Source organism: Paenibacillus solani (assembly GCF_001277345.1).
Classification (GTDB): domain Bacteria; phylum Bacillota; class Bacilli; order Paenibacillales; family Paenibacillaceae; genus Paenibacillus_AQ; species Paenibacillus_AQ solani.
This window is the reverse complement of the sequence record NZ_LIUT01000001.1, coordinates 915,834-1,031,176: the sequence shown is the minus strand read 5'-3', so window position 1 is coordinate 1,031,176 and position 115,343 is coordinate 915,834. Positions and strand designations below refer to the sequence as shown.

The 115,343-nt window shown below is 47.8% G+C and carries 103 protein-coding genes, 3 tRNA genes, 1 other RNA gene, 2 pseudogenes and 1 other annotated feature (2 of these 110 cut by a window edge); of the genes and pseudogenes, 14 read left to right on the top strand and 95 right to left on the bottom strand.

What is annotated here, in order from left to right; genetic code table 11:
- The 3 genes from AM231_RS04515 to AM231_RS04505 all read right to left on the bottom strand — a co-directional run.
- On the bottom strand, positions 1-495 hold the 5' portion of the coding sequence (locus tag AM231_RS04515; protein ID WP_054401487.1) for a hypothetical protein. Its footprint begins 1,125 nt before the window's first position; the window shows 495 of its 1,620 coding nt (coding positions 1-495); its start codon is at positions 493-495; its stop codon lies off the left edge, out of view.
- A 1-nt stretch (position 496) separates the two neighbouring features.
- Positions 497-1,282 carry an ABC transporter ATP-binding protein gene (locus AM231_RS04510; protein ID WP_054401486.1) on the bottom strand — a complete coding sequence of 262 codons (786 nt, stop codon included), beginning with the start codon at positions 1,280-1,282 and terminating at the stop codon, positions 497-499.
- 77 nt (positions 1,283-1,359) lie between these two features.
- The gene (locus AM231_RS04505; RefSeq protein ID WP_054401485.1) at positions 1,360-1,905 is read right to left on the bottom strand and encodes a GNAT family N-acetyltransferase; all 546 of its coding nucleotides are present in this window, start codon (positions 1,903-1,905) and stop codon (positions 1,360-1,362) included.
- A 306-nt stretch (positions 1,906-2,211) separates the two neighbouring features.
- Here AM231_RS04505 and AM231_RS04500 point away from each other — a divergent pair, with 306 nt between their 5' ends.
- Together AM231_RS04500 and AM231_RS28970 are read left to right on the top strand one after the other, a co-directional pair.
- Complete coding sequence (locus AM231_RS04500) at positions 2,212-2,679, top strand: L,D-transpeptidase (protein ID WP_242615068.1); 468 nt, start codon at positions 2,212-2,214, stop codon at positions 2,677-2,679.
- Positions 2,680-2,935: 256 nt separating this feature from the next.
- A complete protein-coding gene (locus AM231_RS28970; RefSeq protein ID WP_165593373.1) occupies positions 2,936-3,094 on the top strand; it encodes a hypothetical protein in 159 nt (52 codons plus the stop codon).
- A 144-nt stretch (positions 3,095-3,238) separates the two neighbouring features.
- On the opposite strand, the gene AM231_RS04495 is transcribed toward AM231_RS28970, so the two are convergent.
- The 11 genes and pseudogenes from AM231_RS04495 to AM231_RS04445 all read right to left on the bottom strand — a co-directional run bounded on the left by AM231_RS04495 (position 3,239) and on the right by AM231_RS04445 (position 24,910).
- A complete protein-coding gene (locus AM231_RS04495) occupies positions 3,239-5,158 on the bottom strand; it encodes a beta-N-acetylhexosaminidase (protein WP_054401483.1) in 1,920 nt (639 codons plus the stop codon).
- Between the two features lie 135 nt (positions 5,159-5,293).
- Positions 5,294-8,029: an alpha-mannosidase gene (locus AM231_RS04490; RefSeq protein WP_054401482.1), complete on the bottom strand. Its 2,736-nt coding sequence runs from the start codon at positions 8,027-8,029 to the stop codon at positions 5,294-5,296.
- A gap of 21 nt (positions 8,030-8,050) precedes the next feature.
- Positions 8,051-11,191, bottom strand: coding sequence for a beta-galactosidase (locus AM231_RS04485; RefSeq protein WP_054401481.1), 3,141 nt, complete (start codon positions 11,189-11,191; stop codon positions 8,051-8,053).
- Positions 11,188-12,507, bottom strand: coding sequence for a glycoside hydrolase family 125 protein (locus AM231_RS04480; protein WP_054401480.1), 1,320 nt, complete (start codon positions 12,505-12,507; stop codon positions 11,188-11,190). Before AM231_RS04480 ends, AM231_RS04485 begins: the two co-directional genes overlap by 4 nt.
- A gap of 20 nt (positions 12,508-12,527) precedes the next feature.
- Positions 12,528-15,631: pseudogene (locus AM231_RS04475) on the bottom strand (alpha-mannosidase).
- 3 nt (positions 15,632-15,634) lie between these two features.
- The gene (locus tag AM231_RS04470; RefSeq protein WP_054401479.1) at positions 15,635-17,932 is read right to left on the bottom strand and encodes a glycoside hydrolase family 3 N-terminal domain-containing protein; all 2,298 of its coding nucleotides are present in this window, start codon (positions 17,930-17,932) and stop codon (positions 15,635-15,637) included.
- Positions 17,933-17,957: 25 nt separating this feature from the next.
- Positions 17,958-18,854: a carbohydrate ABC transporter permease gene (locus tag AM231_RS04465; RefSeq protein ID WP_053493944.1), complete on the bottom strand. Its 897-nt coding sequence runs from the start codon at positions 18,852-18,854 to the stop codon at positions 17,958-17,960.
- 45 nt (positions 18,855-18,899) lie between these two features.
- The gene (locus AM231_RS04460; protein ID WP_054401478.1) at positions 18,900-19,838 is read right to left on the bottom strand and encodes an ABC transporter permease; all 939 of its coding nucleotides are present in this window, start codon (positions 19,836-19,838) and stop codon (positions 18,900-18,902) included.
- Between the two features lie 137 nt (positions 19,839-19,975).
- The gene (locus tag AM231_RS04455; protein ID WP_054401477.1) at positions 19,976-21,454 is read right to left on the bottom strand and encodes an ABC transporter substrate-binding protein; all 1,479 of its coding nucleotides are present in this window, start codon (positions 21,452-21,454) and stop codon (positions 19,976-19,978) included.
- A 128-nt stretch (positions 21,455-21,582) separates the two neighbouring features.
- A complete protein-coding gene (locus tag AM231_RS04450) occupies positions 21,583-23,094 on the bottom strand; it encodes a response regulator transcription factor (RefSeq protein ID WP_054401476.1) in 1,512 nt (503 codons plus the stop codon).
- On the bottom strand, positions 23,087-24,910 hold the full coding sequence (locus AM231_RS04445) for a cache domain-containing sensor histidine kinase (RefSeq protein ID WP_054401475.1): 1,824 nt from the start codon (positions 24,908-24,910) through the stop codon (positions 23,087-23,089). Before AM231_RS04445 ends, AM231_RS04450 begins: the two co-directional genes overlap by 8 nt.
- A gap of 177 nt (positions 24,911-25,087) precedes the next feature.
- On the opposite strand from AM231_RS04445, the gene AM231_RS04440 reads away from it, so the two are divergent.
- Positions 25,088-25,426: a L,D-transpeptidase gene (locus tag AM231_RS04440; RefSeq protein WP_053489049.1), complete on the top strand. Its 339-nt coding sequence runs from the start codon at positions 25,088-25,090 to the stop codon at positions 25,424-25,426.
- A 97-nt stretch (positions 25,427-25,523) separates the two neighbouring features.
- Positions 25,524-26,600, top strand: coding sequence for an AI-2E family transporter (locus tag AM231_RS04435; RefSeq protein ID WP_053489050.1), 1,077 nt, complete (start codon positions 25,524-25,526; stop codon positions 26,598-26,600).
- A gap of 95 nt (positions 26,601-26,695) precedes the next feature.
- Here AM231_RS04435 and AM231_RS04430 read toward each other — a convergent pair whose 3' ends face one another.
- The 3 genes from AM231_RS04430 to AM231_RS04420 all read right to left on the bottom strand — a co-directional run bounded on the left by AM231_RS04430 (position 26,696) and on the right by AM231_RS04420 (position 28,568).
- Entirely contained in the window at positions 26,696-27,091 is a 396-nt protein-coding gene (locus tag AM231_RS04430) for a hypothetical protein (RefSeq protein ID WP_054401474.1), read from the bottom strand.
- 19 nt (positions 27,092-27,110) lie between these two features.
- Positions 27,111-27,797: a uracil-DNA glycosylase gene (locus tag AM231_RS04425; protein WP_054403529.1), complete on the bottom strand. Its 687-nt coding sequence runs from the start codon at positions 27,795-27,797 to the stop codon at positions 27,111-27,113.
- Between the two features lie 685 nt (positions 27,798-28,482).
- Positions 28,483-28,568 (bottom strand) — tRNA-Leu (locus AM231_RS04420).
- Between the two features lie 302 nt (positions 28,569-28,870).
- Between AM231_RS04420 and AM231_RS04415 the strand changes: the two genes are divergently transcribed.
- From AM231_RS04415 to AM231_RS04400, 3 genes are all read left to right on the top strand, one after another.
- Entirely contained in the window at positions 28,871-29,629 is a 759-nt protein-coding gene (locus tag AM231_RS04415; protein ID WP_053489053.1) for a polysaccharide deacetylase family protein, read from the top strand.
- A gap of 184 nt (positions 29,630-29,813) precedes the next feature.
- Positions 29,814-30,413 carry a TetR/AcrR family transcriptional regulator gene (locus tag AM231_RS04405; RefSeq protein WP_054401472.1) on the top strand — a complete coding sequence of 200 codons (600 nt, stop codon included), beginning with the start codon at positions 29,814-29,816 and terminating at the stop codon, positions 30,411-30,413.
- Positions 30,414-30,563: 150 nt separating this feature from the next.
- Positions 30,564-31,769, top strand: a complete 1,206-nt coding sequence (locus AM231_RS04400) for an MFS transporter (protein WP_054401471.1) — start codon at positions 30,564-30,566, stop codon at positions 31,767-31,769.
- Between the two features lie 78 nt (positions 31,770-31,847).
- Here the strand turns inward: AM231_RS04400 and AM231_RS04395 are convergent, their stop codons facing one another.
- Positions 31,848-32,042 (bottom strand): hypothetical protein, encoded by a 195-nt coding sequence (locus tag AM231_RS04395; RefSeq protein WP_053489057.1) that lies wholly within the window; start codon positions 32,040-32,042, stop codon positions 31,848-31,850.
- Positions 32,043-32,333: 291 nt separating this feature from the next.
- On the opposite strand from AM231_RS04395, the gene AM231_RS04390 reads away from it, so the two are divergent.
- Positions 32,334-32,573, top strand: coding sequence for a WGxxGxxG family protein (locus AM231_RS04390; protein WP_054401470.1), 240 nt, complete (start codon positions 32,334-32,336; stop codon positions 32,571-32,573).
- 285 nt (positions 32,574-32,858) lie between these two features.
- On the opposite strand, the gene AM231_RS04385 is transcribed toward AM231_RS04390, so the two are convergent.
- The 23 genes and pseudogenes from AM231_RS04385 to lspA all read right to left on the bottom strand — a co-directional run bounded on the left by AM231_RS04385 (position 32,859) and on the right by lspA (position 52,284).
- Positions 32,859-33,137, bottom strand: coding sequence for a hypothetical protein (locus tag AM231_RS04385; protein WP_054403528.1), 279 nt, complete (start codon positions 33,135-33,137; stop codon positions 32,859-32,861).
- A gap of 16 nt (positions 33,138-33,153) precedes the next feature.
- Entirely contained in the window at positions 33,154-33,276 is a 123-nt protein-coding gene (locus AM231_RS30165; protein ID WP_278044603.1) for a hypothetical protein, read from the bottom strand.
- A 261-nt stretch (positions 33,277-33,537) separates the two neighbouring features.
- Entirely contained in the window at positions 33,538-33,738 is a 201-nt protein-coding gene (locus AM231_RS04380; protein ID WP_054401469.1) for a hypothetical protein, read from the bottom strand.
- Between the two features lie 153 nt (positions 33,739-33,891).
- Positions 33,892-33,965, bottom strand: a tRNA-Ile gene (locus AM231_RS04375).
- Between the two features lie 55 nt (positions 33,966-34,020).
- Positions 34,021-34,097 (bottom strand) — tRNA-Met (locus AM231_RS04370).
- A gap of 82 nt (positions 34,098-34,179) precedes the next feature.
- The gene (locus tag AM231_RS28965; protein ID WP_165593372.1) at positions 34,180-34,344 is read right to left on the bottom strand and encodes a hypothetical protein; all 165 of its coding nucleotides are present in this window, start codon (positions 34,342-34,344) and stop codon (positions 34,180-34,182) included.
- A 195-nt stretch (positions 34,345-34,539) separates the two neighbouring features.
- The gene (locus AM231_RS04365) at positions 34,540-34,812 is read right to left on the bottom strand and encodes a WXG100 family type VII secretion target (protein ID WP_054401468.1); all 273 of its coding nucleotides are present in this window, start codon (positions 34,810-34,812) and stop codon (positions 34,540-34,542) included.
- 38 nt (positions 34,813-34,850) lie between these two features.
- A complete protein-coding gene (locus AM231_RS04360; RefSeq protein WP_054401467.1) occupies positions 34,851-35,120 on the bottom strand; it encodes a DUF4176 domain-containing protein in 270 nt (89 codons plus the stop codon).
- The gene (locus AM231_RS04355) at positions 35,117-35,887 is read right to left on the bottom strand and encodes a hypothetical protein (protein WP_054401466.1); all 771 of its coding nucleotides are present in this window, start codon (positions 35,885-35,887) and stop codon (positions 35,117-35,119) included. Before AM231_RS04355 ends, AM231_RS04360 begins: the two co-directional genes overlap by 4 nt.
- 14 nt (positions 35,888-35,901) lie before the next feature.
- Positions 35,902-36,975 carry a WXG100 family type VII secretion target gene (locus AM231_RS04350; protein ID WP_054401465.1) on the bottom strand — a complete coding sequence of 358 codons (1,074 nt, stop codon included), beginning with the start codon at positions 36,973-36,975 and terminating at the stop codon, positions 35,902-35,904.
- Between the two features lie 60 nt (positions 36,976-37,035).
- Complete coding sequence (locus AM231_RS04345; RefSeq protein WP_054401464.1) at positions 37,036-37,821, bottom strand: hypothetical protein; 786 nt, start codon at positions 37,819-37,821, stop codon at positions 37,036-37,038.
- A gap of 279 nt (positions 37,822-38,100) precedes the next feature.
- The gene (gene pyrE / locus AM231_RS04340; RefSeq protein WP_054401463.1) at positions 38,101-38,742 is read right to left on the bottom strand and encodes an orotate phosphoribosyltransferase; all 642 of its coding nucleotides are present in this window, start codon (positions 38,740-38,742) and stop codon (positions 38,101-38,103) included.
- Positions 38,739-39,476, bottom strand: a complete 738-nt coding sequence (gene pyrF, locus AM231_RS04335) for an orotidine-5'-phosphate decarboxylase (RefSeq protein WP_054401462.1) — start codon at positions 39,474-39,476, stop codon at positions 38,739-38,741. The genes pyrE and pyrF overlap by 4 nt, the downstream gene beginning before the upstream one ends.
- A gap of 19 nt (positions 39,477-39,495) precedes the next feature.
- The gene (carB, locus tag AM231_RS04330; RefSeq protein WP_054401461.1) at positions 39,496-42,702 is read right to left on the bottom strand and encodes a carbamoyl-phosphate synthase large subunit; all 3,207 of its coding nucleotides are present in this window, start codon (positions 42,700-42,702) and stop codon (positions 39,496-39,498) included.
- A 1-nt stretch (position 42,703) separates the two neighbouring features.
- Positions 42,704-43,840 (bottom strand): glutamine-hydrolyzing carbamoyl-phosphate synthase small subunit, encoded by a 1,137-nt coding sequence (gene carA / locus AM231_RS04325; protein ID WP_054401460.1) that lies wholly within the window; start codon positions 43,838-43,840, stop codon positions 42,704-42,706.
- A gap of 60 nt (positions 43,841-43,900) precedes the next feature.
- Positions 43,901-45,202 carry a dihydroorotase gene (locus tag AM231_RS04320; RefSeq protein WP_053489070.1) on the bottom strand — a complete coding sequence of 434 codons (1,302 nt, stop codon included), beginning with the start codon at positions 45,200-45,202 and terminating at the stop codon, positions 43,901-43,903.
- 127 nt (positions 45,203-45,329) lie between these two features.
- Complete coding sequence (locus AM231_RS04315) at positions 45,330-46,241, bottom strand: aspartate carbamoyltransferase catalytic subunit (RefSeq protein ID WP_207383597.1); 912 nt, start codon at positions 46,239-46,241, stop codon at positions 45,330-45,332.
- Positions 46,241-46,801, bottom strand: a complete 561-nt coding sequence (pyrR, locus tag AM231_RS04310; RefSeq protein WP_054401458.1) for a bifunctional pyr operon transcriptional regulator/uracil phosphoribosyltransferase PyrR — start codon at positions 46,799-46,801, stop codon at positions 46,241-46,243. Before pyrR ends, AM231_RS04315 begins: the two co-directional genes overlap by 1 nt.
- Positions 46,802-47,124: 323 nt before the next feature.
- Positions 47,125-48,375, bottom strand: coding sequence for an LL-diaminopimelate aminotransferase (locus AM231_RS04305; protein WP_054401457.1), 1,251 nt, complete (start codon positions 48,373-48,375; stop codon positions 47,125-47,127).
- Between the two features lie 102 nt (positions 48,376-48,477).
- Positions 48,478-50,432: pseudogene (gene abc-f / locus AM231_RS04300) on the bottom strand (ribosomal protection-like ABC-F family protein).
- Positions 50,433-50,582: 150 nt separating this feature from the next.
- Positions 50,583-50,729, bottom strand: a complete 147-nt coding sequence (locus tag AM231_RS28960) for a hypothetical protein (RefSeq protein WP_165593371.1) — start codon at positions 50,727-50,729, stop codon at positions 50,583-50,585.
- 74 nt (positions 50,730-50,803) lie between these two features.
- The gene (locus tag AM231_RS04295) at positions 50,804-51,742 is read right to left on the bottom strand and encodes an RluA family pseudouridine synthase (RefSeq protein ID WP_242615185.1); all 939 of its coding nucleotides are present in this window, start codon (positions 51,740-51,742) and stop codon (positions 50,804-50,806) included.
- 41 nt (positions 51,743-51,783) lie between these two features.
- Entirely contained in the window at positions 51,784-52,284 is a 501-nt protein-coding gene (gene lspA, locus AM231_RS04290) for a signal peptidase II (protein WP_053489075.1), read from the bottom strand.
- A gap of 209 nt (positions 52,285-52,493) precedes the next feature.
- On the opposite strand from lspA, the gene AM231_RS04285 reads away from it, so the two are divergent.
- On the top strand, positions 52,494-53,237 hold the full coding sequence (locus AM231_RS04285; RefSeq protein ID WP_053489076.1) for a TraR/DksA C4-type zinc finger protein: 744 nt from the start codon (positions 52,494-52,496) through the stop codon (positions 53,235-53,237).
- A gap of 83 nt (positions 53,238-53,320) precedes the next feature.
- On the opposite strand, the gene AM231_RS04280 is transcribed toward AM231_RS04285, so the two are convergent.
- The 38 genes from AM231_RS04280 to AM231_RS04095 form a co-directional block, all read right to left on the bottom strand.
- The gene (locus AM231_RS04280; protein WP_054401456.1) at positions 53,321-53,668 is read right to left on the bottom strand and encodes a DUF5665 domain-containing protein; all 348 of its coding nucleotides are present in this window, start codon (positions 53,666-53,668) and stop codon (positions 53,321-53,323) included.
- A gap of 235 nt (positions 53,669-53,903) precedes the next feature.
- Complete coding sequence (gene ileS, locus AM231_RS04275; protein WP_054401455.1) at positions 53,904-56,993, bottom strand: isoleucine--tRNA ligase; 3,090 nt, start codon at positions 56,991-56,993, stop codon at positions 53,904-53,906.
- An 86-nt stretch (positions 56,994-57,079) separates the two neighbouring features.
- Positions 57,080-57,362 (bottom strand) — a binding site (T-box leader).
- Positions 57,363-57,426: 64 nt separating this feature from the next.
- Positions 57,427-57,921 (bottom strand): DivIVA domain-containing protein, encoded by a 495-nt coding sequence (locus AM231_RS04270; protein ID WP_053489079.1) that lies wholly within the window; start codon positions 57,919-57,921, stop codon positions 57,427-57,429.
- Positions 57,922-58,117: 196 nt separating this feature from the next.
- Positions 58,118-58,900: a YlmH family RNA-binding protein gene (locus AM231_RS04265; protein WP_054401454.1), complete on the bottom strand. Its 783-nt coding sequence runs from the start codon at positions 58,898-58,900 to the stop codon at positions 58,118-58,120.
- Positions 58,901-58,914: 14 nt separating this feature from the next.
- Positions 58,915-59,184 (bottom strand): YggT family protein, encoded by a 270-nt coding sequence (locus AM231_RS04260; protein WP_054401453.1) that lies wholly within the window; start codon positions 59,182-59,184, stop codon positions 58,915-58,917.
- 8 nt (positions 59,185-59,192) lie between these two features.
- Positions 59,193-59,639 carry a cell division protein SepF gene (locus tag AM231_RS04255; protein ID WP_053489082.1) on the bottom strand — a complete coding sequence of 149 codons (447 nt, stop codon included), beginning with the start codon at positions 59,637-59,639 and terminating at the stop codon, positions 59,193-59,195.
- A gap of 2 nt (positions 59,640-59,641) precedes the next feature.
- On the bottom strand, positions 59,642-60,331 hold the full coding sequence (locus AM231_RS04250; RefSeq protein ID WP_053489083.1) for a YggS family pyridoxal phosphate-dependent enzyme: 690 nt from the start codon (positions 60,329-60,331) through the stop codon (positions 59,642-59,644).
- Positions 60,332-60,339: 8 nt separating this feature from the next.
- Positions 60,340-61,197 (bottom strand): peptidoglycan editing factor PgeF, encoded by an 858-nt coding sequence (pgeF, locus tag AM231_RS04245; protein WP_054401452.1) that lies wholly within the window; start codon positions 61,195-61,197, stop codon positions 60,340-60,342.
- A gap of 68 nt (positions 61,198-61,265) precedes the next feature.
- Entirely contained in the window at positions 61,266-61,589 is a 324-nt protein-coding gene (locus AM231_RS04240) for a YlmC/YmxH family sporulation protein (RefSeq protein WP_082341679.1), read from the bottom strand.
- A 182-nt stretch (positions 61,590-61,771) separates the two neighbouring features.
- On the bottom strand, positions 61,772-62,554 hold the full coding sequence (gene sigG / locus AM231_RS04235; protein ID WP_053489086.1) for an RNA polymerase sporulation sigma factor SigG: 783 nt from the start codon (positions 62,552-62,554) through the stop codon (positions 61,772-61,774).
- Between the two features lie 77 nt (positions 62,555-62,631).
- The gene (gene sigE, locus AM231_RS04230; RefSeq protein ID WP_053489087.1) at positions 62,632-63,354 is read right to left on the bottom strand and encodes an RNA polymerase sporulation sigma factor SigE; all 723 of its coding nucleotides are present in this window, start codon (positions 63,352-63,354) and stop codon (positions 62,632-62,634) included.
- Positions 63,355-63,499: 145 nt separating this feature from the next.
- The gene (gene spoIIGA, locus AM231_RS04225; protein WP_082341678.1) at positions 63,500-64,516 is read right to left on the bottom strand and encodes a sigma-E processing peptidase SpoIIGA; all 1,017 of its coding nucleotides are present in this window, start codon (positions 64,514-64,516) and stop codon (positions 63,500-63,502) included.
- Between the two features lie 302 nt (positions 64,517-64,818).
- Complete coding sequence (gene ftsZ, locus AM231_RS04220) at positions 64,819-65,940, bottom strand: cell division protein FtsZ (RefSeq protein WP_053489089.1); 1,122 nt, start codon at positions 65,938-65,940, stop codon at positions 64,819-64,821.
- 57 nt (positions 65,941-65,997) lie between these two features.
- Positions 65,998-67,281, bottom strand: coding sequence for a cell division protein FtsA (ftsA, locus tag AM231_RS04215; protein WP_053489090.1), 1,284 nt, complete (start codon positions 67,279-67,281; stop codon positions 65,998-66,000).
- 227 nt (positions 67,282-67,508) lie between these two features.
- Positions 67,509-68,255: a cell division protein FtsQ/DivIB gene (locus tag AM231_RS04210; RefSeq protein WP_054403526.1), complete on the bottom strand. Its 747-nt coding sequence runs from the start codon at positions 68,253-68,255 to the stop codon at positions 67,509-67,511.
- Between the two features lie 61 nt (positions 68,256-68,316).
- Positions 68,317-69,600 (bottom strand): UDP-N-acetylglucosamine 1-carboxyvinyltransferase, encoded by a 1,284-nt coding sequence (gene murA, locus AM231_RS04205; protein ID WP_053493948.1) that lies wholly within the window; start codon positions 69,598-69,600, stop codon positions 68,317-68,319.
- Positions 69,601-69,616: 16 nt separating this feature from the next.
- Positions 69,617-70,522 (bottom strand): UDP-N-acetylmuramate dehydrogenase, encoded by a 906-nt coding sequence (gene murB / locus AM231_RS04200; RefSeq protein ID WP_054401449.1) that lies wholly within the window; start codon positions 70,520-70,522, stop codon positions 69,617-69,619.
- Between the two features lie 156 nt (positions 70,523-70,678).
- On the bottom strand, positions 70,679-71,788 hold the full coding sequence (gene murG / locus AM231_RS04195; RefSeq protein ID WP_054401448.1) for an undecaprenyldiphospho-muramoylpentapeptide beta-N-acetylglucosaminyltransferase: 1,110 nt from the start codon (positions 71,786-71,788) through the stop codon (positions 70,679-70,681).
- Between the two features lie 5 nt (positions 71,789-71,793).
- A complete protein-coding gene (gene spoVE / locus AM231_RS04190) occupies positions 71,794-72,891 on the bottom strand; it encodes a stage V sporulation protein E (protein ID WP_054401447.1) in 1,098 nt (365 codons plus the stop codon).
- A 49-nt stretch (positions 72,892-72,940) separates the two neighbouring features.
- Positions 72,941-74,374, bottom strand: coding sequence for a UDP-N-acetylmuramoyl-L-alanine--D-glutamate ligase (murD, locus tag AM231_RS04185; RefSeq protein ID WP_054401446.1), 1,434 nt, complete (start codon positions 74,372-74,374; stop codon positions 72,941-72,943).
- A 3-nt stretch (positions 74,375-74,377) separates the two neighbouring features.
- Positions 74,378-75,343 (bottom strand): phospho-N-acetylmuramoyl-pentapeptide-transferase, encoded by a 966-nt coding sequence (gene mraY, locus AM231_RS04180; protein WP_053489095.1) that lies wholly within the window; start codon positions 75,341-75,343, stop codon positions 74,378-74,380.
- Positions 75,344-75,347: 4 nt separating this feature from the next.
- Complete coding sequence (locus tag AM231_RS04175; RefSeq protein ID WP_054401445.1) at positions 75,348-76,766, bottom strand: UDP-N-acetylmuramoyl-tripeptide--D-alanyl-D-alanine ligase; 1,419 nt, start codon at positions 76,764-76,766, stop codon at positions 75,348-75,350.
- Positions 76,766-78,250, bottom strand: coding sequence for a UDP-N-acetylmuramoyl-L-alanyl-D-glutamate--2,6-diaminopimelate ligase (locus AM231_RS04170; RefSeq protein WP_054401444.1), 1,485 nt, complete (start codon positions 78,248-78,250; stop codon positions 76,766-76,768). Before AM231_RS04170 ends, AM231_RS04175 begins: the two co-directional genes overlap by 1 nt.
- Before the next feature lie 53 nt (positions 78,251-78,303).
- A complete protein-coding gene (locus tag AM231_RS04165) occupies positions 78,304-80,247 on the bottom strand; it encodes a stage V sporulation protein D (protein WP_054401443.1) in 1,944 nt (647 codons plus the stop codon).
- Between the two features lie 86 nt (positions 80,248-80,333).
- Positions 80,334-82,619 (bottom strand): penicillin-binding transpeptidase domain-containing protein, encoded by a 2,286-nt coding sequence (locus tag AM231_RS04160; RefSeq protein WP_054401442.1) that lies wholly within the window; start codon positions 82,617-82,619, stop codon positions 80,334-80,336.
- An 18-nt stretch (positions 82,620-82,637) separates the two neighbouring features.
- Positions 82,638-83,051, bottom strand: coding sequence for a cell division protein FtsL (locus AM231_RS04155; RefSeq protein WP_054401441.1), 414 nt, complete (start codon positions 83,049-83,051; stop codon positions 82,638-82,640).
- Positions 83,052-83,084: 33 nt separating this feature from the next.
- Complete coding sequence (gene rsmH / locus AM231_RS04150) at positions 83,085-84,038, bottom strand: 16S rRNA (cytosine(1402)-N(4))-methyltransferase RsmH (RefSeq protein WP_054401440.1); 954 nt, start codon at positions 84,036-84,038, stop codon at positions 83,085-83,087.
- An 81-nt stretch (positions 84,039-84,119) separates the two neighbouring features.
- Positions 84,120-84,557: a division/cell wall cluster transcriptional repressor MraZ gene (mraZ, locus tag AM231_RS04145; RefSeq protein ID WP_053489102.1), complete on the bottom strand. Its 438-nt coding sequence runs from the start codon at positions 84,555-84,557 to the stop codon at positions 84,120-84,122.
- A 208-nt stretch (positions 84,558-84,765) separates the two neighbouring features.
- A complete protein-coding gene (locus AM231_RS04140; protein ID WP_054401439.1) occupies positions 84,766-86,034 on the bottom strand; it encodes an adenosylhomocysteinase in 1,269 nt (422 codons plus the stop codon).
- A gap of 40 nt (positions 86,035-86,074) precedes the next feature.
- A complete protein-coding gene (gene bshC / locus AM231_RS04135) occupies positions 86,075-87,706 on the bottom strand; it encodes a bacillithiol biosynthesis cysteine-adding enzyme BshC (protein WP_054401438.1) in 1,632 nt (543 codons plus the stop codon).
- A gap of 184 nt (positions 87,707-87,890) precedes the next feature.
- Positions 87,891-88,829: an ABC transporter ATP-binding protein gene (locus AM231_RS04130; protein ID WP_054401437.1), complete on the bottom strand. Its 939-nt coding sequence runs from the start codon at positions 88,827-88,829 to the stop codon at positions 87,891-87,893.
- Entirely contained in the window at positions 88,826-89,821 is a 996-nt protein-coding gene (locus tag AM231_RS04125; protein ID WP_053489106.1) for an ABC transporter ATP-binding protein, read from the bottom strand. Before AM231_RS04125 ends, AM231_RS04130 begins: the two co-directional genes overlap by 4 nt.
- A 13-nt stretch (positions 89,822-89,834) precedes the next feature.
- On the bottom strand, positions 89,835-90,785 hold the full coding sequence (locus tag AM231_RS04120) for an ABC transporter permease (RefSeq protein ID WP_054401436.1): 951 nt from the start codon (positions 90,783-90,785) through the stop codon (positions 89,835-89,837).
- A 2-nt stretch (positions 90,786-90,787) separates the two neighbouring features.
- On the bottom strand, positions 90,788-91,720 hold the full coding sequence (locus AM231_RS04115; RefSeq protein ID WP_053489108.1) for an ABC transporter permease: 933 nt from the start codon (positions 91,718-91,720) through the stop codon (positions 90,788-90,790).
- A gap of 208 nt (positions 91,721-91,928) precedes the next feature.
- On the bottom strand, positions 91,929-93,593 hold the full coding sequence (locus AM231_RS04110; RefSeq protein ID WP_054401435.1) for a peptide ABC transporter substrate-binding protein: 1,665 nt from the start codon (positions 93,591-93,593) through the stop codon (positions 91,929-91,931).
- Between the two features lie 149 nt (positions 93,594-93,742).
- Positions 93,743-94,129 carry a DUF3397 domain-containing protein gene (locus AM231_RS04105; RefSeq protein WP_053489110.1) on the bottom strand — a complete coding sequence of 129 codons (387 nt, stop codon included), beginning with the start codon at positions 94,127-94,129 and terminating at the stop codon, positions 93,743-93,745.
- 12 nt (positions 94,130-94,141) lie between these two features.
- Complete coding sequence (locus AM231_RS04100; RefSeq protein WP_054401434.1) at positions 94,142-95,089, bottom strand: ketopantoate reductase family protein; 948 nt, start codon at positions 95,087-95,089, stop codon at positions 94,142-94,144.
- 150 nt (positions 95,090-95,239) lie between these two features.
- A complete protein-coding gene (locus tag AM231_RS04095; protein ID WP_053489112.1) occupies positions 95,240-95,884 on the bottom strand; it encodes an RsfA family transcriptional regulator in 645 nt (214 codons plus the stop codon).
- A gap of 340 nt (positions 95,885-96,224) precedes the next feature.
- Between AM231_RS04095 and AM231_RS04090 the strand changes: the two genes are divergently transcribed.
- Positions 96,225-96,461 (top strand): DUF2626 domain-containing protein, encoded by a 237-nt coding sequence (locus tag AM231_RS04090; protein ID WP_054401433.1) that lies wholly within the window; start codon positions 96,225-96,227, stop codon positions 96,459-96,461.
- Positions 96,462-96,728: 267 nt separating this feature from the next.
- Complete coding sequence (locus tag AM231_RS04085; RefSeq protein WP_054401432.1) at positions 96,729-97,841, top strand: coiled-coil domain-containing protein; 1,113 nt, start codon at positions 96,729-96,731, stop codon at positions 97,839-97,841.
- 45 nt (positions 97,842-97,886) lie between these two features.
- Here the strand turns inward: AM231_RS04085 and AM231_RS04080 are convergent, their stop codons facing one another.
- A complete protein-coding gene (locus AM231_RS04080) occupies positions 97,887-99,092 on the bottom strand; it encodes an extracellular solute-binding protein (RefSeq protein ID WP_054401431.1) in 1,206 nt (401 codons plus the stop codon).
- Between the two features lie 196 nt (positions 99,093-99,288).
- Positions 99,289-100,620 (bottom strand): PhoH family protein, encoded by a 1,332-nt coding sequence (locus AM231_RS04075; RefSeq protein ID WP_054401430.1) that lies wholly within the window; start codon positions 100,618-100,620, stop codon positions 99,289-99,291.
- A gap of 120 nt (positions 100,621-100,740) precedes the next feature.
- Here AM231_RS04075 and AM231_RS04070 point away from each other — a divergent pair, with 120 nt between their 5' ends.
- Positions 100,741-101,427, top strand: a complete 687-nt coding sequence (locus tag AM231_RS04070) for a YhcN/YlaJ family sporulation lipoprotein (protein WP_054401429.1) — start codon at positions 100,741-100,743, stop codon at positions 101,425-101,427.
- A 106-nt stretch (positions 101,428-101,533) separates the two neighbouring features.
- Here the strand turns inward: AM231_RS04070 and AM231_RS04065 are convergent, their stop codons facing one another.
- The 6 genes from AM231_RS04065 to AM231_RS04040 form a co-directional block, all read right to left on the bottom strand.
- Positions 101,534-101,731: a hypothetical protein gene (locus AM231_RS04065; RefSeq protein ID WP_054401428.1), complete on the bottom strand. Its 198-nt coding sequence runs from the start codon at positions 101,729-101,731 to the stop codon at positions 101,534-101,536.
- A gap of 74 nt (positions 101,732-101,805) precedes the next feature.
- The gene (locus AM231_RS04060) at positions 101,806-102,909 is read right to left on the bottom strand and encodes an LCP family protein (protein WP_054401427.1); all 1,104 of its coding nucleotides are present in this window, start codon (positions 102,907-102,909) and stop codon (positions 101,806-101,808) included.
- Between the two features lie 166 nt (positions 102,910-103,075).
- Positions 103,076-103,369 (bottom strand): YlaH-like family protein, encoded by a 294-nt coding sequence (locus AM231_RS04055; RefSeq protein WP_054401426.1) that lies wholly within the window; start codon positions 103,367-103,369, stop codon positions 103,076-103,078.
- 39 nt (positions 103,370-103,408) lie between these two features.
- Positions 103,409-105,250, bottom strand: coding sequence for a translational GTPase TypA (gene typA, locus AM231_RS04050; RefSeq protein ID WP_053489120.1), 1,842 nt, complete (start codon positions 105,248-105,250; stop codon positions 103,409-103,411).
- A gap of 152 nt (positions 105,251-105,402) precedes the next feature.
- On the bottom strand, positions 105,403-105,915 hold the full coding sequence (locus AM231_RS04045) for a hypothetical protein (protein WP_054401425.1): 513 nt from the start codon (positions 105,913-105,915) through the stop codon (positions 105,403-105,405).
- Positions 105,916-106,131: 216 nt separating this feature from the next.
- Positions 106,132-106,794 carry a TerC family protein gene (locus AM231_RS04040; protein WP_054401424.1) on the bottom strand — a complete coding sequence of 221 codons (663 nt, stop codon included), beginning with the start codon at positions 106,792-106,794 and terminating at the stop codon, positions 106,132-106,134.
- Positions 106,795-106,923: 129 nt separating this feature from the next.
- On the opposite strand from AM231_RS04040, the gene AM231_RS04035 reads away from it, so the two are divergent.
- A complete protein-coding gene (locus AM231_RS04035; RefSeq protein ID WP_054401423.1) occupies positions 106,924-107,616 on the top strand; it encodes a TerC family protein in 693 nt (230 codons plus the stop codon).
- Between the two features lie 103 nt (positions 107,617-107,719).
- Here the strand turns inward: AM231_RS04035 and thiI are convergent, their stop codons facing one another.
- The 6 genes from thiI to AM231_RS04005 all read right to left on the bottom strand — a co-directional run bounded on the left by thiI (position 107,720) and on the right by AM231_RS04005 (position 112,439).
- The gene (thiI, locus tag AM231_RS04030; RefSeq protein WP_054401422.1) at positions 107,720-108,958 is read right to left on the bottom strand and encodes a tRNA uracil 4-sulfurtransferase ThiI; all 1,239 of its coding nucleotides are present in this window, start codon (positions 108,956-108,958) and stop codon (positions 107,720-107,722) included.
- A gap of 6 nt (positions 108,959-108,964) precedes the next feature.
- The gene (locus tag AM231_RS04025) at positions 108,965-110,116 is read right to left on the bottom strand and encodes a cysteine desulfurase family protein (RefSeq protein WP_054401421.1); all 1,152 of its coding nucleotides are present in this window, start codon (positions 110,114-110,116) and stop codon (positions 108,965-108,967) included.
- Positions 110,117-110,279: 163 nt separating this feature from the next.
- Positions 110,280-110,966, bottom strand: coding sequence for a lytic transglycosylase domain-containing protein (locus tag AM231_RS04020; RefSeq protein WP_054401420.1), 687 nt, complete (start codon positions 110,964-110,966; stop codon positions 110,280-110,282).
- Between the two features lie 163 nt (positions 110,967-111,129).
- On the bottom strand, positions 111,130-111,504 hold the full coding sequence (locus tag AM231_RS04015; RefSeq protein ID WP_053489127.1) for a hypothetical protein: 375 nt from the start codon (positions 111,502-111,504) through the stop codon (positions 111,130-111,132).
- Positions 111,505-111,568: 64 nt separating this feature from the next.
- Positions 111,569-111,793 (bottom strand): DUF1540 domain-containing protein, encoded by a 225-nt coding sequence (locus AM231_RS04010; protein ID WP_053489128.1) that lies wholly within the window; start codon positions 111,791-111,793, stop codon positions 111,569-111,571.
- A gap of 139 nt (positions 111,794-111,932) precedes the next feature.
- The gene (locus tag AM231_RS04005) at positions 111,933-112,439 is read right to left on the bottom strand and encodes a YpuI family protein (protein ID WP_053489129.1); all 507 of its coding nucleotides are present in this window, start codon (positions 112,437-112,439) and stop codon (positions 111,933-111,935) included.
- 196 nt (positions 112,440-112,635) lie between these two features.
- On the opposite strand from AM231_RS04005, the gene AM231_RS04000 reads away from it, so the two are divergent.
- Entirely contained in the window at positions 112,636-114,570 is a 1,935-nt protein-coding gene (locus tag AM231_RS04000) for a S8 family peptidase (protein WP_054401419.1), read from the top strand.
- A gap of 54 nt (positions 114,571-114,624) precedes the next feature.
- Here the strand turns inward: AM231_RS04000 and AM231_RS03995 are convergent, their stop codons facing one another.
- Positions 114,625-114,903, bottom strand: coding sequence for a hypothetical protein (locus AM231_RS03995; protein WP_053489131.1), 279 nt, complete (start codon positions 114,901-114,903; stop codon positions 114,625-114,627).
- Between the two features lie 215 nt (positions 114,904-115,118).
- An RNA gene (gene rnpB, locus AM231_RS16575) (RNase P RNA component class A) lies at positions 115,119-115,343 on the bottom strand (it continues 182 nt past the right edge of the window).

The window sequence follows — 115,343 nt, the reverse complement described above, 5'->3', positions numbered from 1 at the left end:
TACGCCATGTTTGATCAACCCGACAACGAGGGAGCCGGCCGAAAGCGCGCCCGTTAGCAGCAGCAAATAGATTCCGGCATGAATGGATCTCGCCAAACCGACCGTACGACCATCAATCGGCTTTGTCATTAAAATGCTGCGATCCCGCACATCCAGCAGCACGGATGAGAAATCCGAAATCATCGAAGTCATAATTAGAAACATGAGAATTGCAGACAAGATGCTCATTGGCATCAAATATTCCGGGTCACTCCAGAACACAAAGGGAGTCAGAACCAGCCCAATTAAGCCATACATCCAGAGGGAACTGACAAACAAGTTCTTGTCCTGCTCTTCCTTATGACGCTTACTTGAGGCCAGTATGACTGGAACCCGTCTTGAATCCATCAGCAGCTTGACATGCAGAATCCGCCGCAGCGTTTCATAGCCCATTCTCGAGATAATCCCTTGAAATCGATCCAGGAGCTTCAGCATCCGAAATTCGGTTCCCTGCATATCAGCTCTCCCCCCGAACGATCGATACAAACCTCTCTGCAATACGGGCATGATCATGAAAGCCGGTCAGCTGATTGAACACCTCTTCAAGGGTTCCTTCCTGGGAATGCTGCTGCAGCTCTTTAAACGTTCCGTCCGCCACCACCCGGCTGTCAGCAAGCAGAATGATTCGGCTGCTGATTTTCTCAACCACATCCATGATATGGGACGAATAAAAAATCGTTTTGCCTTGAGCCGACAATTGAGCCAGTACCTCTTTGACCACCATAACGCTGTTTGCATCCAGCCCGCTTAAAGGCTCATCAAGAAACAACAGATCTGGGTCATGCAGCAAGCTTGAGATCAGCAGTACTTTTTGGCGCATTCCTTTAGAGAAGGTAGCGATCCTGGAATGGTAGGCTTTTTCCATATCAAAGCACTCCATCAATTGTTTCGCCTTATAATCAGCAGCATCATAAGATAGTCCATACAGTTCACCTATAAAAGTCAGATACTCGGCAGCCGTTAATTGATCGTACAGCTCCGCCACCTCGGGCACATACCCGATTCTCCGTTTATAATCGATATTCCCATCTGAAATATCCTGTCCGAATATGCGGACTGTTCCGGTGTACCCCTCAACCAATCCTAGCATGATCTTTACCGTAGTGCTCTTTCCTGCGCCGTTCGGACCGATATACCCAATCATCTCGCCGCGGCGTACCTCCAGATCAATACCATTCAATACATAACGATTATCAAACTTCATTCGAAGGTCTTGAATTGATAATACTTCCTCTTCGGTCATGATTATATTGATTCTCCCATTCTCGCTTTGTCTTCACATACACCATACACCTACCTTATTATGGAAGCACGGGAAAATCAACCGTTGGACATATACTCTTCCTGTAAAATCCCCATATGCAGTATGTCATGCCATGCGCCATTTCGGTATAAGCTCTGTCTTGAACTGCCTTCATGGACGAATCCAATATGCTCATATAGCTTAATCGCTTTATGGTTAAAAGAAAACACTCGCAGGCTTACCCGGTGCAGATTCAGCTCCCAAAATGCATAATCCAGCAGCATTGCCATCGCTTCCGAGCCATATCCCTTGCCCCAATAAGCCTTCTCGCCAATATCTATAATGCATTCCGCATTCCGATTCTTGGAGTCAATTTGGATCAGTGACATTATGCCAATCGGTTTGCCCGTATCCTTCGTCAGGATCAGATAACTACTCGAGGAGCTGGAACCAAGAATCACATGCTGGACGAAATCCCTAGTCTCCTCTAACTGATATGTATCCAGGTGTGGACTGGTGGTTTGCATCACTTCCAGATCATTGCGCCAGGTATGATACAGCTCAACGTCTTCTATGGTCATTTTCCGACAAGTTAATCTAGCAGATTCAAATAGCTTAGGCATATCAAAAAACACCCCTTCTTATAAACTTATACGACCGGATGCATCAATTCTGCAAATCGATAGCTCTCTGCTCTGTAATATAAATCGCCACCATTCATAAGTACATATGGGAGTGACAAAGCCTCATTATAAACGACTATACCGTTTTAAAACACCACTTATTTCCCACTTTGAAAACAACTTGTTCTATTTTTCGTTAGATACACAAATCCGTCAACATTCGCGTTTTCCCGCATATATATGAGGGAGAACGAAATGAGGTGATCGGACATTATTAAGACCATCAGCCGCATACTTGCCTTTATCTTGCTGCTAGTCTTCCTCTTTCCCGCCTTCTCACATGGCGCCTCAGGACAGAAGCTGGACAGTAAGTACACCAAGTATGCGCAGTTTATCGTTATCGACAAATCCACGAACAAGCTGACCTACTACGAAAAAGGAAAGGTAATCAAAACCTTCTCGGTTGCTACCGGAAAAAAACCTTCTTACACCCCGGAAGGCCTGTTCAAAATCCACGAAAAAGTAAAAAACAGACCTTATTACAAGGAAGGGATCAAGGGTGGCGATCCGCGCAACCCGCTCGGTGACCGCTGGCTCGGAATCAATGTGAAGATCAATGGCAGGGTTAGCTACGCTTATGCCATTCACGGGAATAACAACGCGAACTCCATCGGTAAGTATGTATCCGCAGGCTGTATCCGAATGCATAATAAAGATGTTCGATGGCTGTACGATAAAGTAAAAATGAATACCCCTGTCCTTATTCAAAAATAAGATGATAACCCAAAAAGCAAAGCCAGACACCATTAACGTGTTTGGCTTTTTTAATGACTTCCATGGGTTCGAACAGACTTAGACTTATAATACAGTCCGGCTATTTTCATCAATAGAAGGCCTCAGCCAAAGGAGACATTTCATACATCAGCACTCTGATTTTTCAATAACAAGGTCTGTTCGTATGTTTGATGAGCTTACAGGAGAACTTATATAACAAGCCAAAGATTAGCTTCAGACAAAGGAGGGCTGTCCGTTGGATATTCATTCGAACGACTATAAAGTTGCACAACTGCAAGGGAACGAAGGCACATTAAAAGCGATTGAAGATGCAGAAACCAAAATTGCCGAGCTCACTGGAAAAGAAATAACGTTGATTGCTTATGAAAAGGAACACGGAAACAGTCAGGAGTAGAAGCATTCGGCTATATATCTTGATATTTCCGTAAGCATAGATAACTGAGCCAATCATTAATCAAATGAAAGGAGCCCTCTTTCAGGAGAAATACCTGTTCCCGAGGGCTCCTTTGATTTTGAATATAACGGTTTTAAGACCTCATTATATATAACAGTTTGCCGTAACAGCTGCTTGATAGGTTACATTAACCTCCAGCGGTTTATCAGTTAGACCATTTTGATCAAAGAGCAGCCGCTCGGCTTCAAGTTCCTCAATCATATCAATGTGACCCTCCACATAATCCGCAATTCGGTCCTGCGTGGAAGAAATGCGTGCGAATAGTCCCCCGTAGCGGAGATCCAGCACTTCCCAGCCAAAAGGCTTATACGTACTCATCCACAATCTTCGATGCGAAATACGCAGCTCCTCGATGCGCTGCTTCAGTATCGACATAGGAGAATCAATCGCTTCAGCAAACTCAGCAAGCTGAGTCTTATCCCCGGCATGATACAGCTTTCTCAAAGTGACCCCAAGTGTACTTTTGATAACGAGGACTGATGCAAGCCTCTCATAGAAATCGAATACATGGCTATACGGTGCCGAGAATTGTTCCTTGTTTTGCCGCCATTTCTTCTCCAGTCTGGCGTAATGCTCCGGCAGCACGGATTCTGCTTCACCCTCCACATGCTTGTCCAGCAGTCCCAAGAGCGGATCCTGCCACAGTAAGTACTTCGAAGGATTGGCCATCCAGTGGTTCCCCTCGGATACACCAGGAACCTCATCCATATCTTTCAGAGCATTCAGTGAATCAAACAAATCCATGCCCGTACAGGCTGCAAGCCGACTGGCAAGAAGATCCTCATCAACCGTTTCCCCATACCCGTGCTCTGCAAACAGCTGCAGGCCTGCAAGAATGACCAGGTGGTTGGTTTCGTTACCGTCATCCCCCCAAGCGGTGGTGGCAATAACCTCGCGAACTCCCTTGGTCTTGGCCGCACGCAGCGCAGGCTGGCTAGTCATCCATGTCTTGCCGTTGTTAGGACTGATGCTGTTCCACATATGAATGCCGCCAGCAAATATCGGCTTGGAGCCCAGCTTTAAATGCTTTTCAAATAATCGTTCATAACCCTCCTCATCTCTGCGTCCATAATCCCAGTACACGAATTGAACGCCTTTGGGAATACGGCTCATGTTATCGTCCGAGAAATCCGCATCTACGTTGTACAGCGCTCCTTGATAATCGTTGGCTAACAAATTAAAGTACATATCGCTCCAGATCATCGGCTGGAGTCCGAGACGCTCTGTGATCGCCAGCACTTGACTGACATGGTCATTCATAATCTGAAACCGATCCTGCATTCCATTCAGCTTTAAATACTTCCCAAGGCCCACCTGAAACGCCTCGTCCATTCCGATATGAATACGCTTGGAACGAAACATACTGGACGCTGCAGTGATCATCTGCTCGATAAAAGCATATGTCTTCGGCTCGCCAGCGAGCAAAATATCAGCATGGTCCTTGATATCCGCGGCATATCCCCATTTCAGCGCTTGCTGCAAATGCCCCAGTGTCTGAATACACGGAATCATCTCAATACCGAACAGATCAGCGTAATCATCACATTCCTTCATTTCCGTAGCTGTGTACCGTCCTCGCATATATCCAAAGTAAGGCTGCTCCTCCACCTCATAGATATCCTCCGTATACATCATCAATCCGTTTAGCCCCATCAGAGCCATATAACGAATAAACTGCTTGATTACCGGAACTTTGAGAACGCCATTGCGCGAAACGTCGAGCATCGTGCCGTTGAAATCAAAATTGGGTTGCTCCGTTATGTCAAAATGCGCTTCCTTCCTGGCCTGTTCCAGGAACACACCTAATGCACGGTAAAAATGTATCGTTTCTTGGTAACGAATCAAGCCCTCTCCATCCTGAAGTGATACCTGAATCGGTCCTTCCGCTTGTATTGCCTGAATCTTGAGGCCCTCTCCCTCTGTCATTCGGATATCCAATATTTCCGCGAGCTCGCTGATTCCTTCAACCAATTTATCCCGCAGTTTATCAAAATGAATCTTCATGTCATTCCTCCATAATCCCATTTGGGAGATGCTCCTATCCTGATGCAAATAGCAAAGCCCGATCCCTGTTATCTCGGAATCGGGCTTTTGCTGAACCGGGATACACACAATTCCCAGTGCTATATAATGAAGTGCTTATTTAGTCGAAGCTTTAACGCCCAGTGTCACGATTTCGTGAGACTTAACCGGCAGCGTGAAGCTGTTCTGATCATCAAAGCTTTGAACCGTTCCCTCTACTTCCAGGATGGAGCTCTTATAAACGCCCTCGGATGGCAGAGAAGATTTCAGCTTCAGCTCTGTATCCGCGTCTCCCATATTGAACCAACGCAGCATCAGATCCCCGGTCTTCGGATTCACTTTCATGGAAGAGAACGCAAGTTCATCATGGCTCCATTCAAGCGGTGCAGAAGTCGAGGTAACAGCTCCCGCGTGGACACCAGTCTGTGCAGCCGTCCATGGGATTTGGAACTGGTAAGCCTCGGCGTATGCGCCTGACTTCATGCCGTCGCCCTGATGCGGAATGACCTCCATACGTACGGTATGAACGCCGATGCACTGAGCTTCAGGTGTAGGGAAATACCCCCAATCACCGAGCTCGCCTACGCAGCGAAGCAATGTAACAGCGATGGTATTCCGGCCGTCACGTAGAACTTCATATTCATTCAGGCCTTGGTTCGCTAACATCAATCCTGCAGATGCCGTCGCAACGTCAACGAATGCTTGCTGGTGAGCCGTATAACTTGGGTTCTCCCATTCAGCAGCAGGTTCGTTAGCACGTGTTGCCACTTCAAACATGGAATCTACATGATGGGACGATGTCTCCAGATCGGTCGGGAACAATGCACGAACACGATGATCCTTCGCCTGATTATCCATCGTCGCTTCGATCTCTACGCCTTTGCCGCTGCGGTTCAGACTGACCACGGTGCGAATGCGAAGTTCCACCATTTCACTCGATCTTTGCGCTTTGCGGTTCGGATAATAGATGAGCTCATGCTGCTCTTCGTCCAGCTTGCTGTCCGCCATAGCCGGGATGGACCAATTATGAACGATTTCAATGGATGCACGATATGGTGTATCCTCCAGCACGGAGATTTGGGCAGTTAGGCCTTTAGTGGTCAATGCCGTTTCGCCATCCGGCTGCTTGTACATATATTCGTTACCGATATCTCCGGTATCTTCATAGACACCCAGATCGCGGTATACTTGTCCGTTCTTTTTATCTGTCAAGGAGAAGGAACCGTCTACTTCGATCTCTACCTTGATCAGCTCATTCTCCATCACATTAGCCTTAGTGATTAAGGATTCTGCCTTGGCAGGCTTCACTTCGCTCTTCACCCAAGCATAGGTTGTTAAGCCCATTGCAGGAATATCACTTGCCTCGAAAGTCAGTTTCACGCGGCGGGACATATACGGCTGGCGGAAACGATCATCCGGGAGATCATACCCGAACTGAAGTCCCAAATCCTCTACGGTGCAGGCAATAGCTTCACCTTGAGCATTGACCAGCACACGGCCGCTCAAATCGACTTCCTTCATTCGGCGGCTGGTCTCCTCTAAAGAGTACCCTTCCCGGAAATAAAGCCGCTTCGCATCCAGCTCGATGCTGACTGTTCCGCTGCGGGTCCATCCGGTCGTATTAAACACGACCAGCGGCAGCGGATCCGATCCCCACTCTTTGAAACCGCTCGTATCTACTGCATCTGCGATTACGCAAACGCTGTCGTCTACGATATTTTCCGCTACGTGAGCACTTTTCTCAAAGCGAGTGACCATCTCACGGTGAACCTCGTCCACGCTGCAGCCGCAGATGCTGTCATGCGGATGATTCTGCATCAGCGTCTTCCATGCGTAGGTGAACAGATGATGCGGATATTCCTTGCCCAGCAGGCTGGCATAGGATGCCAGAGGCTCAGCCACTTTTTCCAGCAGGGTTTGTCCGTGCTGATTCATCTGCTTCAGGTATACTCGTGCCGAGGCCGTGTTCACAAGCGTTCCCCAACCGTCTGTACGCTGGCTGCGCAGCTCTCCTTTGACAGAGGATAGATCCTGCGGCAGCTTCTCACGGACGGCTTTCAGGTAATCATCAAAGTTCGAATGGATAAATTCCGTATCCGGATACAGCTTCTTCGCTGTACGAATGCCTTCCGGAAGATCGGTCTGTATCGGCTGATGGTCACACCCGTTCATATAGAGCAGCTCTGGTGTGGAAGCATATTTCTCGGCATCCGCCAGCTTGCGGTCCCAGAATGCTTTTGCCTCCGCTTCATCAACGGGAACCTCGTTACCGTTACTGTACCAGTTGGCAAACAGGATGCCCAGCACCTTCGAGCCGTCCGGACCTTCCCACATCAGCTCTGAGAATGAGGATTCATAGCCGCTGTCGGAGACGGTATTGTTAAAGCCTGTTGGCTTTACACCCCGGCCGAAGAAGGCATTATCAATGCCGGACTGAAGCATCAGCTGCGGAATCTGGCCTGTAAGTCCAAACGTATCTGGGAAATATCCGATTTTGGCAACCGTTCCATACCGCTCTGCATCCTGGTGCCCGATCTGCATATTTCTTACGTTGGCCTCACTGCTTGTCAGGAAAGCATCCTGCAGAATGTACCAAGGACCGATAATGATGCGTCCACCTTTGATCAACTTCTCAAGCTGTTCTTTTTTCTCCGGTCTCACCTGCAAATAATCCTCAATAATAATAGTCTGACCATCAAGGAAAAAGCTGCGGTATTCCGAGTCCTTCTCCATAGTCTCAAGCAAGCTGTCCATGAGCTCGATCAGTCTTACATGATGTTTTTCATACGGTAGATACCATTCGCGGTCCCAGTGAGTATGAGAGATAATATGTGCTTTTCTGGATTGATCCATCTCTACGTTGTCCCCCTTATGTTAGCCTTTTGCTGCGATGATTTCGACCTCATCCGGACGGTACACGGACAACAGGCTGCCACTCCCATCAACTGCGAACAGAACCGAGCGGTCCGCTTCTAGCACGAATGAATACGTACAGCCCGTCGCTGTATCCTTCACTTCGATGTTTGTATCCCATGATTGCTCCGAGCTGAATACGAAGAGCGCTCCTTCTTCAAAAGTGACCTTGCGACCATACACGCCGGAAAGTTCTCCGCCCTGATTCCACTCCAGCCCCGTATCAGCAGTGGAAAGCTCCAATGCATATCGGTACAAAGCAGAAATGGTATCGATCCGGTCATTCAGTTCAACAGGAAGCGGACTCCACAGAAGTCGACCAGCTCCCAGCTTCACGTCCACAACGGAGTCGCCGGCGACATCGGCCGGTTTCGCCCCGCTGCCTGTCGGAATTTCTTTGCTTAGCTCGGCAATCTTCCGATGACCGTAGGACGCTGAGAAAGTAAGATCTCCGATACGCACGCTTTCTTCCCGGCGCACATTCGCCAGCTTCCGCTCACCCAATTGCTCCGATAACCGATCTACCTGATGCCAGTAGGCATCTATCGAAATAGGGCCCGTAAGCAGCAGGGTAGCTCCTGTCTCCTTCACGATCTCAATCAGTTCGGCAAATGCCTGGTCATCCACATTGTGTGCGCTTGGCAGAATGATGAATTTCACCGGATTGCTGCGCAGCGAGCTTAAATCGTACTCACCTACAGCACGGAATGGCACATTGAGCTCATAAGCAAGTGCACGCGTTGCCTTGGTCGTTGCTTCAAAAGCAAGCTTCCGGTTAGAGAAATCGTTCGAATAAGGGAAGATCACCGCAGTCTCTTCCAGCTTCCGCCCTTTGAATATGTCCCGGATTTCTTCCATAAATGTGCCAAAATCATAGGACACATCCGCTTCCGGCTTCTCTGTACCGTCAGCGCGTACCGCTCCGATATGTGATTCATTGGCATTATCCATGTAGAAGTTCGTATTCCAGATCCAATGAATCGCTCCGGCTCCCCCTGTAGAGAAGGCATACGCATATTTGCGTTCCAGCAGATTCCGCAGCTCGGCTTCGCTTCGTTTCGCCCGGCCATCCGGTGTCTCCACGTACATGATGCCCGTTTCCTGAATCAGGTTCGGTTTATCCGGTGTTTTGGCAAATATGCCGTCCCAGATCAAGTAGTCGTTTAACCACCAGGAATGAACCGTCGTATAGTCTACCGCTTCAGCATAGAAGAACGGAGATGGACGCTGTGCGCCAAGCGCCTCATCCTGTCCAACAGTAACCATATGATCCGGGCATACCTGTTTGATATCATCATATAATTCCTTGGCCCAGCGGTTATGCATATCCATGGAGAACAGTACATAATCGAGCCACTGAGCCCCTTTTTTTCCTTGGTGCATATCTTGAACGTCAAAATTTATAGCTTGCGGATCTGGAGGAAGGGCGGCCTCAAAGCTCGGCAGCTGATCGGCTGTCATATTCCAGCGCTCCTGCAGAAGCTCAATCGAGCCGTGACGTTTCTTCAGCCAGTCAATATAAGCCTGTTTCTCATATGGATCCTTCGACGAGCGCGGGCCATCCGAGAAAATCTGCGGCGGATCGAACATAGACGGCTCGTTAATCAGATCCCAGTCCACATTCTTCGTGTCTTTATGTCTCGTTATGATAGAACGTATGAAACGCTTCTGTGCTTCCACGCTTCGCGGATCGAGGTAAGGATTCTGACCTTCCCAAGTCTCCGGCGTAAAGGAGAAGAAAGTAAACGTTACCTGAAGATCATGCTTCTTCGCTGTTAACAGGAAAGCGTCAATCGAACGCAGAACCTCTTCGGAAGCATGCCCGTCCACCTGCATGATATTGCGGTATGCCGTCCAGATACCAGTGCGGATCCAGTTAATGCCTGCATTCCGCATTTGCTCCATATCACGATCCCATACATCCGTGTTCGGAAGGAACAGGAATTTGCGCGCGACATCAGACGTCATATATGTCATGCCGACAACCGGCAGCGGACGTCCATCCTTGATGAAGTAATCCCGGTTACAGGTTACCGGAGTTCCTGATTGCAGAAGCTGCGGATCAGCGCCCCAGAACCCTTGTCTCAGCGTGCGGATTTCTCCATCCGGACCTTCAGCTTCACATACCACACGATAAGCTCCCGGCTTGATATCCAGCTCTACCGGGATGCGCTGCACATGAAACTGCCCGCTCACATCCACCGCTACGGTATGATCCCATGATAAAGATTCATCCTGATCATGCTTCACACTGATACGGAATGTCCAGCTTTGTGGTTCATGCTCTGGCCGCTTTCCTCCAAGATATTGGGACTGCAAGGTGAGGATGGCACGCTCGCCGGACTCGTAAGTTGCATAATTCGGTTTAATCCACAGCTCTGTAATGCCTTTGGAGCAGAAAGCTGCCCAGCGGTGTACTTCTTCTGCTCCATCCTGTTCCCAGAAAGAGGCGGAGAGAGGCTGATTCACGAACAGCCAGCGCCCTCCCAAGAAAGGACCGCCAACATTCTCCCACAGAACAACGGGAGCCGCGACTTCTCTCCCATTCGCTGTTCTGCCCTTGAGGAGTGGATAAATCCGGGTATCCATCGGACCCGCAGAACCCATCTGGTGCGGTAGATCACTGCTTTTGGTGACATGAGGAACCAGGTTCCACGTATCACGAATGGATAACCGCTCACGGCTGCTCTCCAGAAGCGGAATAACATCGCTTGCAATCATATGATCTACACGCCCGCTGTCTACTGGCAGTACTTCATGAATGTGGAGCTGCTGGTGGTAGGCCGTCTGTTCATGTTCCACCACCCAAGCGCCTTCCTCCATTCGGACAGGGCGTTTGAAGGGAGCACCGCCCACACTTACCAGGCCGCCCCCTCTCTTTAGAAAATCAAGGATCGAGCCCCAGGCTGATTTAGGGAAGTAAGGCGCATGCAGATTGACGAAACTTGCGGCTTGTCCTCCTGCTGATTCCAGGGCTTCAGCCAGATTATCTGCATTGCATACCACATCGAATGCCCGCAGAACATCAGCATTCACCGGCAAGCCGGCAGCTTCCGCTGCCGGAAAGGACGGGTCGTAAAATGCAATCAGACGCCCGCTCATAGTATCCCTGCTTTCATAGCTTGATACACCAGTTGCGAGAAGAGACTGTTCGACCATGCAAACCAGGACCGCGTGAACACTTTTGGATCGTCGGCATGAAATCCTTCATGCATAAATCCGGTATCAGCATCGGTCGCTTCCAGAAGCGCGATCATCTCCAGCTTCTCTTCGGCCGTCTGAGCCGTAATTCCCTGCATCGACAAAGCCATATGCCAGATATAATCCGGCGGCGTATGCGGACTGCCGATCCCTTTAGCAACGGCACCCTCATAGTAGAAAGGATTTTCTTTGCTCAGTGCAAATCGTCTGGTGTTCTGATAGATTGGATCGTCTGCAGAGCAGTATCCCAGATAAGGAATGGACATGAGTCCTGGTGTACCTGCATCATCCATCAAGCAGTAATTTCCGAAACCGTCAGTTTCATAAGCGTAGATCGGTCCAAACTCAGGATGGCGGTAGATTCCGTACAGCTGAATCCCGTGATCCACATCTGCTTCAAGGCGCTTCAGCTCATCCAGCAGCTTCATATCACGGAATACCCATTCTGCGAATTCCTGCATATGACGCAGGGCAACTACAGCGAACATATTGCCTGGAATATTGTAATGGAAATCGCAGGCATCGTCGCTTGAACGGAAGCCGGACCAGATCATGCCCGTATAGTTGATCGGCATGCCGAGTCCATTGTTACGCAAAGAATCAGTAGGAATTCCGTTATCCCGTGTGAAGCGGTATGGCGATTTCTCGAAATGATGCTGTTCCGTTTTAAACAGCTCGATGATTTTGATCATCGCTGCTTTGAAGTTCGCATCGAACACATCGGTAAGGCCTGTTTCCTTCCAGTACAGGTAAGCCAAGCGAACGGAGAAGCAAAGCGAATCGATCTCGAATTTGCGCTCCCATACCCACGGAGACATGTCCGTTTCGTCAGTCGTGTTCCAGTGCCAGTCGTTTGCCGATTCATTGAAAGCGTTGGCGTAAGGATCAATAAGAATATATTGAAAATGGCGTTTGATCAACCCGCTAATAATCCGCTGAAGCTGGGAGTCATCCTTGGCAAACGGAATGTAATGAATCACCTGTTCTACCGAATCACGCAGCCACATGGCTGGAATATCGCCGGTAATCACAAATGTCGTGCCGTCCTCCATCAATTTTGTTGTCGTTTCCAGTGTGTTTGGGAAACAGTTCTTGAACAGCTGAAGCAGCTTGGGACGATGTGCCAGCTTCTCTTCAGCCTCTTGCAAAACTGCCTGAATGGATTGCGGCAGTTCTAGCTCCGGCATTGGGATTTTGGGGAGTCTGAATTGTTCCATGGTTGTTCTGGCTCCTTTGACTAAGTAAGTTGTGTAGTTAGTTTGATGGTTTTAATCTCATACGGCAAAAATTGAAAGCTTAACCTTCCTTCATCCGTATCCAGTTGCTCGAGTTCTTCTTCCAATGCGTTGGAGAGATAAACTCTTTCACAAGAATAAGGCCAACTCAAGGTCGCTTCATCTCTGCCCCCAGCAGACTCATACATCCGAAGGATATATCCTGAGCCATCCTCTGCTGGCTTAACGGTATCCAGTATAACATGCTGGCTCTCGAATGGGATAACGGAATGGACGGAAGGTAAAGATCCCTTTTTCGGACTTGTCCTAACGTATGGCAGCTCATGATTCAGCTCGGCAGCTTTACGAACGATTGCAGCACTTCTCCAGTCTCCTAGATGGGGATATAGAGAGTACGTGAACTCATGCTCTCCCAAGTCTGCCGTGATATCAGGCCACTTTGGCGCGCGCAGCAGAGACAATCGAATCGTGCTGTCCTGGATGTCATATCCGTACTTACAATCGTTGATAAGACTGACACCGTAATCATGCTCCGACACATCCGCGAAGCGATGTCCGCAAACCTCATATTGCGCCTGCTCCCAGCTTGTATTGCGATGAGTCGGTCTCTCAATCGTACCGAATGGGATTTCATAGGTTGCCTTGTCAGCAACGACGCCGATAGGAAATCCGACTTTCAGCAGTTTATGTGATTCATTCCAGCTGACATGCGTCTTGAAGTCGATTCGCCGGTCATCATGATACAGAATCATATCCTGTGTGATCTCCGAGTTATGCAATCGCCAACGAAAACGCAGGACGTCCTGTACGTCTCCCGCAAGTAGGAGCTTCTTCTCGATCAGCTCCGCTTCGCCGGCCGCTTGCTCTTCATACCGGGTATCAATGTCCCATGCATCCCACAGTGTCGGGCGGTCATGGAAAAAGTGAAAACGGTTCCCGGCTTCACCTGGCTTGATCACTTCCCGGCTAGCCTCTTTATCCCAGAGGCTGACGATCTCGCCGCGATCATTAAAGCTGATCTTGTAGACATCCGTCTCCCAGGTGTCTTTGAGCACCGCAGCGGAATCCTTCGCCGCTCTTTCCTTTCCTGCCAGCTGCTTAAACCAGATGGTCTTATATCCAAAAGCCGGAATGCTCCGAACGAGCACACTTATGCGGTGCGGTGCTTCCTCGCTTGCTGCGGATTGGATATCGTACTGCAGCAACGCTCCATCCGAATCATAAGGAGCAAGCCCCTGTTCGGCTTCAATCGAAATGACGGCATCTCTATCCCATCCAAGACCATTAAAAATGACATACGGAATGCCTTCCCCTTCTGTATCGGCCTGGTCCGCCAATACCTGAAGTCCATCATCAAGGCAATGATTTCCATTTCGGAAGACCTCTGTGTATTCCTTCTCGGATGTGATGTAAGACTCCGTAATCGCAGAGCCTGGAATGATATCGTGAAACTGGTTCAGCAGGATCAGCTTCCAACCATCCTGCAGTCGGTTGACAATCTCTTGCTTCTTCTCGTTGTCCATGGATGGGAATGCCACGGAGTTCCATAGCTCTGCTTCCCGGTACAGAATTTCCGCTTTCCGGTTATGGCGCTTGTTCCGGGCATGCGTCGTATACGTACCGCGATGAAGCTCAAGGTATAAATCCCCTCTCCACTTAGGCAGCTTCGGCTTGGCATCTTCGATCCCGTTGAAAAAATCAGCAGCCGTGCTATACTTGCTGGCCGGTTGTCCGACCATCAGCTCGGAACGGTCAATGTATTCGAGCATTTCCCGGGTTACACCTCCTCCGCCGTCACCATGCCCATACAACAGCATCTGCTCCGGATGGACGGCTCTTTGACGGTAGGACTGCCAATGGTCGTGAACGTCTTTAGGCAGTGTGTTCTCATTCACGCCGTGGTTCAGATAAGATAACATCGGCGTCCCGTCAATTCCGACCCAATGGAACAGGTCATACGGGAACACACTCGTATCGTTCCAGCCAAGCTTGGTTGTCATGAAATAACGAATGCCGCCATGCTTTAAGATCTGGGGCAGCGATGCACAATATCCGAATGTATCCGGCAGCCATTCGATATGAGACGTCAAACCGAACTCTTCGAGATAGAAGTGCTGCCCGTACAGCATTTGACGCATCAGGGACTCCCCGCTCGGAATGTTCAAGTCCGGTTCGACCCACATCCCGCCGACCAGCTCCCAGCGTCCTTCCTTAATTCTGCACTTCACTCTCTCGTACAGCTCAGGGTCATGATCCTTCAGGAATTGGTACAGTAAAGGCTGGCTCTGCGCGTACTTGAAATCGGGATATTCATTCATCAGTGCATCCATGGTTGAGAAGTTTTTCGCACTGTTTCCCGGACAGGCCATAACCAGGCGATATCAATATGCGACTGGCCCACCATATGCTCGGTGCCTTCGGCATGGCCGCCAATGGCAGTAACCGTCTGTTTGAGCTCCTGCTCAATTTCGGTTATGCTAACACCATCCCGGATGGCGGCGTCATCCAGGCTGACAAAGTGGTCCATCGCCTGATACAGCGCCTCCATTAAGCGGACGCGCTGCATATCGCTGTCCTGCAGCAGGATAAGTGAATCCCGAATTACGGTTGCTGTATACATCAGGCTCTGGACTGGTTTGTTCACCTGGACCAGCATACTTTGTATGCGGGTAATCGGGGGCTGAATGACAGCCTGCTGATTCAACGGGTCCACCGGTTCTGGAATCGGATCATACAGTTCGATTTCCAGCTCCATGTTCATGCCGGTCCGCTTCGGGTCGAGCGTAACGATGGTATGGTTACGATCCAAACCTTGATAAGACGCACCGTTAATGCGAAGCAGTCCTTCGCCCCCGGAATGGAACACGAGTCCAATCACTCTATCTGCCCACTTCACAGGGATTTCAAGATTCAGCCGTAAGAAATAGGTTGTCCCCTGCGTGCTTGGGAACCTGTTGAAGTCATACCCCTCAGTATATGGAGCCGTATGTTCATACACACCGGGAACCACGTAGGTGGTCCGGGTAATGTCCCACTCTCTAAGCTCCATTGACTCAAGCCACTGCCGCTCCGACAGTTCGCGTATAAAACGTCGAATGCGTTCCATTCATTAACCCTCCTGTACAGTCAGATCTGTACTTAACGTATCGTTCACATGTCTGCCTATCATAAGTCGGAACAATCCGGGCTCAACCACCTGTTTGTAACCTTGTCCAATGTATTGAAGCTGTTCGGGGCCGACCGTGAACTCTACCTTACGGCATTCTCCAGGCTGAAGAAGAATTTTGCGGAATCCTTTTAGCTCCCGGGCCGGTCTCGTAAATCGGCTGGTAACATCACTCACATAGAATTGCACCACCTCGGCACCTTCACGGTCGCCGGTATTCGTAACATTTATGGAGACAACGGCTGTTTCGCCTGCTCGGATCACTTCTTTTGTAACTTGCATATCCGAATAACTGAACTCGGTGTAGCTAAGCCCATATCCGAACGGATAACGAGGCTGAGCATCCTCTTCGAGATAACGCTTACCGCGCGACCGCTTGCCGTTGTAGTAAACGGGAAGCTGTCCGACATGTTTCGGTATCGATATCGTCAGCTTACCGGACGGATTCACATCGCCGAACAAAATGTCCGCTACCGCATGTCCGCCCTCTTGACCCGGATACCATGCTTCTAGGATGGCGTCGGCATGCTCGTCGATCCAAGGCTCCGCAATTGGCCGCCCGTTGATATACACAACGATCATCCGTTTGCCAACCTTATGAATCTCCTTGGCCAATTCCAACTGAACGCCGGATAACTGCAGCGTCATCCGGTCAATGCCTTCCCCGCAATCCATGTCACTCATGGCATCGTCCGTGACCTTCGAAGCCCCTGTGCGCAAATCGATCGTGTCTTCCCCAAAGTCACGGGCGCTGGAACCGCCAAGTACCAGAACAACGGTATCGGCTTGGCCTGCACAGTCTAGCGCAAACTCGAAGCCCTCCCTGGAATCATCCTTGATGCGGCAGCCCGGAGCGTATAATACGCGCTCCGCTTCATCTCCCAGCTTCGCGCGGATTCCGCCGAGCACGGTGGTCACGGCTGCCGGCGGCTGAGGCGATGTATAGTCGCCAAGCTGATTATAACCTTGATCGGCATTAGGACCGATGACGGCAATCACGCCGCTTTTCTTGGACAACGGCAGTGCCTTAGCTTCATTCTTCAGAAGAACGATGCCTTCCGCCGCAAGCTGTCTGGCAAGTTCGATATGCTGCTCGCTGCCGATCACTTTCTCGGCTACTTGCGGATCCACATAAGGATTCTCGAACAGTCCAAGCTTGAATTTCAAGGTCAATACACGACGAACAGCTTCATCCAATACGGCGACTTCCAGTTTGTTCTGCTCGATAGCGCTTAGAAGATGCTTGCTGAACATCTCGCCCGACATCTCCATATCAATCCCTGCGCGAATGGCCTGAACAGCAGCGTCCTGTCCATCTTCCGCGGTATCATGACCGCTGGCCAGCATGTCGATCGCACCGCAATCGGTAATCACCATGCCGTCAAAGCCCCACTCCTTACGCAGAATACCATCAAGCAGCTCCGTATTTACAGTGCATGGCACGCCGTCGATCTCGTTGTAAGCAGGCATAATCGACGCAGCTCCTGCCTCCACCGCCTTCTTGAATGGCAGCATGTCCACTTCCATCAATTCACGGGTGCCCATATGTACAGGGCCCGCATTCCGTCCGCCTTCTGAGCTGCCGTAACCGACAAAATGCTTCAGTGTTGCTGCTACGCTGCTCGGGCTATTCAGTGACTCTCCCTGAAGCCCCTCAACCGATGCAACCGCATACTCACTGATCAGATAAGGATCTTCACCGAAGCATTCCTCGGTTCTCCCCCATCTCGGATCGCGTACGACATCAAGTACAGGCGAATAGGTAACTGCACCGCCTTGGCTGCGCGTTTCCAGCGCTACGGCGCGGCACATATCGCGGTATAAGTCCACATTCCATGTGCTCCCGATGGACAGCGGCACAGGAAAGACCGTACCGCCGATCGCCATATGACCATGTGAGCACTCCTCGCCGATCAGGATCGGAATACCGAGACGCGACTCTTCCACAGCGTACCGCTGAATGTGATTAACGGCTTCTGCTCCTTTATGTGGAGAAAGACCGGTCTCAAGTGTGACACCGGTCCATGGATCGGCGCGAAGGGTCCCGTATAGGGATCCAACGCCGCCGTCTTTTACTTGCTTTTTAAATGAATCTGTAAGTGTAATCTGGCCTTCATTCACTTCGTAAGTCATCCAGCCGAACGGCTGTACCAGCTGTCCGACTTTCTCCTTCAAGTTCATCAGGCCAAGAAGATGTTCTACTCTCTCCGAGATGGGTTTACTGGAATCTTTATAAGTCATCTCATACCCTCCGGTATTGAAGTCATTATTCTTTAACCGCACCAATCGTTAAACCTTGAATGAAATAGCGTTGGAAGAACGGATACGCCAGAATAATCGGCCCGGTTGCCAGAACGACCATCGCCATCCGTGAAGTGTCCTGCGGCATGCTCTGCAGAGCAGTCATGCTAAGGGATGAATTCTGGGAATTCTGCAGGATGAACTGCATGCTGGTCTCAATACGCATAAGCATCGATTGAAGCGGAACCAGATTCGGATCATCAATGTAGAGCAATGCGTTAAACCAGTCGTTCCAATATCCCAAGGTGCTGAACAATCCAATGGTTGCCAGACCCGGCAACGAAAGAGGCAGTACCAGCTTGTAGAAAATCTTAAACTCGCTCGCACCGTCGATTTTACCAGATTCAATGATAGCATCCGGAACGCTGGTGCTGTAGAACGTACGAAGAATCATAATGTAAAAGGCGTTCAGCGCAAGCGGCAGGATCAAGGCCCAGATCGAATCTTTCAGATGAAGCAGCTGTGTAGCTACGATATAGGTTGGCACTAGACCGCCGTTGAACAGCATCGTAAAGAATGCAAAGAAAGCAAAAAAGTTACGATATCTGAAACCTTTGCGAGAAATCGCATAGGCATAAAGCGATATAATAAACAAGCTGATCAGCGTCCCCACTACGGTTACAAAGATCGTAACTCCATAGGAACGGAGAAGTGTGTCCCCTGTTTGAAATACATATTTATAGGCTTCCAGGCTCCATTTTTCAGGCCAGATTTGATATCCGTTGCGGGCAAGGGCGCCCTCATCTGTAAATGATATGATCATAACGAATAAAAACGGAAACACACACAGGAACGAGAAAATACCGGCAATCAGGTTAAACACTACATTCCATCCAGATGAAAGCTGATGGAAATCCTTCATCTTGCTCTTAGATTTGAACACATCATATACCCCCTTCTTGCTAGATTAGAACAAAGCGTTCTCCTTGTCGTACTTACGAACGATGTAGTTCGATACCATAACCAGAATAAATCCAACCACCGACTGATAAAGTCCTGCAGCAGTACTCATACCAATCTCACCTGTTGTCTTCAGACCGCGATATACATAGGTATCAATAACATTCGTTACAGAATACAAGGTTCCCGAATCCCTTGGCACTTGATAGAAGAGACCAAAGTCCGCGTAGAAAATTTTACCGATCGCAAGCAGGGTCAAAATGGTCATTAGCGGTTTCAACATCGGAAGCGTGATGGCTTTGATCTGCTGCCATTTATTCGCTCCGTCAATCATCGCTGCCTCGTAGAGGGATTTGTCGATCCCCATGATCGCCGCCAAGTAAACGACACTGTTATAACCTACAGACTTCCACAAGCTGATTAGCGTCAGGAATATCGGCCAATACTTGGCTTCGGAGTACCACTGTACCGGCTCCATGCCGAACCAGCCCAGGATCTGGTTTAACATTCCTTTATCCATGCTCAGGAAACTGAATGCGAAATACCCTACAATAACCCATGACAAGAAGTAAGGTAAAAACATACCGGTTTGATAAACCTTCGCCAATTTCTTGTTCACAATTTCCGACAATACGATAGCTAACGCTACGGATAGAACAAGACCCAGAATGATAAACACAAAGTTATACAGTACTGTGTTGCGCGTAATGATGTATGCATCGTTGGTACTAAACAGGAATTTAAAGTTTTGAAGACCTACCCATTTACTATTAACGATACTTGCCCAGAAGCCGTCACGGCTGAAACGATATTCTTTAAATGCAATAATAGTCCCGAACATGGGCAAATATGAGAATAAGAGAAACCACAGGGTTCCCGGCAAAACCATGAACAACATGGCCTTATTCGTCATAAGATTTTTGAAAAACTGTCCGATTGCTCTCATGCTTACCCCTCCTCGTGATGTGCACGGAATGAACAAAAGAAGGGCGGTGAACATCCGCCGCCCCGTCCTTGTTCATGCTTTGGCGGCATCTCGCACACTAAGTACGAACGCGAGACAGACCGCTTCATGCATCGTTATTACTTGCTTGCTTTCCAAGCATCAATTTGGCTTTGCGCTTCAGCGATGATCTTGTCAAGACCAGCAGCTTTCAGCTTTTGATTCGCTTTTGGCAGGAATTCTTCAGGATTGACGGTACCTGTCATCAGCGGAGCCCAGAACTCTTCTTTTACGTTGTTGACTGCAGCGAGCTCAGTAGATACTTTGCTTGGATCGAAGTTGAAGCCGAGAAGTGGAGCAGGCTTACCCGACTCGTTAAACTTCTTGAATTCTTCCCATTTATTCTCAGGATCTTCAGGGTTCAAGTAAGTCAGCATGACATTACCAAGAGCAAAGGTCGGCATGTCGTAGTTCTTCGATTCTGGCAAGTTTTCCATTACGTTCTCGCTAAGCTTCTTGTAGTGAACACCTTCGATACCGGAGTCAACCAGGTTGCGAAGATATACGTCTGTATTCAGCAGGTTCAAGAAATCCATGGCTTTCTCAGGGTATTTCGAGTTAGCGGAGATCGCTTGCATCGAACCCATTACAGACCAGTTAAAGATATTGGCATCGCCAGCCGGAGTAGATACTACAGGATAGCCGTAGCTTTGGCTCCACAGATTATCTGCGAACGGCTGTGTTGCCGCGCGATCCGCAAACCAATTTCCGGAAGTCATCAAGTCCTGTGTTGAAGTAGTTGTAGCTGCTTCCGGAGAAATATATCCGGCTTTGTAGAACTTGTTCATCAATTTAAGGGTTTCCATCGTTTCCGGCATTTCAAGGAAGTTCACAACTTTCAGATCGTCCTTGTCATCCAGATATACAGCCATTGGCATTTTTTCGATAATGTAGTCAAATGGAAGCAATGGACCGAAGTCTTTGCTAATTGCCAATGGAACCACGTTTGGCTCGTTCTCTTTGATGGTTTTGAGCAGAGGCTCCAAGCTTTCCATCGATTTTACATTCGAAATATCGAGGTTGTATTTATCCAGCAGGTTTTTGTTAAAACGCCATGCTTCTTGTGCTGGAAGTTCTTTGTTAGCCGGAATCGCATAGTTGTGTCCGTCAACCTTGGAACCTTCCAAGAACGCCGGATCAATTGCATCTTTAATGCCTTGTCCATGGGTCTCGATCAAATCGTCCAATTCCATGAATGCGCCTTTACGTGCATTTTGCACATAGTCAAACGCCCAAGAGCTTGTAAACAGGATATCCATTGGCTCGCCGGAAGCTGCCATTACTTGCATCTTCTGGTTGTAGTCACCGAAGTCAATCATTTTCATGTCAACGGTTACACCAATCTTTTCAGCAGTATATTTGTTGATTTCGGCTTCAACCTTGTCAACATCCTTCTGAGGTGTTCCGATTGTGTACCAGATCAGTTCAACCGGTTTCTCGGCAGTTCCCCCGCCGTTTCCTGCGCTCTCTTCTTTATTGCCTCCACATGCCGACAGCAGCATGGATGCAGACAACAGAAGCGTTAGCGGCATAAGCCATTTCTTTTTCGATTTACTCATGTTAATCCTCCCTTTTGAATCCCTGGTGTCTCTACACATATAAGGTTATCCTATGAAAGCAGTTTCACATAGGCGAAAAATTAAAGGTATTATGGTGAAAATAAAGAAAAAAGCTCTGATTTATTCAATCAGAGCATTCCTCTAAAGTCTCTTGGTGATACACCAACGAATTTTTTAAATTGCTTATAGAAATAACCGGTTTCCCAATACCCTACATTTTTAGCGATATCCTGTACTTTTGCTGAAGAGTTTCTTAGAAGATCCTTGGCTTTGTCAATACGATACCTGTTGATATACTCTGTAAAGTTCTCCCCTGTCTCTTTATGAAACAGATGTCCCAGATAAACAGGATGAATATGATATTGGGCGCCTAACACCTTTAGTGACAAATCCTCATTGTAATGATGCTGGATATGATGCAGTATCTGCTGGATGACAGGGCTTTTCACGTCATTATTAAGCGAATCCACAAGCCCGCCGACACCATCCTTCACTGCCTTAACCAAATCATCGATCGATACAGACTCCATGATATCTGAGATCGTATTCTTCACAAAATCAGGGGCTGCCGTGTACTGGATATCGTTAAGCTCCAATTTGAGACGAATAACCATTTCAACAGCGATGCTCTTGAGTGTTGTCGGATTCATCCCGGGCGTATGGCGAAGACGGCCGAAATCGCTGTCGATCAGATCAAACAGTACCTGCTTGTCCCTGCCCGCGATCCCCTTGGCATAATCAGGCCACTGCACCGAATACGATTCAGCCGCTTCACCCTTCTTAGCTTGAACATCAACGTAATCCACGTAGGAGGGCTGCTCCAATACGAGATAGTATTCCTGGGCTTCCTTGGCATGAAGATAACTGTCCTTGTAATCTCCCCCGAGGCTTTCCACGCTGCCAAGCGAAATGCTCAGCTCTTCCTCGTAGCAGTGCTCCCGAACTTGCTGCAGCAGCCGGATGGCTCTCGCTTTTTCCGTATCCGGATCTCTCATCATGAAGATGACAACATGATCGCCATCATTATCGCGGAAATACAGCACGCCCGGTTCCCGATCCATTAATTGATATAAGCAGTTCTCCAGCGGCGTGAAATCAGCTCTCAGGATAGACGCCATAACATAAGGCAAATTCAGATTTAATCCGAGAAGAGTGGCCCGTTCCTCCAGCTCCTCCGGCTCAATCCGGTCCGTGATCCAGCGAAACAGAATATTACTCCGTAATATGTTAATGTCATACTCGTCCAGTCTCATTTCCCTTTTGGACTTATTCATTTTATCCGTTGTGCTCGCAATGGTTTCTTCCAATTCCTTTAAATTGATCGGTTTTAACAGATAATTCTCAATCCCCAGCCGCATGCCTTCTTTTAGATAAGCAAAATCATCAAATCCGCTAAGGATAATGGCTTTCAGATTACGGTTTAATTTCCTTGCTTCCTCGATCAGTTCAAGTCCTGTCATGACGGGCATAGATATATCTGTTATCAAAATATCGACTGGAATCGTCGCTATTTTGTCAAGTGCTTTCCGGCCATTCTCCGCATGTCCGACCACTTCTATGCCATACTTAGACCAGTCTACGACATCAATTAATCCCTCGATAATGAATGGCTCATCATCCACGATAAACACTTTATACATCGTTATTCATCTTCCCTTCTGCTGCCGGAAAATTGATTGTCACTGTCGTCCCTTTCCCCGGCTCACTCTCGATGTCCATCCCGTAAGAATTCCCGTACGTTAGTTTCAATCGCTCATGCACGCTGCGAAGACCAAACGACTCTCCGCTCGATTCGGCCATTTCCAGTCTGGATTTAATCTCCTCAAGTTCGCCTGGATCAATTCCTTTTCCGTTATCCTTGATTTCGATCGATATCTCACCATTCTTCTCCGAAGCGTTAATCGTCAGCCAATTATCATCTTCGTCGCTGCGCAGACCATGAACAATATAATTTTCGATAAGCGGCTGCAGCGACATTTTGATCATGGGAACCTGTTTGATATGTTCATCGCAGTGCATCTTGTAAATGTACTTGTCTTTATAGCGAATGCGAAACAGCTCCAAATAGAGTCTGCACGCCTCCAGTTCGTCCTTCAGCGTATAATGGGATTTGTGCTGTACAATATTCTTGAACAGCATAGATAAGCTGTAGATCATATCGCCGACATCCTGCGCCCCTTGGGAGAGAGCTCTCATTCGTATTACTTCTAACGTATTATAGAGAAAATGCGGATTGATTCTCGCTTGCAAAGCGGATAACTCCGCATTCTTTTGATTAATCTCCGCCTTATATACCTTATCGATATACCGGGACAGCTCATCAAGCATTTCATTAAAGCTGCCTGCAATCTGCCCCAGTTGATCCTCCTTCGTATCCTGCATCCGGGCAACGAACTCACCCTTCTCGACCTTGCGCATAAAGCGAATAATGTTATCGGTCCGTTTAGAGTAATTGACGATCATCAGCGAAGGAATGGATACAGCAATTACGATACATAGCAGCGCCGATATGATGATCGTGCTCTGCAACCCATGGAAAGACTCGGAGATTACACGTTTGGGCGTGATTCCCACCACCAGATAACCTGCTTGATTGTGGGCAGCCGTTGTAATATATGATTCCTCATCAAGGGTCACGGTTTCTTTGGGAGTGATCAGCTTATCGGCATAAGGATATTTTTGACCGTAGTATTTGCCAGAAGAGTCATACATCACCCTCCCATCACCCGACATGACCATCACAGAGCCCTTAAAGGAATCGTCCCCGCTATTCATGATCGCATCCAGTGCCTCGGTTCGGTATAAAATAAGCAGCTGGCCCAAATTTTTATAGGTGGCCATATCATTAATCGGGCTTCGGATTGAAAACAAGGGTAAATTGGCATCGCCTGCCAGTTTACGGACCCACAGATTCGGCAAGGTCACGCTCTGAGTGTCCATCGCCATCACGTCAGGGATATAAGAATATGTGGCATTCGCCTGGTAGAGACGCGTCATGCTTCCCTGCTTGTACACATAAACATATTGCTTCTCTGCACTGTACAGCATGATATTCTCGATATCCGGATCATCGTCCAGTTTTTGCTTGAAATAGGCAACCACACTGTCTGATGTAGACTGTCCGCCGCCTGCAATCCGATTCATTCGCTTGGCCATATATTCATTGAATGAGTTCATGAGAAAATACGATGTATCAATGCCCAGCGAGCTGTTGCGGTATAAGTCATTTACGTAAAGCTGAACATTCTCATATTTTTGATTCACATGTCGTTCCACCCGCTCCACTGCGGTTTGCTGAATGTCCAGTTCACTTCGAATAGCGGATTGAAACAAGAAGTAATACATCAGATATGACAAGGTGACTATGGTTACTACTGCAATCAGTGCGATTAACAGCAGCATTTTTGTAAACATATTATTTTTTATATATTTTCGATACAGTCTAGCAGGAGACATTTGTTTCCCCTTCCTGAAGTAAACGTCGTTACTGATTTAAATATAACATCAGCCACACGTAATTGAACGGATGAAATTTCTGCCACTTGTGAAGGTAGATGCTGCCTATTTATTTTCGATTGTGGGCCGATTACTTGCTTGCTTCATACCATGAAATTAGAAGGAGGCGGATTTTTGATGCCTAAATATCGAATCATCGTTGATTTGTCCGACTTTCAGCTGCATTTGCTGGATGGTGACATCGTGGTACACACATACCCCATCGCCATCGGTAAAATGGCAACACAGACTCCAAGCGGCCAATATACTATCATCAACAAACAGCCGAATCCCGGCGGGCCCTTCGGAGCCTACTGGTTAGGGTTATCCAAACCTCATTATGGCATCCATGGAACGAATGATCCTTCATCCATCGGCCGATCCGTATCCCATGGCTGCATTAGAATGTACAACGAGGATGTGACTCAGCTTGCTGCCCTCGTTCCCCTCCATACCCAGGTCACGATACGTAAATAATAATATAACGAAATGATTTCAAGCCTCTCTAAATTGGTTAAATACAAATGTTAAATGACCGAATATTTAACCATTCGTTGAAATGGAGGGATTGTCTATGATGCAGAGCAAATATTTCAGGACATGTTTGGGTATTATCGCCCTGCTGTTAATCATCTATCTAGGCTCCGAAATCAGCTTTTTATTTCGCCCAATCGTCTCCATGTTCAATATGCTGATTGTCCCCGTGGCAATGGCTGGCTTTTTCTATTATCTGCTTAGACCGATTGTAGACTACTTGGAGCGTCGAAGAATCAAACGATCCATCGGTGTGCTGATGATCTATTTCGTGTTTGCAGGCCTATGCGCTATTTTTGGCATCGTGGTATGGCCTACGCTTCGAGAACAGATTGAAAACTTGATCAATAATACTCCTTTTTTGGTGGAGGACATGCAGAAACAGATTGACCAGCTGCAGCAGAATCCGTTCTGGGCGCGATTTATTCCTACGGAATCCGAGCTGTCGACCTCTCTGACGGAATACATGAACCGCCTCATTACCTGGATCAGTAACTCCATAAATAACCTGATCTCGGTTATATCCAATGTTGTCGTCATCATTGCTACGATTCCCATCATTCTGTACTACATGCTTAAGGAAGGAAGCAAACTGCCGCCCAAGCTGCTCAGCGTCCTGCCAAGACGTTACCGCCGTGACGGCCAGGAAGTGCTTGGCGACATCGATACGGCACTCAGCAACTTTATTATCGGCAAAGTCATCTTAAATCTTATACTCAGCATTATGATGTATATCGGATTTCTCATCATCGGCTTGCCTTACTCATTGCTCTTAACCGTCATTTCTTTCTTCTTGAATTTCATACCGTATATCGGTCCGCTGCTCGCGACCGTTCCTGTCGTTATCATTGGATTTATTGAATCGCCTTCCATCGCGTTATGGTCTGTCGTCGTTGTTGTAATCGCCCAGCAGATCCAGGATAATATTCTGACTCCCGTCATCTATGGTAAACAGCTGGATATTCATCCACTAACCACAATTATACTTATTCTTGTAGGTGGTGATTTCTTCGGGTTACTCGGAATTCTGCTGGCCATTCCTGCTTATATGATCATCAAAATAATCATCGTGCGGATATATGAATTATTCCTCGCCGAAAAAGTAGAAGATGCCTGAATAATACGGACTTTGAATTAAGTTCCTGCACACAAAAAAAGGATGTCCCCGCCAATGATACGATGGCTGCTGGGGACATCCTCTATTTAATAGTATTACACATGACCACGCAAGGATCGAACCACAAATTCATGTTCATCTTTACGCAATATCATTCCGTTTGACAGTGTAACGGTATTCTTATCATGCGCAGTAAGGACAGCTTGTGATGCCACCAAGCTATCGCCCCTCCATACCATTACACAAGAACCAAAATAAACGGCGTTATCGAATTGAATGGTATGCTTCACGACATAACCGATAGCGTTCCAGGCCGGATACGTGTTCCTCTGCATAATGCGATGAATGGAGCCAAACGGTATGACAAGCTCACCAGGGCCTAGCGTCACTTTCTCCTGAATGGGATCCCATCCTTTCAACACACCTTCAACCGTGCTTCTCGCCCCGTCAAGACGCTGAATGACAACATGACGACCAATCCAATGTTTCATGAAGGTCACCTCTCGCGGATTATTCATCTCCATTGTCCGGGGTATTCGGGATTTCCCAATTCACCGGATCCATACCGTTTTGCACTAAAAAAGCATTCGCTGCTGAAAAGGGACGACTGCCAAAAAAACCTTTATGAGCTGCAAAAGGACTCGGATGACTGGATTCAATGACCTTGTGGCGGCTCCGGTCGATGAAGGAACCTTTTTTCTGGGCATAACTGCCCCACAATATAAAAACGATGGGTTGCTCGCGTTCATTCAATTTCGATATCACCGCATCCGTGAATATCTCCCAACCTATTCCTTTATGTGAATTCGGCTCACCTTTGCGAACTGTCAAAACCGCGTTGAGCAGCAGCACTCCCTGATGGGCCCAAGAGAGCAAGGAACCATGTGCAGGAGCAGGAATTCCGAAATCGGCCGCAAGCTCCTTATATATATTTCTTAATGAAGGTGGAATGGCGACTCCCCTTGAGACGGAAAAACTCAACCCCTGCGCCTGTTTTGGACCATGATACGGGTCTTGTCCCAAAATTACGACTTTGGTCGATTGATACGATGTTTGCTGAAGTGCTCGAAACACATCTTCCTTGGGAGGATACACCGTGCTTCGCTCGTATGCCTCATTTACCCGTTCCATCAATGACCGAAAATAAGGCTTGTCAACTTCATCCCTCAGGATCAGGTCCCAATCATTATTAAACATACGCATATCTCGTCTCCCTCCTCCTTTTGATAGGTCAGCATGGAATGATTAAACAATGCGAGTCTTTAATCGGGATTAGACATCTATCGCTTTCCTGTATTAGATAACAATTCGCTTTAACCCATTGATGCATCACATTTAAAAAATAAGCCGGCTCCCAAAGAGGGGCCGACTTATTTTGCATTCGCCAGACGCTGCTATCATGCCGAGGACGGGGGTCGAACCCGTACGATAGTCACCTACCACAGGATGTTAAGCGGCTTGCACCACTTAATGCTGTCCCATTTGCGGTTGTACAGCGGTATTATACGTTAAATCGACGACAGGTAACGAGACCTCACCGTTAATTAACTGTTATGTAACAGCGCGCCCCTCGCTACTGTGCGTTTCACGTTTTTTATTATACGGGAAATCTTACCTGTGTACAAGACTGAATACTGCGCAAATCCAAAATACTCGAAATTTCGCATCAATCACAAAAAAACGCTTACATATGAAATGTTATTCAGCTCCTTCAGTATGTAAAAACAATATTATATGGCAGAGGTGGGTATTGGGATGAAGAGTATCTGAGTGGGATTTGTAAACAATAAAAAAAACCGCCATTCATTTGGCGGCCTATGCATTCAGTTATCAAGCCCAAACAAAAACACCACCCATCGGTGGTGTCTCAGTCTTGTTATAATGCCGAGGACGGGGGTCGAACCCGTACGGTAGTCACCTACCGCAGGATTTTAAGTCCTGTGCGTCTGCCAATTCCGCCACCCCGGCATATTAATGCGGTATTCCCGCTTTTACACTACGCTTTGTTCTCACACGCATGAGATTCCGAACTGACTAGCGGAATATCTCGCAATAGCAACCAAGCATATTTCGTTCTGGCGACAAAATCGATAATAACATGTCTATCCATATGATGTCAATATATTTTTTTCACTTGATGATAACCTAATCCTTACTTACCGCGTGCCTGTGTCTTATCAAGTTCAGAATAATATGTCCAAGTCTGCAAATGATAATAAAGCTTGCATGTTTCATTAAGACAGCAACTATAGAGAAAAGGATAGATCATCATGAAAAAATGTCTTATTATTCTGTGGGTCGCCCTCTCCCTTTGCTATCCAATGAATGCGAATGCAGGTCAAGGGCCTTCCGCCTCAAGGGGCAGAGACTACTATGAGGAACGCGGGGAAATATTGTGGGAGGTACCTACGCACAGCAAAGTAATTGCCCTTACGTTCGATGACGGGCCCGATGAGCAAAGCACGATGAAAATTTTGGATTTACTTAAGCAGCATGAGGCCAAAGCCACCTTCTTTGTGGTCGGCAGCCGGGTCGAGCAGCATCCTGACATCGTATCCAGGGAACTGCAGGAAGGACATGAAATCGGCAATCATTCCTACACCCACCCGCCCTTTCACAATATTAGCGGAAATAAATTATTAAGCGAATTGAACCAGACTCAGGAAGCGATCTTGGATGCAACCGGAGTAAAAAGTGTATTATTCCGCCCACCTGGTGGCAGCTACAATGAATCAATAGTCAGAACAAGCAAAGATTTCGGAATGCTAACCGTGTTATGGTCTTGGCATCAGGATACGCTGGACTGGCGGAAGCCGGGTGTCAACCGGATTGTCAAAAAAGTTCTGGATAACGCTCGCAACGGGGACATCGTATTAATGCATGACTTTGTGCCAAACAGTACACAGACGGTAGAAGCACTTGCGATCATTTTGCCGGAGCTTCAAAAAAGAGGATTTGAATTTATTACAATCTCCGAGCTAATGTCATATCAAGAGAACACGAATAAATTCATGGAAGTGAATCATTGAATCATATGATCCAGCTACCCGTTGCCACTCCCGGTAACGGTTTTCTTGCAGGTCTTTTGAATTGTTCTCATTATCATGTTAATTTCCACTTGATCATCGTAATTTCATTTGATAAGATACAGAACGAACGTTCAGTATATAAGATTAGGATAGGTAAGGGAATTAGGAGGGACGTGGAACATGCGTGAATAAAAAACAGCAACAGACCGAAGATACCAAGCGACGGATTGCTGACGCCGCCAAGACACTGTTTATGCAAAAAGGTTACAAAGCAACTTCGATTGAAGAAATCGTGGATGCCACCGGCAGCAGCAAAGGAAATATTTATTATCACTTTAAGAGCAAGGAAGGGCTGTTTCTGTACTTGATCGAGGAATGGGACCTTGAATGGGAACAGAAATGGAGCAGCAAAGAACAGCAGTACACCACTACCATTGATAAGCTGTACGGAATTGCTGATCAATTGGTATTTGATGATCTGAATCACCCTTTTTCCAAAGCACTGGATGAATTTATGAACAGCAATGACAACATGACCGGGGACGTAGAGCAACGGATCGTTCAAATCATTCGAAGTCACTTGGAGTTCAACCAGAAATTACTTCAACAAGGGATAGACCGGGGGGAATTTGAGTATCATAACGTGGAGCAGCTGTCCATCATCTTTGAGAGCCTCATTATAGGCCTAAGCCAGATGTCGCGAATAACGAAGGTGGAAAACGCGCTTTCCCTTTATCATGCCGCCATTAAAGTATTTTTGCATGGCATTGAAAAAAAATCTTAATCAATTGCTGCCTCTTTTTATTTAACCTCCAATTCATGGAGAATCTCTTTCGTCCCATTACAAACCGAACGTTCAGTATAACAAATGGAATGAGCCTGACTCATTTATTATTTTGGAATATATGGTCTTATTTTTTTGGAGGATATCATCATGTCATTACTACTGCGAAATAAAGGAGCGATCCTGCTCCTTATGTTCAACATATTTTTAGTCTTCACTGGCATCGGGCTCGTCATACCTATTTTGCCAACTTATATGACCGAACTGCATATCAGTGGAAGCACGGTAGGTATGCTCGTTGCTGCTTTTTCATTAACGCAGCTGTTGTTCTCACCTCTTGCGGGGAGATTATCTGATACCGTAGGGCGTAAGAAAATTATCATCTCCGGCATGATTGTGTTCGCCTTCTCGGAATGGATGTTCGGAGCTGCAAGTACGCCAGTTCTGCTGTTTGCGTCCAGGATGCTGGGCGGCGTCGGTGCTGCTCTTATTATGCCCGCTATTATGGCCTACACGGCTGACGTGACTTCGAATGAAGAACGGGCCAGAGGTATGGGATTCATCAATGCCGCGATTACGACTGGTTTTATTATCGGCCCGGGCATAGGGGGCTTTATTGCCGAGTTCGGTATTCGCGTGCCTTTCTACGCTGCGGCCGTTGCAGGAGTGATAGCCGCTTTAATTACGTTATTGCTGCTTCCGGAGTCGTCCGCTAAACGAGAAGCTCCTACCGTGCTGGGACAAAGGAAGGAAAGCCTGGCTGTACAGCTGGTACGTTCATTTAAGGAACCTTATTTCCTGAGCTTGATTATCGTGTTTGTTCTCTCGTTCGGTCTTGCTAATTATGAGACGGTGTTTGGCCTCTTTGTGGATCATAAATTCGGTTTCACCCCTAAAGACATAGCCATGATCATTACTTTTGGTTCGATCGCGGGTGCTGTCGTGCAGGCAACGATCTTTGGCTGGATCCTGAATCGATTCGGTGAGAAAAGAGTCATCACGCTCAGTTTGCTGACTGCAGGCATATGCATTCTGTTAACGCTGTTTGTCCATAAATACTGGCTCATCTTCCTGGTGACCTTCCTGGTGTTCCTGTCCATTGACATCCTGCGTCCCGCCATCGGTACGCAAATGTCCAAGCTGGCAAAGGATGAGCAAGGCTACGTCGCCGGCCTGAACTCAGCTTATACCAGCCTGGGTAATATCGCTGGGCCGCTCCTGGCAGGCTATCTGTTTGATTTAAACATCAATTTTCCATACATCTCCGCCTCCATCGTCCTCATTCTCTGCTTCTTCCTGGCTATGCGTGCAGGGAGGGCCTGGGAGGCTACAGAAGCTGTCATGAATGAACATTAACAGCTTTACAGCGCTTCAGCCTTACCAACATGACAAGACCCCACCTGTACTCGGTGGGGTCTTGTTTATATTCGGTCGTTACCTTCCATTCGTGGCCAGGATCACAATCGCCAGTAATGCCACGAGCGCAAATAATAAAGCCCATCCTAACTCAAAACGCTTATGTTCCTTGTATGCCTTGAAAGCTTTCCTTGTTTCAAATACGAATACGATAACTAAAAAAGCCATCAACACAGGTAAACCCCATGATTGATCTAAAATCCATCCTGACACCGATGATCCCCCATCCTATGTACGAATCCGTTGCTCGCTGCTTAACCAGCCCTCATCTTTTACTCCTGGATTCTTGCGACTCCATCTAAAATGTACCTGAAGTCACCCATAATTTCAATTAAACCGCATGTTGGCTTTACACATAACATATCTGATCGATTCCAATGTCTCCTCAAAAGCTCCTTTCCCCCTTATAGTTCTGTTAACGGAATATTATAGATCCTTCTGGGCACGATAAATTTGGTACCTAAACCAACATCAGTCCAAATCGACCTGGAGGGAGGTAAAACAATGAAGAAAATCTGCGTGTCTTTCCTGACTGCATGGATTATTGCCTTGGTTCTTGTTGTTCCTGCTTTTGCAGAAAATAACAACATGAACAGCAACGATATGAACACAAACAATGTGAACACCAACAGTTACCGCACCAATGCAGCAAACGATAACAACGATACAGACTGGGGATGGCTGGGATTGATTGGTCTCGCCGGCTTAGTAGGTCTGAAGCGACGCTCTCCAGAGCGTCAGTAGAACAGGTTCTGCATCTGGAACTGCCCGATGATCCTTCTATTGATCATTAGGCGTACCATGATAAATAGCAGAAAAGCCCTTGCAGAGCAAGGGCTTTTCTGTGAGTGATCCCAATAGGCCTCGAACCTGTAACAATTCATTGTGAGCCGACCACTCTACCAACCGAGTGAAGGGATTTTATCTTTTATAAATATCGATATACATGATTTTAATATATATTTAAGCCAATCTAGAGAGAAATCATTTATCGCAAGGTTGTTTTCTAAGAATTGTCTATCCATAATCCTAAGAACGTATGATATACGCTTCAATTAAATCACTCACACTGATATCATCAAGTTCTTCTGCAAGTTGATCAGCTTTTGTTTTCTTTCTAAGTGAACCTTCTAATAAAATTTCCACCCTCTGGTCTTTATCGACTAAGACTGAGTTAACCTCCAAAGCATTGGTAAGTATACCGACAATAACTGCAATCTGAGCAGGGGATAACTTGGGCAGTGAGTTTTTTTTGTTTTTACCATTTCTCTTATTTTTTCCATTACCGTTATTTCCATTTTTCCTCACTGCTCTTACCCCCAAACTAACCCACGATTACTGGTTCATTATCTCCTCCATCACCTTGTGTAAGCCCCGTGATAAATGAATAAATGATGACAACTATAACAATAAACGTAATAATGCGTTTACCCTCATCCTGATCCATTACATCACTCCGTTTAGAACATATAGTAAGAGGGACATTAACTCGTTAGATCTTTTACTTTTCTTCTGAGATCCAGGTTCATGATAAAAGTGTATTTACTTGCATGCTTAAGTTCATCAGTCAAAAATGCCCCGTAACTCATACGAAACATCTTCATCTCGCAATTTGTTTCATAACATTCTATTCCCGATTTGAAGTTAGGAATCATGTCCACCGTCTAATGTTCAAGGATTTAGGGGAAATATTGCTTCTATATCCAAATCAGGATGCGTACCGGTTACCCTTACAGATCTTCATCGAGAGAATATTGCTTTCCAAAAATATGCGCGGCGCTCCTAACTGCAAACACTTCGCTCGAACTCGCCCATCCTTCACCGCCAGCACCTCAATCTTACGCTGTGTAATCTTCCCCTTGCGATCCATGTAGATGATTTCAATAACATTCCCGATGTACTTATGCATTCGTGTTCGCCCCCATACAGAACATTTGTTTGTATTATATGCGAACACTTGTTCTTTTATCAATGTATATAAATTCCTGATGTGAAGACGACGTATCATAATTAACCCTGTAAATAGCAAAAAACCCTTGCTGAGCAAGGGTTTTTCTGTGAGTGGGCCCTACAGGACTCGAACCTGTGACCAATCGGTTATGAGCCGACCGCTCTAACCAACTGAGCTAAGGGCCCTGAACATACATGTACACATAAACATAAGGACGTCATACATACAATGAAATTAAATTGGTTGCGGGGGCAGGATTTGAACCTACGACCTTCGGGTTATGAGCCCGACGAGCTACCGAACTGCTCCACCCCGNACAATGCTGTATGAAACAGCGACAAGAATAAATATACACCATTTACCTAGTTGAAGTCAAGTACTATTTTGATGGAATTTTGGTCAAGGTATAAATCGGACACCATAACGGCCTTTTTTGGAACGGTAGATCTCAACCAGCCTTGGATCATGAAACCCAAACAGCCATCCATCCTGTTCCAGCCTTTTGGCAAAACACCCCGCCTGAAACTTGGTTGTATAGAGCTTTCCATAATATACCCAGTTCATTCTATGCGACTCCTTACCGAGAGATCATAATAATGTGCTGCCACCCTAGTATGTCCAAGCTCCCAGAAAAAATCCACCTCCTTATGAAATTCATACCTATTCCTCTTATAAACAGACGATGACCAGCCGTCGCCTGCAATCACACCGTGATCAGGATCCGACTGGTTATTACCCGTGCAGCACACTTTATTAAGCCTACTGGCCATCCGCCTCTGCAAACCTTGCAGCGATGCTCATCAATTCCTGCTCCATCGTATTCATCATCTGAATGAAATTCATAAGCTGTGCCTTCGTCTCCTCCGCTTCAGTACGGAACCGCTGCTGGGAAACTCCCTCCCATTCCACATTTAACGTTTCAATAACATGAGTGAGCCTTGCAACCAATTCACCACCATGCTCGCTCCCGCTTCGAATATCAGCCGCGGCACGGCGCAGCTCTTCAGGGGACACTTCGATCCGTCCGGACATGACTCTCCCTCCTCCCTATATGATTGTGGATGGGTTAGTTATTCGGTCCTGACCTCTGCCAGAACGGCTTGAAATTCTTCTTCCTCTTCATCCTGGTAGCCGGTAAAAATAATATCCTTGATATCTTCATGATTAAAGACATAGGCAAACTCCGGGCTGACATACCCTTCGGGATAGGGGCATGCCAGATAGTCGTACATTTGCGGCTCTTCAAGCGCCAAGATCTGCTTGCGACCGTAAATCACCAGCTTCTTCTCGCCTTCCTTCAAAATGACAATCGATCCATTGGGCAGCAATTGCTGCGTCATAACGATCCTCTCCTTTTCTTACTCTTCCTCTGCGATACCGGAGCCTTGTTGCCTTGATTCATTTTGTTTAAATAAGCCGCATTCCGTTTCTCTTTTGGTAATCCAAGCACTGGGTAATGTGCCTTCAATTGATCCATATGATTTCGAATAAAGATATACCGATGAATAAACACGATGGCCATGTACAAACCGAGTATTAACAGGACGGAAAAAGCCGCCATTCCCATTACAAATCCACCAAGATCCCCGGCAACGGCAACGATGATGTAATATCCTGTATAACCGATTCCCGCAAGCAGGAAAGCCGCTTTGCCTGCTTTTCCTAGTTTTCCGTTTCTCTCCATGGTCTGGTAAGCCCTTTGCCGCAGTGCTCTTACATGCAAAATATAAAAAGCAACGAGCAGCAGCAGCATAACCCCTACAGAGCTAACCCCGTATCCAATGGACTCCACCCCAGCCATGTCATACATCATTTTTAATATAGCGGCCTGACAATTTATAGCCAGTGCCAGCCCGTATATTCCTAAATACAGTACAAAACTCACCTCGGCCCGATACGGGTCTGTACTCAGCCCCATGCCCCATAACAACATAGCCACCCACACGCCCGCAGCCACATAGAAATACACCGACATCATCGGTGCTGCCAGCGTAACCAATACAGGAATCAGCATGATAAACAAAAAGCATACAATGCCGCCCCGAATCTGCTCAGCGGGGATGAGCCGGAAATGAAACTGCTCTTCCTCGGAAATCTTCGTACTCATCCTCGACACTCCCCTTATTTAAACCAGCCTGCTATCGTAGAGCCTATCTTCTGAGCCCCCATTTTCAACCCTTCGGTGACGGTATCCTTCTTACCATCCCCGTCAAAATCCGCGAACTTGATCCCATCCATCACATAGGAAGCCCCTACCGACACACCGAAACCGATGGCTGCACCTGCAAGAGTACCGATTGGGCCGCCTACAGCCGTCCCAATAAGCGCGCCGGCTTTCGCTCCAGCAGCTGCTGATGCAACCACCGTACCTACTCCAACCCCCACATCGACGACAGCATCTCCTGCGATTTTAGCCCCGCTCTTGTTCTCATTGATATTGGTTACCAGATTACCTACCGTCTGCAAGGCAATGCCTGCATAACCGAGCTTGCCACCCTTCCAGCTAAGCGAATCCTTTACGGCCGCACCGGGCAGAACATATTTAGGAATCCTCGGATGACTTCTCCAGTTATATTCGGCATAGGATTTCTTTCGGATATTGGCCAGCATACCGTTGGTGACGTTAGCGCGCATGTTGCCGCGCTTGTCCTTCTCAAGCCACACGCCAAAACCGTTCCGGTACATATCCCAGTATTTGTACATGGTACCCGATGCGGTTGCTGTTCCGAACAATACTCCAGCCGAGGCCAGAGGATTGTTCATCCATTGATCCGCAGACCCGCCAAATGGTGCAAGAGCATTGAACTCGACGCCCGCCGCTGTCACGGGTGGATCTGTCTTTTTATTCCCGTTCTGTGCCAGACTCGCCTGAAGCAGCAGATGTGGGCTAACCTGGGCAACTGATTGCTTACCGAATGACAACTGGTTCCCAAGAGATTGATCTGTTTCGGAGAAATCCCCCGCCTTCTTCACAAGCTGGCCGCGGTTTTGTTCCAAACGGCTTACCACGGACTGGCAAGCGACCCGGCATTGGGCGAGACGCTGCTCGACCTGCACACGATGACGCGATTCCCAAGCCATGCTCTGAATGCGCTGCTGCATCCGCTCTTGAAGCTGCTGAACTTCCCGTGCAATTTCAGATACCGCTGTTCCTTGCTGGTTCAGCATTTCGGGCACCACACGTATTCTGGTCATAAGTAACTATCCTCCATGTTATTAATCGGGAAAATGTCCCGCAGGGAGATCAAGAATTTCCTACTTGACTCGTTCAATGACGGCGCCAAGCTCCCGAATGATTTCCGTCAACGTGGTACCCCATATCTCGTCTTGGTCACCTTCGCTGCGAATCAGCCAGTTGGCATCTTTGCCCCTCAACAGTTCGATTCCCTGAACTCTGCAGTCAAGATCCGGACAATAATACGCTGTAAATGCAGCATATCGCTCCGGATGGCTGACGCTGTCAACCAGGGAAGAAACAACTGATCTCGAATAACCTTGAGCGAGCAGATGTTTCTGAGGCTCCTCATCCCCCTGTCCGGCATGAATCCATTGTTGAAACCAGCCTTTAGGCAGTGTCAATTTCCCTGTATCCCGGTTTTTCCTATCCTCTAGCTGCAAGTAGCTCATAATCTTCAGCCAAGCTTGCGAAGGAGTTCCCAGTTCTTGCAGCACATAGGCTCTAGTACCGTCTGGGCCGCTTTCAATTTCCGCTTTGACAACCAGACTTGAGCTATAATAGATGAAGCATTCCCTCTGTTGGTCTTCGAAGCCAGATACTGTTATATGAATCGTCAGCAGTGTCCTGCTGCATACTTCTATGTATTCGAGTAATTTCTGAAGAAGAACAGGCTCACTGCTGCTTGTATCGATCAAGCCCTGTTCGGACAACTCTTGTTCCACCTTGGCAATTTCACCTGGCATCTCCTCAGCCAATGTTCCGCGAAAAGGATCCTCCAATCCAATAACAGCCCTCGCACGAACAATGCCGGTTAACACAAAAAATTGTTTGCCGGTCAGTTTGATCCTCGATGCACGATCCAAAAGGTCTCTCCTCCTTACGTTTTCTTCTGTCTATTTCCAATTCGCAGGTATCATTACCATTATAGGTGAAACGTCTTCTTCCCCTCTACCAAGTCCTGGCCCTAAATTTATAGGAAGATATACCCAAATCAGACGATAATAAAACAAGGAGCGAAAAATGTCATTTTCTAGAATGGATTGTGTGGTTTATGAGATGCTTGGTTCTATCGGCTAAACAAAAAAAGGCGCCGCTCTGGATAATGCCAGAGACGGCGGCCAATTCTTGAAAACGAAGCTTATTTATACACCAAATGATGCAGGATTTGCTCTCCAGGATTGAAGGAGCTCTACATCCTCTTCCTGAATCCGATTCTCAGATAATGCTACCTCAATGAGTGCACTGTAATTGGACAAGCTCTGCAGCTGAATCCCGGCCTCGGCGAAAGCTTGTACCGCTTTATCCAGCTGATAGCTGAAAATAGCCAGAACGGCCAGCGGCTCTGCACCTGCATCCTTTACTGCCTGTGCGGCCTTTAAAGAGCTGCCGCCCGTGGAGATCAGGTCCTCAATGACGACCACCTTCTGTCCGGGTTTAATCAAACCCTCGATCAGGTTCTCCTTGCCGTGACCCTTTGCTTTGTCTCTAATATATGACATCGGCAGGTTCATTTTCTGAGATACAAAAGCCGCATGCGGAATCCCAGCGGTGGCCGTACCAGCAATTGCTTCTGCCTCTGGATATTGCTCCCGAATAACGGCAGCAAACGATTCAGCAATGTAATCGCGAATTTCGGGATAGGACATGGTCAGGCGATTATCACAGTAGATCGGGGATTTGATACCCGAAGTCCATGTAAACGGCTGGTGAGGCCGAAGGGATACCGCCTCAATCTTCAGCAAATGGGATGCGATCTGTTGTGGAATATTCGCGAGTGTACTCATGCTTGAACCATCTCCTCTATAATTTGTTCAGCCGCTTGTCTCGGATCAGATGACGCCGTAATCGGACGACCGACGACCAGATAATGACTGCCCTTGCGAATCGCTTCTCCAGGGGTAAGGACCCGGGACTGGTCGCCGATTTCCGCGCCAGCCGGGCGGATGCCTGGTATTACGGTTTGAAACGAACTTCCGCAGGCATGGGAAATGGCCTCCACTTCAAGCGACGAAGCGACAACACCATGCAGTCCGGCTTGCTGGGCAAGCTTTGCGTACCGTACGACCGTATCCTCTACCAAACCCGGAATACCGATTTCGTGATTCATGACATCCTGACTCGTACTGGTCAACTGTGTTACAGCTATGATTGTAGGCATGGCAAGACCCGGGGTGTCCGCCACTGCGGCCTCCGCCCCGGCTTTTGCCGCCTGCATCATCAGCACGCCGCCGCTGGCATGGACATTGAACATGTCCACACCGAGCCGCGTTACGCTGTGCGAGCCGCCTTTTACCGTGTTTGGAATATCATGCATCTTCACATCCAGGAACACGGAGTAGCCTTTTGATTTTAATTCTTTTACAAAGTCAGGACCTGCAGCATAGAACAGCTGCATGCCGACCTTCATATAACAAGGGATGCCCTCCAGCTTCTGTACCAAAGCCTTTGCATGCTCTGCATCCGGGTAATCCAGGGCCACCATCAGGCGGCCCGCCATTTCATTGTAGCTGGCGTTCATCTATATCCCTCCTTCTCGATTAAACCGGCATCGCTTCAGAGGAGAAGTTGATGGTCTCCAGCATGGTGAGAAGCTCACGAACCGTATCGAGCGAGGTCATACATACTACACCATTCTCTACCGCTTCACGGCGGATTCGGAATCCGTCACGCTGCGGGGTTTTGCCCTTGGTCAATGTGTTAAAGACGAAGTTCGCTTCACCTGTCCGGATCATATCCAGAATATTCGGTGTTCCTTCGGACAGCTTGTTGATGGTCGTTACGTCAAGGCCCGCTTCCTTCAGCGCTGCTGCCGTGCCTCCTGTTGCAATGATTTTATATCCAAGCTTGTGGAAGCCTTTCAGCAGTGCAGCAGCTTCAGCCTTGTCCTTGTCAGCAATCGTGGCAATGATCGCGCCTGTTGAAGGAATCTTCATGCCTGCACCGATCAGACCTTTGTACAACGCTTTGGCATACTTCACGTCACGACCCATAACTTCACCGGTGGATTTCATTTCCGGTCCAAGCGTCGGCTCAACGCGGCGAAGCTTAGCGAAGGAGAACACCGGCACTTTAACCGATACATGCTCGCTTTCCGGCCACATGCCTTCCTCGTAGCCCAGATCCTTCAGCTTGCCTCCCATAATAGCCTGGGTTGCCAGGTTCGCCATCGGAATGCCGGTCACCTTGCTCAAGAATGGAACCGTCCGGGAAGAACGCGGATTCACCTCGATCACGTACACTTCATTTTTATAAATAACGAACTGGATGTTGACAAGTCCGCGCGTATTCAGCTCTTTGGCAATCTTGATCGTAATTTCGACGATCTTGTCTTTCAAATCCTGGGACAAATACTGAGGCGGATATACCGCGATCGAGTCCCCGGAGTGAACCCCGGCGCGTTCGACATGTTCCATAATCCCTGGAATCAGGACGGTTTCGCCATCACAGATTGCGTCTACTTCCACTTCTTCACCCATCATGTAACGGTCAATCAGAACCGGATGATCCGGGTTGATCTTAACCGCTTCTTCCATATAGCTCAGCAGTTCACTGTCGGAGTATACGATTTCCATTGCACGTCCGCCAAGTACATACGAAGGTCTTACCAATACCGGGTATCCCAGTGATTGTGCTGTTTCCACCGCATCATCGACCGATGTTACGGTTTTTCCTTTTGGCTGGGCAATCTGCAGTCTGGACAGCAGGGCTTCGAACTTCTTACGATCTTCGGCTTCGTCAATGCTTTCCAGGCTGGTACCCAGAATCTTCACGCCTGCTTTGCTGAGCGGCTCAGCGAGGTTAATTGCTGTCTGTCCGCCAAACTGTACGATAACGCCAATTGGTTTTTCCTGCTCGATGACGTTCATGACATCTTCCAGGAACAGCGGCTCGAAGTAGAGACGATCTGACGTATTAAAGTCAGTGGAGACGGTCTCCGGGTTGTTGTTAATGATAACGGCTTCGTATCCCGCCTTCTGGATCGCCCATACAGCGTGTACCGTAGAGTAATCGAACTCAATCCCTTGACCGATCCGGATCGGTCCGGAACCCAGCACAACGACCTTCTCCTTGGCGGATTCGATAACTTCATTCTCTGTTTCGTAAGTCGAGTAGTAATACGGTGTCGTTGCTTCAAACTCCGCAGCACAAGTGTCCACCATTTTGTAAACCGGACGCAAACCATGCTCGAGTCGCAGGAATTTGATCGACTCCTCAGTTGTGTGCGTGCTGGCCTTACCTTCCGTGCGCAGTTCAGCAATGGCGCGATCCGTAAAGCCAAGGCGCTTCGCTTCATACAGCGTTTCGTAAGTCAGTGACGCTTCGCTGCGAATATGATCTTCGTATTGGATCAGGCGCTCGATCTTATCAAGGAACCACCAGTCAATCTTGGTGAGATCTTGAATCTGCTGTAGTTCATATCCCCGGCGGAATGCTTCGGCAATCAGGAAGATCCGCTCATCATCGGCCTTGATCAGACGCTGCTGGAGCACTTCATCACTCAGCTCGTTAGCACCTTTCAAGTACAGGCGGTGTACGCCGATCTCCAGGGAGCGAACCGCTTTATGGATCGATTCCTCAAACGTGCGGCCAATCGCCATCACTTCGCCCGTTGCCTTCATCTGGGTACCCAGCTTCCGATTCGCGTGAATGAACTTGTCGAATGGCCAACGCGGAATTTTGCTGACGATGTAATCCAGTGTAGGCTCAAAGCATGCATAAGTCTGGCCCGTAACCGGGTTAACAATCTCATCCAGCGTGTAACCCATTGCGATTTTTGCTGCCATCTTCGCGATTGGATAACCTGTTGCCTTGGAAGCCAGGGCAGAAGAACGGCTGACCCGAGGGTTAACCTCGATAACATAATATTGGTAGCTGTCCGGATCCAGCGCGAATTGCACGTTACAACCGCCTTCGATATTCAGAGCGCGGATGATTTTGAGCGATGCGGATCTGAGCATTTGATATTCGCGATCAGACAGCGTCTGGCTTGGGGCCACAACGATACTGTCGCCGGTATGAACGCCGACCGGGTCGAAGTTCTCCATGTTACATACCACGATGCAGTTATCATTCGCGTCTCGCATCACTTCGTACTCGACTTCTTTCATGCCTGCGATGCTTTTCTCAACTAGACACTGGGTGATCGGGCTGTAACGAAGGCCGGAACTGACGGTTTCGCGCAGTTCCTCTTCGGTTGCGCAGATACCACCGCCGGTGCCACCAAGCGTATAGGCCGGACGAACGATCAGCGGATAGCCAATCTCGTTTGCGAAATCAAGTGCCTCTTCCAATGTCGTTACGATGGTACTCTCCGGCACAGGCTGCTCAAGTTCTCTCATAAGCTCACGGAACAAGTCGCGGTCTTCCGCTTTCTCAATCGACTCTAACTGCGTTCCGAGCAGTTTAACGTTCTCCTGCTCCAAAATCCCCGCCCGTGCAAGCTCAACGGCCATGTTCAGACCTGTTTGGCCACCAAGCGTAGGAAGCAGTCCGTCCGGACGTTCTTGACGAATGATCTGTGTTACAAAGTCGAGCGTAATCGGCTCGATATATACTCTATCCGCCATGTTGGTATCTGTCATGATCGTTGCCGGGTTACTGTTGATTAGCACGACCTCGATGCCTTCTTCTTTCAGCGCTTGGCAAGCTTGTGTTCCTGCATAGTCAAATTCCGCTGCTTGACCGATAACGATCGGACCGGAGCCGATGACAAGTATCTTTTTTAAAGTTTCATTCTTAGGCATATTAATGAGCTCCTTTCACGGCTGCGGCCAGAACCGCCTGGCGCGGTTTCCGAACTTCATTCTGTTTATGGTTTCTGATCATATCGAGAAATTGATCAAACAAGTAGCTGCTGTCGAGCGGGCCAGGTGCAGCTTCTGGGTGATATTGCACGGAGAAGGCCGGATATTTCGAATGCTTCAAACCTTCGATTGTCTTGTCGTTATTGTTGATATGCGTAACTTCCAAATCTGTGTTCTTGATAGAATCTTCTCTAACTGCAAAACTATGATTCTGGGAAGTGATATAACAGCGGCCGCTGGCAAGCTCTTTTACTGGATGATTACCACCGCGATGGCCAAACTTCAGCTTCTCGGTATCAGCACCGGCAGCCAGTGCAAACAGTTGATGACCGAGACAGATGCCAAAGATCGGATACTCACCCATGATTTCTTTTATCATGTCGACAGCATATGGAACATCTTTCGGGTCCCCAGGACCATTGGACAACTGAATTCCGTCCGGATGAAGCCTGCGGATTTCCTCTGCCGTCGTATCATGCGGAACGACCACAACATCACAGCCGCGAGATGTCAGTTCCCGCAGAATGCCGCTTTTTGCACCGAAGTCAACCAGAACAATTCGCTCCTTGGAGCCTGGGCTTGAGAACATTTGCGGTGTTGATGTTTTTGCCACCTGGTTGCGGAGTTCGGCGATCGTCGTATCGCCGAGCATTTCCTTAAGTTCTTCCACCGGCTTGTTGGAAGTGGTCAGAATGCCCTTCATCGTACCGTAGTGACGGATGATCCGGGTCAACATCCGTGTATCAATCTCGCTGATTCCTGGAATGCCATATTCCTTCAATAAACTGTCGACACTATATTCGGCACGCCAATTGCTAGGAACAGGCTCATGTCGGCGAACGACAAATCCGTGGACGAATGGCCGCATCGATTCAAAATCATCTCGCGTAATGCCGTAATTGCCAATCAATGGGTACGTCATCGTCACGATCTGTCCACAGTAAGACGGGTCGCTAAGAACCTCTTGATATCCTGTAATCCCTGTATTAAATACAACCTCTCCGGTCATTTCAGCTTCTGCGCCAAAAGATTTTCCGGTAAACAGCGTCCCGTCCTCCAGTAACAATCTTGCCTGCATCCCGATCACTCCTGTCATCTATGTGTAATTTATTTTATAAGTCTTTTGCCTAAGTGTTACTTAAAATCCATCCTGCTCGGACCATTTCACTTCGCCGTCCACCCAAGTCATCACAGGCCAGCCCTTCAGCTTCCAGCCTGTGAATGGCGTGTTGCGGCCTTTAGTCGCGAACTCTTCCGGATTCACTTCTTTCTCTGCTTCGAGATCAATCATGGTCAGGTCCGCTGGCTTACCCGCTTCCAGCACACCCGTTGCAAGACCGAATACTCTTGCCGGATCGTTTGTCATTCGTTTCACGAGCAGGGCGAGATCCCATTTGCCTGTGGCAACAAACTTGGTATAGAGCAGCGGGAACGCTGTTTCGAATCCCACGATACCAAATGGGGCAAGCTCCATGCCTTTTGCCTTTTCTTCAGCGCTATGGGGTGCATGATCGGTTACGATCATGTCCAGCGTGCCATCGAGCAGTCCTTCTATACATGCCTCTACATCACGCGGGGTGCGCAGTGGCGGATTCATCTTCCAGTTGGCATCCAGGCCGGGAATATCCTCGTCAGAGAGAACCAGATGATGCGGGCACACCTCAGCAGTTACCGAGATGCCAATCGCCTTGGCCTGGCGGATCAAGCGGACGGACTGCTCTGTGCTCACATGGCACACGTGGTAATGTACGCCGGTTGCCTCTGTAAGCAAAATGTCCCGACCGACATGAATTGCTTCCGATTCATTGGGTATTCCCTTCAAGCCATGTTTCTGTGCGAACTTGCCTTCCGTTACGCAAGCTCCTTTCACCAGCGAGTCATCCTCACAGTGAGCAATGACCGGCATGCCGAGCGCCTTGGCTTTCTTCATGGCATCTTTCATCATCTGTGCATTCTGCACACCAACGCCGTCATCCGTAAACCCGATCGCGCCTGCAGCCTTGAGTGCCTCAAAATCTGTCAGCTCGCGGCCGAGCTCATTTTTGGTAATGGCTGCGTAAGGCAGAACCTTGGCCAGAGATGCTTCGCTGGCCTTATCCAGCACCAGCTTCACGGTTTCCGGCGAATCGGTCACCGGTCTGGTGTTCGGCATACAGGCGATGGTTGTAAAGCCGCCTTTGACTGCCGAACGGCTGCCGCTTTCGATCGTTTCCTTATGCTCGTAGCCCGGCTCTCTCAAGTGCACATGCATATCGATGAATCCCGGAGTGACCAGTTTGCCCTCTGCATCGATTATCTTAACGTTATCGCCCAGTTCCGGCAGGGCTGCAACATCACTTGCAACCGATTGAATCAATCCATCTGCTATGACGATATGTTTATCTTCGAGCTGTCCTTGTTCATTGATCACTTTGGCGTTCTTTATCACTTGCATTTGCATCTTGGTCCCCTCCGCGAAAAGAAGCACCGCTTCCGCTTCTTTGTATATTGTATAATAAAAATTCATATTTGTGTATAAATATTAATAATTTATTCATCTGTCCTGACATTCACGTCATCCAGCATCTTTAGCCCATCGCTCGCTCCATAACCGCCATGCGAATTGGCACTCCGTTCGCCATCTGCTTGAATATCACCGATTTAGGACTTTCCACGACGGCATCGTCGATCTCAACGTTTCGGTTCACCGGTGCCGGGTGCATAATCATCGTGTGCTCTGGCAGTTTGGCCGCCCTTTCTTCCGTCAAACCATATTGCTGCCGATACTCCGCGCTGGACTTGAATACACCCTCATTATGACGTTCCAGCTGAACCCTCAGCATCATCACTACATCTGCCTTCAACGCCTTCTCCATGGACACATAGGATGCATACTGTGCTAACTCCGGCGACTGCATCGTTTCCGGTGCGCAGAACTGCACATGAGCCCCGAACTTCTGCAGTGCCCACAAGTCTGATCGAGCAACACGACTATGCTTGACGTCTCCAATGATTGATACCGTTAGTCCTTTAAGCTCGCTGAATTTTTTCTTCATCGTATAGAGATCAAGCAGCGCCTGTGTAGGATGTTCATTATTGCCGTCTCCTGCGTTGATCAGAGGAATCGAGATCCGCTTCGCCAGCTCCTGAAGCACACCGGCTGGCTTCAGCCGGATGACACCCGCATCCACTCCCATGGATTCCAGTGTCTTCACGGTGTCATAAATCGACTCTCCCTTCTCAACGCTGGATGCTGCCGCCGCAAAGTTCATGACCTCGGCTCCTAGTCTTTTTTCGGCCATTTCAAACGAAAATCTTGTCCTGGTGCTGTTCTCGAAGAACATATTCACTGCAAATTTCGATTTAAGTACCGGAACTACTTTCTCAGACTGTGCTTCCCAATGAGCCGCCCGATCCAGAATCGCTCCAATCTCATCTCTGCTAATATCCTTCAATCCTAAGAGGCTGCGTTGTTTCAATGAAATGGCCGTTGTCATGATTATCGATCCTCTCTTGAGCTAATCGTCACTTCGTCCTTGCCGTCAATTTCTGTTAGCGCTACTGTAATTTCCTCATGTTTCGAAGTAGGAACATTCTTACCAATATAATCCGGCCGAATCGGCAGTTCACGATGTCCACGGTCTGCCAATACCGCAAGCTGTATCATTCGAGGTCTTCCGCAATCCATTAAAGCATCCATGGCTGCCCGGATCGTTCTTCCGGTATACAGTACGTCATCGAACAAAATGACCTTCTTATCATGGATGTTCAGGTGTTCGAGACTGAGCTTTGCTCCCTTTACCCTTTCTGCAGAGACTTCACTGCTGTCCCTATCATCCCGGTAAGAAGTCACGTCAATCTCACCCCAAGGAATCGGAGTACCCTCGATTTCATTCATCCGCTCAGCAATTCTCTGAGCCAAAAACACGCCGCGGGTGCGGATGCCAACCAGTACGCAATCCTCAATCCCTTTATTTTTTTCCAATATTTCGTGGGCAATCCTCGTAAGTGCGCGGCGGATGGCCGTCTCGTCCATAATCACATGCTGTTCATTGCTCATCCAATAAGCCCTCCTTAATAACGTTTAATTAGCCCTCTTCATTGTTCCAGTCAATCCGTGAGTTCATTACACACAAAAAACTCCTTGCCCGGCTGGACAAGGAGTTGGTCTCATAGAGTTAGTGTGGGAAGCGCAGCATCTATCCGCAGATAGAGCTAGTGCCTCCTGTTAATGAACCTCGGTTCACGTTACCTTGCCAGCCTCACGGGACTGATTTAAAGGTGCTATTCAATTGATCTCATTATGACAGACACCGTAGAAGATGTCAACTGTGATCGTGTCGAATAATCAATGCTTAGCAGGGTTTATGCCATCTCTTGCTATTAGAATTCGAATTCAATATCGCTAAGCCTGCGGCGAATTTCGGATATCACGCGTTTCTCCTCATCCTCACCATCAGCGATAAACGTAACGGAGAAACGAACAAAGTGTCCTGCGTCATCCCAGGGAACCGTCGAAATCATTTTCTCCCGGATCAGAAATTGGGAGAAATCTTCGCCTGATGCAAACCGGCGTCCATCTCTAATACCTGTAGGTGCCTCAACATACAGGAAGAATGACCCTTTGGGTTTCTCGGCCGTAAAGCCAAGCTCATTCAAAACCTCCACCAGCATATTGTGGCGACGGGAGTATTTCTCTGCGATCTTCTCGGTTATCTGCGGATGATCCAGACCATATGCTGCCGCTTTTTGAATGGCTATGAATTGCCCCGAATCGTTGTTGTCCTTCACGTCGCCAAACGCTTTGACTACAAGTGGGTTTCCAGCGATGAAACCTATGCGCCATCCCGTCATATTGTAAGATTTGGATAGAGAATGAAGCTCCACGCCGACATCCTTAGCTCCAGGGACGGATAGAAAGCTGAGCGGCTTCAATCCATCGTAAGTAAGCGCGGCATATGGGGCATCATGAACAACAACCACGCTATGCCTGCGTGCCCAGTCTACAACCTCCGCGAAGAACTCGGCCGTTGCGCTGGCTCCCGTCGGGTTGTTCGGATAGTTCAGGTAGAGCAGTTTGGCACGGCGCGCTATGTCATCAGGGATGGAACTGAGATCCGGCAGGAACGCATTTTCCTTTTTTAACTCTACCGTGAAGACCTCTCCCCCTAGATATTTGGTATGCGTCCCAAGCACTGGATAACCGGGAACCGTCATAATAGTTACGTCACCAGGGTTAATGAAGCAGGTCGGCAGCATCGCGAGTGCCGGCTTGGTACCGATAGAGTGCAGCACCTCTGCTTCATCAAGTCCCACAACTCCAAACACATTTTTTAGATAACGAGCAGCCGCTTGCTTGAACTCAGCTATTCCATTATCGGCATAACCGCGATTCTCTCGCTTTGCTGCTTCCTGGGCAAGTTTAGCCACGATTCGTGCATCGGCCATCTCATCCGGCTCGCCAACCCCCATATCGATCAGCTCCATATGAGGATGTTCCAGCTTTGCAGCTGCCTTTGCCCTTTTGATCTTTTCAAATTTGTAAATGGCTGTATCTTTGCCGTAATCAGCACCGCCAATCCGATTTGCAAAGTTCTGTTGAATGTACGATTTCTGGTGAATGTCTATACTCATGGTTTGTATTCATCTCCTGCCCCAGCTTGCATGTTTAACCTAAATATGCAGTAAAATGGCGGAAGGAACCATGTATTATATATTCAATGATTTGTACTTTTCTTAAGACTGCTCCATCCATTCTTCAAGAAGCTTGTCACGCGAAGCGAAGAGCGACTCCCGTTCATTCCAGCGCTGCTCAAGCAGCGAGATATCCGTATCCTGATGTCTTTCGCCTTCGGACTCAAGCCATAAGTCAAGCTGATGGATCCGGTTCTCTAAACGGGCAATCTCCTCTTCCAACCACTTGACGCTGTCAGTAGAAGTCTGGTTTCTGTTAGTCCGGTTACCAGGTTGGACAGGTTTGTCTTTTGTTCTTAGCTGCTCCGTCGCCTTCTGCAAGAGAACGGCCCCGCCCTCCAGGCCCATAGATTGCAACGACGCCTCTAACTGAGCTTTCTTATCCCGGAAATCGTCATAATTCCCGTGATAAACCTGCAGCTTACCTTGGTGCAAATCCCACACTTTGCCTGATACTTGATTCACAAAATAGCGATCATGCGAGATTGCGAGGACAGTTCCCGAGTAGCCCTGCAGCGCATGCTCCAGTGATTCGCGGGAGGGTATATCCAGATGGTTTGTCGGTTCATCCAGAAGCAGCAGGTTTGGCTTCTGGTGGATAAGCAGTGCAAGTCTCAATCGTGTCCATTCTCCACCGGACAACTGCCCTACCGATCTATAGACAGCCGCCCCATAGAATAGATACCTTGCCAAGATCCCTCGGGCTTCTCCCTCTTCCACTCCAGCCTTCTCCCGAAAATATTGAAGCACCGTTTCCTGCGGATTGCCCGGTTCCTCCTGCTGAGCCAAGTAACCGACGTCGACGCGCGCACCCCATTCAAGCGAGCCGGAGGCTGGTGAAAGCTCACCCAACAATACTTTGAACAGCGTTGTTTTCCCGCCGCCGTTGGAGCCCATAAGCGCAATTTTTTCTCCGAATTCAACTAGACCAGAAGCTCCTCTCAGAACTGCCTGATTTCCGAAAGAAACCTCAACTTGTTCAAAGGATACCACGCGGCGACCGGAACGATCATAAGGATCCAGATCAAATTCTGCCCCTCTTCGTTCCATGACAGGTCTCTTGACCCGCTCCATCCGCTCCAGCGCCCGCCTCATGGAAGCCGCACGCTTGAAGAACTTCTCATTGCCGCCAATTCGTCCGAATTCCTCAAGCTGCTTAATCGATTCCTTCATCTTCTTGATTACTTTCTGCTGCTCCTGATAGTCGGCAAACTGCTGCAGCAAACGCTCCTCCTTCTCTTTCATGAATGCGGTATAACCGCCATGCACAGTGAAAGCTTCGCCATCTTCAAGCTCAATCGTTTTGGACACCACCCGATCCAGGAAATAGCGGTCATGAGAAATTATGATGCAGGTTCCCGCATAATCATGCAAAAATTCTTCCAGCCATTCGGTACGCTTCAAGTCCAAATGATTGGTCGGTTCATCAAGCAGGAGCAAATCCGGCTTTACGATCAACTGCGAAGCCAGCATAACTCGAGTCTGTTCTCCACCAGATAACGAGCCGAATGCGAGTCCGTACTCGCTCTTGGATATTTGCAGTCCGGAAGCAATCTTGTCTATGCTTGCCTCCAGCTCATAACCGCCCTCAGCTTCAAACCGTTCCTGAAGCATTGAGTATTTTCGCAGCACTCGATCGAGCAGACCTGCATTCGCAGCGACGCCTGGGTCACTCATTTTTTGCTCGAGCTCCGTCATTTCTACCCGGTAGTCCTTCAAGTGACTCAATCCTTGTGCCAGTACATCCAGCACCGTCCAGTTACCCATATGGCTTGGAATCTGCTCTAAATATCGATTTTTGTCCCTTTCTTTATAGCGAGCTGCCCTTCACTGGGCTGATCCAGACCCGCAAGCAGGCGTATCAGCGTTGATTTTCCGCTTCCATTCCTTCCGATAAGCCCAACTTTCTCACCTTCCTGTATTTCAAACGATATCTGGTCCAAAACCAGTTCAGCGCCGTGATATTGTGTTAAATTTTGTACATTGATCATACTCATTCCAGATTTCCTCCTGTACGCTGCGAACAATCAGATGTTCGAATAGCATATATTAGGGAGAAGAACCGGACTGCACACAAAAAGAGCCCACAGAGCAAGCTCCGCGGACCCTTAAGAATAGTAAGCCAAGTGAAATAGACTTATTTTCGTTCAGGCAGGCAGGTGACTTCTCGCGATGGTACAAACCGTATCATTAAAATTGGACAGACCTCTCCCGTTTAGGAAAAATGCATGTGCAATGCCAGCCATAGCCATAGGCAGCTGGCTAATACGGTTGTTAACCATCTCGATATTCACCTACCTCACCTCCTTCAACAAAGTTGTCACCAATATAACATAGCATCGTTTAGTTAGCAAGAAAAAAGGAGCCGTTAGCGGCCCCTTAAAATGGATAGCAGTTCCTCCATATCATCAGGCATCGGTGCTGAAAACTCCATATACTCTCCGGAGGAAGGATGCACGAAGCCCAAAACAGCCGCATGAAGTGCCTGGCCGTTTAATTTGATTCCTTTGCTTTTGCCGTACACAGGATCCCCTACGAGAGGATAACCGATATACTTCATATGCACACGGATTTGATGAGTACGTCCCGTCTCCAGCTTTAATTCAAGAAGACTGTAATCACCAAAACGCTCCACAACGGTAAAATGAGTAACCGCCCGCTTGCTGTTTCGATCCGTGACGGTATACAGTTTACGATCATGCGGATCCCTGCCGATCGGTGCATCGATCGTTCCCTGATCATGGCTGATGTTTCCGTGAACCAGGGCCAAGTAACGCCGATTGACGCTATGCTCCTTGAGCTGTGCAGCAAGAGAAGCATGAGCCTTATCATTCTTCGCTGCCATGATCAATCCCGTGGTATCTTTATCGATCCGATGAACAATGCCAGGCCGAAGCTCCCCGTTAATTCCCGACAAGTCATTGCAGTGATACATTAATGCATTCACCAAAGTACCTGATGAGTGACCCGGAGCCGGATGGACAACCATCCCTCTCGGCTTGTTTACCACAATGACATCGGCATCTTCATATGCAACTTCCAGCGGCAGATCCTCCGGAATGATCTCGACTCTCGAAGGTTCCGGAACTTTAAGCAGGATTCGATCACCCGAACTAACTTTATAATTGGACTTTACCGGGCCTTCGTTTACGCTCACATGCCCATCCGCGATCCATAATTGCACTTGGGAACGCGAGGCTTCTTCATCAAGGTTCTCCGTGATGTATTTATCAATTCGGGCTTTCGCCGAGCCGGCGTCTACGATCCACTCGTAAGTTTCCGCTTGCACCGCTTCCTCGTCATCCACCCATTCTAGGTCTGTATCCCTATTTATGCTGTCTGACAACCTTATTCATTCCCTTCTGAACCAGAGACTTCACTTGTTGTTCTCAATTTCTCGCGTCTTCCCTCCAGAAGCGTGTCTAATATAATCAATCCCACACCGATGACGATACAAGAATCGGCGATATTGAAGATGGGAAAGGTGTAGCTGCCAAAATTAAACTTCAAGAAGTCAACAACCTCACCCGTCAGGAGGCGATCAATAAAGTTTCCTACTGCTCCGCCAAGAACAAGCGCTAGGGCGACAGGCAACAGTTTTCGGCCTTCCTTCGATACCTTCTGCAAATACCATACGATTCCACCGACAACAATTAAGGTCACAACAATGAAAAACCATAACTGATCCTGCAGAATACCAAAGGCTGCTCCCCGATTTCGGCTGGACGTAATCAGGAAGAAATCTCCGATGACCGGAATTTGCTCATAAAGTTCGAGCTTCGTTGCAATCAAGTACTTGGTTCCCTGATCGATAAGAAATAAAACAAATGCAATCACATAATACACCACTTGTTTATGTCACTCCGTTCCTGTCTTCTCCAATCAGTCGATCCTGCACTGATCGGTCATTAACTCGTCTTATTGTAGCACAGCGGCTCAGAAATCGTCCATTCCTGCCCAGTGGCGAGAACATTTTCCGTCAGTAAAACAATCACAAAGAGTGCACTCTATACATATGAACCAAGAGGTCAACTTCGGACCGTGAAAGGAGCCTGACATTGTCGCATCTAACTCAGGAACAACTCAATCATTTGCAACAGAAGCTGATGGAACGAAAAGTTGAGCTTGAACGGCGCATGGTATATAACGACCAGCATGGGCTTGGGGAATCCGAAAGAGATATGACAGGCGAGCTGTCCCACATTGATAACCATCCCGGCGATGTCGGAACCGAGGTGTTTGAAAGAGGAAAAGACCTTGCGCTTCAAGACAGGGTAGATCAAGAGCTTCAGCGCGTTATTTTTTCACTTGAATCCATTCATCACGACCGTTACGGTATCTGCGTTACCTGCGGCCAGCCGATTCCGTATGAGCGATTAGAAGTTCTTCCTGATACACAGTATTGCGTGAAGGACACGCCTCGTGAACGAGTTTCCCGTGATCGCCCGGTTGAGGAAGAAGTGCTTGCTCCCGCTTTTGGTAAATCCAGCATGGATGAGCATGAGTATGCTGCGTTTGACGGCGAAGACGCCTGGCAAATCGTTGAAAGCTGGGGTAACTCCAACTCCCCTGCTCTGGCAGAAGGCAACGAAATAGACAGTTATAATGAGATGGATATCGAGAACGGCGATGACCAGGGTGGATTTGTTGAAGTGTATGAAAACTTCGTGGCAACCAATATTGACGGCTCTGAAGTCTTTGTTGTAAGAAGTCCCCAATATATCGATTATCTGAACCGCGGCGAAGGAAGCTATCTGCTTGATCCCTATGGCAACGATCCAGATGACGAATCCTTTAGCTAATCAGCTAATAAAAGACTCTCTGACCGGCAGCATATAACCAAAATTGCAGCAGCTGCCGGCAACTACATATCCCTATCAGTCAATCAGGATAATTCCAGCTGACGCTGAACTATACGGACAATATCTGCAATATAATCCCCGATAATAGGTAAATTCAAAGCTCCAAGAGCCTGGAGGAAGTAGATAATGGTCGCTGCAAAAAATGTAAAACCAATCGCAATCCCTACACCGCGAGCTAACCCAGCAAGCAGATTGGTCCATATCAGCTTCCAGGGGCGGGTCAGCAATTGTGCATATTCGGCGATCCGTGCTTTCTCCAGCTGATGTGCGATGTCCGAAGTCATCCGGTAAATAGCACTGATATGCTCCCGCTCTTCCCCCAATGACTTACTTTCTCCAATGATTGCCTCATCCTCCGGTTTATCCGCCATGCATAACGCTCCTTTCCCCCCGTACAACATCAAATTCAGCAAGAATCAAACTTGAGCGGAGGCGCTCCTCTCTGTGTTTGAAACCAGCTGAGTATTCGTAGGATCGTTGTTTATTATGCATCTATTGGCAAAAACTCATGCGCGCGGGAAACCTGCGAACGGACGCCATTTTTGTGTAGAACACAAAAGACCACGGTCCTGATACTCAGAACCGCGGTCTTCTTTCAATCTATGCTTAGGCTATATGGATGCCAATCGTCTTGTCGCCAAGCTCAACTCGTTCCATGCCTTGAATTTGTCCAAATTGCACTTCATTAACGAGGACATTCTCCCGCAGTACCCCTTCAAATGCCGTGATTGCCGCTTTAAGCTCATCATCCATGTCAAAAGTAAGGTTTACCCGCTTCTCAATCGGGAGATCCAGTTTCTTCCGTGTATCCTGAACGGCCCGTACCACTTCCCGAACCCAGCCTTCTTGCTCCAGCTCAGGCGTGATTTCCGTGTGAAGTGCAACTGTGACCCCATAACCCGAAGCCGATGCGAAGCCTTCCTTCGCCTTTTTCTCCACCAGCAGCTCCTCGGACGTGATCTGCAATTCTTCTCCTTCCGGCGAAGTCACGTTCACACCGCCCGTCTGAACCACCTTGCGGGTTTCGTCACTGCTCATGCCCTTCAGGAAGCCTTGCAAGAATCCGATATTTTTACCGTATTTCTTGCCTGCCACCTTCAGATTCATTTTCAGTGTAAAGTCAACGAAACCACTGTCGCTAGTCTCGACCTCAATTGCTTTGACGTTGATCTCATCCTTGATGATCTCTTCATACCCAGCAAGATCAAACTCTCGATCCATGGATACGATCAGCTCAGACAACGGCTGACGCGTCTTGATCCCTGTCTCGTTGCGGACGTTGCGTGCAAGCTCTACGATCTGTCTTGCCGTCTCCATGTCCTGTTCAAGCGCTTTGTCGATCAATGCTTCATCTGCTTGAGGGAAGTCAGCCAAGTGCACGCTCTCTCCTCCACCCAAATTCACGAAAATATCTTCGGACAGCATCGGTGTGAATGGTGCCATCAGCTTGGAGAGGGTGAGCAGCACATGCGTAAGCGTTCCGTATGCAGCCAGCTTATCTTCCCCAAGGCCGCTGCCCCAGAAACGATCGCGCGAACGGCGGATATACCAGTTGCTCAGCTCATCCACATAAGCTTCGATCGCTTTGGCAGCGTTCAGGAAATCATTCACGGCCAGTCCCTTGTCAACCACTTGAATCAAGCTGTTCAGGCGGGACAGAATCCAGCGGTCCAGCTTGTGAGCCGATCCCTTGAATTCATGCTCCTTCGGATCATAGCCGTCGATGCCGGCATACAAGGTCAGGAACGCATGAGTATTAACGAGCGTATCCACAACCTTGGATTTGGCTTCGCCTACAATACCTTTGGAGAAGCGTTTGCTGTTCCAAGGCGCACTATCAGCCAGAAGTGCCCAACGGAATGCATCCGTGCCGTATTCCTCTATGATCTCCCAAGGATCGATAGCATTGCCTTTGGATTTGGACATCTTCTGTCCGTTCTCATCAAGAATATGCCCTGTAGCCATGACTGCTTTATAAGGCGCTTTACCTGTGAAGAGCGTCGATACGGCCAGTAGACTGTAGAACCATCCGCGCGTCTGATCGATCCCTTCGCAGATCATATCGGCAGGATACTGCTGTTCAAATTTCTCCTTGTCCTCGAATGGATAATGGTACTGTGCAAATGGCATTGATCCGCTGTCAAACCACACGTCGATGACTTCCGATGTCCGTTCCATCACGCCACCTTCACAATGCGGACATTTCACTTTCACTTCATCCACATAAGGCTTGTGCAGCTCCAGATCCTCCGCTACCTCGCCTACTGCGTTGGCACGAAGCTCTGCAATACTGTGCGGCGCAAACTGTCCTTCACAAAAATCGCAGACCCATACGTTAAGCGGCGTACCCCAATAACGGTTCCGGCTGATATTCCAATCTACCAGATCATCCAGGAACTTACCGAAGCGGCCTTCGCGCACGTGGCTCGGATACCAGGTCACTTCATTGTTGATCGCAATCAGTTGATCCTTAACCGCTGTGGTTTCGATAAACCAGCTCTCCATCGCATAGTAGAGCAGCGGGGATTTACAGCGCCAGCAGAATGGATAGCTGTGCTCGTACTTCTCTTTGCTGTACAGGAGTCCTTTTTCAGACAATGCCTTCACAATATCCAGATCGCAATCCTTCACGAAACGTCCGGCAAAATCCGTCACTTCATCGGTATAACGGCCTTGACCGTTAACAACGCTCACGAAGCTGATGCCATTCTCACGGCATACACGGTAGTCATCCTCACCATGCGCTGGAGCCATGTGTACAATCCCCGTACCGCTTGCATCGGTAACAAAGGATGCGCCAACGATGATATTCGCCTTCTCCGCTTTAACATAAGGGAACGGAGGGTCGTATGTCTTGCCGACCAACTCGGAACCTTTCAGCGTTGACAGAACGGTAAAGTCGCCTTTCATAACGTCCTCTACCAGATTTTTAGCCACGATATAGATGCCGTCCTCCTGCTGGACGCGAGCGTATTCCATATCCGGATTAACGGCAAGCGCCACGTGGGATGGAAGCGTCCAAGGCGTTGTTGTCCAAGCCAGTACATACTCTCCGCTGTCATGCAGCTTGAACTTCGCCGTTGCACTCAGGTCTTTAACATCCTCATAACCCTGTGCCACTTCGTGGGAGCTCAGCGTCGTCTGACAGCAAGGGCAGTACGGACTTACACGGTGACCGCGGTACAGAAGGCCTTTATCATGAATCGTCGCCAAAATGTTCCATACGCTCTCGATGTAGTTATTCTCTAGCGTAATGTAAGGATGATCCAGATCGGTCCAATACGCAATCGCTTCAGTCAGCTCACGCCATTTATGCTCATACTCAAATACACTCGCTTTACACTTCTTGATAAAGGCCTCTACGCCGTAATTCTCGATTTCCTGCTTGCCGGAGATGCCAAGCTGCTTCTCCACACCAAGTTCGACCGGAAGCCCGTGCGTATCCCAGCCCGCTTTCCGAACAACGTGATAACCCTTCATCGTCTGATAACGACCGACAAAATCCTTGATCACCCGTCCAAGCACGTGACCGATATGGGGAGCGCCGTTTGCGGTTGGGGGGCCTTCATAAAATACATAGTTCGGCTTGCCAGCACGCTGCTCAATTGATCTCTTAAACGTATTCTCTTCATTCCATTTGTTCAAGATGCGCAGTTCTCTTGCCCGCGCCTTTTCCTTGACGTCTACTCTATTCATGCAGATCTTCCTTTCGCCTTTTTCGAGCTTTTTGAACTCGCCCTTTTTGGTAAATGTTCTGTAAAAATAAAAAAAGGCCTCATCCCCAAAGGGACGAGAACCTGTTCTCGCGTTACCACCCTAATTTCGCTTGACCAACCTCTAAACAGAAGAAGCCTGTTCAAGCGACACCTCAATGTCCATGCCTCTTACTACAAGGCAAGGTCCGATATAACGTTCGGCTGACGGCTCAGCTTACACACGCGGTTAAACGCTTCAGCTTCACTTCTCCGGGATGATCTTCTGCTTGGCCTGAACGCCGGGCTTTCAGCAAATGCCGGCTCTCTGAAGGACAGATCCTTCGCATACTATTCCCATCAACGAATTCTCGTATGAATCATAATATGTTATTAGTTATAGAACTTTTCGCGAAAAAAGTCAACCTGCTAGTCGCCTAGTATACCTCTTTGGGCTCAAGGCTTGGTTCACGACTCTCCAGCGTCTCCCAGCCATCCTGTTTCAGAAGCTCGAGCTGTGCTTCAACCAACGAACGGAAACGGGTACGATAGATGGAGGCCTGCTTCTTCAGTTCTTCGACCTCAAGCGCGATCTTTCGGGACTTCCCGAGTGCATCGTTAATAATGCGATCCGCATTCTTCTCGGATTCCTTAATAATCAGCTGAGCTTCCTTCTTGGCATTGTTCTTCAGCTCATCCGCTGCTTCTTGGGCAACAATGATGGTCTTAGATAAGGTTTCCTCAATATTCGAAAAGTGATCCAGTCTTTCTTGCATTGTCAAAAGCTGGTTTCCTAATTCTTTGTTCTCGCGGATCACGCTTTCATAATCCTTAATAATCTGATCCAAAAACTCGTTGACCTCGTCCTCATCATAACCTCGAATTCGACGGGCAAATTCCTTGTTATGTATATCAAGCGGTGTCAATGGCATGGTGTGCACCTCCTAAATATATGGGTCCTTACATAACTTTTCATTCGCTAATGTTAGCCAGGCCATCCCGGCCGCGAAAGACTATGATGGCCATTTACGTTTTATCGGTAGTTTCAATATTATTGTGAATGCTACTGTAGTCCTGTTTATTACACCACTATTTCATTCGACAAAAAAACGGCAATTCCTTCAAAGGTCAGGCATATTTCCCAACCTTGATACGGTACCGCCCTTTTTTCGTCAGGCCGCCTGTCTCCAAAACCTTAAACCGTCCAAATCCTTGAATGGAGACAACATCGCCTTCTTTTAAATTCGTTGAGGGGTCTTCCTCCACTTTCCAGTTCACACGGCATCGACCAGCCTTGATCGGTACCACGATTTTGGTGCGGCTGATTCGGTATGCATCGCTGGCAATTCCGTCCAGCCTCAGGGAAGATACCGTAATATCCATCGTTTCAAAATTCGTCTCCCTAACCTGAAGCTTGTCCAGCGGCAATAATTCAGTCATAACATGCACCCTATGAACCTGACTGAGATTCAAATGCAGGAAAGCGCTGATGTCTTCCGCAACGACGGCGTGGCAGCCCCCTTCGATCACATGGATGTCACCGATCTTCGATCTCTTGATGCCAAGACCCAGTATCGAACCCATGTAGTCGCCATGCTCCAGCTCCGTAAGCTTCTGATCTCCTGAAGAAATGCTGAGCACCTTCATCTTGAGGTCCTCATCTTCCAGATCCCGGTAATCCGGCGCGATCAACGCCCGGACACGTTCAGCATCGGCATGTCCGCCATCGAACATGGCATGCACATCCGGGTGACGGTTCACAAGCGATTCCAGAATGAACCGCTGACGAGGGTCCAGAAAATCCGTCAATTTGGCTTCATGGTATTGTCCGGCATTCACTATCCATTCCCAGGCCCGGTCCACAAATTCCCGCTCATCCTTGTGAAAATGATCATAGATGTCCAGTTTCATCGCTCACTCACCTGCTACAGAAGATACCCGAGGATAGCGTATACGCCTTGCTGTGCCAGCTGAAGCACGAACAGTGCGATAATCGGGGATATATCAATCATGCCCATAATCGGCGGAATGAAACGGCGAAAAGGTGCCAGATATGGTTCTACTAATTTGCCCAGCAATTCCCCGATAAAGCTTTCCCTCACGTTCGGAAGCCACGACATTAAGACATAGACCAAGATCATATAAAAATAAATTTGGAACAGCGTTCTAACGATACTATAAATTTCGTAGGTCAAAGCCTAGATCACCTCGTTCTGTTATATTCATGCTCGTCTGCTAAAATCTCTGAGATGGTACCTTGGATTTCCACGGTATCCGGTGTGCATAGGAAGATATTCCCGCCCACTTTCGAGATCCCCCCGCTAAGCGCATAAACCGTTCCACTGAGAAAATCGATAATGCGCAGCGCCTGATCATTGCGCACGCGCTGCAGGTTGACTACAACGGTTCTGAAGGACCGCAAATGGTCGGCAATCTCCTGTGCTTCATCATATGAACGGGGCTCCACCAACACAACCTTAACATTCTTTTGTGAATGTATGCTCACGATATTGCCGTTTTTTTGGTTTTTTCGATGATCAAACGGCGTTGCCTCCACCGGCTCGTCCTGCGAGGTAAGCACCTCGCGTTCCACAACTTCTTCTTCCTCTTGCAGTCCCAAGAAATTCATAAACCGGTTCATCACGCCCATCTTCAATCCTCCTCTTTTCCCACTAAAATTGAGCCGAGGCGCACCCAGGTCGCCCCTTCCTCTATGGCTACTTCAAAGTCATTCGACATGCCCATGGACAATTCGGTTAATGGCTCCGCTGTAAGCGCCTGCTCGTTCAGCTCATCTCTTAGTTGTCTTAAACCGCGAAAAACAGGACGCGTCTGCTCCGCTGATGATTCATAGGGAGCCATGGTCATAAGTCCCGTTACCTTCACATGGGAGAGACTGTTGATTTCCTTCAAAAACTCGGCTGCTTTCTCAGGGGGCAGGCCATATTTGGATTCCTCCCCCGAGATATTGACCTGCATGAAGGCCGAAACCTGAAGATTTAGCGCAGCTGCCCTCTTCTCCAGCTCACGGGCCAAGGATATGCGGTCGAGCGAATGAATATATTGAAATTTATCAATAACATCTCTGACTTTATTGGTCTGAAGATGACCGATGAAATGCCAGATCCCGCGGTTCCCAAGCGCATTCCACTTCGCCTCTGCATCCTGCCAGCGGTTCTCGCCGATATGCTGCAGTCCCTGATCCAATACCGAAGCTGTCATATCCAAAGAGACATATTTAGTGACCGCAATGATATTTACATCATTTCGCTCCCTGCCGCTTCTAGCGCATGCCTCTGTTATTCGCTGTTCTACTTGATCGATACGTTCCTTCAAACTCAAGGGACGACTCACCTCTTTCTCATCCCGATCCAACTTGCCATTCGACCTGTAGTCCCTCCATCTTTGCGATAAGAGAAGAACAGATCGTGACTGCAGCTTGTACACCATGATGTACATTCGATATCTTCCGTCAATATTCCTGCTTTAATCATAATGTGTCTGTTTATTTCTTTCAAGTTCAGCATGTATTTCCCGTCTCCCTTGTCGAGATAGAGAGCCGATTTTGTAACTTCATCGGATATAAGCAGGCCATTTCCGCTGTTACGGACATGATCCATTACCCGATCATCCACCTCATAACAACATTCGCCGATGGATGGGCCAATCGCTGCATGAATATGTTGTGGCTGGCTTCCGTATTCGGCAGCCATGCTGCGGACGATTTCCTCAGCTATGCCTCCGAGCGTACCCTTCCAGCCAGCATGAGCCAGACCGACTGCTCCAGTAACCGGATCCCAAAAATATAGCGGCACACAATCTGCGTAAAACGAAGTCAACAAAACGCCGGGAACATTCGTTATAAGTCCGTCCGTATCCTGAAAAGCCGATGCCCGGTCGAGGCTTCCTCTGCCCCTGTCACCCTCGCGAACCACTCCGATCCGAACACCGTGCACCTGTTCACCGCAAGTCCAATCATCCAACGAAAAACCAATTGCTGCAGCTGTTCGTCTCCGATTCTCTACAATATCTTCAGGCCTGTCTCCGACATGGAAAGCAAGATTCAAGCTGTCATAAGGGGCCAGGCTTACGCCGCCTTTCCGGCCTGTGAAGCCGGCAGTGAGCAAAGTACCTCCTGGCGCTTTGCCCCATTTTTCAAGCACAAACAGACTCGCCGTGTGCTCATCTTGTTTAACAAACGGTTCCATCCACACTTCACCTCTATGACCAGTGTACCAGAAATCTACTCAGGAGACACATGAACCGATCAGTCAGTTTAGTAAGATCGCCGGTCGGAACGATCCGGGCGGTCCAGATACTCCACAGACTCTGCCTCGTCAGGTGCACTTCTCAGCTCCTCCATTTTGACCAGAACCACATCGGAACCGATCTTGACAATATTCCGCCAGGGTATGATCAGGTCACTTCCGCCCCCAAACAATCCCATGAATTTGCCATAGCTAGGCACGACAATCGCTTCAATCCGGCCCTGCCGCAAGTCCAGTTCCAAATCGCTGACCTGTCCAAGCCGCTTGCCATCAATGATATTAATAACATCCTTCGTTTGAAGATCGGATATTTTCATCTTTTTCCCCACCATATGATTATCAGGTATCACGAGCATCACACCCTAGAAGTATTCAGGAGGCTGATTGTAAAGCTTTTTTCTCAAACCTCCCACAATTCAATATATGAGCCGCATAGCAAAAATAGCTTATATAAATTTAAAAAAACGACCCCATAAAACGGGATCGTTATCTGTTCGTTTGATTGCTGGTCTTCCTAAGTTTTGACGTACTTCTGCATTTGTTTGATCGCTGACTTCTCCAAACGGGAAACCTGCGCCTGAGAAATGCCGATTTCATCGGCAACCTCCATCTGGGTTTTACCCTCATAAAACCGCATGGATAAAATCATTTTCTCGCGTTGACCGAGCTTATGCATGGCCTCCCGGAGCGCAATTTCCTCAATCCACGACACATCTTTGTTCTTATCATCGCTGATTTGATCCATCACATAAATCGGATCTCCTCCATCATGATAAATCGGCTCAAACAACGATACGGGATCTTGAATAGCATCAAGTGCAAATACAACATCTTCCTTGGGCACATTCAGCGCTTCGGAAATTTCGAAAATCGTTGGTTCACGCGAATTCATATTCGTCAGTTGATCTCTTACCTGTAGTGCCTTGTAAGCAATATCACGCAGTGATCGGGAGACGCGAATCGGGTTGTTATCCCTTAAATATCGGCGTATTTCTCCGATAATCATCGGCACGGCGTACGTGGAAAATTTAACATTTTGCGACAAATCAAAATTATCAATGGCTTTCATCAGTCCAATACAGCCTACCTGAAACAAATCATCCACAAACTCTCCCCGATTGTTAAACCTTTGGATGACGCTGAGCACCAGTCTCAGATTGCCATTCACCAATTTCTCTCGAGCGGATCGTTCGTTGTTCTGCTGCAAATTATGGAATAGTTCCCTCATTTCCACATTAGTCAGGACAGGCAGTTTGGATGTATCCACACCACATATTTCAACTTTGTTTCGCGTCATGATGACTAACCTCCCAAGGAGAAACATTACTGTACATTATCTCCGAGGGGGGTTATTTTATTCCTTGTGTTTTCCAGTTACACCATCTTGTTGAATTCTTTGCGGAGGCGTTTGATAATTCTTTTTTCCAATCGGGAAATATAGGATTGTGAGATGCCGAGCAGATCTGCCACATCCTTTTGCGTCTTTTCTTCCCCGTCCTGCAGGCCGAAACGAAGCTCCATGATCATGCGTTCACGGTCGCTTAATTTATCGAGCGCTTTTTGCAGCAGCTTCCGATCAACCTGCTCCTCAATATTGCGGTAGATGGTATCATTCTCTGTACCAAGCACATCGGACAAGAGTAATTCATTACCGTCCCAATCGATATTCAGTGGCTCATCAAAAGAAACCTCGCTGCGCGTTTTGTTATTCCGGCGGAGATACATCAAAATTTCGTTCTCAATACAGCGCGAGGCATAAGTGGCCAACTTGATTTTTTTCTCGGGATCAAAGGTATTCACCGCCTTAATCAAGCCGATCGCACCAATCGACACCAGGTCCTCAATGTTGATGCCGGTGTTTTCGAATTTGCGGGCAATGTATACAACCAGACGCAGGTTACGTTCGATCAGCATCGCACGGGTGGCCGCATCGCCAGTAGGCAGCTTTTTGAGCAAGTACTCCTCTTCTTCTTTCGTAAGCGGAGGCGGGAGCGCCTCACTACCACCGATATAGTAGATTTCCTGACTCTTCAGGCCTAGTAAAAATAGTACGCGGTAATATTGCAGCTGGAATGCTAATCTCCATTTCACAGGCATCTCTTATCCTCCTAAAACGTTTTCCCGAAGGGATCTATAACCTTCATTCATTTGATTGCCGCTGCTCTTGTCGAATAGGGCGCTGGATCAATACCGTTTTTTCAAAGACTCGTATGTTTGAAGCATTAAGATCCACATAATTTACTCAGCCAGCGGATGTTGCGTCTTTGGGATCCATACTTGTCGTAGCAGCAGGATTAGGCACATTCATTGGATCAGCGTTGTTGCTCATCCTTGGCAGCCCTTCCCCGTCCGTTAAGGATGGATGAATGATTGCTCTGTACGCCCTGTCACCCGAAAGCGTGCCGCCGTCAAGACCAATTAACACTTTGGATGCCGTATATTCCAGTCCCCCCAGCTCAATCCGTACCTGATCGGGCTTTAAGGCCAGCATAAAAGCCGCCCCTCGGTTGACGCCACGATACGGAACCAGCCGCAAACGATCACGCCATTCAAATTCATCCACCGCAAGACCCATAATTAATTGATCGGGCTGCCCCTCCATCAACCGTTTGCTCCATCCTGAGGGCAGGTAAGACTCCCATAGGGCAGCTTCCATGACCATAACAGGCGTGCGCGTCAACGGATCACTTAATTGGTTTCCGGTATCAAGCAGTCCTACGCAGGATATTTTGACGCTGCCGATCCATACCGTTACCTCTCCTAATAAAGACTCCCGCTTCTCCGTAATGCGTTTTGTAGTCTGAACAGCTTTAAATATGAGCACAACTCCCAAAAAAACAATGCACGCAAACCAAAATCCTACCTTTAATTCGAAGGATAACCCCCCCGATGTCGTATACCATATCCCCCTGAACAATTCTCCCGAATTCTGAATCAGATAGTGAAATCCGATAATCCCTCCGGCTGCGGCAAAATTCACCATATAAAAAGCTCCCAAATGATGCAGATAACTCTGTAGGCTGGTAAAACCGAAAGCAATCCAAAGCATGATCAATGATAGGCCAAACTTGATGAGAAAGGTAAACAAAAATGATAGTTGAGGGACGAACATCATGACAACATACAATGCGCCTACCATAGAAGACAGAGCTAGTCTCCACCATTTGAGCTTGGCCTTGCGCATCCAAGCGGTTAAAGCTAGCAAAATACAGTCAATGAAAAGGTTTGCCAGAAATATGAGATCAATATAAACAACCAGGTTGTTCACCTGCCTAGTCCGACATCCACTTCTGTTGTATTTGGGGCAATTGGGAGATGTTACTAGTATAAGAAGAATAGAGTTCAAAGTCTGTCTAAACCTGTGGGCGGATTACAGACTTTTTTTGTCGATGGAGGGCAATTTATAGTGGCCGGAGCCTAGAACTGCTCTTGTCGTCATACAGAGGTCGCATATGGGGAAATAAGCTCGGGGATTAGGGGAAGTTAGACCCTCTCAAATAAAACGAGCCTATGTGTCATCATGATGATGAAACATAGGCTCGTTTATTTGTACAAATTGATTTAATCATTATTACGGGAACGATTGCGAAGGAACGTCGGAATATCCAATTGATCATTGCTGCCCTGATTGCCAAACGGCTTCAGATTCACATTGCTCTTATCGGATACCGTCTGCTGCTGCTCCCCTTGGGACATGGCAGGGCGACGTGCTGGCGGCATCTGAGAAGGCTTGCTCTCAAACCCTGTAGCAATGACCGTTACCTTGATCTCATCCTTCATGCTTTCTTCGATCATCGCACCAAAGATCATGTTCACTTCCGGATCAGAGGCAGAAGTTACAATCTCAGCAGCTTCATTCACCTCATACAAAGATAGATTGGTTCCTCCAGTGATATTCATGATGACACCGCGCGCGCCTTCGATAGAGGTTTCAAGCAGCGGGCTCATGATCGCCTTGCGGGCAGCCTCGGAAGCACGGTTCTCACCAGTAGCGAGGCCAATTCCCATTAGGGCTGAACCGCGCTCAGTCATAATTGTTTTCACGTCGGCAAAGTCAAGGTTAATCAGACCCGGTACAGCAATCAGATCAGAAATACCTTGGACTGCTTGGCGAAGCACATTATCCGCTTCGCGGAAAGCTTCCATTATCGGTGTCTTCTTATCCACAATCTCAAGAAGCCGATCATTTGGAATGACAATCAAGGTGTCAACCTTCTCCTTCAAAGCCTCGATTCCCAGCTCTGCTTGAGAGAAACGCTTGCGGCCTTCAAAGGTGAAAGGACGGGTAACAACACCGACTGTCAAAGCACCGCATTCCTTGGCAATTTCGGCAATGACAGGAGCTGCTCCCGTACCGGTGCCCCCGCCCATGCCGGCGGTGACGAATACCATATCAGCACCCTTCAGGGTGTTCATAACCAAATCGCGGGATTCCTCTGCAGCCTTCTTACCCACTTCAGGATTAGCGCCAGCGCCAAGACCGCGAGTTAACTTATCCCCGATCTGCAGTTTATGTTCGGATTTAGCAAGATGGAGTGCCTGGGCATCCGTATTTACGGTAATAAATTCAACACCTTGCACACCATTCTCAATCATACGGTTAACAGCGTTGCTTCCGCCTCCGCCGACTCCGATTACTTTAATTTGAGCTAAGCTCTCCATTTCAAAATCAAATTCCAACATCTAACCCATCTCCCCCTCAATGTGCGTGGATGGCACGTCCACAGTCGAATGAATCCGCTATATAAACTCGCTGAACATCTTCTTCAAGCGTTCAATAAATCCCGGCTTTTGGCTGGTTTCCTGAGTTACTGCGACAGGATTTTGCTGTTTAGCGCGGTTCACCGGTTTCTTGTTATTTCCGCTGCTGTTATTGCTTCCTCCCGTATTGCGAACGCGTACGTTCCGGATTGCATTGTGGAGGATGCCGACCCCGCTGCAGTATCCCGGATCACGGACACCGATAAAATCGGGAACCGCAATTCGCACGGAAGTCGCCAGCTCATTCTGTGCCACCTGCAGCACACCAGGCATGGACATAGTGCCCCCAGTAAGTACATAACCACCCGGGAGCTCACTGTAACCCAAGCGTTTAATTTCTTGGCGCACCAATTGGAAAATCTCCTGAATGCGAGGTTCTATGATGGCTGCCAGATCCTCTTGTGAGAACTCCTTGTCCACATTACTACCGATCATCGTTACTTTAAAGGTTACTTCAGGAGCCGCACTTTCGATCAATGCGCATCCGTATTTCAACTTTACCTTCTCGGCTTGATCTGTCAGAGTACGGAGCCCGTAGGCGATATCATTCGTAACGAAATCTCCGCCAACCGGTAGCGTTGAGGTCGCAGCAATGCTGCCTGCTTCAAACACAGCCAATGTGGTTGAACCCGCTCCAACGTCCACCAATACCGAGCCCATCGTTTTCTCATCCTTGGACAATGCGAGCTGTCCTGCACCAAGCGGGATCAGCACCAGATCCTTCACTTTCAAATCTGATTTCTCTACACATCGCAAAAGATTATGTATTGCCGTTTTGGCGCCAGTTATAATCGTAGCTTCAACTTCCAGCCTTACACCGATCATTCCTCGCGGATCCGAGATTCCTTCCAAACCGTCAACTACAAATTGTCTAGCAACCACATCGATAATTTCTCGATCTGGTGGAAGTGCCACGACTTCTGCTGCTTTTAGCACTCGGTCGATGTCTTCTTCACCAATTTCGCGATCCTCGTTCGATACTGCCACAACACCGTGGCTGGATTGAAGTCCAATATGATTTCCTGAAATGCCGACATATACTTCGGATATTTGAATACCGACCATACGCTCCGCATGATCAACAGCGCTGCGAATGGATTGTACGGTCTGGTCGATATCTACAATTGCACCCTTACGAATTCCCTCCGAGTCGGCAGATCCAACTCCAATAATATTAAAGGCTCCATTGTTAACTTCACCAATAATAGCACGAACTTTGGATGTACCGATGTCCAAACTAACAATGATGTCATTGTTGCTCAAGCTCTGGCACCTCCTATTTCTTAAACTAATATAATTTGATAATATAGAATACATTTCTACTTATTCCACACTCGCAGGTCTTTCCCTCTTTTTTCAACAATTTTTTTACTGCCAACTTTTGCTATGACAGGCCGTAAAAGTCATTCAAAAAAGAAGACCAGAGACAAGTAGTCAATCCTTTCAAGTGTACCATTTATTCATACTCCTGAGTAGGGGGGTTATTGCCTTTACTCCGCCTCTTCAACAACTTCTTCTTCAAACGGCACATAAGAGTCCGCTTCCAGCATTGTAATCAGGCCCGGACGCTCCATTTCAGTGACCTGATTCAGATACTCTACCTTGTCGCGCAGCAGAGATACCGAAGTAATCACTTCAAATTTGGAACGTGTGTACAGCTTGATCCGATCGGGAAAAGAAAGGGTTGGTGACGGCATGATCTCCGAAATATCAGAAGTAAGATTGTTTGGTATTTCGGCCAAAGCCTTGCTCAGCTCGGCCTTGTTCGGATCGGACGCATCCCACTTGGTCAAGATAGGCTTCTCCACGGCAATGCCGCTCGCTGTAACAGGGACGGAAGCGCCGCTGGCCAGAATCGCCTGAAGTTCTCCATCCTCAGACAGTTCATAGGCTACCGTAGTATGCTCTGTAACCACGATACTGATTTGACCAGGAAAGGTTTTGGTTATTTCGGCTGACTTGATCGTTCCGAGTTTCACCAGACGTTCCTGTACTAGCTTAGGATCAACGCCAAAATACTGGTCTCCGATACGAAGCCCGCTTTGCTTGGTAAGCTGCTCACTTGTATTAAACGTATTTCCCTTAAATTGAATCTCGGTCACTTGGCTGATCGATGACCTAAAAAAAAGGATTGTCAGCAGGGCTACGAAAAGCAGCAGCAATATCCATATGATCTTTTTGGCTGTCTTCGGTTTGGGCTTGTCCTGCTTCAGAACAGGCATATGTGTCTTGGACATATTCAATCTCTCCATAAAGACCTGCTATCCCCTCCTGGATCGGGAGGGGATGCTCAGGACCTCAATTGGCTAAATCAAGCGGTTTGGGCACCGGTGATTGACGATACATCTGTGCTCCTAAACCTTGGAACATGTTTTCAATACGATCATAACCACGGTCAATATGATGGACCTGCTCCACCACTGTCGTTCCCTGCGCGGCCAAACCGGCAATGACAAGCGCCGCTCCAGCCCGAAGGTCGGTTGCCTCTACAGTAGCACCGTAAATTCTCTGAACCCCTCGTATAAACGCATAGTTCAGATCCGTCGAAATGTCTGCTCCCATGCGGGAAAGCTCCTCCACATGCTTGAACCGCCCTTCGAACACCGTTTCTTTCATCACACTGAATCCATCTGCCAAGGACAGCAAAACCATGACCTGGGATTGCAAATCCGTCGGAAAAGAAGGATACGGCGAAGTCACAATTCGTTCGACTGCTTTAGGACGGCTCATACAGCTTATGTTTATTATATCATTGCATATACTGGTTTGAACACCGGAGCGCTTCAGCACGTGTATAAGGGAAGTTAAATGGGACGGATTGGTCTTCGTAAGCGTTACACTTCCGCGGGTTACAGCAGCTGCAATCATAACGGTACCGGTAACGATCCGGTCAGGTATAATCTCATATTCACATGGCTCCAGGCGCTCCACGCCCTGGATCGTAATGGTGTCCGTTCCAGCGCCGATAATGTTAGCTCCCATTTTATTCAGAAACTGCTGCAGATCCTGAATTTCTGGCTCTCTGGCAGCGTTGGTAATCACCGTTGTGCCATACGCCGTTGCCGCCGCCATCATGATATTCTCTGTCGCTCCTACGCTTGCAAAGTCCAAATGAATATCGGCTCCGATCAATCGACTGGCCCTGCAATGGATTTTGTCGTCGCTCTCCTCAATTTCCGCACCTAGTGCCTGCAATCCATGCAGATGAAGATCAATCTTACGCTCACCGATCGCGCAGCCTCCCGGCTGGTAGATTGTCACTTCACCAAAACGAGCCAGCAGAGGTCCCATCAAGAAGATGGAGGAGCGCATCTGCTTCATTAAATCTTCCGGGACATGAAACGAATTGGCAGATGAGGTATCCACGGTAACGGTTTCCAGCTCGTGCTTGCACTTGGAGCCAAGCCGGCTGAGAATGCTGAGCATCACTTCAATATCCAGCAGATGCGGGACATTGCTTAGTCTTACAGTCCCTTCAGCAAGAAGACTTGCTGCCAGAATGGGTAAAGCTGCATTTTTTGCTCCATGGATACGTATGGTTCCTGATAGGGGCCTTCCGCCCTCAATCACCAATTTGTCCAATGTATCACCTCCGAGTTTACCGCTCGCCCAGTACATACACCTCAGGCACCATATGGATTCCGTTCTTCTCCGAGATGGTTTCCTTAATGCGTTCTATCAGTGCGAGCACGTCCTCTGCTGTCGCTTGACCGGTGTTCTCAATGAAATTGGCATGCTGTAAAGAAATTTCTGCGCCCCCGATCCGCAGTCCTTTGAGACCGGCAGCCTCGATCAATCTTGCGGCATGATCGCCTGGCGGGTTGCGGAATACACTGCCTGCCGTAGCGGATTGGAGCGGCTGAGTACGTCGGCGACGGTCCTTATAGGAAGCCATAACAGCTGAAATTTCTTGACGATCCCCTTCCCGGAGCTCAAATACCGCTTCAGTCACAATCCCTTTTCGTTCATGCAGAATGGAATGCCGGTAATCAAACGCCATATCTTTCGCAGCATACGTAACCAATTCCCCTGTTTCCAGTACAATGTCAGCGGACTTGAATATGCGTGACACATCAGACCCATGGGCACCTGCATTCATGTAAACAGCCCCTCCAACTGAACCAGGAATGCCTCCGGCGAATTCCAGACCGGATAATCCTTGTTTTCCGGCCAGAACACTGAGTTTGACAAATGACAGACTGCCGCCTGCAGTTACCGTTTCTCCATCAAAATGAAGCCCCTCAAATTCCTGACCCAGCTTGATGACCGCTCCCCGAATGCCTTTATCGGCAACTAACATGTTGGAACCGCGTCCCAGTTGTGTCCAGGGTATACGATGGGCATGGAGAAGGGTGACCAGTTCTTTGAGCTGCTCCTTATTCTCTGGAATAATCAAGCAATCGGCTGGTCCGCCTATTTTCCATGTCGTATATTTTGCCAGCGGTTCATTCCATAACACGGCTCCGACATTGGCTTCAGATAATAGCGATTTCCACTGCTGCATTTTAAAATTAACCTCCCTTGACTTTCAAAACCAAAGGCCATTCCTTCAACCGTTGAAGAGATGGCCGCTGTCAGTAATGCCGGCCTCATGGGTGTGTCACGATTATAGAGTATCTTATGTCAGGCTCCATTGGTGTGTGACAATCGCCCAGCCGTTTTAATGTCCACCGGTTAAACGGCGAATTTCCTGCACAATAACGGCAGCTGAATCCGGTTTGCCCAGTTTTTTTGAAGCCGCCGACATTCTCTCCCTGGCAGCTTCATTGGTCATGATTTCCTCCAGCTTTTGAAACAGCGATTCGGCTGTCAATTCTTTCTCAAGGATCATTCTGGAAGCCCCTGCTTCCTCCAATTGCCTTGCATTCGCCTCCTGATGGTTATTGGTGACGTTGGGAGAAGGAATAAGCACAGACGGAATGCCAAGTGATGTAATCTCAGCCAGGAACGAGGCCCCTGCCCGGTTTACAATCAGAGAAGTAGCCGCAAGCACTTCCGGCATATTATGAACGTAAGGCATGATATGAAGATGGTTCGGCATCGTCCCTAATTGGGTCAGAATGGCTTCTCTTGTATTTTCAAAATACGTTTCACCCGTTACAAACACAAAATGAACGCCAGGCAGCTTATGAATAAACGGTGCCATCCCGATCATTGCGTCATTAATCGCCTTGGCTCCCCGGCTTCCGCCAACGATCAGCACCACCTGGGCTTCCATTGGAATGCCAAGCGTAGCAAATCCACGTTCACGATTAGCGGATAAAACCGTTGTCGCGCGTGGATTGCCTGTGTATACCGATCTCTTAGCTTTGGGAAACGAGGCTTCCGATCCTTCAAAGCTGACAGCGACTGTATCTGCATATCTGCTGAGAAATTGGTTGGTGAGACCCGGTATCGCATTCTGCTCATGGATCATGGTCGGTATCCCGAGCTTGGCGGCTGCATAAACCACAGGTCCGCACACATATCCGCCAGTACCGATTACAACATCAGGTTTAAACTCTTTGAGCAGTGCCTTCGATCGCTTCACTCCTTTGAAAAAACGCAAAACTGTCTTCACGTTATCCACTGACAGCTTGCGCCGAAAGCCGGTGATATCGATACTTTCAAAAGGCAGCTTCTCCTGGGGTACCAGCTTGCTCTCGAGGCCTCGTTCTCCCCCTATATATAAAAACTCCGTTTTGGGATCTTCTTTTTCACATTGTCTTGCAATGGCAACAGCGGGGTAGATATGTCCCCCCGTTCCGCCGCCGGTTAATACGACACGCATACCCTTCACCTCGCATAACGGGAAATATTTAATAGAATGCCCAGCGCCGTCAGCATCAGTGTCAGAGAGCTGCCTCCATAGCTAATAAGCGGCAGCGTAATCCCTGTTACCGGCATCAAGCCGATAACGACGCCAATATTGATCACGACCTGTATGGCGACCATGCCTACAACCCCGACGGCCAGCAGGCTGCCAAAGCTATCGGAGACTGTCATGGCGACTCTCATGCCTCTCCACACCAGTGCAGCGAACAGGAGCAGTACAATCAAGCCGCCGATGAAGCCCAGCTCTTCAGCCAAAATCGAAAAGATAAAATCAGTCTGCGGTTCAGGAACATAAGCGTACTTCTGCCGGCTCATGCCGAGTCCGAGTCCCCCTAGTCCGCCTGGACCAATCGCATAGAGTGATTGAATGATTTGGTAGCCTGTGCCGAGCGGATCGGACCAAGGATCCAAAAATCCCGTAATCCGCTTCAGCCGGTAAGGAGCTGTCAGAATCAGACCGACAAATCCGGCAATTCCGCCTAAGGCGAGAAAGCCCAGATGTTTCATCTGTGCTCCCGCAGTAAATACGATCATCATCGCGGCGCCAAGCATAACCGCCCCTGTACCCAAATCGGGCTGCAGCATAATCAATCCAAATGCCAGTCCGATCAAACCTAGCGGTGGCAAAAGCCCTCTGGTAAAAGACGTTATATCATAGTCTTGTTTACTAAGCCAGCGTGATAGAAACAGAATCATGCCCAGCTTCATAAACTCGGAGGGCTGAATGCCAAACGAGCTAATGCCAAGCCAGCTTCTGGCTCCGCCGCGAACAACGCCGATACCAGGAATTAGTACGATAACGAGCATAAAAAAGCAGACCAATAACACAAGCTTGCTGTATTTCTTCCAAACTCGAAAATCAATTTTGGATGTGAAGTACATCGCAGCCAGCCCAAGGCAGGCAAAAAACAGCTGACGCTTCACAAAATAAAATTTGTCTCCATAATCATGAAAGGCGAGTACAGATCCTGCACTGTACACCATAACGATTCCGATGGCCAGCAGGGCCAAAATACAGATAAGCAGCCACAAATCGGGCGCCTGGCGGTTCTTGTTCATGGAAAGGCCACCTCGTACATCCTTAGTAGGGGCTTATCCACCCCCCTACTTAAAGGTTATGCACCGCCTCTTTAAAAATGTCTCCTCGTACTTCATAGGAAGGAAACATGTCCCAGCTCGCGCACGCAGGAGATAATAGAACAGTGTCCCCTCTCTCCGCGAGACTTGCGGCTTTCTGCACAGCTGAGGTTAAAGTTGCGGCGGCGTCCTTCTCATTATCGACGAGGATGATATCCTTTAATCCGGCTTTGACAGCCACTTTCGCCAGCTTCTCCTTGGTTTCACCAAGAAGAACAATTGCCTTTACCCTACCTTGCAAGGAGGGGATCAACTCCTCATAATCCGAGCCTCGATCAAGCCCGCCGGCGATGAGTATGATCGGTTCCTTGAATGAAGTCAGAGCCATATGCGTGGCCTTGGAGTTTGTCGCTTTCGAGTTGTTGTAATAGGATACTCCTTGAAATTCAGATACAAATTCCAAACGATGCTCCACACCGCGAAAATGAGTCAGGGCTTCTTCGAGTTTGTCTGGAGTTACGCCCGCCGAGATGGCAATCGCACAAGCGGCCATTGCATTTCCCACATTGAATCTTCCAGGCAGCCCAATGTTCTCCACACGGATGATCTCATGCGTAAATCCGTCGCCGTCTGTATAAACCATCGTTCGTCCCTGATCGCCTTCATCCAAATCCGAACCGTCGGCAGCATATGGCGGGATTATGTGAACCCCTTCACGAAGACTCTCGTTCATAGAAAAAGGCACAATGCGCGCCTTGATGTAAGGGACAAGGTTTCTGCACACGGGATCATCCCAATTGAGCACAGCGATATCCTCGGCTGTCTGATTGGCGAACAGCTTCGCCTTAGATGCAATGTAATCATCCATTCCGCCATGATAGTCAAGATGCGTTTCCGCAATGTTGAGAAGACAGGCAATACGCGGCCTGAACTTCTCTATACCTTTTAACTGAAAGCTGCTCAGCTCAACGACCATCCAGTCATTCTCCGTCGCTTCCGCTGCAGCCTCGGATAGAGGGATGCCGATATTACCGGCCACAATGGGAGACAGACCTGCGCTTTCCAGCAAATTGCCTACCCATGTTGTCGTCGTTGTTTTGCCGTTTGAGCCCGTAATGCCGATCATGGGTGCAACACATAAGTGATAGGCGATTTCGACTTCAGTCACAACGGGTATGTTGAGTTCAAGCGCCTTCTGAACGGGCGGGACGGAATACGGGATACCGGGATTTTTGACAAGCAGCGCCACCCCGGAATGAATGAGATCATCCGGGTGACCGCCACAAATAACAGAAATACCCAAAGCCTCGAGCTCCGAAGCTTCAGGACACTGTTCCCTTTCCTTTCTATCATTAACGATCACGGAAGCTCCGGCTTGATGAAGCACCTTAGCTACTTGAACTCCGCTTCTGGCAAGTCCCAGTACCACGATATTCTTATCTCGATAATCATCTAGCTGTCTCATATGCTACAACCCCTTGTTGATATAGAGTCCAAGTCCCGCAAGTATCAGACCCACGGTCCAAAATGTGATGACTACCCGCCACTCCGACCACCCGGATAACTCGTAATGATGATGGATTGGGCTCATCTTGAATATACGTTTACCTCTGGTTTTGAATGAGAGGACCTGAAGCACAACAGATAGCATTTCAATGACGAAGACTCCGCCGATAATAAGGAACAACAGCTCGCTCTTCGTTACAATTGCTATCGCACCAATGGCACCCCCGATTCCCAAGGACCCCGTATCTCCCATAAATACCTTAGCAGGGTGTGCGTTAAATACGAGAAATCCAAGAACCGCACCAATCATCGCAGCCGCACAGAAAGCTGCGGCAAACGAGGTGGACTGGATGGCAACTATAGCATAGGCTCCCAAAGCAATAGCGCTAACACCGGACAGCAAACCGTCCAATCCGTCGGTGAAGTTGACCGCATTACTAATCGCAAGCATCATAATGACGATGAACGGATAGTAGAACCAAGGCCCCCAATCAAAGGACCAGTCAATTCCAGGAACGCCGATTGCCGTGCTGTGCCCGTTCGAGATCAGCAGCCAGCACATGATGCCAGAGAAGAGAAGCTGTCCAAACAGCTTCTGCCTAGCCGTGAGTCCCAAGGATCTCCGAAATACAATCTTAATATAGTCATCAAGAAATCCGATCAAGCCGAATCCGAGTGTCGCTACGATCATCACATAGAAATCCGTATCTACAGGTGAAAATTTAATATAAGTCAATGTAAAAGCGAGGAGAATGACTACCCCGCCCATCGTTGGTGTTCCTGCCTTTTTCAAGTGGCTTTGCGGTCCATCGTTACGAACCTGCTGACCAAACTTCATCCGCCGCAGCAAGGGAATGAGCAGCGGAGCCGATATAACCGCAAGCACAAACGATACACCGATTGTCAGTAACAGCAATTGAAAGTCCATCAGCTCACCCCCTCACTCCGTTATGGCCGCCAGGCAGGGACTTCAGGGCATCGACCACATTCTCCAGCCTCATGCCGCGCGAGGCTTTAACCAATACGATATCCTTTGCTGTCACCTGCTTCAGGACGGCTTCAATCAACTTCTCTTTATCTGTAAATGAACACACGGTGCCTTCAGGAAACTTCTCTTCTGCTTTTCTCGCCGTGTGCAAGGACAAAGGTCCATAAGTAAATACAATATCGGCTTGTTCCGGAGACAAATAATCTCCAATCTCGGCATGAAAGTCTGCTTCTTGCTGCCCCAGTTCGAGCATGTCCCCGAGAACAGCGATCCGTCTACTATAGCCTTTCATGTCCCCAAGCACATCTATAGCCGCCTTCACGGCCGTAGGACTGGAATTGTACGCATCGTTGAGCACCGTTACACCGAAGTCGGTCTCCACGGCTTCGATGCGCATGCTGGACAGCTTGAGGCTCGCAAACCCGCTGCGAATGGCTTCATCGCCGATTTCCAAATGGTCTGCAACGGCCATAGCGGCCAGCGCGTTCACCACATTATGACGGCCCAGAAGCGGCAAGTTAAAGCCTTCGCCAGCATGCCGCTTTGAGGTAAATATAACTCCTCTGGCATGAAACATGAGGCCTGTCGGATAATCATCATTGGTGTCTTGATTACCAAATGTAAATGTCTGCAGCTTCTCTGGCTTTACGGTTGACTCTTCAGCCAGCACTTGCCGAATCAGAGGTTCGTCTCCATGGTAAATCAGCATACCGCCCGGTTTCATGCCGCTGATAATTTCAAGCTTGGCACGGGCTATCTCTTCCCGGGAACCGAGCTGGAGCATATGCGCTTCTCCGATATTCGTAATCACCGTTACATCGGGACGAGCTATGCTTGAGAGCAATTCAATCTCATGCCGTCCACTCATACCCATCTCAAGCACGATAATATCCGTGTCTTCCTTCATAGCCAATACCGTTAATGGAAGTCCGATATGGTTGTTAAAATTCCCCTGCGTCTTGTGAACCTTATACGTGGTTTCAAGCAGTGCCGATACCATGTCCTTCACCGTGGTCTTCCCGTTGCTGCCCGTAATGCCTACCACCTTCGCACTGCTCTTCGATAAATAGGCTGCAGCAAGCGTTTGGAGTGCCGTTAATGTATCATCAACAAGGATGAGCGGCAAATCAGGAATAGGCTCATGGTCTCTCTGCCAAAGCGCTGCTCCGGCTCCGGCTGCAAGCACCCTTTCGGCAAACGCATGCCCGTCAAAATGATCACCGACAAGCGGAACAAACAGATTGCCCGGCTGTATGGTTCTGGAATCAGTGCTGACCCCTTGAATAAGAATTTGATTGTCTTGGTTACGTAAGAGCGTACCGCCGCACATATCGGCGATGCTCTGTAATGATATATGGATCACTATTGTCTGCCCCTTATCGCGTCTTTAGCTACGATGCGGTCATCAAAATCAAGAACTTCGCCCGCAATCAGCTGGTAGGTCTCATGACCTTTCCCCGCAATCAATACTACATCGCCCGGGCTTGCCATTTCAATAGCCTTTTCGATCGCTTTTCTGCGATCGACGATGAGCTTGTAGCTTTCCGCTGGCACTCCCTCTTCAATCAAGCCAGCTTCGATGTCCTTCAGAATGAGCTCCGGGTCCTCCGTGCGGGGATTATCAGAGGTTACAAACACAACATCACTGTAATTCGCAGCAATTTTGCCCATGATTGGCCGTTTGGTCCGATCGCGGTCCCCCCCGCAGCCAAATACTGTAAATACCCGACCTGCCGCAAATTCATTAACGGTACGGAGTACATTTTCCAGGCCATCCGGCGTATGCGCATAATCCACGATCACAGCATACGGCTGACCTTCATTAACAGCCTCGACGCGCCCGGCAACACCCGGTACAGATTCCAGACTGTTCTTGATATCTTCGAGTGGTACACCCTCCAGAAGCGCGGCTGCAATTGCGGCCATGGCATTATATACATTGAATTTCCCTACCATGCGAATCGATATATCAGCCTGACCGCGGAACGTATCTACATGGAATGATGTTCCTTGGGCAGTGATTGATATATTGCTTGCCCGCACATCGGCGTCATCTCCCAGACCGTATGTTATCACTTCTGCGGCGGTCTGTTTCGCAAAGTAAGCCGCAGCATCATCATCCGCATTCAAAACGGCATATTTGCGAGATCGTTCGTCCTTGGCAAAAGCGTTGCCCAGCCTAGAGAAAAATAACCCTTTTGCCCCGCGATATTCTTCCATGGTGTGATGGTAGTCCAGATGATCCTGCGACAAATTCGTAAATATGGCCGTCCGGAAATCCGTCCCTTTGACCCGTCCCTGCTCAAGTGCATGCGAGGATACTTCCATCACACAGCACTCTGTTCCAGCGTTAGCCATGTCATTCAAATAACGTTGAAGCTCCAGCGCCTCCGGTGTCGTTCTCGGCATCGGAAATGACTGGCCGTCGTATTTCATCTGAATCGTACCAATCAATCCTGTCTTCAGGCCATGATCGTTCAGTATCTTTTCAATCAGATAGGTGGTCGTCGTCTTGCCGTTTGTGCCGGTAACGCCGATCATCTTCATGCGTTCGCTAGGTTGATTGAAGAAGGTACTCGCCAACGCCGCCATCGCAAAGCGGCTATCTTTCACGATGACCTGCGGGAGCTTCGTCACAAGCTTACGTTCAACGACGAGAGCGACCGCGCCTTTTTCGGCGGCTTGAGCCGCAAACTGGTGTCCATCTTGAGTATGACCCGGCAGACAAATGAACAAATCTCCTGGTTTTACCCCTCTGGAGTCTGTCTCGATCCCCCCGATCTCAACATCTCCATCCCCATCGATAACTGCCGCGGTCAATACGGACGTTAATTGCATCAATTTCATGGTTATCCCTCTCTCTATATATCAGCATCATCTTCATAACTCGGACGATGCCCTTAATGTTCATGTTTGGATTCCTCCGGATCTTGGCCCATATAAATTCGAATGGTAGAACCGCGCTCCACCCGGCTTCCCGGCTTAGGTGCCTGAGAAATGACCGTATTTCCAGTTCCGGACTTCGCCAGCATAAAATTCATATTAAGATCCTCATATAAATCTTGCACGGTTGCTCCAACCAGATCAGGAACGGTCACGGTCGGCGTCTCGCCATATTTGTATTCGCGGGCGAGCTGATCCTTACGAGGAGGAACATTCATATAATGCAGCGCATCCTCCAGGATGTTTTGTACGATCGGTGCTGCAACGACTCCCCCGAACTGAATGCCCTTGGGATTGTCTACAGCCGTGTAAACTACAATCTGTGGATCATCTGCGGGCGCGAATCCAATGAAGGATACGATATGCTCGGTTGAGGAGTATCTGCCATTAATAACCTTTTGGGCAGTTCCCGTCTTCCCGCCAACCCGATAACCATCGATAAAAGCCGGACGTCCAGTACCCTTAGCTACAACACTTTCCAGTGCCTCACGGACTTGCTTGGACGTCTCCTCCGAGATTACTTGTCTTATAAGTTCAGGCTTGATCTCCTCGACTTTCTCACCTGTTTCGGGATTGATCCATGCCTTGGCCACATGCGGCTTGAACAATTTACCACCATTGATTGCTGCCGAGACGGCGGCCACCTGTTGGATCGGCGTAACCGATACCCCTTGTCCAAATGCCGTCGTAGCCAGCTCAACAGGGCCGACTTTATCAAGTTTGAATAGAATACCGTTCGCTTCCCCATTCAAATCGATGCCTGTCTTCGTCCCGAAGCCAAAATCACGAATATATTGGAACAGACTTTCTTTACCCAATTTCTGCCCGAGCGCTACGAAACCAGGATTACAGGAGTTCTGTACAACCTCCATGAAGGTTTGGCTGCCATGGCCGCCTCTTTTCCAGCAGCGTAATCTCGCTCCACCGACCTCTACCGCCCCACCATCAAAGAAATGGTCGTTCTTCAAATCCACCTTGTCCTCTTCGAGTGCAGCCGCAAGCGTAATGATCTTGAAAGTCGAGCCCGGTTCATAGGTCATCCAGATCGGCAGGTTGCGATTGTATGTCTCCGCCGAGTATTCCTGATAACGGGCCGGTGAGTATGTAGGCCTGCTGGCCATCGCCAAAATCTCGCCAGTCTTGGGATTCATGGCGATCGACCAGGCTCCATTCGCCTGATACTTCACCATAGCCTGATCAAGCTCTCTTTCCATAATGGACTGAATGGACTTATCAATCGTTAACTCCAGGTTGAGTCCATCCCGGGGCTCAACATATTTCTCGGAGGAGCCTGGCATAATTCTTCCGCCTGCATCAGACAGGTAAGATACCCCGCCTTCGAAGCCTTTCAGCTTATCGTCGTGCATGGCTTCTAGTCCGGTCAGTCCCTGACTATAGGCTCCCGTAAAACCGAAGATATGGGCAGCCAGTTCGCCATAAGGATAATAACGCTTATTATCCTCAGCAACAACGATACCCGGCAGCTTCAAATCACGAATTTCCTGAGCTAGCTCCATCGTAATTTTTCGTCCACCGGGATTTATCCGCTCCAACCTTGAACGTTTCGCAATGATCTTTTGGATGTCGGCTTTATCCATGCCGATAAATCCTGCCAATGTCTCGGCAGTATGATCCGGATCTTTAATCTGTACAGGAATCGCCCAAATGGTTGGTGTTGTTATATTCGTAACCAGAGCGGTTCCGTTACGGTCTAATATTTCACCGCGCTGTGCGGCAAAAGGAATATCGCGCCGCCATAAATCCTCCGCCTTTGCGGATAATTCCGCGCCTTTCCCGATCTGAACATAACCCAGCCTGATGATCAATGCGGAGAATAGCAAGAGCAGCAGCAGCAGGCTCCAGAGTAATCTTCTCCGCTGCGATACTTTGGATACTTTCACCTCAGCGTCCCTCCCTGTTTGAACCCGTAAGCTCATGAAATGCGTTCTTCACATGAGTATTCGGGACAAACGTGGGTTAGAACAAGCTATTCTCCTTTGCCCTCACCTGCTGCCTCAGCGTCTACGCCTTCTTCAGAGGATGGATCGTCAGCAGAAGCGCCTTTATCTTCGTCTTCTGAAGCAGCCCCATCATCGGTACTGCTACCAGTGATCAACTCCTCGGCTGATTTCAACGTTAAATGCACGGTTCGCTGGCCATTCTTGCTGGTCTCCAATTGCTCGGTAACATAGCCTTCGCCTTGCACTGTCACTTTCACCTTCATTAAGGTGAGTACTTCCATGGCATCCCTTAGGGATTCGCCCTCCAAATGTGGTATTCCCATCGACGCATTATCCTCGGTAAGCAGATAGATGTTCTGACCGGCACTCATTGCCGCTCCAGCTGGAGGATACTGCTGCTTAACCGTGCTGCCGCTTCCCAGCGTTTCGAAGGTCATTCCCTCATTAAGCAGCTTGGTCTTCACTTCGCTGACTTTCATGCCCTTCAAATCAGGCGAGATGCGGGCATTATCCGAGCTTGTCGCTGCTTTGGAGGACTTGTCTGACTGCTGAGTCGCATTCGCTTTTGGGACGCCCCAATAATTCAGCGTCTTGGATACAATCTCTTTAAATATTGGCGCTGCCAACTTACCGCCACCGATTTCCTCATTCGGCTCATCAATAATGACCAATACGGCAATTTTCGGATCATTTACTGGAGCATAACCGATAAATGAAGCCAATTGTTTGGATCGATCCGAATAACCGCCAGTAAATTTAATAGCTGTTCCCGTTTTCCCTGCAACTCTGTAGCCATCAATATATGCGTATCTCCCTGTACCTTCTACTTGGTCAGCTACGACTTGTTCCAGATATAATCCGGTCTCTTTGGCGGCTTCGGGTGAGATAATCTGCCGAATAACTTCCGGTTCAATCTTCTTGGACTCTCCTGTGTTAGGATCCACGATTTCCTTCACCATATGCGGTTTCATCAACTTACCACCATTGGCCACTGCTGAGATAGCTGCCAGCTGCTGGATTGGCGTTACCGAAACGGCATAGCCATATGTCATCGTTGAAATATCGGAGTCATTCGTCATATTTAATACACCGAGGGTTTCGCCCGGGAGATCAATATTTGTTTTTTCTGTAAATCCAAACTCCCGAATATAATTGGTGAATCTTTCCTTACCCAGCATTTCATACCCCAATTTCACAAATGCAACGTTACTGGACTTCTTGACACCTTCCAAGTAAGTAATAGGGCCCCACCCTACACTGTTAATATCGCGGTGTGTTCTTCCGCCTGCGCGGATGGACCCGGATTGGTAAGCATCCCCCGGTTTAAACAGCTTTTCCTGCACCGCGCTGGCAAGCGTTACAATTTTAAAGGTAGACCCCGGCTCATAGATTGAACTTACGGCATGATTGGTAAAATTCTTTGGCTTCCATTTCCCATATGTATTGGGATCAAAAGTCGGCATATTGGCCATCCCCAGTATTTCCATCGTATTCGGATCAGCCGCAATTACGGTCATACTGACTGGTTTATATTTGTTATACGTATCCCGCATCGCTTCCTCGATATAATACTGGATTGTATCATCGGTCGTCAGCACTAAATTTTTCCCATTTATTGCAGGCTGGTACAAATCATCTTTGCTGGGCAGCTTGACTCCCTTCTTATCACTCTTGTAAGAAGCGAATCCATCTGTACCCTTGAGATCTTCATCGTACCTTTGCTCAATGCCTCCAATTCCATTGCCCTGTCTGTCAGTGTAGCCCAGTATGTGCGCAGCTAATGTTTCGTGGGGGTAGTAGCGTTTTTGCTCTCGCTGAAAGCCAATGCCCGAATCGGGCACCTTGCGGGCGTCCCTCAATTTTTGATTTAGGCTCTCACTGAATTTCTCGACCTCTTCCTTCTTCTCCTGGTCAATCTTCCAGCCTTCATAACGGACTTCGACGCCTTTGCGGTATTCACCCTTGCTATCCTTAGCTTCAACCATCTCCCGAAGCTTGCTCTCATCCTTGCCGAGAATCTCGTGTAATCCTTTCACGATGTCGTCCCCCATGCCGTTAGCTTGAATGACGGCTGGATTCAGAATAACCGTAAAGGCAGGGGCGTCCATCGCAAGGATATCACCGTCCCGGTCCATAATCGTCCCCCGAGAAGAAGGCAGCGGTTGAGACCGGGACCACTTTTTCAAGGCTTCTTCCTTCCAGAAATCATTATCGATCACCTGCAGCCAAAATACTCTACCAACCAATAAAGCAAAAAAGAGGGTTATACATCCCCCTATTAGCACGGTACGCAGTTTGATTTTTTTAACCATCGGTCAAAACCTCACACTTCAATCATTTTGTCCCGAGTCCGAACTCTGTGTCCCGGATGCCCCCGAGACGGGTGATAGATGGATCATATTGTTGTCCTCGATAGGCACATATCCCAACTGTTTCGCCTTCTCCAGCACCTGCATCTCTAACGTTTGCTTTTCAACCTGAAGCTGATCGATACTTCTTTTAGCTTGGAGTATCTTATTGTCCGTATCATGGATTTGCCGATTCAAGTCATAGGAATGAACATGGCTCATGCCGATAACGCCCATGACGGCTACCACAAACACCACGGACAACAAATACAGCAACTTCTCTTTTTGCGGAAGCTGGGAACGACGTTTAATGACCTTCGTCTTCTCGAGATAGGCGGACTGCTGCGTTTCCTTCTGTCTCTCCTGTACGGCTAGATTGCCGCGCGTGTAAGCCATGGCTGATTCTCCTTCTTCAGGGATTTTACGTTTCTACAATTTTTCCGCGATCCGCAGCTTCGCCGATCGTGCCCTAGGATTACTCTCAATTTCCTCTGCTGAGGGAGTAAGCGGTTTACGGTTTACCAGCTTCAGATCACCTTGGCCGCCTCCGCATACACACATTGGAAAATCAGGAGGACAAGTGCACTTAGGAATATAACTGTTAAAAATCTGCTTACATATCCGATCTTCCAACGAGTGAAAGGTAATCACCGAAACTCTGCCCCCTGGCGCCAGACATCTCACCGCTTGGTGAAGCGCGTCTTCAAATGCGCCAAGCTCATCATTAACTGCAATCCGAAATGCTTGAAAACTTCGCTTTGCCGGGTGGCCGCCCGTTCTCCGAGCTGCGGCCGGTATCCCTTCCTTAATCATTTCGACTAGCTCTCCGGTTGTCTGAATAGGACTCTGTTCCCTTTTTTCAACAATGACTTTGGCAATTCGTCTTGAAAATTTCTCTTCGCCGTATTGGTACAATATCCTAGCAATTTCCTGTTCCGGCCATTCATTTACAATCTTTGCTGCGGTCAGCTCGGCAGACTGATCCATCCGCATATCCAGCGGCGCATCATGATTGTAGCTAAAGCCTCTCTCTCCCTCATCAAATTGCGGAGAAGATACGCCCAAATCGAACAGTATACCGTCAACCTGCGGCTGCCCGTTATCGTCAACCCCGACTTCGCTTCGGAGCACCTCCTCCAAATCACGAAAATTAGTTTTGACGAGAGTTATCCGGTCTGCGTAAGGCTTCATCACTTCCCGGGCATTATTCAAAGCCCAGTCGTCCTGATCCAGTGCGATTAACCGGCCATTCGAACTTAGTTGGGAAGCTATAAGCGAACTGTGGCCCGCTCCCCCGAGCGTACAGTCAACATATATACCGTCTGGTTTGATGCGCAGCCCTTCTGTCGCCTCTTGCTTAAGCACTGTGATGTGATGAAACAAAGCTGCAGCCCTCCATTGTGTCTGATTCAAATTTTGTTTAAGTTGCTTGTTCAATTGTGATGATGTTGATCATGATTTGTGTTATAAATCAAAATCAAAGTCTACCAGTTTCTCAGCAATGTCATTGAAGGCTTCTTCTGATTGCTGATAGTAATTCTGCCATTGCTCCTTGCTCCAGATCTCCACACGGCTCGATACGCCGATCACGACGCATTCCTTCTCGAGCTTGGCGAACTCGCGCAAATTGCCCGGCAAATTTACCCTTCCCTGTTTATCCCATTCACATTCCGTCGCACCGGAGAAAAAAAACCGGGTGAATGCACGTGCATCCGACTTCATGAGAGACAGGGATTTGAGCTTCTGCTCCATGATGGCCCATTCATCTTTGGGGTATACAAAGAGGCAATTATCCAAACCACGGGTTACAACAAATGAGGTGCCCAGGAGATCACGAAATTTAGCAGGGATGATGATTCTCCCCTTATCGTCGATGCTATGCTGAAACTCCCCCATAAACATCAGGCACTCCACCCCTTAACCCCGATTCCCCACTTTGCACCACTTTCCACCACTTTAGGATAATAGATTCGGCGTGAAGAATCAAATTCCTTCTAGGTGGCAATTGTTTTTTTGGAACTTTCTCTCAGAGTGACGGCACAAAAAACCTCCTTTTCTCCCGCAAGGGGATGGAAAGGAGGTCTGAATATGATCTAAAGCTGCTGCGGGTTTAGTGTTGAGCCCAGCTGTCCAAGTACGATTTCTGCTCATCACTCAGACTGTCAATGGCGATACCTAGACTTTCCAGTTTGTATAAGGCCACCTGTTGGTCCAAATCGTATGGAACGTTCAATACACGGTTACCGATGGACTGATACTGGTCATTCACATACTTGAGCGACAAAGCCTGAAGCGCAAACGTCATATCCATAATTTCAGCCGGATGCCCGTCTCCTGCGGCGAGATTTACTAATCGGCCTTCTGCCAGCAGATAGATCTTACGGCCATCCTTCATATGATATTCCTCAATATTACGGCGAACCGTTCTGATTGACTGGGAACGTTCTGTCAGATCCGGCTTGTTGACTTCAACGTCAAAATGTCCGGCATTGGACAGAATAGCGCCATCCTTCATGACATCAAAGTCTTCGCCGCTAATAACGTCTCGGTTACCTGTAACAGTTACGAAGAAGTCCCCTAATTTAGCCGCTTCACGCATCGGCATGACATGGAAGCCGTCCATGTAAGCCTCAACCGCCTTGATTGCATCGATCTCAGTCACAATGACGTTTGCGCCGAGACCCTTGGCACGCATCGCCACGCCCTTGCCGCACCAGCCATATCCCACAACAACAACGGTCTTGCCTGCAACCACCAGGTTCGTCGTCCGATTGATGCCATCCCAAACCGATTGTCCTGTACCATATCGGTTATCAAATAAGTATTTACAATACGCATCATTCACGGCAACCATCGGAAATTTCAATGCCCCTTCTTTTTCCAAAGCCTTCAGCCGCAGAATACCTGTCGTTGTTTCTTCGGCACCGCCGCGAACTCCTTCAAGGAGATCTGTCCGCTCGGAATGCAGGATCGTTACAAGATCGCCGCCATCGTCGATGATCAGATCCGGCCGTGTCTCAAGCGTTGAAATGAGGTGCTGCTTGTATTCCTCCGGTTCCGGATTATATTTCGCAAACACGGTGATTCCGTCTTCTACCAAAGCCGCACACACATCGTCTTGTGTAGACAGCGGATTGCTTCCAGTTATGGTTACTTCAGCTCCGCCTGCTTGGATGACCTTGGCCAGATAAGCTGTCTTGGCCTCCAAATGCAAAGAAATGGCTACCTTCAAGCCTTTAAACGGCTGTTCTTTCTCGAATTGCTCACGAACCCGGTTCAACACCGGCATATGCGCCTGCACCCAATCAATTTTCAAATGACCTTCTGGTGCCAGTTTCAAATCGGTAATACTGCTGGTTTGGATTGAAGATGAGCTCATTTTACAGCCTCCTATGATCTGATGATTGTCTTCCTGATCATTATACGTAAACGACTCTGTGAATGCCCGAAGCTTCATAAGGGATCTCCATCAGGCGGTCTACCAGATTCATTCCGTAACGATTCATGTATTCCAGAATGTTGTACACCCTCTCCTGAGGTTTACCTTCTGGCAGCAATGTCTGTTCAATCCGGTTCCACTGTGCCAAGGCAGCTTTATGCTGTAGTTCTAAAGCATTACGGGATTTTGTTAATAAATAATCCATTTGTCCCAATATTTTATTTTTATTGGTCTGGCCTAATTTTAACAGTCCCATCTGCATTCTGCCAAGATCTTCTATTAAAGGCTGATATAATTCTTCAAACTGCTTTCGCGTCTGGTCGAATCTTGCCTCTAAATTCAGCTCATCCTTACTAGCAAGCCATGCCTCCCGTTTCTCCGATAAGCGATGCTGAACATCGTTGAAGGATAATCTATATCTCCCCATTAGCTTAGAAATGGTTTCGTCGACAATGGAGAATGACATCCTCGGAATGATCAGCGGCATCTGCAGACCCAGATCCGTAAAGGCGTAACGCGTAATCGCCCAATAGGAAATCTCGCCAGGGCCAAGGATCGTTCCAAGCACGGGGAGCAATGAGTCCTGCATAATCGGGCGTGTCAGCACATTGTTGCTGAAACGTTCCGGATGCTGATTTAAGTCACGAAGCAGCTCTTCGTCGGTTAATGACACAAGGCCTTTGCGGTCTGTGAACATCCGGCCTTCCCGATATAGAAGCAGGCGTCTGCCTTCATGCAAATAGAACAAGTTGGCCCCGTTCTCGGACACATCAGCTTGTACTTCATAACCTAATCCTGCAATATCCCTTGCAGCCTGATGGTACGAAAGTCCTAGTGACTCATTTCGAGTGATGAGTGATTCGAAGACAGATACTTCAAGCTCCCGAAGAGCAGGATCTGCAGAATCGAGCAGAATCAATCCATATTTGCCAAACATCCTGCTCATGAATTTAGCGAACGCTTCGCTTAAATTGGCCGATTCGTTAAACGTTTCTCGTGCAAGCTTCAGCAGATCGGCCTTGAACTCACTATCAGCCAGTTGATTCTGGAGCTCTTTCAACATCTCGCTCCAGTCTTCTTCAGCAACGTCAGTATAACTAACCGATGTCCTAAGTCCATCTTTGGCTTCAAGCTTGATTTTGGAAAGCTTCTGATCCTGACTCAGGAAGTACGTATGGTTCGCTTCATCCCAGTCATGATCTTCCCCAGCGATCCAAAAGACAGGTACGACAGCGCGGTTTAGACGTTCCTCTGCGTCTCGTGCTGCTTGAATCACCGTCATTGCTTTATAGACCACAAGCAGAGGTCCAGTGAACAAACCGCTTTGTTGCCCGCCCACCATAGTTAAAGTTCCTGGCTGCTCCAAAAGCTGGAGAGATTTATGTACAGCAGGATGATCGTTGTGTTTAGTATTGTACATTCGAAGACAGTCTGTCAGCGCTTTGCGCGAAACTCGTTTGTCTTCCGAAAGATCCAGCCATCTTGCCCGCTCGGCATAACCCTGCTCACCGCGGTAATCTTCACCGTAGAACCCGCTTACCCGCTCAAAATGATGAAGATAATCATGGGCGAGCTGCGAAGCGAGGGATAATGGTTCCGGAACGATATTCATGAGGTATGCCTCCTATTCTACGTCGCAACCAAATCAAATTGTGTGCAAATTATATCTTTCCTTATCATTTTGCCTTTCTTGATTGTACCGAATGTTGGTATTCTCCGTCAAAGGAAAAGAATAGCCGCCGGCACAAGGCCTGCGGCTATTCTTAAAGCAGCTTGCTAATTTCTACTGGGTTATCTTAAGCGTAGGCCCTGGCAACCCAGTGGCCTTTAGACACTTCCACCAATTCAGAATCCTTGACATCCAATTGAACCGTTCCATCTTCCCCTTTGGCAGCTGAAATTGGCCCTTGCATATCATTTTCCAATGTAAGGCGTTTTTTATTCGCTTCAATCTCCGGATCCGGAATTGGAATGGCGGACAGCAAGGTTTTTGTGTACGGATGAATTGGGTTTGCATACAGTTCTTCACTATCTGCCAGTTCTACCATTTTGCCCAAATACATAACAGCTACCCGGTCACTGATATGCTTGACCATGGATAGGTCATGCGCAATAAACAGATAGGTTAAGCCGAGGCGATCCTGCAGATCCTTCAATAGATTGACAACTTGTGCCTGTATCGAAACATCCAGCGCTGATATCGGCTCATCACAAATGATGAATTTCGGATTAACAGCAAGCGCACGGGCAATTCCGATCCGCTGGCGCTGACCGCCCGAGAATTCATGAGGGTAACGGGTCGCATGGTCGCTATTCAAGCCAACCATATCCAGCAGTTCCTCAATCCGCTTCTTCCGTTCGGCACGGCTACCTGCCAATCCGTGAATATCCAGCGCTTCTCCGATAATGTCCGACACCGTGAATCTTGGGTTTAACGAGGCGTATGGATCCTGGAATATCATCTGCATATCGCGGCGCATCGCTTTCATTTTGCCAGGGGACAGCTTGTAGATGTCCGTGCCATTAAAATTAACACTGCCAGCCGTAGGTTCATAGAGCCGTAGAATTGTCCGTCCAGCCGTAGATTTGCCGCAGCCGGATTCTCCTACCATACCAAGCGTTTCACCTTCACGTATATAGAAGTTCAGGTCATCAACCGCTTTAAGAATCTGTCCCTTGCCGACATTAAAATATTTCTTGAGACCTTTTACCTCAATCAAGTGGTTATCCTTCATGAGCTCTGGGCCTCCTTCGCCATCGGATGCAGATTCCAGCAACGCGCCATATGCGTGTCGCTGAATTCCGTTGCACCTGGGTCAACCCGTTCACAAATTCGCATAGCCTCGTCACAGCGAGCAGCAAATGGACAGCCAACAGGCGGTTTAATCAGATCCGGAGGAGTTCCCACGATTGGAATCAGCGGCTCATCCTTCTTCTGATCCAGGCGCGGCATGGAACGAAGCAAACCTTTGGTGTAAGGATGTTGTGGATTTTTAAAAATCTCCCATTTCGTTCCCGTTTCCACGACTTCACCTGCATACATGACGATGACGCGGTCGCACATGCCGGCAACGACACCGAGGTCATGCGTAATCAGAATGATAGAAGTGCCAAGACGCTCTTGCATTTCTTTCATGACGTCCATAATCTGTGCTTGGATCGTTACGTCGAGTGCAGTCGTTGGTTCATCCGCGATCAACAGAGTCGGCTTGCACGCAAGGGCGATGGCAATCATCGCACGCTGACGCATACCACCGGAGAACTCATGCGGATATTGATCAAAGCGTTCCTCCGCATTCTTAATTCCCACCAGCTTCAGCATTTCGATCCCATGCTTCTTGGCTTCCGAGAACGACATCCCTTGGTGCTTAATCAGCACCTCTGTGATTTGCTTGCCTATTTTAATAGTAGGATTCAACGAAGTCATCGGATCTTGGAAGATCATACCGATGTCCTTACCCCGAATCGCTTCCATTTGTTTATTTGTTTTCTTAAGAAGATCCTGTCCTTGAAAAATGACTTCTCCCTTTTTTATCACCGAGGGTGGGGACGGAATCAATCGCATAATGGTCTGGGCAGTAACACTTTTACCGCTTCCGGACTCACCGACGATGGCAACCGTCTCCCCCTTGCCGACTTCAAAATTCATGCCGCGGACGGCTTTCACTTCTCCTCCGCGCACATGAAACGATACGTTGAGGTCCTTCACCTGCAAGATCGGTTCCATACCTTCCCACCTCCTATTTTTTCAATTTCGGATCAAGCGCGTCGCGAAGTCCATCACCGAAAATGTTAAATGCCAACATCGTCAAGCTGATAAATAGAGCAGGGAATAACATCCGCCATGGATAATACATCCATCCGGACAAAGCATCATTAATCATGGAACCCCACGAAGCGACAGGCGCTTGAACTCCAAGACCAAGGAAGCTAAGAAATGCCTCGGCAAAAATCGCGCTTGGTACCGACAGAGTCAATGTAACGATAATCGGGCCCATGGCATTCGGGATTAAGTGACGGAACAACAGACGCCCTGTGCCTGCACCCATCGAACGCGACGCGAGCACGTATTCTCTGTTCTTAAGCTGCATGATCTCGCCCCTTACAATCCAGGACATGTTAATCCAGCCCGTGATGGTTAAAGCGAGTATGATGGTTCCCAAGCTCGGTTCGAATACAACCAACAGGAGAATCGTCACGAGTAAATAAGGAATAGAGTACAAAATCTCTGCAAACTTATTCATGAACTCATCAACACGGCCACCAAAATAACCCATGATGCCGCCATATATAACACCAATCATCAAGTCAATCGCAGCTGCTGCGAGACCAACGGTCAAGGAAATCCGAGCTCCCATCCAGGTGCGGACAAATACATCGCGACCCAGATCGTCGGTTCCAAACCAATGTTCTGATGAAGGCGGCATATTCGTATTCATCAAATCATTCGTTTCATAATCGTAATCAGAGATCATCGGGCCAATGATGGCCATGATGACAATAAGAATCATAATAATCAAGCCGGTCATAGCAAGCTTGTTCTTGCGCAGTCTCTCCCATGAATCTCTCCAAGAGGATAGGCTTTCGCGCTGTATAACCTCGGATTGCTTCTCGTCTGGACCAATCTTCTGAAAATCTTCAGGCGTCAAGTTTAGTGCCGCAGGATGAGGCATACGTTGTTCATTCTCCATGTCTACCTCTCCTTCCCGCCGGTCAATTTAATGCGTGGATCCACAAATACATAAACGATATCTGTGAGAAAACGAGCCAGCATCAACAAGATTCCGTAGAATATGGTGATTCCCATAATAACTGTGTAATCGCGATTTGTAATACTCTCAACAAACTGCTTACCAATGCCGCCGATACCGAAAATCTGCTCAATAACGACCGAACCTGTAATAATATTCGCTGTCATTGGGCCCACATATGTGACGACCGGAAGAATTCCGTTTCGAATGACATGGCGGAACATAATCGCAATCCAGTTAAGGCCTTTTGCCTTAGCCGTCTTGATATAATCCGCATGCAGAACTTCCAGCATGCTGGACCTCGTTAAACGAGCGATGAATGCAATCGGTTGTGCAGACAATGCCATCACAGGAAGCACATAATCTAGCGGACCTTCAAAGCCCATGACATTAAAAATATGTGCTTTTTCGGCCAATACAAATTGCAGCAATGATGCAAGTACAAAACTCGGTACCGCGATACCCAAAACCGAGATAATCATGGCGATGTTGTCAATCAGCTTGCGGTGATACAAAGCTGCAAGCATCCCCAGTAGCACACCCACGATGACGGATACCACAATCGCGATCAGCCCCAAACGGAGTGAAGGACCAAATGTGTCTACAATAATACCAGTTACGGATTCTCCCTGTTTCTTCATCGACAAACCAAAGTCACCCTGGACTATATTGCCCAAGTATTTCGTATATTGCTGAAACACCGGTTTATCCAAATCATACTGTTCCATCAGCCTCGCCAAAATTTCAGGCGATGGCTTTTTCTCTCCCATAAACGGATCACCCGGTATGGCTTTCATAAGAAAAAAAGTGGCTGAGATCAGTATGAACAACGATACAAGCATATAAAAAAACTTATTCGCCACATACCTCAGCATTTCGCTAGCCTCCTGATCAGTTGTTCTAAGCCAAGCCCGTCCATTTTATTGTATTATTTTCAGGACGGACCTGGCATCCCTTAACTTTCACCAATGGACACAAGATTTGGAAACCTTGCGCTCATATAAAAAATCGGGATATATATGAGGTTGAAACACCCCACATATATATCCCGAAACGCAATCCTGTAAAATATTTTACAAAGGACTACTCGATATAGGCACGTGTAAAATCAAGATCACCTTTATAATCCAGATGAAGATTCTTCACCCATGGCTTAACCAGGGAGACACTGGAGTAGTAGTAGATCGGCATTACAACCTGGTTGTCTTCCACGAGAATCTTCTCAGCTTGAGACATGTACTTCATACGTTTAGCGTTATCGCTAGTTGCATAAGCATCTTTCACAAGTTTGTCATATTCTTCGCTCTTGAAGCCGGTATCGTTGTTTCCGCTCTTGGATGTCCACATGTCAATATAAGTCATCGGGTCGTTATAATCCGCGCCCCAACCGGAACGTGCAATCTGGAAGTTCAAATCCGAACGGTTCTTAAGGAACACGCCCCACTCTTGGTTTTGAACTTTTACCGGAACGCCGAGGTTATTCTTCCACATATCTGCAATTGCCAGCGCAATTTTCTTGTGATTATCATCGGAGTTGTGGATCAAAGTCACTTCAGGCAATGTGGTGTAGCCTTTTTCCTTCATACCTTGCTCAAGCAATTTCTTAGCTTCTTCAAGATTCGCTTGGAAATAAGTGTCCGGCACCTCTTTGCGGTACTCATCAGACTCACCTTTGATACCCGGAGGCACAAATCCGAATGCCGGAATTTGTCCGCCCTGTGTGATTTTCTCTACGATGGCCTTACGGTCAATCGCCATGGCGAACGCTTTGCGGATGTTCACATTGTCAAATGGTTCTTGCGTTGTGTTGAAGATATAGAAATAAGTTGATGAAATGCCTTTGATCATCAGTTCATCGCCAAGTTCCTTTTTGATCGCATTCAGCTGATCTGTCGGAATGTTGCCTGTTGGATGACCTGCATAATCCAATTCGTCATTGCGGTAGCTCGAAAGCTCAGTAGCAGAGCTGTTTACAATACTCATTTGAACTTTTTCAAGTTTGATGGAGTCCTTGTCCCAGTACTGGTCGTTCTTCACTAGCTCAATCTTTTGACCTTTTGTCATTTGTGAAACTTTGAACGGACCATTGCTGATCAAAGTATCTGGTTTGGTAGCCCAGGAAGCATTACCTTCAACGGAGCTATGAACCGGATAGTAGGTTTGGAATGACATCAAGCTAAGGAAGTACGGTGTTGGATTTTCCAGTGTAACTTCCAGCGTATAATCATCGGTTGCTTTGATACCCACTTCATTAGCATCCTTGATCTCACCAAGGTTGTACGCTTCAGCATTCTTGATGTAATACAGCTGATAAGTATACGGAGATGCTGGAGTGAAGTTTGGATCAAGTACGCGTTTCCACGCGAATTCAAAATCTTTAGCCGTTACCGGATCGCCATTGCTCCACTTGGCATCCTTGCGAAGCGTGAAGATATATTTCAATCCATCTTCAGAAATATCCCATTTTTCGGCAACACCTGGCTTTTCAGTACCGTCTTCACCTTTACGAACCAGTCCTTCAAACACAGCATTGATGACCGTATTCGAATTATTGTCCTGAGACAATCCTGGATCCAACGTTGGAGGGTCGGAAGCAAGGTTTAGACGAAAGACTTGTTCTTTCGGCTTGTTACCGGCTTCACCATTGTTGGCACTTTGATCATTCTTGTCAGCTCCGCACGCGGCCAACACTGAACTGAAGGCAAGAATCAGCGTCATGAGAAGCATTAATTTCTTTTGTTTCTTCATCTTGCGGTATCCCCCTCATAGATTTTAGGTATATGCTTAGCAATTATACAACCAGTGGTCAAAAAAATCCAGAAATCAGCAAATTGAAAAATCTGCCTGACCCAATGATCAAACAGATTTATCAATAAATTCTAACTATTATATTGTTCTTACATCATCTTAATTATGTAGGAGACCATACCAAAAAATGTTAAAACTATGTAACCGAGAGCCATGGAAACGAAGCCTAGCCGCCAGACGGCTCGCACCAGCCGTTTTCCATTAACCTTACCTTTCCAGCGGTTCTGTGCGCTTCCGATCAATCCTGCTGCGATGAGCAGCATAAGCAGGATGAGGTAAAAGCCGAATTTGTTTTGGAATGTATTATTAAACAAGGCAGAAACCGAAAACAGCAGGAAAAAAGTGGTAACATCCATAGCCAGCTCCATCGCTTGTTTTCGATTTTTATTTCTATACAGAACAACGAAGTATACGATTAAAAACGGAATAGGCGGAAAAAGACTTAATGTGTGAAATATCCCCTGTAAAAACCCCATGTTATGACCTCCCTAGATTTTCATCCCCCTGATTAATTGCTCGATAAGTTCATGTGTCGGTACGGATACGCCAAATTTATGCCCCATAAGGGCTATACTGCCGTTAATCCAAGCTACCTCCGTCGTCCTATTCTCCAAAACATCCTTCAGCATGGAGGACGTGTTACCTGAAGTTGACCGACAGACTTGTATTATTGCTTCCCATAGATTGCTGCCATAGGGTATGCTTCCCGCTTCGTATGCGGCAATCCCTTCATCATATAATTGCTTCATCAAATCTACCCGTTCCGGGGATAATAACAGCTCTCCGTTCGTTATTCTCCATAAGGCAGTCAAAGGATTAATAACTGCATTCATCAGCAGTTTGCGGTAGATGATCTCCTTCATTTCTTTCGACAAAAAAGCTTCAAGTCCTGCTCTGTTCAGCCCTTTAACTAGCTCGATTTCGGCATCCTCCTGCAAGGAATTATCATCAGGGATCATTTTGCCGATTGTCGTCGTTCCATGGCCCGCATGCAGCACAGAAACATCACTCGTACGTCTGGCTCCTTCCGTGGTGATCGCTGCATAGAGGGACCAATTGGGCAGCAATTCATGAAGGCGTTCTAAATGGCCTGTACCGTTCTGAAAGCATATTAGTCTGTGATGATCTTGGCCGAGAGGTGCCAACATCTCCGCAGCCACTCTTTCAATCCCTTGTTGCTTAATCATTAAGAATATATAATCGGCTTCAGCTGCGGCACTAGACCCAGCAAAGGAAGCCCACGAGCTCACCGAGAAGCCTTCAGAATTAAGCTGCATTCGCTGCTCATCCATGCCCTCGATGGTGATACCGCAACTTCGGAGTTTATCCGCTTGCTCCTCGCTGCGGCACCATAAGGTGACACAGCTGCCTGAATCAGCAAGTTTACCTGCATATAATAATCCCAAAGAGCCCGCTCCAATGATATGTATGTTCATGTAGATCCTCCAATTTACTATGACTGTAATCCATCAACATGGAATACTAGTCCTAGTATATATCAGAATAATCTCTTATACGCACAAATAACCCGCCAAAGCGCATGAAATGCACTAATGCGGGTTACGGCGAAAGCAAAGGAATCTTTTTTACTCGATACGTTCCAGATTACCGTTTGCATCCATTTTGAAACGAGTCTTAAGCTCCTCGTCCTCTTCGTTTAAAAAAGCCAGTCTTCGCGCACGATCCATTATTTGAATCAGTGCCTTATAATCATCATTGACCACATGATAATCCGTTTTCACTTCGCTTACTTCCTTCAACAAACGCTGATTCTCGCTGCGAAGCCTCGATAGTTCATCCTCTTTCTCACGCAGGTTCTTCTCAAGCAATTTATACTGTCGTGAGCTTTCTTGCAATCCGCCTTTCCACTGGCGCAGAAAACGAATAACCGCATCAATGGACAGTGTCTCTTCACTTACGCCATCATTCTTGTAAACTTCTTGCTCCATTTCAGGAGCAGCCAAGCCGGCAACCTGCGGTAGCGCAGGCTGTTTTTTATAATAACTTCTTTTTTGACGCTGAGATTTCGCCAGGCTGATAGCATCCTCATACTTCTTGCGAACACAGCTGTTCCAACGAAATCCGCAAGCTGCCGATGTCCGACCAATTCTTTCTCCGACTTCTTCAAAAGCGGCCAATTGGGTACTGCCCTCACGAATATGGCGTAAGGTCACTTCAGCCAATATCAAGTCGTCTTCTGCACTCCATGCATCCTGTCTCACTGCTGACATACCATAAAACCCTCCTAACGACATCCTTAAAATAACCGTCTTCAATACCGTAATCGGCTGCTGAATAGGGTATAAAAACTGCTTAGTTCATTTCTATGCCTCTCATAGAGTTCATAGAATCTATTTGATACTAAAATGTATTTCCATTTTTATTGCAGAACATACTCTTACTGGGTAAATGCAGTGAATAACACAAATTGTTTACGAATTCAATGACATACTTCTGGTTAATATATAAAAAATGAATGTTTTCTTGAGTTAGGCGTTTACACGATTTTGCCATAAGGCTATAATGGTCATAGCAGCAATATGTGCGTACATACGAGAGGAGGATATAATCGTGGCACGGATGTTTCGGGTCCTTGGCTTTTTTACCTTAACGATCGGGTTGATGGCCTTTGCCGGAGATCATATTGAAATGGCTCTGCTCTTCTTCCTGCAGACAGCTTTTTTCGTGATCCTGGGTTATTTGAAATTCACGGAGAGAACCTATATTCTTCTCTTCTGGGCTTATATGATCGTGACCTTCACGGGCTTTAGCTATTGGACGGTCTTCATTATGGGCAACCCACTCTAATCAAGAAGCCATGCAAGCGATTTAATAAAGTCCCCAGTGTTATCTTGGACAACCCAAGGTTAAATATAACACTGGCGGATTTTCCTTGCGATTAGAGAAGCGTATCTTAAAAGAGCGATCAGGTGCTTTCATTTGCCGGATCGCTTTTTTAATGCCCTAAGGATTGATAATTGAGTCGAACACATCATATATTGTTTAAAATGAAGGGACAAGGCAAGCAGCGGATGGATTCCTTTCGACTAACAACCATTCAAGGAGGACTCCCATTTGAATGTTCGAGTAAAATACCCACTCCTCCCGTTCTTGCTGTGCATGATCTTGTATTTTTCCTTTATGACTGTACCGACAGCAGTCTATTCGCAACAAGATCTCAGCCCCATGGCACCCGACTCGGAAGAAGCTCGCAAGCTTCTAGAGGACAGTCTCTCCATCGTCGAGATTGATTATGAAATCGAACGGATAACGAAACGGATGAAAGAACTGGAGCTGCTCCAGAGTGAGCTGGAAGTTCGAATTCAGGAGATGGGCTTGCGCATCGAGGACAGACGTAATCGTGCCGGAGCTGTGCTTCGGTCCTATTACATGGGAGAACGAAGTCAGCTATTCTACATGTTGTTGTCAGCTAAAAACTTAGCCGGCTTTTTTCGAATCATGGACTTTTACGATATAATTATTCAGAATGACCGGGATACACTTGCAGCATACAACAATCAATACCGCTCCCTAGCTTCTGCAAAGGCTGATGCAGCCCGGAATGCAGACCAGCTCATCGAAGTCAAGGATCGCCTCGTGAAGCAGCGTGAACGGGTGCTGGCGCTTGAACAGCAGGTCGACGGAGCGCTAAATGCCAGCAGTAATCCTGAAGCCATGAAGAAGTTGATCGAGGAATTTACATTATACTGGGAGAATGTCGGACTGTATGAAGTGAAGCGGCATTTCCAGGCTCTGGCCAACGCCATGGAGAATCTGCCTCAATTCGTTCAAGGGAGCAAGAATATCTTGAAGACGAATGGCAAAGTGTACACCATCGATATCCATGAAGATGAACTTAACACTTTTTTGAGAAATGAGGATGAGGTTTTCAACAGTTTTGCTTTCCATTTCGAGAATGGTAAAGTTATAGCTTCGGGTGAGAGCGGCAATCTGTCACTGCTGATTGAAGGAAAGTACACGGTAATCAATGATCCCGAGAATGCGATCATGTTCCAAGTGGATAAACTCGTGTTTAATCGGTTGGAACTGCCCGACACGACACGTACAGCGCTGCAGGAAGAGTTCGACATGAGCTTCTATCCCAAGCAGCTAGTGTCTTTCTTGAAGGCAACAGAAGTATCCAGCGAGAATCAGAGATTGGTGGTACAAATGGAATTGGATCTATAAAGTCACAAAAAAGCTGCCTTCGTTAGGCAGCTTTTTTGGCTACAATTAATTTTTATCAGATGTATACAAGTTCATATATTCTTCTATAGTAATTTCACCGATCAACAACTGATAAGAAGCTTGGGTGTATACTTGAAATCCATTTGGATCTCCAAAATCCAAAGCTGCAGCCTCATTTCGTGAAAGCAGCAGCTGAACCGGGACCGCAACCTTTTGCCAGATTCCGCGATCCCTGAGGTTCGTACTCATGGTATACATTTCGGAAGCAACAGGCAGCGTGCCTACGGCCTTGCTCCACTCTACCTCTGTCGTCTTGGACGTCATATACGTAACCCATTCCATGGCCAAGGCAGGTGACTCCGTGTTTGCCGCTACCGCAAAGCTTCGGGTACGGACGACAGGTGTGTTGAGATGAGTTTTCCCCATTCCCAATATAGCAGATACTCCTTCGTTGTCTTTCTTTGTAAAGCTCGAATATGATTCAATCACCATAGGGAGTGGCTCTATCTCTGAAGCAGATGGATCCTTTTTCTTTGCATCCCCGCTCTGCTGCTCGTTGTCAGTAGATTCATGGAAATAGCTGGTCAACTTCTCAAGTGCCTCTTCCTCCGGTTTGGTCGGATCTCCTTCAAGCAAATGAACTGCCGCACCAAAAGCATAAGGATCTTCCGGGTCGAATGATAGGACTGGGTTATCAGGCATCTTAATTGGTGAACCTTCTTCCCCTTTTTTCTGCCAGGTCAGGATATATGGATCGACATCAAACGGCATTCCCCATTGATATCCGTTCCACTGCAACGGCGCCAAAAGGCCATTCATCATGTCTCCATTCGGTATGGCTGCTTGTGAAGCATCGATCGGCAGCAGATATCCACTCATTGCAAGCGCTTTAATATAATGTGAGTCCATAAGTATAACATCAGGCCCTTCACCGAGGGACATATGGAGCAGCAGCGATTTAGTCTCTGTCTCCCCCGCTTCCAGGGGTGTTATTTCGATATCGGCACCGGTCTCTCGCATAAATCTTTCGTTCAATATTTGGAGTTGACCAAGCTCATCCGGATTTAATTGGACTCCGATCTTAATCGGACCTTGGTCACTCTCCGGTAACTCCGGCCTCTGTTGTGGAGGAACGGGTTCATCTCCTGGCGGTTCTCGTCTGGTATGATGAGTGAAGTCAAAGCTGGGAGATAAACTGGATAAAGATAATAGTAAAATGGCAAACAAGAACCAATACTTCTTCCGCTTCAAATCCCATCTCCGCTCCTTCCTTAATCGCATGCCCTTATTTTACCAAACTTCTAGTGCTCTTGTCCTATCTTTTTTTGTTGTCTTGTCCATATTTTACTAAAGTAATAACAGCACTAAAAGACTGCCCTAAATACCGGACAGTCCCTATCCATGCATGATCAATTATTGTCTTGTTATCATTTCTCGGGAAATAAGCTTATAACAAATCAGCTGCTAATTGAGCCAGTTTAGATCGCTCCCCTTTTGTCAGTGTAATATGTCCACTCAAGTTTTCTTGCTTGAAACGCTCAACCACATAAGTCAAACCGTTGCTCACAGCATCAAGATAAGGATGATCGATTTGTTCGGGGTCTCCCATCAAGATCACCTTGCTACCTTCTCCTGCTCGGGAAACGATTGTCTTCACCTCATGGCGAGAGAGGTTTTGCGCTTCGTCTACAATGATAAATTGACCAGGTATGGAACGCCCACGAATATATGTCAGTGCTTCAACCTGAATACTGCCGAGACCCATCAAGATTTTATCGATGTCACCTGCTTTTTTTGTATCAAACAAATATTCCAGATTGTCATAGATCGGCTGCATCCAGGGTCTTAATTTCTCATCTTTTTCGCCAGGCAAATAACCGATATCCTTACCCATCGGCACGACCGGCCGGGCAATGAGCAATTTTTTATATTTATGTTCATCTTCCACCTTGGATAAGCCTGCTGCGAGTGCCAGCAATGTTTTACCTGTTCCGGCTTTGCCTGTAATGGTGACCAGAGGAATATCGTCATTGAGCAGCAGCTCAATCGCCATACGCTGTTGAGCGTTCCTGGCATGGATGCCCCATACCGGTTCATTGCTTAAATGAAGAGACTCCAAACGGGTCCCATCCCCATTTACATGAAGGAGAGCTGACTTCCCCGATCCCATCTCGTCCTTGAGTATTACGAATTCATGCGGATATAAAGGGTAATTTAGCTGAAGTGGCTTAATCGGCAAATAACGATGATTATAAAACTCATCGATCACCGAAGGATGTACTTTAACAGTGGAAAAACCAGAGAATAATTCGCTTGGGTCAGCTGTACGATCTGACAAATAATCCTGTGTCGTTAATCCCAGCACATCAGCTTTAACACGTACAAGTACATCCTTGCTGACCAGAATGACTGCCTTTCCCCCATCCTTCGGCTCCTCTTCCAATTTATAATTTAACGCGACAGCCAAAATCCGGTTGTCGTTGGAGGCTTCACTAAATAACTCTTGCACCTTGACGAAGCTGCGATGATTAAGCTCGACCTTCAATGTTCCGCCATTCTCAAGAAGAACTCTGTCATGGAGATGACCTTGTTCCCTTAGCCCATCGAGCAGCCTTGAGACCATCCGGGCATTTCGGCCAATTTCATCGGCATTGCGCTTCTTGGAATCAATCTCTTCAAGAACCACAGCAGGAATAATGACTTCATGTTCCTCGAATGCATAGATCGATTGAGGATCATGCAGCAATACGTTCGTATCCAGCACAAATATTTTTTTCATCTTATCCCTCCACTGCTTCATCATCAGGTACACACATAAACCTTTTTTGTCCCGGACATAATAAGCGTAGCGAAAAATGGGGTCATTTAGAGAATTCTACTACGAAAGGACAGATAATCCATGAGAGCTGCTCTATCCATTATGCTAGTGGTGATTTTGCTCGCAGGCTGCGGGAACGCCAATCAGAATGCATCACCCTCTCCTCGTAATCAAACCAATGGGGCTAAAGCTAACAATGTCCCGGGTATGAATGGGGACAGAGGTTATACCACAAACAATGTGGACAATACCAACCAGGATAACACCAACATGGATAATACCAATACCGGCCTTGTCAACAACCGTAATGAGAATGACGGTCGAGTCAACGCCACGACCGCTGATCATTTAAGAGCACTTGCAGAACGAGTACCTGGCGTTAATAATGCGAATTGTGTTGTCATGGGCAAGACCGCTGTTATCGGGTTAAATGTAGATGGAAATTTAGATCGTGCAGAAGTAGGAACCATTAAATACACAGTCGCAGAAGCCCTCAAAGCTGATCCTGCAGGTGCTAATGCATTTGTTACTGCGGATATGGATGTCTCCAACCGGATTGCAGACCTTGGTCGGCATATTCAGGAGGGCCATCCAATTTCCGGTCTAGCCAGTGAACTTGCTGACATCGTAGGCCGGATCATCCCCCAACTGCCGAGGGATGTTACGCCACGTGATGGTAATGTACAACCCATGAATAACAGCAGGGGAACCGGACAACCGAACAACAACCCTGGAAACGGGGCTGCCAACCCAGGTCACCATAGATAGGTCCAAGGCTATGATTTGACACTAAGAAAAGAAAGACAAATCCTGTCATGACCCGAGTTTGTCCGTCACACATCTCCAAATTCCATACAAAAAAGCCCAGTGAAACTCACTGGGCTTTTTTTAAGGCCATAACAACGCCACTAACCGGCATTTCTGCTTCGTTAGCCACATAACCTTGATCATATTCAGAATTTGGTTGAAAATTCGATGTGAGATGGAATTCCATGTCGAATGCATTCGCAGAGGAATTCTTCTGCCGACTATAGATCAATGATTGTATCGTATGCATCATAAGGTAGGACATGCCTTGGCCTCCTATACAATGATCTCCATCTGATACATTGTATTATACCATACGATAAAACTTGCCTTCAATTGTCACTGAGCCGGTTCAGAATCCGCGTCTGTCTCCTCAGTACCAGCATTATGCTTGCCGGCAAGCTCATCTTGAAGCGCTTGTCTGGCTGCATCCAGCTCGCTGCTGCTTATATATACATAAGGGCTCTTCCAGTTACCAGTAACTGGCATGAAGTTCACATCGTTTTTTCCCATATCATAATAAGTCGCAATTAAATTTCGGATCTGCTCCTGCTCGAAATCTGTGGTCATATTATCGCTGACCGCATCCAGAGCACTGCCCACTTTCGCAACGCCTCCAAGCGATTTCATCTTATCAAGCAGGGAATGCAATACTTCACTTTGGCGGGCATTACGCTCAAAATCGCTTGATCCCTTCGTTTTTGGAGAACAGTTATCACTGGTCTTACGGTAACGAACATAATCCAGCGCCTTCTTGCCATCAAGCTTCTGAGGACCCGCAGTGAGGTTAATGTCAGTCCCGTCCGCAGTATCGCGGTAACACATATTGTATTGAACGTTAACATCAACACCGCCGAAGGTGTCCACCACATCACGGAATCCCTGGAAATCGATAACCGTGACATAGTCGATATTAACGCCAAGATACTTGCTCATCATGACTTTCATTTCTTCTTCAGCCGGAATGCCGCTGCCCGGTTCCTTTTTCTCCGCAGCAGTATAGGCCGCTTTAAACCTTGGGTAATACGCGTTCAGTTTTGACGCTTTATATCCATCGAGTTCAATGAGCGTGTCCCGCGGCAGAGATACCAGCGTCGACGTATTGGTGTCCGGATGCATGGTGGCGACCATGACCACATCCGTCAAGTAAGTCCCTGTCTCTGGACGATGATCCGTTCCCAAAAGAAGAACTGTAATCGGTTTTTCTTTTGCTGATTGACCTGGAGCTACAGGTTTGTCAATTCCGCTTTTTTCAATGATCTCAGTGCCCTTTAAATACAAATAGCCGGTAACACCTGCTGCAGCCAGAATTGCGACTAACACAACGACAAGAACAAATTTAAAAAATGATTTCCATGTGCTTTTCTTTTTTGGAACTGGCTTTTTCTTGCCCTTCCCCCCACTTTTGGCTCTCGGAGGGAGATTGGTATGAGTAGGATTCATATCATAAACACCTGATTTCATTCAAATTAGATGAATGTCCGATAACCGCTTCAATTGGAAGCAGTTATCGGACATGTAGTGGCTTCTCTCTCTTATAAACGAAGGGGACTGACAAAAAGTTGCCGTATTCTACTGGTCAATTTCCATAAGATGACTTAACAACAACTTAAGATTTCGGCTCGGCCTGAGCCTTTTTCTTCTGACGATCTTCAACAAAATATCGAATACGCACCATCAACATCAATGCCACAGCTACTAACAGACATTGGATAATCGGCAGCTTGTCAATCTGAAACACAAGCAATATCGCCGACCCCAAAGCCATCAAGATATACAAGAGAATTTCCTTTAACAAGGGAAGCTTCTGCTTGACTCGAAATACCTTGTTGTACACGTAGGTGATCAGCACAAAAATCAAGATATAGGAGATGATGGGGTTCGAGGCAAACCATTCTTGCATGATAGGTTCACTCCTTTTGGACAAGTAAATCTCTATCTATTATAGATTCGCTTGTGCCGTTTTGCGATGTTTTTCTGCACGTTCGCGTTCACTCTTGTTAAGAATTTTCTTGCGAAGACGTACGGACTTCGGTGTAATCTCACAATATTCATCATCATTCAAATATTCTAGAGCTTGTTCCATTGAGAATAGAACTGGTGTTTTCAATTTTACCGTATCATCCTTCGTTGCGGAACGGACGTTGGTCAATTGTTTTTCTTTACAGATATTAACGACGATATCGTTATCACGCGTATGTTCCCCTACGATCATGCCTTCGTAAATTTCAGTACCCGGCTCAAGGAACAAGGTACCCCGATCTTCAACCGACATCATGCCGTAGAACGTGGAATTTCCGTTCTCCGTGGAGACCAGCACGCCTTGGTGGCGTCCGCCAACTTGCCCGCCAATCAGCGGTCCATAGCTATCGAAAGCATGGTTCATAATGCCGTAGCCGCGTGTCAGAGTCAGGAAGTGAGTACGATACCCGATAAGACCGCGAGCAGGAATCAGGAATTCCAAACGCACTTGGCCATTACCGTTGTTTACCATGTTTACCATTTCTGCCTTGCGTGTTCCGAGGCTTTCCATTACCGCGCCCATGCTTTCTTCCGGCACATCGATCATAAGACGTTCGATCGGCTCCATTTTGGCACCGTCAATTTCTCTAACGATAACTTCAGGCTTGGATACCTGCAACTCATAACCTTCACGACGCATATTTTCAATCAAAATACTGAGGTGAAGCTCGCCGCGCCCGGAAACGATATAAGCATCAGGGCTATCCGTCTCTTCTACTCTCAAACTCACATCGGTCTCCAATTCTTTGAAGAGGCGGTCACGAAGTTTGCGGGATGTTACCCATTTGCCTTCGCGTCCGGCAAATGGACTATTGTTTACCAAGAAAGTCATTTGCAGTGTAGGCTCGTCAATTTTAAGAACCGGCAGAGCTTCGGGATGCTGCGGATCAGCAATGGTCTCGCCAATGTTAATGTCTTTGATACCTGCGATCGCAACGATGTCGCCAGCTCCAGCCTCTGCAACCTCGATTCGTTTCAAGCCCTGGAAACCAAACAGCTTCTCAATCCGTGCGTTCTTGGATGAACCATCCCGAAGCATAACCGTAACGGGTTGACCTTGCTTAATGATACCACGGTTCACTCGGCCAATGGCGATTCGGCCCAAATATTCATTATAATCCATCAAAGTAACAAGGAACTGTAGAGGCTCGTCTACATTCTCGGTAGGGGAAGGGATATGGTCAACAATGGTTTCGTAAAGCGCAAGCATGTTGTCATCTTGCTTCTCTGCATCCATGCTTGATGTACCGTTTAATGCTGATGCATATACTACGGGGAATTCCAACTGGTCATCATTCGCGCCAAGTTCGATAAACAGATCAAGCACTTCATCGATCACTTCAGCCGGGCGCGCAGCTGGGCGGTCGATTTTATTCACAACAACGATTGGCGTCAAGTTATGTGCAAGAGCTTTACCAAGCACAAACTTGGTTTGAGGCATACAGCCTTCATAGGCATCCACGACAAGCAGCACGCCGTCCACCATTTTCATAATACGTTCAACTTCTCCGCCGAAATCGGCGTGTCCAGGTGTATCCATGATGTTGATCAAATAATCTTTATACGTAATAGCCGTATTCTTGGCTAGAATGGTAATTCCGCGTTCACGTTCCAGATCATTGGAGTCCATCGCGCGCTCTTGCAGCGTCTCATGCTCCCGAAAAATACCGGACTGCTTCAGCAGTTGGTCTACAAGCGTTGTTTTGCCATGGTCAACGTGTGCAATAATGGCAATGTTACGAATCTGATCTCTAGAGTGCATAAATATATCTCAAATCCCTTCTGTTCGAATGAGCCACAAAGAAAGCGCCGGACGACATGCCGACGCTTCAACATACATCCTATAATATAGGTAAACGAGCGAAAAAATCAAGTCTTTTCAGAAAACTTCCAGCAACACTTATCACTTACCAATTACCACCCTCGGCTCCATTTGTCACGGCGACCTGATCGTTTGCGACCTATGATCATCCATATGCCTGCTGCAATCAGAATCAAGGCTATAATGTATAGCGCCCCTGTCTTGAACCAGCTAAAGATGAAGATCAGGATCGAGAGCAGCGTCAGTCCAAGCGCTATGGGCAGCGCTCCTCCTGGACGAGGTGTCTCATATAGGTAATACTCATACAGGCCGACAGCCACTCCCAGAATCAATACAGGCCATAATGCGGCCATAAGCCCCCAACCACCGATATTACATATGAAGAACAGTAAGCCGTACACTGTCAAAATTCCGCCTGGAATTAGAATAGCGGCCGAAGTCCGTCGTGCAAAGAACATAAAGTGCAAGAAAATGCCCGGCAGCAGCAATACCAGTGGCCATAAGGTCCGGCCTAAAAACCCAAACACGCCAAGCTTCCCCAGCAAAATAACGACTCCAGCGACAACGATGAAAATACCTAGTGCCAAATCTTTTCTGGAGGACATTTGATCACCCTCTCTTCATTATATGTATCACCAAAATCAGCGGTTTCTAATAGCTGCAGTTACGTTAATTTTAGCCCAAACCGACAAAAAAAACCATATGGCGAGCTTGTTCCACTTAAAATTATCCTTAAATAATAAATCATAACAAAAAAAGACGGCCGGAATCACCGGCCATCCATATATTGATGCGATCGATCAAAGACAATGGCCCTCCCCTTAGGTGCCCGTCCGTCTTCTCGTCCGCAATCCGCCAATGAGAACGACAACGCCTGCGATGACAAGCGGCAGCATGTGATGAGCATCCGGCATCCAGGAAGCCAAAAACAAGCCTACGGACACATCCTGTATCAGCATTTCTCCAGCCGTATAGGCCAGAACTCCAGCACCTATGTACAGCAGCAGGGGATATTTGTGAAGCAGCCTCGCGATCATGCCGCTTCCCCATACAACAATGGGAATACTCAGCAGAATCCCGATAACGATCAAAGCGAGATCACCGTTCGCAAGCCCTGCAATCGCTAGGACATTATCCAGGCTCATGACAAAATCAGCAATCAATATCGTTTGGATGGCAGCCCATAATGTCAATGCCCTGCCCAAATGTAGCTCCTCCTGCTCATTTTGCATGATAAGCTTCAAAGCGATCCAGATTAACAACAAGGCACCGCCGGCCTGTAAAAACGGAATTTTCAACAGCAATACAGCCACGAATGATAGAATACATCGCAAAATTACGGCGCCTACCGTACCGATCCAAACAGCCCGTTTGCGGTGTATTTCAGGTAGATCTTTGCTTGCCATTGCGATGACCAGGGCATTATCACCACTGAGCACAAGATTGATCAATAAAATCTGTCCCAACACAACCCATGTATCCACCAGAGCAGCACCCCCACTCTACACATATGTGATAAATGGCCAGGCTATGCTTGCACAACGAGAAAAATAAGCCTATAATAAATCCACTTTGTTTCATTGTGGGACCGTAACTTAAGAGGAGTGACATTCATGGAAACCACAGCCGCCGAATTTTTTCTAGCATTAATCAATATTGTGTTCTTGGATTTGATCCTTGCTGGAGACAATGCCATTGTAATTGGGCTTGCAGCACGGAATCTTCCACAAGAAACCCAAAAGAAAGCCATCATTTACGGGACAGGTGGAGCTGTTATCCTTCGGATTATAGCGACCATTCTAGTTGTCTGGCTCCTCAACATCCCTTGGCTTCTGCTTGTAGGGGGCATACTCCTGATTGGGATTGCCTACAAGCTGATGACCGACAACAATAGTGACCACAACAACATAAAAGCCGGCAAGAGCCTTGGCGCAGCTATTCGAACAATTATTGTTGCCGATGCGGCTATGGGCTTGGACAACGTTATCGCTGTTGCCGGAGCAGCCAAACACAATGTGATTCTTGTAGCCTTGGGACTGCTAATCAGCGTTCCTATCGTTGTATGGGGCAGCACCCTGTTTATCAAGCTCATTAACCGCTTCCCATGGATCATCTATGTTGGTTCAGCTGTTCTTGCATATACAGCATCCTCCATGATCACCGAAGAGAAGCATTTCTCAGGATACTTTGAGGGGCATCTGCTCATTAAATACTTGTTCATTGCAGCAATCATTCTCGGTGTACTGACAGCGGGTCATTTGAAGAAAAGATCTGCAAAGCGTCAGCACACATCGAGCGGCTCCTGACTGTTCGATAAAAAAACACCCCACAGCTTTTGATAAGCTGTGGGGTGTTTTTTATTTACTTCTGCCGGATAAACCCTTTAAGCGAATAGCCATTTTAACTAGATTAGAACCAATCTTCGTTAATCACTTGTCCTTCAGATTTTGCCTCAAGCTCTCCGATCTTGCTATCTGGCCTGATGATCACGGTCTCCGTATTTTGAATGGCCGCTTCAATCAGCCCAGGGAGATCAGTAAGCGAAGCTTCCACTTTCTCAACGATTTTTAAATTCGGATTGGTAGTAGGCGATTTAGGTACGAACAAGGTACAGCAATCCTCATAAGGCAAAATGGAAGTCTCGTAAGTACCGATATCCTTCGCAATGTTAATAATATCATTCTTATCCATCATGACGAGCGGGCGCAGCAAAGGCAGCTCTGTTGCTCTGCCAATGACATTCATGCTTGGCAAGGTCTGGCTGGCAACTTGTCCAAGACTGTCACCCGTTACGATGGCAAGCGCCCCTTCACGCTCAGCAAGCGCGGAAGCAATCCGCAGCATCGCTCTGCGCATAAAGGTAATCATCAAGTTATCCTGACCGATGCTGACAAATGAAGTTTGCACATCGGTGAAGGGAACCAAGTGCAGCTTGATTCTGCCCGTATAGCCCGATAAGAGCCTGGTTAACTCCATCACCTTTTCCTTGGCAAGCTGGCTGGTGTACGGGAAGCTATAAAAGTGTACGCATTCGATTTCAAGCCCTCTTCGCATGGCTGACCATCCAGCAACAGGACTATCAATCCCTCCGGAGAGGAGCAGCATGGCCTTCCCGTTCGTACCCAGCGGGTATCCTCCGGCTCCAGGAATCACTTCATAGTACACATACGTACCGTTCTCTCGAATTTCTACACGAAGCTCCATGTCAGGCTGCTTCACCTGTACTTTAAGCTGGGGATAAGTTCGCAGCAAGGGCGACCCCACCAGATGATTCATCTCTTGTGAGGAATGCGGGAATTGTTTCCACACTCTTCTGGCATGGACCTTGAAGGTCACCTGATCGGCTAGGTTCCTCTGGCCGACCATATGAACCGCGGTTTCGATAATCCGGTCCAACTCGGAAGGACATACGCGTACCGGGCTGATGGAGACAAGGCCGAACACCTTTTTAAGAACTTGAATCAGGGCCTCAGGAGACTCTCCATTCAGCTCGACATACATACGGCCATATTCTTTAATGATTACTGCATTCGGAAACGGTTTGAGTACTCTTCGAATATGGCTCAGCACTGATTTCTCGAATCGGCTGCGGTTTTTGCCTTTTAGGGTAAACTCGCCAAAGCGAAGCAGCAGCATATCATAAGTCATTTCTGGTTACCCCTCTCTTTCAATAACGGGACGCAGGTTCCCGCAAACTTTTGCCAAAACTTCCACCAGCCGTGCAGCATCTCCCAATTGATGCTCCTTGCCCAGACTGATACGAATTCCGGAGGAAGCAACTTCCCTGTCTTTGCCCATCTCCAGCAGAACTCTGCTGGGCTCGCTCAGTTTGGAGGAACAGGCCGATTTGGTAGAGACAAGCATCCCCATCTCTTCCAGAGCATGAACCATTACTTCAGGCTTTAATCCCGGATATGAGAAATGGATGATATGCGGCGCACTCGCCTCACTGCTGTTTAACACCAATCCTGGAATTTTACGAATACCCGAAAGAAATAGCTCCCTGAGCTCAGTCATCTTGTCATACAATTCTGGCTGATGTTCCCTGGATAAACGCATGGCCTTGGACATCGCTACCGCTCCGGCCACGTTTTCCGTTCCCGCCCGCTGCCCGCTCTCTTGAGATCCTCCGGATATGAGCGGAAACAGCTGTACGCCCTGCTTGACGAACAGCACCCCCATGCCTCTGGGCCCGTTGAACTTATGTGCCGACAGACTGTACAAATCAGCCTGCCATTCTGAGAGGGCAACCGGAAGTTTGCCAAATCCCTGAACACCGTCCACATGTAACAAAGTCCGTGCATTTCGCTCTTTTACGATGCGGCCAACCTCTGCTAACGGTTGTATGGCTCCCGTTTCGTTATTGACATGCATGATGCTTACCAGCACCGTATCTTTACGCACAGCTTCCTTAAGAGCAGCCAGATCGACGATACCAAGGGCGTCAACAGGAAGATACGTTACCTCCCAGCCAAGCGTCTCCAGCTGTTTGCAGCATTCATATACGGATGGATGCTCCGTTCCCGTCGTTATAATATGGCGGCCTCGACTGCTATACTGCATCGCAGCGCCTTTTATAGCCATGTTATTGCCTTCTGTAGCTCCGGAAGTAAATACAATCTCAGCCGGACGAACGTCCAGCGCTGCTGCACACACCTCTCTTGCCCTTTTCTGTAATTTAGCAGCGGCCTCGCCTGAACGATGAAGTGCTGACGGATTAGCATAATGCATCTTCATCACTTCAGCCATCGTATCCACCACTTCATCAAAAGGAGGGGTCGTAGCAGCATGATCCCAATATATCAAGGTTCATTCCCCTTTCCATCATACGCACTTACACGTTGAAAACTAATTAACCCAGACCTATATATTTACACAAAAAGACCAAACGGTAAAGCCGCACGATATCCTTCGACCGGACAAAGTGACGCGCTTATCGTTTGATCCTGTTAGGCTGCCTATTCATTATTTATAGCGTATATTTCGACCTGGCATTCATGACCTTTCCAATATATGCCTGGGTTTCCTTCGGTAATTGTTGTGAGACAGACATAAGCTCTTCATCCGTTGATACACCCATGCCCGCAATTCGGGTCGGTCCCGCATTATATGCTGCCAGCACCATAGCAATCTCCCCGCCAAACCGTTGAATCAGATTGGACAGGTATTTGGTTCCGCCTTCGATATTCTGTGCAGGATCAAAAGGGTTGCTCACGCCAAGTCCTCTTGCGGTACCGTCCATGAGCTGCATCAATCCCTTGGCTCCTGCAGATGAAACTGCGTTCGGATTAAAGGAAGATTCCGCATCGATCACCGCTTTTATCAAGGATACCGGTACTCCATAACGTTCCCCGGCAGACGTAATCAGGTCTTCGAAGGTGGTAGACTTGGTGGCGCCCGTATCATTCAGCTGCTCAACAGATGTAGAGGATGAAGGAGACTCCTCCACTGCACCCAGCTGCTGCCATAACAAGCCATCCTTAAAGGTAACGCCGGGAGCAAGCTGTGTAATGGAACGTTCAACTGGCTGGGATGTTGACTCCTCGGCAAGCATACTGCTTAATACATCCACGAATCCAGTTGCGGAGCCAATGGAATTACTATTCACCTGAGGTGAATCCGTCAATGACTTCCATGATATCGGATCTATTTGCATCGTTAACTCAAGCTCACTTTCTACAACAATATTTCTGTCATACTTGTCCTCTTATCTTATCACGGAACTGGAACAATCTGCTATACCTTTTTTCGACAAAAAAAAAGCGAATCAACCGGATTTATTGGTTGACCCGCTATTTGCCATTCTCTCTAATAAACCATTATCTACTAAAAGGAATCAAGATAAAATAACTGATCGTAGCCAGTAAGCCGAGACCTATTGACCAAGCGCCAGTCGTTCTGCTGCCCTTGTTGTAAGCATAGTAACCCACAACAGCTGCAATGGGACCCAGAATAACCGACCACATGAACAAAGAAGCAATGCCTAACACCAAACCCACATATCCAACCGTACGGCCATTAGTATTAGAACGATCTTGTGTGCTATCTTTGCCTGTATTCCTGCGAACCTGGGCATCCATTGGGGGAGCGACCTCGGCCGCATACTCCTCACGGTGATCCTTGCGAGGGAAATCCACTCTGTTTCGTCTGCCTTCAAGAACCTTCATTTTATGCTTGCGATTTTTTTTATCCATAGTTTCCTCCATTTCCATCATCCCCAAGTACAAGACACCCGGAAGGTTATCCGGCTCGTCCTCATCAGCCCTTAGGCTTGAAGGTCAGACAGCAGGTCTCTGAAGACTTGTCAGCAACATCTTGATGGTCATCTACGTAAGGTTCTGCCCCATACTCTTCATGGAGTTTCATGTGTGAATGGCGGTCGATTTCAATCATGATCATCTCGGCATGACATAAATTTTGTTCTCCCCAGTAATGGCAATTGCTGACACTACATTTCACCAATGGTTTGGCTTCGTTGGCCATTTTAGCATCACCTCGTCAACATCTTTTCCTTAGTTTACTGTCGGTATGCACAAGAGCGATTGTCAGTTGGTACCTACAAACAAAACGCAAAAAAAGAGATACCAGCGGCTGGTATCTCTTGAATATGCCATTGCTTATTCTATACAAGACTTTTCTCCGGCTGCAAACGGCGTCCCATCAAATAGTCGCTTTCGTAGTAAGCAAGATCTTCGCGCAATTCTTCATAAATTCTGGTGATATTCATAATAACGTCACGAGCAGGACGAACCGGAGTCATCCTAAAACGGATCGCATCCTGCCCAGTATAGGCATACCGTCCATCCTCAGAATAACTTTCATTCTTTGGATAGAAAAAATTGTTTACACAGCGGTGATACAAATGATACAAAGCTTTCTCGGCAAAATCGATATCAAAGCGAGGACGACGCTGCACAACACCAAGCTTTTCATAAGAAACTTCAGAAAAGACAAGCAAATGACGTACATCCGACAGAAATCCTTTGTAAAAATGAACCGTTTCCTCCTCCTCATCTGTTACCAATTGAGACAGCGCATGTTCATTTAAAAAAGTTTCCATTATCGAAATAGCAGATTTCAACTTATCTCTGGACTCGGAACATAATTTCTGAAGATTGTCCGCTGGCATTACGATAGATCCCCCTTAAATAATCGTGACTCCAGGTTATGGCCTGGCGTTCGTTCAATTAAAATCATCGTAACACAAATTTTGGGATAACGATATCCCCAACAGGCAGGCACTTTTAAGGATTACGCATAAAAAGGATTGACACTTCCCACGCTAAGACTAAATCAATCATGAATTGCGGCGAGGAGGAAACCATGTGAAATCCCGTAACCTGTGGAGTGTCATCGGTGCCGTGGCCCTGTTGGGTGTGCTTCTCTTAATCTTTATCCCCGGATCGAAGCAGCCAGCCCCAGCGGCAGAACCAGCGCAACCACTAAAACCTCAGCAGGAGCATAAAGCAAAACACTTTACCATGCAGAGCGACATCCATGCCACACATCAACTAAACCGTCTTGATGCCAAAGCTCATCTGCACAAAATGCTCAGCAATGAATCCTTGCGCAATGCTGGGCAAATCAGATTATATACACAGAATGAACAGAAAACACACAAGCATTTTCAGCAGGTGCGATGGTATAACCTTAAACAAAATAAGATGGTGGATATTCAGGGGCAACTTCCCAAATTGAGTAAAGACGATAAGAAGCTGATCTCTCACCATTTTCAAATCGCACAGCAGAAACTTAAACAGGGCGAAGCATATGATTCCCCAAAGTTTGTCGCTGCGGGTCAGCCATACTTTGTAGTAGCGGAGCCCTCCAAGGATCGTAAATTTGGAGCAGCCGCATTGGTCAATCAAGCTGTGCTCCACGAAGTAAGCAATCACCAAAAACGCAATCTACGCTTGATCCCGTATCCAAAAGAGGGAAAATTCAAGGTAGAATCCGTTCATGCGGATACCCTGTCCGATATTACCGTTAAAACGGGTCATGATAATGAGAAGGCGAGTCACTTTTATGAAAATGAAATTGTGGTTTCCTTTCAACAGGATCCGACCAAGGAGCAGCTTCTGGATATATCTAAAGAAATCTCCTGTGAAACACCAAGAAAACTTGGTTATGCTTATGTATTCCGCTCCAAAGAGATGGATTATCAACAGCTGCGGTCTTACTTCGAGAAAAATTGGGAAACCAAATATACAGAACCTCATTACATGTATTTAACAAATGATCGTATTCCCCAAACCATGTCAAACACAGGTTCTTTACCAGAGCAAGCAAATGCCCAAGTCAATATCCCGAACGACCTGCTGTTTTCTCAGTACCAATGGAATCTGCCAGTGATTGAAACGAACCGGGGCTGGGATTTATCTCGAGGCAGTGAAGATGTGATTATTGCTGTAGTCGATACGGGCGCGGATCTAACGCATACCGATCTGGCTGGTCAATTGGTGGATGGATACAACATTGTAGATAAGGAAAAGAAACCGCTGGATGATGTCGGCCACGGCACCCACGTTGCAGGCATCATAGGTGCTCTTGTCAACAATGGAGAAGGCGTGGCCGGGGTCAGCTGGTATAATAAAATCATGCCGGTAAAGGCGCTTGACAGCTCGGGATCAGGAACGACATATGCTGTAGCAGAAGGCATCATATGGGCAACGGACCATGGAGCCAAAGTCATCAACATGAGTCTGGGCAACTATGCAGATTCGCAATTTCTCCATGATGCCGTGAAATATGCATATGATCGTGACGTTGTCCTTGTCGCAGCCTCAGGCAATGATAATACGGAGCGCCCCGGCTATCCTGCTGCCTATCCTGAAGTGCTTGCAGTTGCAGCGACCGATTCCAACCAAAAGCGGGCAGAATACTCCAACTACGGGGATTATATCGATGTAGCAGCGCCCGGAACCAATATCGCCAGCACTTTCCCCGGGAACCAGTATGCCGCATTATCTGGAACCTCCATGGCCAGTCCCCATGCAGCAGCTATGGCAGGTCTCATTCGTTCTTTGAATCCGAATTTGACGAATCAGGAAGTGATGGATGTCATGACGAGTCAAACGGTGGATCTCGGCGATAAGGGAAAGGATAAATATTTCGGTCATGGTCAGATCGATATCTTCCGCGCTTTACAAGCAGCAAGCACTCCTGAAGTTCCCTTACAAATGTGGCCGGGCCGCACCCTGCTTAATTTGGAGCAGGAACTTCGCAAGCTAACAAGGCCCCAAACAATAGATGGAGAATAAAGCAGCTTCCGCTATAAGCGTGAGCTGCTTTATTGCGTATAGTGAGCCTCACATTTATCTCTTACGGCGGGAACGGCTGGCACTTACAGCTGCTTTCTTAGCCCGCTTACCGGATACCGTCACTCCACCATAACCACCTGTACCGGTTGTGACTTCTTCTTCGCTATACGTGTAGATATGCTTCTCTACCGGTACACAGTGAATTTTATCTACTACTTTGATCGGATGAATGACAGGCACGAGTTGCGGTACATAATGGTCTCTAACGATGACGATCGGGTCACATACGATCGGTGATACGGCAGGACATGGGTTTTCATTGCAACAAGACATATGTTTGCATCTCCTTTCCGTTGATGATAATAGCTTATTAATATAGGGGCTAATTGGTATGGACGATTGTCCCCTTTAAGGCCGAATAAGCTTGCACTTATTTAAAGAACCCGATACAAAAAACGCGCATTTCCTTTACACCTCTTACGAGAAGTGCAAAGAAAATGCGCGTTTGTACCCTTACAAGCATCATAAACGATATGTTGTTGTTTAGTTGGGAAAGCTTTCCGTAAGCCGGGTTCTGTGCTCTTCGTGGTCATAACGGGAACTACCCTGCCACTTTAAGCGACAATCATCTATCTAGGCCGATCATTACTGATCGACTCCAGCGACCAACCCAGACGCGCCTCGGGCTAAGGCTGTCTCCTCGAAGGAGACTGCGTCCCATTAGGTCTTGCTCCAGGTGGGGTTTACCAGGAACGAAGTCACCAGCGTTCCTC

Bases quoted from the DNA above. Each gene is read 5' to 3' on its own strand.
- AM231_RS04510 (WP_054401486.1), bottom strand. From the start codon at position 1,282: ATGACCGAAGAGGAAGTATTATCAATTCAAGACCTTCGAATGAAGTTT.
- AM231_RS04505 (WP_054401485.1), bottom strand. From the start codon at position 1,905: ATGCCTAAGCTATTTGAATCTGCTAGATTAACTTGTCGGAAAATGACC.
- AM231_RS04495 (WP_054401483.1), bottom strand. From the start codon at position 5,158: ATGAAGATTCATTTTGATAAACTGCGGGATAAATTGGTTGAAGGAATC.
- AM231_RS04490 (WP_054401482.1), bottom strand. From the start codon at position 8,029: ATGGATCAATCCAGAAAAGCACATATTATCTCTCATACTCACTGGGAC.
- AM231_RS04485 (WP_054401481.1), bottom strand. From the start codon at position 11,191: ATGAGCGGGCGTCTGATTGCATTTTACGACCCGTCCTTTCCGGCAGCG.
- AM231_RS04480 (WP_054401480.1), bottom strand. From the start codon at position 12,507: ATGGAACAATTCAGACTCCCCAAAATCCCAATGCCGGAGCTAGAACTG.
- AM231_RS04470 (WP_054401479.1), bottom strand. From the start codon at position 17,932: ATGACTTATAAAGATTCCAGTAAACCCATCTCGGAGAGAGTAGAACAT.
- AM231_RS04465 (WP_053493944.1), bottom strand. From the start codon at position 18,854: ATGAAGGATTTCCATCAGCTTTCATCTGGATGGAATGTAGTGTTTAAC.
- AM231_RS04460 (WP_054401478.1), bottom strand. From the start codon at position 19,838: ATGAGAGCAATCGGACAGTTTTTCAAAAATCTTATGACGAATAAGGCC.
- AM231_RS04455 (WP_054401477.1), bottom strand. From the start codon at position 21,454: ATGAGTAAATCGAAAAAGAAATGGCTTATGCCGCTAACGCTTCTGTTG.
- AM231_RS04450 (WP_054401476.1), bottom strand. From the start codon at position 23,094: ATGTATAAAGTGTTTATCGTGGATGATGAGCCATTCATTATCGAGGGA.
- AM231_RS04445 (WP_054401475.1), bottom strand. From the start codon at position 24,910: ATGTCTCCTGCTAGACTGTATCGAAAATATATAAAAAATAATATGTTT.
- AM231_RS04440 (WP_053489049.1), top strand. From the start codon at position 25,088: ATGCCTAAATATCGAATCATCGTTGATTTGTCCGACTTTCAGCTGCAT.
- AM231_RS04435 (WP_053489050.1), top strand. From the start codon at position 25,524: ATGATGCAGAGCAAATATTTCAGGACATGTTTGGGTATTATCGCCCTG.
- AM231_RS04430 (WP_054401474.1), bottom strand. From the start codon at position 27,091: ATGAAACATTGGATTGGTCGTCATGTTGTCATTCAGCGTCTTGACGGG.
- AM231_RS04425 (WP_054403529.1), bottom strand. From the start codon at position 27,797: ATGTTTAATAATGATTGGGACCTGATCCTGAGGGATGAAGTTGACAAG.
- AM231_RS04415 (WP_053489053.1), top strand. From the start codon at position 28,871: ATGAAAAAATGTCTTATTATTCTGTGGGTCGCCCTCTCCCTTTGCTAT.
- AM231_RS04400 (WP_054401471.1), top strand. From the start codon at position 30,564: ATGTCATTACTACTGCGAAATAAAGGAGCGATCCTGCTCCTTATGTTC.
- AM231_RS04390 (WP_054401470.1), top strand. From the start codon at position 32,334: ATGAAGAAAATCTGCGTGTCTTTCCTGACTGCATGGATTATTGCCTTG.
- AM231_RS30165 (WP_278044603.1), bottom strand. From the start codon at position 33,276: ATGGATCAGGATGAGGGTAAACGCATTATTACGTTTATTGTTATAGTT.
- AM231_RS04380 (WP_054401469.1), bottom strand. From the start codon at position 33,738: ATGCATAAGTACATCGGGAATGTTATTGAAATCATCTACATGGATCGC.
- AM231_RS28965 (WP_165593372.1), bottom strand. From the start codon at position 34,344: ATGAACTGGGTATATTATGGAAAGCTCTATACAACCAAGTTTCAGGCG.
- AM231_RS04365 (WP_054401468.1), bottom strand. From the start codon at position 34,812: ATGTCCGGACGGATCGAAGTGTCCCCTGAAGAGCTGCGCCGTGCCGCG.
- AM231_RS04360 (WP_054401467.1), bottom strand. From the start codon at position 35,120: ATGACGCAGCAATTGCTGCCCAATGGATCGATTGTCATTTTGAAGGAA.
- AM231_RS04355 (WP_054401466.1), bottom strand. From the start codon at position 35,887: ATGAGTACGAAGATTTCCGAGGAAGAGCAGTTTCATTTCCGGCTCATC.
- AM231_RS04350 (WP_054401465.1), bottom strand. From the start codon at position 36,975: ATGACCAGAATACGTGTGGTGCCCGAAATGCTGAACCAGCAAGGAACA.
- pyrE (WP_054401463.1), bottom strand. From the start codon at position 38,742: ATGAGTACACTCGCGAATATTCCACAACAGATCGCATCCCATTTGCTG.
- pyrF (WP_054401462.1), bottom strand. From the start codon at position 39,476: ATGAACGCCAGCTACAATGAAATGGCGGGCCGCCTGATGGTGGCCCTG.
- carB (WP_054401461.1), bottom strand. From the start codon at position 42,702: ATGCCTAAGAATGAAACTTTAAAAAAGATACTTGTCATCGGCTCCGGT.
- carA (WP_054401460.1), bottom strand. From the start codon at position 43,840: ATGCAGGCAAGATTGTTACTGGAGGACGGGACGCTGTTTACCGGAAAA.
- AM231_RS04320 (WP_053489070.1), bottom strand. From the start codon at position 45,202: ATGCAAATGCAAGTGATAAAGAACGCCAAAGTGATCAATGAACAAGGA.
- pyrR (WP_054401458.1), bottom strand. From the start codon at position 46,801: ATGAGCAATGAACAGCATGTGATTATGGACGAGACGGCCATCCGCCGC.
- AM231_RS04305 (WP_054401457.1), bottom strand. From the start codon at position 48,375: ATGAGTATAGACATTCACCAGAAATCGTACATTCAACAGAACTTTGCA.
- AM231_RS04280 (WP_054401456.1), bottom strand. From the start codon at position 53,668: ATGGCGGATAAACCGGAGGATGAGGCAATCATTGGAGAAAGTAAGTCA.
- ileS (WP_054401455.1), bottom strand. From the start codon at position 56,993: ATGAATAGAGTAGACGTCAAGGAAAAGGCGCGGGCAAGAGAACTGCGC.
- AM231_RS04270 (WP_053489079.1), bottom strand. From the start codon at position 57,921: ATGCCATTGACACCGCTTGATATACATAACAAGGAATTTGCCCGTCGA.
- AM231_RS04265 (WP_054401454.1), bottom strand. From the start codon at position 58,900: ATGAAACTGGACATCTATGATCATTTTCACAAGGATGAGCGGGAATTT.
- AM231_RS04255 (WP_053489082.1), bottom strand. From the start codon at position 59,639: ATGGGCGTGATGAACCGGTTTATGAATTTCTTGGGACTGCAAGAGGAA.
- pgeF (WP_054401452.1), bottom strand. From the start codon at position 61,197: ATGGAACCGTTTGTTAAACAAGATGAGCACACGGCGAGTCTGTTTGTG.
- AM231_RS04240 (WP_082341679.1), bottom strand. From the start codon at position 61,589: ATGGTGGGGAAAAAGATGAAAATATCCGATCTTCAAACGAAGGATGTT.
- sigG (WP_053489086.1), bottom strand. From the start codon at position 62,554: ATGACGCGAAACAAAGTTGAAATATGTGGTGTGGATACATCCAAACTG.
- sigE (WP_053489087.1), bottom strand. From the start codon at position 63,354: ATGCCTGTGAAATGGAGATTAGCATTCCAGCTGCAATATTACCGCGTA.
- ftsZ (WP_053489089.1), bottom strand. From the start codon at position 65,940: ATGTTGGAATTTGATTTTGAAATGGAGAGCTTAGCTCAAATTAAAGTA.
- AM231_RS04210 (WP_054403526.1), bottom strand. From the start codon at position 68,255: ATGTCCAAGACACATATGCCTGTTCTGAAGCAGGACAAGCCCAAACCG.
- murB (WP_054401449.1), bottom strand. From the start codon at position 70,522: ATGCAGCAGTGGAAATCGCTATTATCTGAAGCCAATGTCGGAGCCGTG.
- murG (WP_054401448.1), bottom strand. From the start codon at position 71,788: ATGCGTGTCGTATTAACCGGCGGCGGAACGGGGGGACATATCTACCCC.
- spoVE (WP_054401447.1), bottom strand. From the start codon at position 72,891: ATGAACAAGAACCGCCAGGCGCCCGATTTGTGGCTGCTTATCTGTATT.
- murD (WP_054401446.1), bottom strand. From the start codon at position 74,374: ATGAGACAGCTAGATGATTATCGAGATAAGAATATCGTGGTACTGGGA.
- mraY (WP_053489095.1), bottom strand. From the start codon at position 75,343: ATGGACTTTCAATTGCTGTTACTGACAATCGGTGTATCGTTTGTGCTT.
- AM231_RS04170 (WP_054401444.1), bottom strand. From the start codon at position 78,250: ATGAAATTGATGCAATTAACGTCCGTATTGACCGCGGCAGTTATCGAT.
- AM231_RS04160 (WP_054401442.1), bottom strand. From the start codon at position 82,619: ATGGTTAAAAAAATCAAACTGCGTACCGTGCTAATAGGGGGATGTATA.
- AM231_RS04155 (WP_054401441.1), bottom strand. From the start codon at position 83,051: ATGGCTTACACGCGCGGCAATCTAGCCGTACAGGAGAGACAGAAGGAA.
- mraZ (WP_053489102.1), bottom strand. From the start codon at position 84,557: ATGTTTATGGGGGAGTTTCAGCATAGCATCGACGATAAGGGGAGAATC.
- AM231_RS04140 (WP_054401439.1), bottom strand. From the start codon at position 86,034: ATGAGCTCATCTTCAATCCAAACCAGCAGTATTACCGATTTGAAACTG.
- bshC (WP_054401438.1), bottom strand. From the start codon at position 87,706: ATGAATATCGTTCCGGAACCATTATCCCTCGCTTCGCAGCTCGCCCAT.
- AM231_RS04130 (WP_054401437.1), bottom strand. From the start codon at position 88,829: ATGAAGGATAACCACTTGATTGAGGTAAAAGGTCTCAAGAAATATTTT.
- AM231_RS04125 (WP_053489106.1), bottom strand. From the start codon at position 89,821: ATGGAACCGATCTTGCAGGTGAAGGACCTCAACGTATCGTTTCATGTG.
- AM231_RS04120 (WP_054401436.1), bottom strand. From the start codon at position 90,785: ATGGAGAATGAACAACGTATGCCTCATCCTGCGGCACTAAACTTGACG.
- AM231_RS04115 (WP_053489108.1), bottom strand. From the start codon at position 91,720: ATGCTGAGGTATGTGGCGAATAAGTTTTTTTATATGCTTGTATCGTTG.
- AM231_RS04110 (WP_054401435.1), bottom strand. From the start codon at position 93,593: ATGAAGAAACAAAAGAAATTAATGCTTCTCATGACGCTGATTCTTGCC.
- AM231_RS04105 (WP_053489110.1), bottom strand. From the start codon at position 94,129: ATGGGGTTTTTACAGGGGATATTTCACACATTAAGTCTTTTTCCGCCT.
- AM231_RS04100 (WP_054401434.1), bottom strand. From the start codon at position 95,089: ATGAACATACATATCATTGGAGCGGGCTCTTTGGGATTATTATATGCA.
- AM231_RS04095 (WP_053489112.1), bottom strand. From the start codon at position 95,884: ATGTCAGCAGTGAGACAGGATGCATGGAGTGCAGAAGACGACTTGATA.
- AM231_RS04075 (WP_054401430.1), bottom strand. From the start codon at position 100,620: ATGAAAAAAATATTTGTGCTGGATACGAACGTATTGCTGCATGATCCT.
- AM231_RS04070 (WP_054401429.1), top strand. From the start codon at position 100,741: ATGAGAGCTGCTCTATCCATTATGCTAGTGGTGATTTTGCTCGCAGGC.
- AM231_RS04065 (WP_054401428.1), bottom strand. From the start codon at position 101,731: ATGTCCTACCTTATGATGCATACGATACAATCATTGATCTATAGTCGG.
- AM231_RS04060 (WP_054401427.1), bottom strand. From the start codon at position 102,909: ATGAATCCTACTCATACCAATCTCCCTCCGAGAGCCAAAAGTGGGGGG.
- AM231_RS04055 (WP_054401426.1), bottom strand. From the start codon at position 103,369: ATGCAAGAATGGTTTGCCTCGAACCCCATCATCTCCTATATCTTGATT.
- typA (WP_053489120.1), bottom strand. From the start codon at position 105,250: ATGCACTCTAGAGATCAGATTCGTAACATTGCCATTATTGCACACGTT.
- AM231_RS04045 (WP_054401425.1), bottom strand. From the start codon at position 105,915: ATGTCCTCCAGAAAAGATTTGGCACTAGGTATTTTCATCGTTGTCGCT.
- AM231_RS04035 (WP_054401423.1), top strand. From the start codon at position 106,924: ATGGAAACCACAGCCGCCGAATTTTTTCTAGCATTAATCAATATTGTG.
- thiI (WP_054401422.1), bottom strand. From the start codon at position 108,958: ATGACTTATGATATGCTGCTGCTTCGCTTTGGCGAGTTTACCCTAAAA.
- AM231_RS04020 (WP_054401420.1), bottom strand. From the start codon at position 110,966: ATGCAAATAGATCCGATATCATGGAAGTCATTGACGGATTCACCTCAG.
- AM231_RS04015 (WP_053489127.1), bottom strand. From the start codon at position 111,504: ATGGATAAAAAAAATCGCAAGCATAAAATGAAGGTTCTTGAAGGCAGA.
- AM231_RS04010 (WP_053489128.1), bottom strand. From the start codon at position 111,793: ATGGCCAACGAAGCCAAACCATTGGTGAAATGTAGTGTCAGCAATTGC.
- AM231_RS04005 (WP_053489129.1), bottom strand. From the start codon at position 112,439: ATGCCAGCGGACAATCTTCAGAAATTATGTTCCGAGTCCAGAGATAAG.
- AM231_RS03995 (WP_053489131.1), bottom strand. From the start codon at position 114,903: ATGTCTTGTTGCAATGAAAACCCATGTCCTGCCGTATCACCGATCGTA.